This window comes from Oceanisphaera marina, from assembly GCF_014643915.1.
Lineage (GTDB): Bacteria > Pseudomonadota > Gammaproteobacteria > Enterobacterales > Aeromonadaceae > Oceanimonas > Oceanimonas marina.
Window position 1 is genome coordinate 1 of record NZ_BMKE01000015.1, and the last position, 93,183, is coordinate 93,183.

Consider the following 93,183-nt stretch of genomic DNA (forward strand, 5'->3'; position numbering starts at 1 on the left):
TATAAAATGATAATATCAAGTTAATTATTATCTTTTTATAAGTTTATTTTATTCTTTTTTACATTAGGTAAAATATTCTTCATGTCTAAAATGATATGGTTTTCTTTTAAGTATTCAGCTATTTTTGTTTGTGTATTTATAAATTCATTATGAGCCACACTCAAAACGACTGCATCATAAAAATTCTTTGTAGGTATTTCTATACTATCTAAACCATACTCTTTTTTGACTTCTTGAGCGTTAACCCAAGGGTCAAAGACATCGATACTTATACCATAAGACTCAAGTTCCTCAATCAGATCAATAACCTTAGTATTGCGAATGTCGGGACAATTCTCCTTAAAAGTGAGGCCCATAACCAGTACCTTGGCATCCTTAATCTGCAGACCTTTTTGGATCATGGCCTTAACGAGTTTGCCAGCCACAAAGCGGGCCATGCCGTCGTTAATTTCGCGGGCGGTACGGATAATATCCGGAATATGCCCAACCGACATGGACTTATGTACCAGGTAGTAGGGGTCTACGCCAATGCAGTGGCCGCCTACCAGGCCGGGTTGCAGCTTGATAAAGTTCCACTTGGTGGCAGCGGCTTCAATCACATCGTGGGTATCAATGCCCATCTGGGTAAAGATCATGGAAAGTTCGTTAATCAGGGCAATATTTACGTCGCGCTGAGTGTTTTCTATGATCTTTGACGCTTCAGCTACTTTGATGCTGCTAGCTTTAAAGGTACCAGCTGTAATAATGCTGCTATACAAGCTGTCTACAAAATCAGCTATTTCTGGAGTTGATCCTGAAGTGACCTTCATGATTTTGGTTACCGGCCGTTCTTTATCACCCGGGTTGATACGTTCGGGGCTATAACCTGCATAAAAATCCTTGTTAAAGGTCAGGCCGGACACTCGCTCAATAACCGGAATACAGTCTTCTTCGGTGGCACCTGGGTAAACGGTGGACTCATAAATTACAACATCGCCCTGGCTGATCACCCGACCCAGTAATTCAGATGCCTTAATCAGAGGAGTGAGATCGGGCTGGCGATGATCGTCGATGGGGGTAGGAACGGTGACAATGTAGACATTGGCTGCCTTGATATCTTCTTCATTACTGCTACATACCAGGTTGCTTGCTGCTTTGAGTTCATCACTGGAAACTTCAAGGGTATCATCTATGCCGTCATTCAGCATATTGATTCTAGAGTTCTTAATATCAAAACCAATGGTTTTGTATTTTTTGCTGAATTCAACAGCGAGTGGCAGGCCAACATAGCCCAAACCTAAAACTGCGATGGTAGTATTTTCTAATTTCATTTTTTTCTCCGGTAAGGTTATTTTTCTTCAAGTAACTTAGTCAATATAGCCAGCTCTTGGAATCGTTCCTGAATTGTAATATCTTTTTTCTCTAATTCATTATTTAATTTTATGATTTCCTGGTTAAGTAAGTGGACTTCTTCACTAGCTGACCCCCTACCTGATAAGGATACCACTGGGGTGTTTTTTTTATTTTTTAGTCGCTTTTGGCAAAGCAATAAGTTGGCTTTTACATTTTTCGGGCCAAGTACTTTTTCTGCATCCTTGTAAAGATCATGGGCTTTTTTATAATTCCCTTGCAAAAAATACTTAGCTGCTTGTTGCGTTAGTAACATAGTCATTTTATATGCTTATTTGTTAATAATGATTGTTGTATATTAATGATTGATCTCAAGCATCAGAGCCCCCTTTTCACAATGCAGGCTTGCCTCGTTAAAATGCAGGCTGCGTGCTTTTAGCTGGCTGCGCCACTGTTCGGCAATATGCTGCTCGCCGTTGCGGTGGTAATCGTCGAGGATGATATCCAGCTTGTGTGCAGCCAGATTTTTGAGCAGATGGGACAAAGCTGGGTAACGAGCGCTTTCTTGCTCCTGGGTGCTAGAGGGGCCGTCTACCAGTACCAAGATATGAGCCTCTCGCCCGGCTAGTATTTGTGCCAGCTGTTTGATTTTATCTTTGCAGTCGTAAAACAGATAGTCGCTGCCTTGCTCAGAATAATCCACCAGTGGCGCATACACCAGCTCTACTATTTGGCTCAGACCTTGTTGTTGCAGTGCCTGTTTGGTTTGCTGGTAGAAGGTTTTGTTGTGCTCAAAGCTGATAACTCGTTTGGGCAGATCGTGCTCGCTGGGCATCAGCTGTGTTTGTGGCTCACCGTTGTGCAAGGCCAGCTGGCCATTGCCTTGCCAGCGTTTGTTTTGGCTTAACAAGGCACGTGCCAGCAGAGAGGTAGAGTGGCCGCTGCCAAATTCAATAATCAGGTCGTAGTTATTGTTTTGCACCAATGTTATCAGGTGCTGTGCCAGCTCCGGGCTTATGCTGGTGTCTGAAAACTGCAGTGGTTGTTCACCAAAGCTGAGGCTGTGCTGCACGGCCAGTGTTGCCTGCCATTGGCGATTGCTGCTGGCGTGCATTTTGGTTACATGCTGGCCCAGGGCATTGGTGTTTTGCCGCAGTTGCTCGGCCTGGTCGGCAAACAGTTGCTCCATTTTTTGCTCCAGCTCGCCGAGTTTGCTGCCGGCCTGTTGCTGTTGCTGTTGTTGTAGTTGTGTTGTTAGCTGGTTTATTTGCTCGTTGGCACTGCTTAGCTGTTGGGTGAGTTCAACAATTTGCTGCTCGGCGGCTTCGTGCTGTTTTTTGCGATTTTGAAAGTAGTTTTTATATTTGGTTAGCTCGTCTTCGCTGCTGACAAGCTGTGCTTGTGCTTCTGCCAGAGACTGTTGCAACAGGTTCAGCTGATCTTGTGCGGCCTGTTGCGCTTGCTCTGCAGCTTTACACTGCTCTTTTAGCGCTGCTGCTTCTTTTTGTGTTTGTGCTTGCAGGGCTTCTGCTTCGCCGAGTGACTGCTGCAAAGTGGTTAGTTTTTGGTCTGACTCTGCATTTCGCTTTTTGAGGTCAGTTACCTGGGATGTAAGAGCATCCGCATTATTGCTGGCAGCAACATGCCTGGTTTGCTCCTGCTGCAGCTGAGCTGTTAGCTGGGCAAGGTGCTGTTCTTGTTCTTTAATTGTGGCGGTTAATTTATGTTGCTGCTGCTCACGCTGATATGAGTGCTGGTTAAACTGCCACAGCTGCACGTGAATGTCGGGATCATCTGTGTTTTCTTGCATTAGCTCAAAATGACAGTCTTGCAATTGTTGTGGTAGCTGTTCTGTAGGCTGCTCATTGATATAAAGAGGTGTGGCAGGCAGGGCCAGTTGCACTTGTTTAAATTGCTGCAACAGGCCCAGTTGCGCCAGCTCCAGCATAATGGCGGTTTCTTCACCATTCGCTTCTACAACCAGGCGGTGCGTTTCGCTCTTGGGCAAATTTAGTGTTGCCATCATGGCGGCCGGGGTTTGGGTTTGCACCTGGTGTTGCCGCAGGGTTTTTATGCCGGGGTACAGTTGCAGCAGCCCACTAGGCTGGTGCAGGCTGCTGGCTTCGCTAAGATTAAATTCAATAAAAGTGGCGGGTTGGTTGTTGTGCCGGCAGCTTATGGCCTGCTCCCAAACTTGTGCATTTAGCTGGCTGGCAGCAAGCCGGCGCAGGCTGTTGGCATGAGTAGGCAGGGGCTCTATGAGTACCAGCCGGGCAGGGGCCATGATTTCGTATTCGGGCAACTGGCTGCCGTTGCCGGGACCAATGTGCACCAAGGTGTGAACGGGGGTTGAGGTCATGTTGGTTTAATCCCGGTGGTCGCGAATGATCAGCGTCATCATATTGACAATAAAGGCCAGAAACAGGGTGATAATGGCAAACATGCTGGCATTGTAGAGCCGGTCCGGTTTGGTGGCGTATTCTGGCAGCAACGGGCTTTGCAGCACGCTGACCTGCTTGAGCTTGCGGGCGGCTTCTATACGGGTGTTCTCTAGTGCAGCCAAGGCGCTGGAATAGGTTTGCTGGGCAAACTGGGCTTTTAATTCCAGGGTTTGATAGTCAGCCGAGATGCTGTTAAGGGCATTGCCGGTCTCTTTGGCCAGGCGGTTTTGTTCTTTGCCGATTTGTTTTTTCAGGGCATTGATTTCGCTGTTTATTCTGACCAGTTCCGCGGAACGGCCACTTTGGTAACTTTGCGCTGCGCTATAGCGGGCCTGCATGCGGGCCAGCTCACCTTCCAGCGTACCAACTACCTGGTTGAGACTTTCTACCGTATGAATGGGAGAAATCAGCCCATGTTCATTCTGATAGGCCAGCAGGGCTGCGCGGGTTTCATCCAGGCGGCCTTCCAGTCTGTCTACCTGACGCTCTAAAAAGCGTACCTGTTCTTCTGCCAGGCGTTGGCCCATTTCATTCATATGGGCTTCGCCGGCATTCAGCAGCAACTGTGACATTTGGTGGGCAAATTCGGGTGCAAAGGCTTCTACGGTGATGTTCAGTACTCCGGCGTATTCATCCAGTTCTACGCTAATGCGTTTTTGGTAGTATTTATGCAGTTCTTCTATCGGTGTTTCGGCGTCCGCTAACTGAGAAAACAGATCGCCGTTTTCGCTGTAATGCTCACGAAATGGCAACTCTGCCTGTACTTTGTTTAACATGTCGACTGACAACAAGTGTTCGCGCAACAGCAAGAGATCGCCATGGCCACCACCGCCTTTTATGAGGCTGGTAAAGCTGAATTCGGGTGCGGCAATTTGCGGGCTTTCCAGTACCACGGTGGCGCGGGAGACATAGCGATCCGCCGCCCAGGCGAACCAGTAGAAACTGACGGCGATAATGGCGGCAAGGGCTAGCGCCCAGTGAGGTTGTTTTTTGATGAATTTTTGCATTTTGTTTGTTCAGTTCCTTTTTCGAACCTAGCGTTTATCTGGGGGCGAGCTGTAAGCGGTAAGCTGTCAGCTTTAAGCTGCTTGCTTGGCGTTGTGTGTGATTGCTGTGTTGTGCTTGTTGGTTTTTTCTCTGCTTCGCAGAGACTGCCGGCTAAAGCGGCAGCTACAGAAGCACAGCAGAAACCGGCGGGTTTTGTAGCCGGCGCTTTAGCTGCCGGGGCAGACGGTGCCGAATTATCAGGTACAACGCAGTTTTTTGATTTGCGCCAGCTAAAGCGGCGCCTACCGTCCAGCCAGTCATGAGTGTTACGGCTTCGTTTCCTGGTGGTAGGCGGTTATGGCGTCGTTGATATCGTCGTACCAGTGAGCCTGGCCATTTTTTAGGTAAATACCGGCCTGGCAGAGTTCTTTAAGTATGCCTTCGGAATGCGACACCATAATCAGGCTGGATTGGCCTACCTTGTCTTTAAATGCCTTTGCCGCTTTTTCTTTAAACGCACGGTCACCTACGGCAGTGGCTTCGTCAGAAAGATACACATCAAAATCAAATGCCAGAGACAAGCCAAAATTAAGGCGCGAACGCATTCCCGATGAATAGGTGTTAATGGGGCGATCGAAAGCATTGCCCAGCTCGGCAAAATCTTCTACAGCATCGATAATGCGTTGCACGTTGAGGCCACCGCCTTGTACCCGAGCCACAAACTTGACGTTTTGCCGCCCGGTCATCGAGCTTTGAAAGCCCCCTGAAAGGCCAATAGGCCAGGATACCCGACAATGGCGCTCCACACTGCCGCGTTCTGGGCTGTCCATGCCGGCAATCAGTTTTAGCAAGGTGCTTTTGCCCGCCCCGTTGCGGCCGACCAAGCCGACACTAACGCCTTTGGGTATGGTTAAATTAATGCCTTTTAATACCCAGGGAGCCTCGCGGCCATCACGGTTGTTGTAGCGTTTATAAAGATTATTGATTTTAATCATTTTGCTTTTAACCGTTCTTTATAACGCAAGTGCATCAGCAGCCCCAATGCATTTAGCCCTAAAATCCACAGCCACAAATAAGTGATGCTGGTGCCACTGACCACATGGTAGTTTTCAAAAAAGCTTAAACGTAATAGTTCAAGGCCATGCACTACGGGGTTGAGCATTAAGTATTCAAGAATATTATAAGGCAAACTATTCAACGGCAATATGACCCCGCTGATAATCATTAACGGCATACTCAGCATGCTGATGATTTTGCCAGTTTCAGGAATTAACTTTACGCAAACAGAAATAATCAGCGCCAAGCCCAAGCCTAATGCCCATAAAGCAATCCAGCTAAACAGCGCTTTTATCACGTTGTCTGGAAACAAATGCAGACCCAAACCAAGGCCACCCAGGATAAACAGCACCAGTACTACAGTACGTAGCATGCCATCCAGGTAGGTACGTACCAATACCGTATCTACTGGCTGAACCTGACGATAGGCAAACAAGGCTTGAGCCGAGCTAATGGCTCCCTGGCTGCGGGTCAGGCCTTCGCGTACTAAAAAAAAGCCCATCATGCCGGTGATCATCCAGGGAATAAATTCGGCATTAATTATCAGTCGACTCGCTCCCCTGAGCTGGGTACGTATCAAGATCATGATGGTAACAAACGCCACCGGCTCGAATATCATCCAAAACCAGCCCATGCGATTGGCCATGGTGCGGCTTACCGCCTCGCGCATAAACATGGCAAACCACACGCTGCGGGTTACCTGCCAGGGGGTGCGTGTTTGTAAGTTGCTCATTAAATATCGATCGCTACTTTGGCGGCAATGGCAATCTGGTAAAGAATCTGGGTGAGGGTGCTGGCCAGCTGCAGGTTTTTGGTCGGGGCCTGAGGCAATATCAAAATTTCATCACCCGGGCGCAGGGTAACATCGTCTGCTTCGCGTACTTCGCCGTTTTGGCGTACCACCAAAATGCGGCTGGTGTTGGCTTGGTCGGTAAAGCCACCGGCGCCTTGTATGTAGTCTTTGGCACTGCGATTGGCGTTAAATACCACCGACTGCGGCACCAGCACTTCACCACTGATCAGGAGTGAGTCGGATTTTTCGGGAATCGTAATAATGTCGCCATCCTGCAGGCGAATATCACTGATGTGGCCATTGTTGGCCAGCACCAGCCGGCCGTTGGGTTCAACCTGGCGGGCGCGCTCAATAAACTGGGTGATCAGTTCAGCTTCGCGCACGCGAATTTCTGCTTCTTGTGGAGTAGAAGAAGAGGCGCCTAGGTAGGTGGTTTCCAGCCTGGCCAGGCTTTCGCTTAGTGCCTGTTGTTGGCGTTCGGCCACGCTCACGCGCTTGAGCGAAATGCTGCTGGTGTCGGTCATGGTTTGCGGCACGGCTATGGCATTCAGTAACTCGTGCAGGCGGGCATCGCGCGGCAGGGCAAAGCGTGAAGGGCCGTAATAGCTGCCCTCCAGCTGCACCACTATGGTGTTGTCGCGCATGTCGCTGTTGAATACCACCTGATCGCCACTGTTAAGCGTTTGCTGGCCGAATTCGTTGATTGCCACATAACGGGAGATGGGGCCGGCATTGCGGGCACCGCGCAGCAGCACATGAGTCACGTTGGACTTTAACCGGGCCAGCTGTTGTAGGTCGCGGCCAGTCATGGCGCCGGGAGTCAGTTCGTAACGATAGGCGCGGGCCACGTCACCTTCTACGGTCACTGTGGGGCCACGTTCGGCCACCACTATGGTGTCGCCGTCTTTAAATTGTGGCCGGGGCAGGGTGCCGTCTATTAAAAAGTCATACAAGTCGGCGGTGGCCAGGGGGCGGCCGTTGCGGATCACTTTTATCTGGCGATAGCTGCCGGTGGCGTCGTCTATGCCGCCGGCCTGATCCAGAAAGTACAATAGCGAGTCGTTCGGGGTGCCGGCAAAACGGCCCGGGCTTTGCACGTAACCGGTAACGAATACGGATACCGGCTGCACGCCCTGCAGGTTGGTGTACACCTGTACGTTGTTGGAATAAATGGAGTTAACGGCGCTGCGTACTCGAGCATCCAGCTGGCCGTGTTTTATGCCTTGTACCTTGATGGGGCCCACGCCGGGGATAAAAATATTGCCCTGGGCGTCTACCGGCAATACGCGGTCTATGTCGATGGCGCCCCATACCCGCAGGGTCACCTGGTCACCGGGGGTGATCACGTAGTCGGGGTTTAAGCCGTCGGCGCGCACGCCACTAAAGCCGCCGTTGAACAGCTGACTACCAAAACTGGGCAGCTCGGAAGTAGTTGCTGACTGGCGATTATCGACTGGGCTATAGCGACCACTTTTCCAGTTAGCGTTGGAGTTTTGACTTGCTTGGTCGGCGGCAGAAGGTTCGTTAAAGCGGCTATTTTGTTCGGCGGGTAGTTCGCCGGCGTTGCTGCCAATCAGCTGAGCCTGGGCCGGGCCCGCTAACATTGCGAGTAAGCCGAAAGGTAGGGCGAGTTTTTTTAAGGACATGACTTGTTCTCGAAATCTTAAAAGCAGCTGTAAGCTATAAGCTGTCAGCTTTAAGTTAAAGACAAACACAGTGAGGTGAGGGCTGCGCTGTGTTTGTGCGTATTAAGTTGTCTGTTGGTTTGCCGTGTTGAACACGGCCTGCCGGCTGAAGCGGCAGCTACAAGAGCCTTTGGTGTGTTGCTGACAGCTTAAAGCGTACAGCTGCTCTTGTCGTCATTGCGAGGAGTGCAGCGTCGCGGCAATCCATGAACAGAAAGCTGTAAGCGATCAGCTAAACAATGAATTGCTTCGCTCGCAATGACAGATAGAGCCAAAGCAGGTGTTTGTTTTAAGTTTTCGCTTTTTCTGATAGCTAACCGCTGAAAGCTTATAGCTCCCCGAAGGGGCGCTGCTGAAGGTCTCGGCTGATTGTCCAGCTGCCATTTTTAAGCTGGCAGGCGATGTGCTGTTGGGTGTTGCCGTTAGGCTGGCTTACCTGCAGTTGGCGGCAGGTGCGGCCGCTGGCGGCAAAGTAGGCTTGCTCGGCCATTACCTGAACGTTGGGGCCCCAGGGGCTGGTGGCGAGCACCGTAGCAGTGGCAGTGCTGGTGTTGAGATATTGGGTAAGCGCTACATTATCTATTGCAGGCTGCGAACCTAGGTTGTTCTGTTGCTGGTTAGCACAACCACTGGCCGCCATTATGCTGAAGGTAAACAGGCAGACAAGTATCTTGTTTCTGGATAACTGCATGGAATAATACGCTCTGTCGTTTTTTATGTAAATTGCAGGCAATTCAGTTGAATTAAAGAAGCATTCAAGCGGCGGTCATTAAATAGGGTATTTACTTTCACTTGAAGCATATTTTGTGCGGTAGTGACGCACAACGAAAAGTTAACATTTATTGATTGTTAACTCTTATTATTATAAAAAGACACGCTACCGCCCTTAGGTTACAGCTCCCAATTCGCTGGTATAACTCTGGAAGTATTACGACTTTTGCAAATTGCAAGGCGTAAGTTTTAAAAAAATCGCGTAATAATAGCACTTCACTGTTATAGGTGCGACTGCCAGTAGTTTGATTGCGTGATTAATAACCAATGCTTCGGAGGTCGATGGTATCAAGCCGTTAGCTGCAGGTTTAAGTTAAAACCTGAAACCGTTTTTGCCACGGAATCCACGGAATCCACGGAAAAATTAAGGTGGGATAAGAGCGAAAAGTGACAAAGAATTTTATCGGTAAGGTCTTGGCCTGATGCCAGGCCCTTTGGATTTTGGTTTTCTTCTGTGGGTTCCGTGTTCTTCCGTGGCGAAAATAGCGCTTGTGCTGTCATCTTTAACTGTCAGCTTGCGGCTGTATTTCACGCCACGTTTTTATCTTGATTATCCATGCTGACCAAACGTGTCGCAGACGCGGGTATGAGCTGTGGTTGTACCTTGATAGCCGGTACCGCTTTTTGTTCCAGGTGTTGCCATATGTAGTTGCAGGTGCTTTGTGGCTCGCAGTAAAAGCTGCCATTAAGTTGGGTATGCTGCAATAAAAAGGCTCTAAGCTGTTTAAACAAGATGACGTCTACCGGGGCGGGGGAGCGCCAGTAGTTGGCTAGCGAGCCTTGGGTGGTGAGGCCCAGAATATCATATAACGCCTTGCCCAGGGTAATGGTAGGCACATGATGAAACAGCGCAGACAGGCCTACCGTGCTGTTTACCGTGACCACACCCTTGCAATGGCGGTAAAGGTCGGGCAGCGATAATTCAAAGCCGTAAAATACCCGCTGGTTGACGCCTAATTCTGTGGCTTGTTTGTTAATCTGCTCACGATAATGGGTGTAGCCCCTGTCCATGGGGTGGTGCTTGAGAAGCAAGATGTCATCTTTTGGCGCGTGGGCTGCAAACGAATCTATTATGTGGGTGATGGATTCCGACACATCGCTAAAATGAGAATGGGTGCGAATTTGAAAGTCGTCGGCAACCTGCAAGGGGACCAGATGAATATGACCGGAGTGATGGTCAATCAGCTGCTGTTGCAGTGCTTTGTCTTTGGCAATATGAGTATATTTGGTGTACCAGCCTTTTAGCCAGGCAAGGCCTTCTTGCCAATAAGGACGATGGCGGTGGTGCACATAGCGACGAAACTGCGGACGACCCAGCTGTAGGTTAAGGTAATAGCGCATGGCGTAAAAGATGCGCCGCTTGAAATTGGGCTTGATATCCAGCTTGTGTTTTACGTGTTCTGTGCTGCCATTGGGAAGTTGTTCGGCGAGTTTGCCAAACCAGGTGCTGTGCGCGTTTACACCGTTTTGTTCCAGCGTAATGTAGTGGGGGCGCAAATAGCCTTCTTCAAACGCAAAAAAGCGTATTTTATGAGCAAGGCAAAATTCTCGTGCCACGGCATGATATTCGCGGCAGTCGCTGTAGCAAAACAGGGTGTCTATGGCGTGGGTGTTGATGTATTCCGACAAATAATGTCGCCACTCGGGCAGAGAGCCTGTGTAGTCAACCTGGGTGCCGGCACAAGGCCAGCACTTGTCGCCACCATTAAAATGGATTTTATGAACTCTAATGCCCTTGTCATTCAAAAAATGCGATAGGTGTTGGAAAAAAGGCCCCAGTGGCCCTTGTAGCAGTAATACCGATTGCATGAGAAGTCCGTATCCGGTGGTTATTTTTATGGTGGCGCACTAGGCGCGAATAGTAACAAAAAAGAAAGCGAGAGGCGAAAATAATAGCCCTTCGAGGAGCTTCAATCCGGTAGCTAAAACAAAATCCCAAGCCACAAGCCTATTTTTGCCACGGAATCCACAGAACCCAAGGAAGAAAGATAAAACCTAGAGCTCGGAAGAGATTGTCTTCTTTTATAGGGTCTTACCCAAAAAATTCGCTTTTGGGGTTAGCTTTTATTTTTCCGTGGATTCCGTGTTCTTCCGTGGCCGATAAGTCTTTGGTCTTTAAAACCTAAAACCGCGGGGTTTCTTCTTTACTGCTTACAGCGTATGGCTTCAAGCTTATGGCTTTATCTTCAGGCTGTTTTTTATGGTTTGTTTGTGCAGGCCTTTTTGCAGTACCAGGTCGACCAGGGGTTGTTCGCGTTTGTTGGCGCGTTGGCAGTGGTTCTCTTGAAACTTGTTGGTCAGCCAAATGACAAACTTGGCCCAGTGTTTGTTATCCCGTTCGCGCCAGGCGTGGGACGATACTGACTCCCAGGCGTAGCCGTTTAATACCGATGCGTTTACAAAATGATCCAGCGCCCGCACGCCGCTGCGGGCACGTTCTACTCTGCCAACAAAGCCAACGTAGCAAATAATCAGGTAGCCTAATATAGCCAGTGGCACTACGGCACACATCAGCAAAAATCCGGCGAGTCTTTCTTTCATTAGTCTTGTTCTCTGTTGTTATATAAATAGGGTTAAGTCGTTCTGGGTAACGGTTGCGGAGAGTCGTTGGTCTTTAAAACCTAAAACTAAGAGCATTTTTTGCCACGGAATCCACGGAAGAAAACCAAAATATAAAGGGCTTATTCTATGTAAGATCTTACCCCATAAGCTCTGTTTGATGTCTATTTTTCGGTGGGTTCCGTGTTCTTCCGTGGCAAAGAGTTTTTCTTCTGTTATACGTATGTTTTGTTAATGGGGGTCAGCACTATGCGCATGCCATTTTGCGAGCGAATGGTGAGTTTGCCTACCGGTTCGGGCACAAAGTCGTCGGCCAGGGCAAAACGATAGTCTTTTAAAATAGTGGCCAGTATCAGGCTGGCTTCTTGCTGGGCAAAGGCGGCACCTATGCACACTCTTGGCCCTGCGCCAAAGGGCAGGTAGGATTTACTGAGCGGCGTTTTCAGGTTTTTGCTGGTAAAACGACTGGGATCAAATCCGTTGGGATTGTCCCAAAAATCCTGATGGCGGTGAATAAGCCAGGGCGAGATCATGACCGATGACCCTGCAGGCATGTTTTTGTCGCGCATTTGGGTGGTGTGGGTGCATTCGCGGGACAAAAACCCTACCGGCGGATAGAGCCGTAATGCCTCGCGAAAGGTGTCACGTACCAAAATCATTTTGCGCAACGCCTGTACGCTCATGGCTTGGCCTACTTGTTCTGCCAATACGGTTTGTACTTCTTCGCGGGCTTGTTGTTGTACCTCTGGATACAACGCCAGTAAATAGAGTGACCAAGTTAATGAGCTGGCGGTCGTTTCATGGCCCGCTAAAAACAGCATGGAAATTTGGTCGACTATTTCATTAAAAGAAAAAGGTGCTTGGCTGTCTTCATCAACCGCTTGTAATAAAGAAGATAAAATATCTTGCTGCTCTGCCACTGCAGCCTGACTTTGTGGGCATCCTGCACGCGCGGCTTGCGCTTGGTTGTAGCGTGGCGTGACTATCTCTTCTATGGCGCTGCGAATTTCTTTGGCGGCTTTAATACGCTTGCGCTCACTTGCCCCCCTCTGCATAAAGGCCGGTGCCTTAAACATTTTCAGCAAGGCAAGTTTGGGTGATTCTGCTTGAAAGCGCACAAAGGCGGCAAGAATGCGTTCGGCTTTGTCGGGGGCAAGCTCAGTTGACATTATGGTACGAAAAATAATGTCGGCAGTTACAAAAGTCATTTCCGGGTCTATGTCTTGACCGGGTTGATGCTGAGTGAGCCGAGTCGACATATCATTAACGGCGGCCTGCATTAAACCAAACACTTGCTGTACGCGGGTGTGTTTAAAGGCCGGATCCAGCATGTTGCGCTGTTTTTGCCACTGTTCGCCGTTGGTGGTGAATATGCTTTCGCCCAGCAGGGGTTCTAGTATCTCGCCCAGCAGTCGGTTTTTAGGGAAGTTGGCAACATCCTGCACCATGACTTTGCGTACCAGATCCGGCTGGTTCACCATATACAGCCTGAATCCCGGCAGTTTAAATTCACCCATTTTCATGCGGTAGCTGCGCTCGTACAAGGCATCCAGCCAGGAATGACGTTTTTTGAAAAACACCTTCCACAGCGAGGATTTGCTTTTGGCGGGTTTAGGGAAAACTGGGCAGGTCATGAAAAATCCTCTTAAAGATAAACACTAAAGACTTTTTTGCCACGGAATCCACGGAACCCACGGAAAAATACTAAAAGACCATTACGGGCTTTATCATAAACATCACGACACGCTAAATCATATGTAGGGTCGAATTTATTCGACCAAAATCATGGCACGGCCTTAAAACGGTCGAATACTCTTTGCATAAAATATGGACCCTACAAGAACATGGTGTTTGTCTTTAACTGATCGCTTCTGGCTTACCGCTTACAGCTCCCTGAAAGGGGCGTTTATATGGTCGACGACGCGTTTGGGGCCAGCGGTGAAAGCAAAGAAATCGTAAGGGCCAGGCTTGTCGGTGGCCATTAAATATAAAAAATGCATGGTATACCAGGCGCGGCGCAGTTTTTTATATCGGGCGGCATGATACAGGGTAAAAAAGCGTGGCGACAGTAACCGGGGGCCGGCATGAGGCGCTTTAGTCAGCCCGCAAGAGGTAATGGGGTCGAGTAGCGGAAAGCAGGCTCCATCGGTGGGTGCCGTGTAATCCAGCCAGGTTAAGCGTGGGTCTTGGCCAAGTTGTTGCAGCTGTGCTCTAAACTGTGTGGCTTTGGGTTGAAAGCTGATCAGCGGTATACATTGGCCCAGGGTGATCAGCACGACTCTTTGGTTGGCAAAGTTCTCGTTGCCTGGCTTGTTGCTAGCTTTGTTGTTGGACAAGTGCGTTTGCGGTAAGGCGCTTAATACCTGCGCCAGAGTTGGGATGACCATCATGGTGCCTACGCTATGGGCAATAATGACTATTTCATCGTTTTCTGGATTGTTGATGGCGCGGATAATGTGCTCGGCAAACTGTTGGCTGCGAGTATCCAGCTCGGGAATGGTGCCTTGAGCCCACTTGCCAGAAAAGGCATAAATGCGCTGTAACCAAAATACGGCCAGCTTGCTGCCCACTTTTTTTACACCATGCAGGCTGATCAGCAATATCAGTACAGCAGTTATTAGCGATAACCCATAAGCTGCTACAGAAGGCAAAGCATGACTTGGGGGAAGACTGTGGTAGGCAATACTCGCGCCCCGGTAAGCCAGCAGACCGCTCACGCTAATCCCTAACAGCAGATAAAGCGCGGGATACAGGCCGGCTATAAGTTGCTGACGCGAGGCTTTGGCAAACTTTATGACATTGCCATTGGCAATGTAGAGCATAAAAAAACAGTAAAAATCGCTGATGATCTGCCGCCAACCTTTGCCCCAGTGCTGGCGCACTATGTCGTCCCATCCCAGGTAGTGATACTGAGATTGAGTGTGCGCCGTGCTTAGTTGCCACTGATGATGGTGGCTGCTGTTACGTCGCCTGGCAGATACGTTAATATGCAGCCCATTTACTGGAGCTTGCTGGGCGGCTTGGCTGCGATAAAGTCGGTGATAATGGCTGGCCCCACGGGGGTCGAACCCATGAATATAAAATACCTGACGTTGCTTAACGGTCAATCCATTGTTCCTTTCTCATTCACGGTTTTGGCCCATTACTCTTTGCGCAAAACATGGAGCCTACAAAAAACCAAACACCGGTTTGTAGGATTGATTTCATTCGACCGCTTTAAGGTCGTGCTTACAGAACAGGCCAGTCGAAGTCTTCAGGTGTTGAAACGGCGATAGAATACCTGAAAATGAATGTTGGGGCGAGCTGGTGGATCAAAGTGGCGGCCTCCCGCAAGGGGAGGCATACTGCTATAATACTCAGATGATTTCAGAAGGGCGTTATGCGTATACTATTTGCCCTGCTTGGTGGCATTTCACTGGCATTGGGCGTGATAGGGGCTTTTTTACCCGTGCTGCCGACCACGCCGTTTGTGTTGTTGTCGGCTTGTTTATTTGGCAAGTCGTCTCCCCGCCTGCATGGCTGGATGGTTAATCACCCCTGGTTTGGCACCATGATCCGCGACTGGCAAACCCACAAGGGGCTGCGACTCAAGGTACGGCGCCGGGCGCTGTGGATGATGGCGCTCAGTTTTGCCTTTTCTATTTATATTGTGCCCTTGTGGCAGGTAAAAGTCGGGCTGGTACTGACCTTTATCGTGCTGTTGGTATGGTTTTTACGCTTACCCGTGGTACCCGACCCGTCGGCAGTTGCATTGAAGCAAACTAGGCCCTAAGCTAGCCGCCATTCACCTTTAATTGCCATGCCCGTGTTGTGTCCGGGCCAACCAGGGCTGCCTGTCTATTATGAAACAAGAAACCCTTAAACTGATTGCCGATAGCATTACTTCTATTCCCGATTACCCGCAACAAGGGGTTATTTTTCGCGACATTACCAGCCTGGTGGAAAACGCAGAGGCCTTCAAAGCCACGGTTGATGCATTGGTAGAGCTGTATAAAGATGCCGGGATCAACAAGGTACTGGGCACCGAAGCCCGGGGCTTTATTTTTGGTGCTCCGGTCGCTGCGGCTTTGGGGGTAGGTTTTATTCCGGCGCGCAAGCCCAACAAGTTGCCACGAGAAGTAATAGAAGTGGCCTACGACCTGGAGTACGGCCAGGACAAGTTGCAAATCCACGTCGATGCGATAGCACCCGGCGAAAAGATCCTGATTATCGATGATCTGCTGGCCACCGGCGGTACGGTAGAAGCCGCCGTCAAGCTGGTGCGCCGTTGCGGTGGTGAAGTGCAAGAAGCGGCTTTCGTTGTGGCTCTGCCCGCATTAGGTGGTTTGCAGCGCCTGAATAACATGGGTATTCGCGTGAATAGCCTTGTGCAGTTTGATGGTCATTAATTACCGATGAATTATCAGGTTCTTGCCAGAAAATGGCGTCCGCAGCGCTTCGCCGATGTAGTGGGGCAGCAACATGTGCTGACCGCGCTTATCAACGCTCTTGCACAGGGGCGGTTGCATCATGCGTATTTATTCAGCGGCACCCGGGGGGTCGGTAAAACCTCGATTGCCCGACTGCTGGCCAAAGCGCTGAACTGTGACACCGGTATCACGCCTGATCCTTGCGGCGTGTGTGCCAGTTGTCAGGAAATAGAACAGGGGCGCTTTGTTGATTTATTGGAAATTGACGCCGCCAGCCGTACCAAGGTGGAAGATACCCGTGAATTGCTCGATAACGTGCAATACCAGCCGGCTCGCGGGCGTTTTAAAGTCTATCTGATCGATGAAGTGCACATGCTGTCGCGACACAGTTTTAATGCGCTGCTTAAAACCCTGGAAGAGCCACCGCCCCATGTGAAATTCTTGCTGGCCACCACGGATCCGCAAAAGCTGCCGATCACCATATTGTCGCGCTGTTTGCAGTTTCATTTAAAAAGCCTCGAACCCGAACAGATAGATACCCAGTTGCAGCATATTCTGCAACAAGAGCAACTGCCCTTTGAGCCAGAGGCCACGGCAGCCTTGTCCCGGGCTGCCGATGGCAGCTTGCGCGATGGCTTGAGTCTGACCGATCAGGCGTTGGCCTTTGGTAACGGTGAGGTCAAGCTGGCATTGGTTGAGTCGATGCTGGGTAATCTCAACCGCAGTCAGTTACTGGCGTTAGTTGAAGCTATTTTGGCCGGTGATGGCGAGACTTTGCTGGCGCGAGTGGCCGAGCTGGCCAGCCAGGGGCCGGATTATGACCAGGTACACAAGGAGTTGATCGGCTTTTGGCATCAGCTGGCGCTGGCACAGTTGGTAGTGGCGCAACAGCAACAACCCTATGCCGGTGAACTTAACCGATTGGCCCCCCTGGTTTCATCCGAGCAGATACAGATTTTTTATCAGATTTGTTTGCAGGGCCGTAAGGATTTGCCGTTTGCCCCCGATGGCCGTTCGGCATTGGAAATGACCTTGTTACGTACCCTGGCGTTTCGTCCTCAGGCTCCGGTTGTCACTGCCGTCGCTCAAACTGCGACCACAACTGAAGCCATATCGGTAAAAAAGCCTGAGCCGCCTTGTGCTGATCCCTCGTCGTTAGCGGCAGAATCAGATGAACAAATGGCGGCTAAACTGTGGCAAGAACAAGACGAAATATTGACCGAAGCCGGCAGGCTGGGCCAGATTGTTGCCCCTCCAGCAACGGTATCTGACCATGTTGCCGCGAGTGAGTCGACAGCACCCGTTACAACCGGGCTGTCAGAACCGGCCGTTGTACCTCCCCCTGCATCCGCATCGCCGCAAGAGATAGAGGCGGATGCGGGTGTGAGCTTGCAGGCTGGCGATCAAGAGCGTGTTCAAGAGCGTGTTCAAGATAGTACTCAAGATAGCAGCTCGGCTCACAGTAACGGAGTAGAAAAAACAGAACATAGCGCTGATGCCTCTGTCGTCCCGGCATTGGCTGCAACCAGTGCCGTGGAGGATCCGGCCGCAGCCGATGTGGCGCGTATTCGCCGTTTGTTGCAAACCCGCAATCGTTTACGCAGCCAGGATCCGGAAAAAACCACGACCGCCAGTCAGTCTGCCATCAAGCCAGTCGCTAAACCTGTTGTTAACCCCGCGTCTGTTAAACCCGCAACGCCAGCCGTCACATCCAAGTCTGAATACAGGGCTGGGTTACCTGCTCAGGCTTCTTCGGCTCCTAGCCGCGGGCCGCAGCCTGATGTGGCGTCTGCAAGCCCCGAACGTGCGCAGTCACAGACACGGCAGGGTACAGACGAGTTACCGCCTCTCGATGCTTATGGCGATGTCGGCTGGAGTAATGACGATGATGATGTGCCGCCATGGAGCAACGAGGATACGCCCATGCAGCCGATGCCTGCAGTGAATTCGCCACCGGCAGCCCCCCGGCAGGCGAATACTCATCACTCGGCTACTGCGCCATCAGTAAAGACGCCGGCAGCTCGTCCATCCGCACCTTCAGTCGTGCCACCCATTGCGGCTCCAGTGGCGCCCATGGTCAGTGCACAGCAGTGCGCGACGGATCCCGAGCCCTTGAAGGCGTCGAGTTTACTGCCTCGGGCAGACGATAATTGGGCGAGATTGGTGGCCGAGTTACCGCTGGGTGGCTTGTTGCGCCAACTGGCTATGCACAGCAGTCTGGAAGAGAAAAACGCTCAGCAATGGCAGCTTTGGCTAGCCCCGGAGCACAAGCATTTGTTAAACGAGAAAACGCGGCAAGAGCTGGAGGCGGTGATCCAGCATCATCAACAACAAGCTGTTAGTATTCAGGTTGAAGTAGGCCGACAAGCAGGCTGCCAAACCCCGTTTGAAATAGAGCAGATTCTGTATCAAGGCGCCATTGCTCAGGCAAAAGATGAAATTGAGCACGATGATGCGGTACAATTTTTCATATCGCGCTTTGCGGCGGTGCTTGAATACGAGAGTATCGAGCCCATGGCGCAGTAGCGCCGGGTTTTATTTATCCATTAATCAAGAGTGAGCATATATGTTTGGTAAAGGTGGAATGGGCAATATCATGAAGCAGGCCCAGCAGATGCAAGAAAAAATGCAGAAGCTGCAGGAAGAGCTGGCCCAACTGGAAGTGGTTGGCGAAGCCGGTGCTGGCCTGGTGAAAGTGACCATGGCAGGCAGCCACTCGGTTCGTCGTGTAGAGCTGGACGAGAGCCTGCTGCAAGACGACAAAGAGTTGCTGGAAGACCTGCTGGCAGCGGCCGTAAACGATGCGGTACGTCGTGTAGAAGAGCAAAACAAGACCCGCATGGGCGAGCTGACCGGTGGCATGTCTCTGCCACCAGGCTTCAAAATGCCGTTCTAAATCAAGCTTTAAGTATTAAGCTGGAAGCTGGAAGAAAAACACTGGTGGCTGAGCACGCTGTTGCTTATCTTTCAGCTTCTAGCTTCTAGCTTCTAGCTTCTAGCTTCTAGCTTCTAGCTTCTAGCTTCTAGCGTTCAGCTTTACCCCCAAGAGTGATGTCATGCGTTTTAGCCCCCTGTTGGATGAATTAATCAAGAGCCTGCAAGTGTTGCCTGGCGTGGGTCCCAAGTCGGCGCAGCGCATGGCCTTTGCCATGCTGGAACGACAGCGGGCCGGTGGTCGGCGTTTGGCTCATGTGCTGGATCAGGCGCTGGACAATATCGGGCATTGCCGTCAGTGCCGTACCTTTACCGAAGAAGATATCTGCCCATTGTGCGCTAATCCCAAGCGGGCAAATAGCGGTCAGTTATGCATTGTGGAAAGCCCGGCCGATGTGGTGGCCATAGAACAAACCGGCCAGTATCAGGGGCGTTATTTCGTGCTCATGGGGCATTTGTCACCCTTGGATGGCGTGGGGCCCGAAGAGCTGGGGCTGGACAAACTGGCCGATTGGCTGGCAACCGAACCTTTTCAGGAATTGATTCTGGCCACCAACCCCACGGTAGAGGGCGAGGCCACCGCCTATTACATTGCCGACATCGCTCGCACTCATGGCATTGGCGTCAGCCGCATTGCCCACGGCGTGCCTATCGGTGGCGAACTGGAGCTGGTAGACGGCAATACCCTGAGCCATTCCTTTATGGGTCGCAAGCTGTTTGCCGAATAAAAGACAGCGGTACGCCTTACGTTGTACGCCTTACGTTCAAGATAAATACCGTCTTTTGTAGGCGCTGCTTTAGCTGCGTCATTCTGCGCAGCAGGATGGTTATTAAATCCCGCTGAGACGGGACTGCTAGCTAAAAGCAGCTACAGAAACCACCGCTCTTGGTTGGCCCTTATGCTGTCTTACCGGTATAGGGTCGAGCCCAGCATGACGGCTCCGGTATCTAAAAATCTTCACTCTTCACTCTTCACTCTTCACATTAACTTCACCAAACTGTGCTTTTTCCAACGGGATCGAACAGAGGGATGCCAGTAGCTGTTCGGCATTACCTGTCTGTTGCACCTTTGCCCTTGCCTCAACAATAAAGGCACGTGTAATGTCTTTGGGTTGATAACCGTGTAAAAACAACTGACTCAGGGCTAATTGCATGGGGCTTAAGCCCGGGTTGAACGCTGCATTTTCCAGGTAACGGCCGAGACAAAGCTGGCCGTCGCTCAGTTGCAGCGCCACGCCGGCACGATTGTGACTGTAGGGGGCATAACTGGCGTTGGCTTCATCCAGGGCGGCAAACATCAGGGCGTCATGGTTATTCACCTGGGCGTTGTCGGCGGCGACCAGATTGCCGGCGGGTCCGTTAAGCATGCCATAAGACTGCTGTAAATCTGCGGGGCCAAAGGCGTGAGGCAGTAACTCACTCAGCATGAAATGATCCTGGGGCAGCACCAGCATCAAACGGTCTTGATTAAGCTCGTGCATGAACTGGCGGCAATGACCACAAGGATTGGCGCTGACGATGATTTTTTCGATATAGCGCTCATCAAACAAGGCTGCATGACCAATCGCCGATTGCTCTGCGTGCAGGGTACAGCTTAACGGCTGAGCGGCTATTTCCATATTCGCCCCCAGATACCAGTGCCCCGAACCGCCCACGGCGATAGCGCCGACCACAAAGTCGGACACCGGTACCTGAGCCTTTTGCTGGGCGAGCGGCAGCAAGGCAAGGGCCAGCGCTTCTTCACCAAGCCCGGAGGCCTGCATTAGAATGGTGATGTGCTCGGGACTGAAACGCGTCACGTCTTTCAGCCGGTGTTGTTCTAATGTTTGCTCAAGTGCTTCATCCATTTTATGACGCCTCTTTGTTTATTGAATAAACCAAAGATAGAGGTGAAACAACGGGGGAGCCAGTATGGCGGTAGCAATACCGCATACCACCATGGCCAGTGAGGAAAAGGCGCCTTGTACCGGCCCGGCCTCCGCGGCCGCACCCGTGCCGATGGCATGGGCACTGGCCCCCATGGCCAGGCCCTGGGCTTCGGGATGATGAACCCCGGCCCACTTGAGCAGCGGCAAGCCGATGATGGCACCCATCATGCCTACTATGATCACCAGGCCGGCGGCGATAGCAGGAATACCACCCATGGCCTCGCTCACGCTCATGGCCAATGGCGTGGTAATCGACTTGGTGGCAATGGAGGCCAGTAGCTCAGGCTTGGCCTGTAAAAGCCCCCCAATCATCAGGGTCGTACTGACAGAAATAAGCGCCGACAGGCTGCAGCACAGCACGATGGGCCAAAGTTGCTGGCGAATTTTGGCTGCTTGTTGATACAGGGGCAGGGCAAAGGCGACCACTGCCAGTTCAAGCAGTCGGTTAAGTGGCTGAGTGCCGGTCTGATAGGCATTGCCGTCTTGTCCGGTGACGATGAGCAAGGCGATGATAAGCAGTGCCGGCAGCATTATGGTGTTGATTAACGGGTTCTTATAACGCCGAGCCAGCTTTTTTACCCACAGATAAAGCACCGCCGTAAGCGGTATGGCGAGCCAGATCATCATGCTTGCATCCTCTGATACAGGCGTCCTACTACCAGCAGTATCAGCACCAGGCCGCTTAACGCGGCGCTGATAATCAGTCCGATACCATCACTGAGTATATCTAGATAGCCCAGCAAGCCTGCCGCGACCGGAATAAACAGTAATGCCATATGGCGCAGTATCAGCTGTGCGCTGTCATGAACCCAGCCCATGGGAAGCAGTTGGCTGGCGAGCAAAAAAAACAGCACGAACAGCCCGAGAATACTGCCCGGAAAGGCAAAGGGTAAGAGAATGGCAATGCCGTCGCCGACCAGCAAACACGCCAGCAGGATCACAAAGCCGCGAGTTAATATCCACAGTTGAGAGTTAAAGAGATTGGACATAACGAGCCATGGCATGCAGCAAGGTCAGTTTGGCTTCATCATCCTGATGTTCGATCACCAATTGCTCTAGCTGTTGCATATAAGGTTCGGCTTGCTCCGATAGCCGGTCTTGACAGTGCTGGCGCCAACGCTGCCATTCCTGTTCGTTCAGGGTGTGGGGATAATTGCGTGCCCGATAACGAAACAGTAACTCGGGCAGACGGTCGTCGTTAAACTGCAAGGGTAGTGCGGCGAGGGCGTCGGGAGTGCTGGCGCGCACCATAGCCATGGCGGCCTTGTCCGCTTCGCCAAAGAATCCCTGATACAGGGCGGCGTCAACATCGGTTACCGGTGCAAAGTCGGGAGCCAGTTGATACAAGGCCACCACTTTTTCGCGAATTTCCGGGTGGCGGCGCAGCATATCCAGACTCTGGCGGCATTGAGCCCGATCGATACCCAGTTCATCGGCCCTTTGCTCGGTAAGCGCGGCGGCCTTGGCCAGTACCGGGCACTTGTTGATGTGCACCAGTTTGACCGGCACCGGAGCCAGCTGACCCAAGTCCGCATGCCGGGTATATAGGCGTTGCTGTAACTGCTCCGGACTTAGCTCAAGCAACGGAGTGAGATCCATGGCGAGGTTGACGCAAATCACCGCGTTGGCGTTCTCCGGATGCCAGGCCAGGGGGGCTATCCAGGTGGCGCAACCCTGCCAGGCAGACAGCCGGCCGGACACATGGACCAGTGGCTGACTGTTCACGACATCAATCAGTGCCTTGACCTTGTGTTTGCTTCTTAACTCGAATAAATAATCGAACAGCTTTGGCTTGGCCTGGCGCAGTAATTTGGCCAGCGCTATGGTGGCTCTTACGTCGGCCAGGGCGTCGTGGGCATTGCCGTGGTCGATATCATTCGCCTGAGTCAGTCGTTCCAGTTTGAACACGGGCTTGCCGTCGTCGTCGGTTGGCCAGTTAATCCCCTCGGGGCGAAGCGCATAAAAGGCACGCACCACGTCCAACAAATCCCAACGGGAATTACCTTGCTGCCAGCTATAAGCGTAAGGGTCGTAAAAGTTGCGATACAGAGTATAGCGGGTTATTTCATCGTCAAAACGAATGTTGTTGTAGCCCAGAATACAGGTGTTGGGCTGGCTGAACTGCTCGTGAATACGGGCAATGAACTCGGCCTCGCACACGCCTTTTTGCTGTGCGGTTTGCGGGGTAATACCGGTGATCAGAGTCGCTTCGGGCGAGGGCAGGTAGTCGGTGGGTAATTGGCAGTACCACATGAGTGGTTCGCCAATTTCGTTCAGTTCGGCATCGGTGCGAATGGCAGCAAACTGCACGGGGCGGTCGGTTGCCGGATGTATGCCAGCCGTTTCATAGTCGTGAAACAAAAAGCTCGGTGCTGCAGGCTTGCTCATGATGATTTGGGTCTTGGTTGCGGTGGGCCATCACTCACAGTATATAGCGGGCCGATAAAAGAGGTTGGCCTAGGGTAACATTTTGAAAAAGCAGCGGTAAGGGGGGAAAGACAGCTATCAGCTTTAAGCCGTCAGTTAACAACAAGCTTCACTGCAAAGGACAGTGTTTATCTTTTGCTGATCGCTGACGGCTTACCGCTGTATTTTAAGTTATTCGGCGCTGTCTTCTACCGGTTCGTAGTCATCATCACCGTTACCTGACGTCATGGGTGAGCAGAGGCGATGCACGCGCTTGGGACCGATGACCTTCAGGTACTTCAACCATACCTTGGCATGTTTGCTATCCGAGGCGCTACCTTGTTGTATCTGTTCAACAAAACGCTGCTCTTCATCGCAGCCCGGCGCACGTTGCTGAGTATACAGGGCCAGCATGGCATGGCCTGCGGCTTCCAGCAGTTGTGCTTCTGCAACGGTAAACTCGCCACAACGACGCAGACCGCGAGGAAAATGGGCGAAGTCCTGAAATGGCTTGGCTGACTCAAAGCTCATGTTCGTTCTCACTCTAGTTTGGTGGCTCTATGATTCGCGCAAAGTATGGCACTGCGTTACGGGATGCAAAATCATTTTTTTTCACGTGCCGTTAAATTATTTTTTATGACGTTTTTTTGCCTGGATGTTCGGTTTCCTCGGTGCTCTGATCGGTACCGTCATTGGTCAGTTCAATGAAGCGCGGGTGCTGGCGAAGCGGTTCAAATTCTTCGTCTTCTGCTGCTACATCACGCAGGTGTACATTGTTTTGTACTGCCAGTTCAAGATCCGACAGCGCCTGTTCTTCGTGACCTACGCCGGCATGAGCACAGGCGCGTTGATATAACGCATGGGCATTTTGTTGATCCACCTGCAACACCCGATTACACAGGCTTAATGCCCACTGACGTTCATTCATCATCAGTGCGGCATCGGCCTTGTGGGTCATGGCATCCAGATCCCCGGGCTTGATGTCGAGAATCTGGTCGTAAATATCAATTTTAGCCTGAGGGCTTTGTTCCTGGCTGGCGCGTAGCCATAAGCCATGGATTTCCTGAAATCTTTCTATTTCGCGGTAGTTCTCTGCGATAACCTTGGTTTTTCGCTGCAGTTCGCGTTCTATCTGTTTCAGTTTATGTTCATAAGTATTGGTGATTTTCTTCATTTCGGTTTCGGCATAATCCCGCGCGGTTTTCTTGAGCTCCCGTAACGATTGCCAGCCCACTATAGCCAGTACCGAGGCGGCACCTGCCAGCAGATAGAAAAAATAGGTTACGGTGACGTTAGCGTAACTGATGGCCTTATCGGCGACATTCAGCTCTTTTTGCGCTATTTCGTCGGTGACCTTGATTTGATAACTGGCCATTTCGCTACGCAATGCCTTCAATTCATCCAGCATGTAACGTTCCATAAAGGGCGTCAGTGGAATACGTGTTTCTGCGGCGGCTTGCGGCGCATCGGCTGCGGGTTTTTCCTGGGCAAGAGTGGGTAAAGAAATGATTAAAAAACAAAGGGATAATAATATTTTTGCCATGGGGTACCTGACTGTGGGGTGGAAGATGCAAAACCTGACCCCTCGAGAGTAACCCGATGGTGCTTAGTGTTCAAACAATGATAAGGCGGCCACTGAGTGCCGCCTTGATCAAGGGGTCAAGCCAACTCCACTTCTTCGGCTTGTGGTCCTTTTTTGCCCTGGGTTACCACAAAGGTAACCGGCTGACCTTCCTGCAGGGTTTTAAAGCCATCGCCCTGTATGGACGAAAAATGAACAAATAGATCCGGCCCAGAAGCTCGGGTGATGAATCCAAAGCCTTTTTCTTCGTTAAACCATTTTACGGTTCCTGTTTCTTTCGTACTCATAGTCTGTATCCGATTTTGTCTGACAAGGTGGTGATAACACATCACCACTACTTTGATAGTAGCAGTTCCCACAGAACGGGCCCTGCCGCCGATTTATTTAAGTGTATCGGGCGCTGAAAAGGGCTGGATAAGCGACATGAAAACGTCATTGAAACACAGTGAATTAGTCACATGTGAATGCTAAATTACATGCAGCTCTAATCAATTAATGCGATATAAGCTTGCAATTGATTGATGTTTTGTTAGGTTAATAAGGAAATTTGCTTAGCCCACTAACTAAATAAGTTTAGGACTATAAATGATTGATACTGACACGGACACGACTATTGACCTGCAGTTACTACTGCGTCACCCCAAGTCAACGGATGGACATCAGGTAAACAGCCTGATTGAACGTTGCAAACCCCTGGATACCAACTCTACCTACTGTAATCTGCTGCAATGTCTGCATTTTGCCGATACTTGTATGCTGGCTGAAGACGAAGAAGACGGCTCATTACTGGGGTTTATCTCTGCCTACCGCAAACCTGCCGAGCCAAGCACCTTGTTTGTCTGGCAAGTAGCCATAGATAAACGCGCCCGTGGTGAAGGACTGGCTCGCACCTTGCTCAATACCTTGCTGGATGCCGATGCCTGCGCCGGAGTAACGCATCTTGAAACCACCATTACCGCAGACAATGCGCCTTCATGGGGTTTATTTGAAAGTCTGGCGCGCAGTCAGGGAACAGGTCAGGGCGAACGCCACCTCCTGTTCGATCAGCAACGCCACTTCAATGGTGACAGCAGCAGCGAAATTCTTTATCGCATTGCTCTCGGCTAAGCCCCTGGCCGAACACCCGCATTCTTAATTTAATTTTTTGATTTGAACTCAAGACTTTCAAGGAGTCGAGATGAGTAATATTTTTGATGTAATGGAATCCAGTGTACAAACCTATGCCCGTTCTTTTCCGGTCACCTTCAACAAGGCTCAGGGCGTATGGCTACATGACCAAAGCGGCAAGCGCTATTTAGACTTTCTTGCCGGTGCCGGTACACTCAACTACGGTCATAACCACCCGGTATTGAAAGAAGCCCTGATTGACTATATTCAGCAAGACGGCATCGCCCACGGCCTGGATATGCACACCTCTGCCAAAGCGGCGTTTTTGACCGCGTTGCAGCAAATCATTCTCAAACCTCGCGATATGGACCATGTAGCTCAGTTTACCGGTCCAACCGGCACCAACGCAGTTGAAGCCGCGATGAAGCTGGCACGCAAAGTGACCGGTCGCAGCAACATTGTGGCCTTTACCAACGGTTTTCACGGTGTAAGCCTGGGGGCGTTGGCTGCCACGGGCAACCAGCATCACAGAGGCGGTGCCGGTACCTCCATGGCCGATATCAGTCGTCTGCCTTACGACGGTTACCCGGGTGCCGGAGAAGACAGCCTGTTGCTGTTCGAAACCATGCTTAATGACAACTCCAGTGGTCTGGACAAGCCTGCCGCCGTGTTGTTTGAAGTAGTGCAGGGCGAGGGTGGCTTGAACGCATCATCGTTCAAATGGTTGCAGCGTTTGGAAAAAATCTGTCGTAAACACGATATTCTGATGATTGCCGATGATATTCAGGCGGGTTGTGGCCGTACCGGTACCTTCTTCAGCTTTGAGCCTGCCGGCATCAAGCCCGATATTATTACCTTGTCCAAGTCACTCAGCGGCATGGGTCTGCCTTTTGCCCTGGTACTGCTGCGCCCCGAGCTGGATCAGTGGAGCCCGGGTGAGCACAACGGGACTTTCCGTGGTAATAACCATGCGTTTGTGACCGCTCGCAAGGCGCTGGAAACTTTCTGGCAGGATGACACCTTTGCCGCCGAGGTGCGGGCCAAGGGTGAATTGCTGACCGAGCGCATGCAAGCCATGGTTCATCGTTTTCCCAAGCTGTTCAGCAAGGTAAAAGGTCGCGGCATGATGCAGGGCATTGCCTGTCATGATGGCGACATTGCCGATGTGATCACCTCCAAGTGTTTCGAACGTGGTCTGATCATTGAAACCGCAGGTCCGAATGATGAAGTGGTGAAGTGTTTATGCCCCTTGATCATCACCAAGGACGAGCTGAAGCAAGGTCTTGATTGGCTGGAAGAAGCCATTGCAGAGACGGCCTGCGAGCAACTGCGCAAAGCGTCTTAAGTTTGCGGTAACCAAAAAGGGGTAATTACGATTACCCCTTTTTGTTGAATATGTTCAGCCGTGTTTGTCACGGCGGATCAGAACAGTAATAAAGTAAGGAAATTTAATGATAGTACGTACTCTTGCCGAATGTGAACAAAGCGAACGCTGTGTCAAATCCGAAACCGGCACCTGGGAAAGCACTCGCATGTTGCTGAAAGACGACAACATGGGCTTTTCGTTTCATATCACCACTATTTATGCCAACAGCGAAACGCACATTCATTATCAGAACCATCTTGAATCTGTGTATTGCATGAGCGGTAACGGTGAAATTGAAGATTTGGCCGATGGCAAAATCTATCCTATTCAGCCAGGCACGCTGTATATTCTGGACCAGCACGACAACCATTTGTTGCGTGGCGGTAGTGAAGACATGAAGCTGGCCTGCGTATTCAATCCGCCATTGAGCGGCAAAGAAGTGCACGATGCCGACGGTGTTTACGCACTCGATACCGAGTAAAAGAACCCAGTACGCTGTTTACGGGGGCCAGGCCCCCGCTTACGGACATTTTCACTGGGCAGGGCGATATCAGCCATTCGGCCCCCAGGCCCATTGAAAATGTGCGATCACAGTCATGACCTGTTTTATAAACATTAAGGGAATAATAGTGTCTCACACAGTAGAAAAAATTGGTGGAACCTCCATGAGTCAATATCAGGCGGTTCGAGATAATATCGTATTACACAATCGCAAACCCGATGGCTACTATCAGCGTATGCTGGTGGTATCTGCCTTTGGTGGTATTACCGACGGTTTGCTGGAATGTAAGCGCACCGGTGCTCCCGGTGTCTATGCTACTTATGCCGACGCAGAAGACGACAGTGCCTGGGAACAAACCCTGGATAATGTGTGTAATCGCATGGCACAAATCAACGAAGACATGTTTGCCCAGACTCCCGAGCGCGCGCTGGCAGACTCTTTTCTGCAAGATCGTATTGCCGGTATTCGCGATTGTTTGCATCACCTGCGCCAGGTGTGCGCCTTTGGTCAGTTTCAGCTGGCCGAGCAGTTACAAACCATCCGCGAGTTACTGGCTGCCATGGGCGAAGCCCACAGTGCACATAATATGGTGCTGTATTTGCGCCAAAGTGGTGTGAATGCGGTATTGATGGATTTAACGGGCTGGCGCACCGACGAGGCCCTGCCGCTGGATGACGTGCTCAAGCAGGCGTTATCGCGTTATGATCTGTCGAGCCAGCTGCCGGTGGTCACGGGTTACGCTCATTGTAAAGAAGGGCTGATGAGTCGTTTCGATCGCGGTTACAGTGAAATGACCTTTAGCCGCCTGGCGGTGTTAAGCGGTGCCCGTGAAGCCATTATTCACAAAGAGTTTCACCTGAGCAGCGCCGATCCGCGTCTGGCGGGTGAAGATCAGGTGATCCCCATCGGTCGTACCAACTATGATGTAACCGATCAGCTGTCCAATCTGGGAATGGAAGCCATTCACCCTCAAGCTGCCAAGGGATTACGCCAGCAGGATATTCCGCTGCGGGTGCGCAATACCTTTGAGCCGGACCACGAAGGTACGCTGATCACGACCAATTACCGCAGCCCCTCTCCTTGTGTGGAAATGGTGGCCGGGCGTCGCAATATTTTTGCGGTGGAGTTGTTTGATCAGGACATGGTGGGCCGTGTATCTCATTATGCCGAGTGCTTTACCGATGAGCTGGACGGCATGCGCCTGAACCTAGTGTCCAAGGACATGAACGCCAATACGCTCACCTATTATATTTCCGGTAACCGTAAAACGGTACGCACCCTGGTGAGTGCCTTGCAGCGTCGTTTTGAAAACGCCGATATCAATACTCACAAGGTGTCTGTGGTGTCTGCCGTGGGCAGTGACATGAGTATTCCGGGGCTGCTGGCTCGCTCTGTGGCCGCATTGAATAAAGCCAATGTTCCGGTGCGCGCCGTGCATCAGTCACTGCGAGCGGTAGAGATGCAGTTTATTGTGGATGATGAATTCTACGAGCAGGCCGTTGTCTCTTTGCACGACGAGCTGGTACAAACCCACGCCGAAACGGTCGCGTTAGCGGTCGCTTAACCAGCACGGTGCAGTAGCAGTGCACGAATAAATATCCAAATCCCTCTGTCTCGCCGAGGGATTTTTTATTTGCAGGATGCGCAACTCAGGCTTACGGCTTTCTCTTTCCTGTTTCTACCATTTTTGGCACACTGAACCATTATTCCCTGTTATCTGGATCTTTTATGGCCAAACGTGCCTGCGCCCTGCATATTCTGGTTAAAACCGAAGCCGAATGTCTGGCATTGAAGCAACAACTCGCCAATGGCGCCGACTTTCATCAGTTGGCTAAAAAGCACTCTACCTGCCCCTCGGGCAAGCGAGGCGGTGATCTTGGCGAGTTCAAGAAAGGCGACATGGTGGGAGCCGTGGACAAGGCGGTCTTTTCTGGGCCCGAGTTGACCATTCAAGGGCCGGTTAAAAGCCGTTTCGGCTATCATCTGATTAAGGTGCTTTATCGCAACTGATATCAAGTTAGTGTCGGGCCTGCCTGAATATAGGCCCCTTTGCATTGCGATACACATACCAAGGACCACCGATGTTTCTTGAGCATATTGAGATCCGCAATTTTATGGGCCTTAATCAGTTGTCGCTCTCGCTCAATCAGAGCACCGCGCTGATGGGGGAAAATGCGTGGGGTAAAACCAGTCTGTTTCGCGCCTTGTGGCGCCTGATGGGCCAGGGAGGATGTTGCTATCAGTTTGTAGACGAAGACTTTTATCGGGCCGATTCTCAAGAGGTGGTCGATGAGCTGCAAATTGTACTGGTCTATCGCGAGCACAGACCCGGCATCAGTGAACATTCGGCACGGCTTGCCCGCCTTGAACCGGCGTGGGTCAAACACAAAGACGGATTTCATCGGGTGCACTATCGTGCACGCGCCCGGCGTAACGGCACCGAGATTGTCAGTGAGCACGGTTTTGTTAACGGGGCCGGCGTGGCGCTTGAGCTGGAAGACGCCGAACACCTGGCGCATCAGCTGATAGAAATGAATCCGGTGTTTCGTCTGCGTGACTCACGCGGTACGCCACAGGATTTGCCGATCGTCAATTTAAATAGCGATTACGAACAGCTGCTGACGCAACTCAGTGTGAAGCTGGCAGAAGAAGACGAACTGCCCCAGCAAGATATTAAAGCGGGTCTGGATGCGGTACGTCAATTGCTTGAGCACTATTTCACTCCTCAGGGGGCCACCAGCCGGGCGCCAAGGCGCGCCCGGGACATTGCCATTCACCCGGTGACGCTGAGCCAGTTGGGTAAATTCAATAACTGGCAACCCAAAGGAGAAGAAAGTGGTTTATCGATCGCGCTGTCGGCGGTGGCACATACCATATTGCAGGCGCGGGGCGGACGACCGATAGAAACGGGCGCCAGGCCCATGTTGCTGATAGAAGATCCCGAAAGTCGCCTGCATCCCACCATGCTGGCCATTACCTGGGGCATTCTGGATCGGTTTCCGGGGCAAAAGCTGGTCACGACCAACTCGGGCGACTTGTTGTCGGCGTTTCCGCTGCACCATCTGCGCCGACTGGTGCGTCTGGAGCATGAAACCAAGAGTTTTCGGATTGGTAACGAAAAGTACAATGGCGAAGACATGCGCCGCATTGCCTTTCATGTGCGCATTAACCGGCCCATGTCGTTGTTTGCCCGTTACTGGTTGTTGGTGGAAGGGGAGACCGAGATCTGGTTGCTGAATGAGTTGGCGCGTATTTGCGGCTATGTATTGCCTGCAGAAGGCATTCGTATCATTGAATTTGCCCAATGCGGACACAGCCCGCTGATTAAGGTAGCGCGAGATTTCGGCATTGGCTGGCACCTGCTGACCGATGGTGACGAGGCGGGGCAAAAATATGCGCAGGGAGTTCGCAGCCTGCTGCGCGGCGAGCGAGAAGAAGATCATCTAACCGTATTGCCCCGCATCGATATCGAGCATTACTTGTTTGATAACGGCCTGGAGGGGGTCTTTCGCCAGGAAGCCCAGATTTATGATAAACACACGCCACACAGTCGCATTATCGAGCGCGCCCTCAGCCGACGCAGCAAGCCGGGTATGGCGCTGTCCGTGGTGGAAGCCATTGAACTGCAGGGAGCGCAAAGTGTCCCGAGAGAATTAAGGCGCATGTTTGCACGCATGGTCGCCAACGCCCGCCGACAGCGCTAAAATAGACGCGCTTATTTTTTGGAGATAGTTAAATGACGGACATGCTGTCGGCACGACTTTTTGCGCCCCTGGCCTTAACGGCAATCACGGCTCTGGGCTTATTGCTGTGGATATTACGCAATGGTGATTTATGCCCGGGGCAGCGCCGGCGCATTAGCGATGGGCTGTTGTCGGTGTGGGCGGTGTTCGGACTGGCGTTAATGCTGTCTGTAGAAGCCGCCGTTCCCAGCCTGATGCTGTGGTTGGGCGGGAGCACACTGGCAAGCGGGCTAGGTGCCACCCTGTATCAGGCACGATTGGCCGGCAAGCGCAGTCTGCCCCTGAGCTGGCATATGCTGGCCCTGGTTCTGGCGCTGTGCTATGGCCTTGGTCTGCTGTTGCGCGAAGGGCCGGCAGCCCTGTTGATGGCTGGCGCCGGGGGCTGTGTGTTTACCCACCTGATTATGGTGCGAGCCAAGCATCGTCTGCAGGCATTCAATTTGTTGTTACCACTGGTGGGCATTGCCTTCGCGGTTGGCTGGATGGTGTTGCTGCTGGTGCAGACCCTGTGGTTGCAGTATGAGTCCGAGGTGGTGTTCGACACTGCGCACTTGATCCGGCCTTTTGTGCAAATGTGTGCGGCGGTGTTGCTGGGGGCCGTTATCTGGTTATTGCCTCTGTTGCGAAAAGAACAGACCCGGCCACCGGTGATTGCGGTTGCAGCCTTGTTAATATTGGGCGCTTTAACCGTGGGGCAGAGTATTATCGGGCAGTTATCGATTAACATTGGTTAAACAGCAAAAATATTGCTGAGAAGGTAAAATTTTTCTCGTTGTACTTAATTAATACTGCTGACTAGAATGCGCGCCTCAAAATCCGGAGGCGTCATGCACTTAATTCCCCTTTATCTACACCTGACATTGCTAACCCTGGGCAACGCTTTTTTGTTGACCCTGGTGGCCGTGTATTTGAACGCACAAGGGGCGCCAGCGGCACAAATTGGCCTGGTAGGATCGGCTTTTTATCTGGGTATGCTAGGGGCGAGCTTTTTTGCCGACACCTTTATTCAGCGCTTGGGGCACATTCGCGCACTGCTATTTTGCTGTATCGCGCTGGCGCTGGCCGCCCTGGCATTAACCTGGACCAGTCTATTGCCAGTCTGGCTGGCACTGCGGGTGGTGGCGGGCATGGCGGCGGCCATCGGGTTTGTGGCGGTAGAAAGCTGGGTGTTGGGTGTCGCGCCTTTGCATCAGCGTACCCGTTCCATGGCCCGTTATATGCTGGTGTACTATTTCAGTTATGGCATGAGTCAGTTATTTATCGACTGGGAACCCTTGTCTGGCATGATGGGTTTTTGGTTGGCGAGCAGTCTATGTGTGTTATCCGTGGTGCCCTTGCTGTGGGCCAAACGGCCAGATCTGGAAAATGAAGCCGAGAATAATGTTGCCAGCGGCAAGCCGCCTCGCGCCGAGCGGGCTTTGGGGCTGGTAGGCTGCCTGGTGGCGGGCATGCTGCTGGGCACCCTGTCTGCATTAATGCCGATTCAGCTTGAGCAACTGGCTTTGGGTGAAGAGGTCGGTCTTTATATGGCCTGGCTTATTTTATGTGGCATGGCCTTTCAGCTGCCCAACGGCAGTTTGGCCGACAAAGTGGGCAAAAGAACCATGATGGCGGCACAAACTCTGATGATTGGCGCTGGTTGTCTGTTGTTGTGGGAATTTGACGGCAAGGGAATCATGTTGCTGGCCTTTGCCCTGTTGGGCGCAGGTGGATTTACCCTGTATCCGACAACCATGGCTTACGCCTGTGGCAAGATGAACGGACGAGCCCTGGTTAAAATGACCCAGAAGTTGATGTTTGTGTACAGCATTGGTTCGTTAACCGGGCCCATGGTTGCGGGCATGATGCTGGAAAAATTCCAGGCCGGTTTGTTTTTGTTTGTTATTTTGCTGGTGGTGGGCTGGGGATGCTGGCTGTTGCTGATGCGTTTTTTGACCGACAAACCGGTGGGCACCACTATTTAAGTTCTCCCATTGTCTGATGGAAACATTGTCTGTTGGAAATATTGCATGACGGAAACGGCTGACCTGGTGTCAGCCGTTTTCATTGGTGCGGCCAGCCGGTTGATGATTGCGATGCCGAGGCCTGTCATCCCCAGGGGCCAGCCAAACGGCTTTATGGTAGTATTATTATTGTTCAACGATATAACAGGATAACGCTTGATGGGGATGGGAATATGAAACTTAAATTGTTATCAACGATGACCATGGCGGCCGTATTGGGACTGGCAGGCTGTGCCAACCCGGATGTCTATTCGGGCGACGTATATGGCAGCCGTGCCGCCAAACAGGCACAGAGTGTTACCTATGGTACCGTGACGTCAGTGCGACCCGTGCTTATTCAGGCTGGCGATGAAAACCCCAACTTAATCGGTACTCTGGGCGGCGGTGCCGTGGGCGGGATTCTGGGCCATCAGGTTGGTGGGGGAACCGGCCAGGTGTTAGCGACTGCCGTGGGGGCCATTGCAGGCTCGATGATCGGCTCCCGGGCCGAAGATAAAATAAACCAGGTAAAAGCGGTTGAGCTTGAAGTACGTACCGACAGTGGCGAAAATCTGATTGTGGTGCAAAAAGCCGATCGTGACTGGCGGCCAGGGCAACGCGTACGACTGGTGGGTTCGGGTAGCAACATGAGTGTGGCACCCAATTAAATAATATAGCTGGCCTCCTTTGGGGCAAGCTAACAAAACAAAAAGGCGCCCAGAGGCGCCTTTTTGTTGTAAAACGGTTTGTTTTTACTTTGCTATTTTTATTGTTCTACTTTTACAGTCCTGTCTTCCCGGGCTCATTTACATCTGTGCCAAGGAAGGTGCAGAAATGGCGACTAAAGCGGCGCCGACTGTAAAAATGACAGTAATAATCAGCTCTTTCATTTTTTACCTTCCTTAACAATGGGCTGTGGATCCAATATACGGCACATGCGTTGTATTTTCAATCGCTATTTTGTTTTTTAAGTATGTTATGTGCCTTTGGAGTGCTGTAAGGCCTATTTTTGTATATATCTGTTTCGTCCGTCATGTATTTAACCGGTAAAAACCTATTTTTTCATACATATTTCATTTTAAAAATTCATTTTATTCAATAACTTAACTTATTTTATGTGGGTCAGGGTATGCTTGGGGCTGAAAGGGTTGGTTTATCTCGTTGTCAGTCAATTTATGCCGCATTAACCTGATCTGGATCACGAAATCTGTATGCGGCTGGTTTTGTTGTATGAAAAATGATCGCCAATATTGGTTTTAACGGCTGATTCACGAAGGGTGCAGTGCTGGCATGCCTGCTCGAATAGCCTTGTATCCTCATATCGACCATTGCAGGCAAAAAATGAATGGCGGTAGTTAAAAAGCTAGCCGCTCGTTGTGAACCGCCGCCTGCCGGCTCCCTTCGTGGCTCATTTCTGTTAAACTGCGCGCCAGTTTTTCATCGATGACATGGGGTTGGGTTTGGCGCAGACGGTTGAACAGTTGCAGGCAAGACTGAAAGAGTGCAGAGGAGCCGAGCGAGGGCGTTTTCGCCGCCGTTTGCAGGGCGTGGCAAAGATGCCTGAAGCCAAACGGCAAAAGGTACTGGAAAAGATAGCCTTGGAGATAGCCACGTCGATGGCCGAACGCAGTCGCCGCCAACAGCTGCTGAATCAACCCATTCATTATCCGGCACAGTTGCCGGTCAGTGACAAACGGGACGTCATTAAAGCGGCGATTGCTGATCATCAGGTGGTGATCATTGCCGGCGAAACAGGTTCGGGTAAAACCACCCAGATCCCCAAGATGTGTCTGGAGCTGGGATTGGGTATTGATGGCACCATTGGCCATACCCAGCCCCGACGGCTGGCGGCGCGCAGCGTGGCCACGCGTTTGGCGCAAGAGCTGGAATGCGAGCTGGGCGAGCGCGTGGGTTACAAAATACGCTTTAATGACCAGGTCAGTGACGCTACCCAGGTGAAGTTGATGACGGATGGCATGCTGCTGGCCGAAATTCAGCAAGACCGCATGCTGCGTCAATACGACTGCATTATTATCGATGAAGCCCATGAACGCAGTCTTAATATCGACTTCATCATGGGGTATCTGAAACAGTTATTGCCGAAAAGACCCGATCTTAAGATTATCATCACCTCGGCCACCATAGATCCCGAGCGTTTCTCCCAGCATTTCAACCAGGCACCCATTATTACGGTGTCGGGGCGTACCTATCCGGTGGAGCTGCGTTATCGCCCTCTGGTGGATGACAATCGTGACCGGGATCAGCTGCAGGGCATTTTTGATGCGGTGACCGAGCTGACTCAGGAAGGGCCGGGCGACATACTGATTTTCATGAATGGCGAGCGCGAAATTCGTGATACCGCCGACGCGCTTAACAAGCTGGAGCTGCGCCACACCGAAGTGGTACCGCTTTATTCTCGGCTGTCCAATGCCGAGCAGAATCGTATTTTTCAATCCCACAGCGGCCGGCGTATCGTTCTGGCCACTAACGTGGCAGAAACCTCGCTTACCGTGCCCGGCATTCGTTATGTGATAGACCCTGGCACCGCACGCATCAGTCGCTACTCTTATCGCACCAAGGTGCAACGCTTGCCGATTGAGTCTATTTCTCAGGCCAGCGCCAATCAGCGTATGGGGCGTTGTGGTCGGGTAGAAGCGGGTATCTGTATTCGTCTGTACGGCGAAGACGATTTCATGAATCGGCCTGAATTTACCGATCCGGAGATTCTGCGTACCAACCTGGCCTCGGTGATTCTGCAGATGCTGTCCCTGGGGCTGGGTGATATATCCGCCTTTCCTTTTGTGGAAGCTCCCGAGCGCAAGCACATCAGCGACGGTATCCGTTTGCTCGAAGAGCTGGGCGCAGTGCTGGGCGAACAGGGTGATTTAACCTTGACGCCATTGGGGCGAGACCTGGCTCGCTTGCCCGTTGATCCCCGACTGGCCCGTATGGTATTGGCCGCACGGGACCATGGCTGTGTAACCGAAGTGATGGTGATTACCGCCGCGCTCAGCATTCAGGATCCCCGGGAGCGTCCTCAGGACAAACAACAGGCCGCGGGTGAAATGCACCGTCGTTTTGCCGACAAAGACTCGGATTTCATGACCTATATCAATCTGTGGAATCACCTGAAAGAGCAGCAAAAACAACTGAGCGGCAACCAGTTTCGCAAGCAGTGCATGAAGGAATTCTTGAACTATCTCAGAGTGCGCGAGTGGCAGGATATTTACAGTCAGCTCAGGCTGGTGGTACGCGAGCTGGGCTTTGCCCTGAACAGCGAGCCGGCGGATAGCAACAGCGTACATCAGGCATTGCTGAGTGGCATGTTAAGTCAGGTCGGCATGCGGGATGGCGATAAAAAAGACATTCTTGGGGCGCGTAATGCGCGCTTTGTGCTGGTGCCGGGCTCATCATTGGCGAAAAAGCCGCCCCGTTGGTTGATGGTGGCCGAGCTGACCGAAACCCATCGTCTGTATGGACGCACCGCCGCGCGCATTGAGCTGGATTGGCTGGAGCGGGCAGCGGCACATCTGCTGAAATCCAGCTACAGCGAGCCTTACTGGTCTAAACGCCAGGGCGCGGTAATGGGGTATTTAAGCCAGAGTCTGTTTGGCTTGCCGGTGGTGGTGCGCCGACGAGTGAATTACAGCGAGGTGGATCCCAAGCTGTGTCGCGAGCTGTTTATTCGCCAGGCCTTGGTGGAAGGCGAGCTGCACACCCGGCATGGTTTTTTTCATCATAATCGAGCCTTGCTGGATCAGGCCGAAACCCTGGAGCATAAATCCCGCCGGCGCGATCTGGTGATCGATGATGAAACCCTGTTTCGCTTTTATGATGAGCGCCTGCCCGCCGATATCGTCTCTATTCGCCATTTTGACCACTGGTGGAAGCAGGCGGCTAAAAACAACCCCGAGCAGCTGCATTTTACCGAAGAGATGGTGCTCAACGAGCGGGCAGACAAGGTCACCACCCAGGATTATCCCGATGCCTGGCTGCATGATGGTCTTAACCTGGTACTCGATTATCAGTTTGAACCCGGGCAGGAAGAAGACGGGGTCACGGTGCGTATTCCGCTGCCACTGTTGAATCAGGTGACGGCCGCGCCTTTTGCCTGGCAGGTGCCGGGACTGCGCCGCGAGCTGGTCATTAGTCTTATCAAGTCGTTGCCCAAGCCCCTGCGCAAACACTTTGTACCGGCACCTAATTTTGCCGATGCGGTGCTGGCCGCAATGACGCCACTGGACGGTGAATTGCTGGATCAAATTGAACAGCATCTGCGGCGCATGACGGGGGTGACGGTTCCCAGAGAAGAGTGGAACTGGCAGGCATTGCCCATTCACCTACTGATGCGTTTTTGTGTGCTCGACGCCAAGGGTGAGGTGTTGGCCGCGGGGCGTGATCTGGAGGCCATCAAGCTGTCGTTGCAGGGGCAGGTGCAAACCGCACTCACCCAGGCGGTGGATGACGATCGTTTTGAACAGGAAGGGTTACAGCAGTTTCCCGATCGCACCATTCCTAAAACCTACGCCGCCAAGCGCGCCGGGTTTGAAGTGAAGGCGTATCCGGCCATTGCCGACAAGGGCGGCAGTGTGGCGCTGACCTTGTGCGAAGACGAAATCAGCCAGCAGCAAACCATGTGGCGCGGCCAGAGTCGATTGCTGTTGTTGCAGCTGCCATCGCCCATAAAATATCTGCACGAAAAACTGCCGAACAAGGCCAAGCTGGGGCTGTATTTTAATCCTTACGGCAAGGTGCTGGATTTGGTGGATGACTGCATTCAGGCCGGCGTATACACCCTGATGCGCAAACACTGTGCTCCGGCCTGGACGCCTGCCGACTTTGAGCAGTTGAAAGAGCAGGTGGCCGGTGAGCTGAATCAGACCGTGGCCGCGATCGCATTGCAGGTAGAAGAAGTGCTGAGCCAGGCACATGCGGTGAAAAAACGGCTCAAGGGCAAAATCGATCTGGCGTTGGCCATGGCCATGTCGGACATTCAGGCTCAGTTGGATGGTTTGGTGTTTCGCGGTTTTGTCACCGCCACCGGGGGAGAGCGACTGGCCGATGTGAGCCGTTATCTGGTTGCCTTGTCTCGCCGGCTCGACAAGCTGCCCATAGATCCGCATCGCGATCGGGCTCATCTGTTGAAAATCCAGCAGGTGCAGCAGGCCTATAAGCTCCTGTTGAACAAGCAGCCCAAGGGCAAGCCGCTGCCCCCCGAGGTAGCCGACATTCGCTGGATGATTGAAGAGCTCAGGGTGTCATACTTTGCCCAGACTCTGGGAACGCCTTACCCCATTTCGGATAAACGGATTTTGCAGCAGATAAACAGCCAGTGAAGACTCTGGCTCCGCAGCATTTTTCATCGGCGTCTGCTTTATGTTGTTGTCGACTCGGGCGCGTGTTATTATCCGCGCGCTTTTTACAGGCAAATGCCGGTCGCAGCGTTTGCCACTAACCTTATAGAGAGAAAATTATGTCATTCGTATTTGAAGCTGAAGTTCGTTCAGACCTGGGGAAAGGTGCGAGCCGCCGCCTGCGTCATGAAGACAAAATCCCTGCCATCGTTTACGGTGCAGGCCAAGAGCCAGTAGCCATTGCTCTGGATCATAAAAAAGCCATCATCGCTCAAGTTGAAGATGCTTTTTACAGCGAAGTGCTGACTCTGGTTATTGACGGCAAAGAAGTGAAGGTTAAGGTAAAAGACGTACAGCGTCACCCCTTCAAGCCTAAGCTGACCCACCTGGATTTCATTCGCGCTTAATCGCGAAGAAAGACAGAAAAAACCGCCTTCGGGCGGTTTTTTTGTGCCTAATGCCTTCACGCTTCACGCTTCACGCTTCACGCTTCACAGCAACAGCTGATTATCGATGGCAATAAAGTCGCTGGCTGCTTCCATCAGGGCCTTGGCGGTGAGCGCCGGGGCACCGTAAACCTGTATGCGTTTGCCGTAATGCTGGCGCAGCTTGTCGGCCAGGATGGCAAAATCCCCGTCGCCGGAGACCAATATCAGGGTATCGGCAATGGCCGCACACTCTAGCATGTCGATGGTGATACCGACGTCCCAGTCACCTTTTGCCGAGCCATCGCCCCGTTGAATGAAGGGCTTTAGTTTAATCTCGAAACCGATAGCCCGCAGAATATTCTGAAACTGTCGCTGCTTTTCGTCTCCCCGATCAATGGCATAAGCATAGGCCGCCACCACGTCACGATTGGCCGTCGCCTGTGCCCAGAAGGCGTTATAGTCAAAATTACGGCCTAGTGCCTGTCGACAGGTGTAATAAACATTTTGTACATCGACAAAAACCGCCACTTTTTCCTTATCCATCATCGCTACTGGCCTGATCATCTATTTTGTAGGCGAAATCTTAACAGAACTAGAATCCTATTTTTAGCACCCTTTACCACACACCGACAATTATAAATGAATGGTGACAGGCGGACTTTTCGGTTACAATGCGCATTATTTTTATATTAAGTCTGTCATGAAATTAATTGAAATAGATAAAGAACGCTACCGTAAACATTTAAACAGGGTGCTTGTTGGCTGTGCTTTATCCTTGGCAATATGCAGTTTGGTATTATCTCAGTTATTGATTTATTTATTTCCTGACCCGAGTGGTAGTCATTTTCACTGGAATGCCATTGGGGTATTGGTGAGTGCAGCCCTGGTTGGAATAACGTTAAGCAAACACCGTTATCACCCTTATTTAACCGAAGTATATTATGTTTGGCAGCTAAAGCAGGCGCTGAATAAAATCACTCGCAAAATGCGCAAGATAGAGGCCGCCGCCCAGCAGGGGAATGCCGACGCCATGCTGGCCTTGCAATACAGTTACTCGGGCTCGCGTTTACTGTGGCAGCTGGACGACAACACCATTATTATGGATGAGCTGGCAGTCAAACAAACCGAGCTGAACAATCTGGCCGAAAAACATAATGTAAGCTTGAATGTGGATGAGTATAACGAACAGCTATTAAAACAGTTTTAAGCCTATTGATACGTGCCCGTTATGGGGGCGCTATCGTCAAACCAGTGGCCAGCTTATAGCAAGTATTGCCCCTGTCCTTTTAAGCAGTAAGGATAAACCCATGTCAGACAAATTTTTCTTCAAGGGCCGCCAGGATGCGCGTCAAAGCCACATCAGCTATGGCTATCAAACCAAAGCCAGCCACAAGCCGGGTACTCAGAAGCATCCGCTTGAACTGGTGGTAACCAGTGAGGCTCGCCAGCAGGAAGTGGCGGCCATGGTAAAGGAAGCCAATCTTTATGCCAACATACAAGTGAATGTACAACCGGGTGCGACCGAGTCTATTAGCGAGTTAACGGTATTGCTTGATAAAAGCAGCCCCTTGCAGGTAGAGAAAAAGCCAGAGCGTAATGAAGCTTGTCTTTGCGGCAGTGGCATTAAATACAAAAAATGCTGTGCGTAAATACTGAAAAGCCAGAATGGAGATGACTTTCTTTCTGGCTTTTTATTGTTGACTACCTTGTAAGTTACCTTGATTTTTAATGTTAAACTCCTCGCTGTTTTATGTCTTTTTTATTATTTTTTTATTTAAATAAACAACCTCGTCATGCTGTGGTTGTCATTGAGTCGTGCGCTGGCCTTGTTAATACATTGCGATTTGATATGTTGACTATTTTTTCGGTGTAAAGAGGCATTTATTGCTATAGTCAGATTTGTTGTTCTTTTCTTTAATGTGTTTATGTTACCGTCCAGATACATCAAGAAGCCAGTCAGCATCAACTGCCTGTACTGATAAGGAGAAGGGATGAGCGACGAAAACCATTGGCAATTGATTCCAGCCGAAGAGTTCGAGTGCCCAACTCCGCCTACCCTGACGCGCTTTCAGCAAGTTTGGCGTTGGCTACTGCGCACCCTGGGTATAGAAGCTGAAGATGCCATAGCGTCCGATGAGCACAGCGCAGCGTTTGATTATCAACATTTTGATCGCGCCCCCGCGGTTAATGCCTTGCACCATCATTTGGCCGATTGGGTATCCGAAGAGCGATCAGAGGTGACCTTCTTGCTGGATCCTCCCTTCAGTGGCACCGCCGCCATTGCCCGGGACTGGACCTGGCAACAAGGCTGGGCACTGGTGACGCCGCCGTCCATCAGCCAAATACGCGATGTGGCGGTAGACGAATGGTGGCAACAACAAGCATTGCATGACGCCGCCTGGCTGATTGATGATCTGGCGCGCTTTTTGTTGCGCAGTGCCGATGGTCTGCGGTTTATCCGGGTGTTGCTGCCCAGGTTGCTGCAAGGAGATTTTGGCCAGGGAGTAATAGTATGCGACAGCTGGACCTTTGCCTTTTTGCGTCGTACCTGGCCGCTTAATCTACCCAGAGTCTACAGCTTTGCCCCGGTCGGGGCACCATTGCTGCGGCAACTGGGGATTGAAGGCCGAGACCGGCAGCTTGGGCGGCTGGCCAAAGAGGCAAGAGGCAATGTGGGCATGGCGTTGGCATTGTGGGCCTGCCAGATAAACAACGATCAGCAGCAGGCATCGCTGCCAGTGGAAGCGGACGACAATACGGCCTTTATCCTGTATGCCTTGTTGCTGCATCGTGGGTTGAATGGCAAGCGTCTGCAGGAAGTGTTGTCCTCCATGGCGCCCGACGAACTTAATGTGCAGTTATTGCGCCTGGAGCAGTTTGGCATTGTGGAGCGTGACCATGAGTGCTGGCGGTTGAGTGCGCACGGTTATTTGACTACACGCACTTTTCTGGCTGGGCGAGACTATTTACTGGACGACTTTTAACGGGCGGTGCATATGAATCCAAAACGCTTTATGGGCTTATTTAGAGACATCACCACCGAGACAATAATTGAAGCCGTGATGGTGGTGGTGGTCGCGATATTGCTGGTGTGGCTGAGCCAGAAACTCTTGCCCTGGTTGGCCAATCGATTGCACAGCAGTCGTCGGCTCTTTATTCTGGCGCTGGTCCCGACCATTCGTATCCTGGTGCTGGCGGCGGCCATATTATGGTTGGTGCCATTGTTTATCGAGCTGACGGTACAAAACACGGTCGCTATTTTGAGCGTGACCGGGCTGGCGATTGGTTTTGCGCTGAAAGACTACGTGAGCAGTTTGATTGCCGGCATAGTGGCCGCCTATGAAATGCCGTATCGGCCAGGAGACTGGATAGAAGTGGAAGGCAATTATGGCGAAGTGCGGCGCATAGGCATGCGCGTAGTTGAAATGGTGACCCCGAATGACACTGTGATTTTTGTACCCCACCTTAAGCTGTGGACCGGGCTTATTCATAATGCCAATAACGGCGGTGCCAGCTTGATGTGTGTGGTCAGCTTTTATCTGACCCCCGATCATGATGCATTTGAAGTGCGCCGGGTACTGGAAGACGTTGCCTTGTCCAGTCCGTATTTGAAGCTTACCCAGCCCGTGTTGGTGTTGCTGGAAGAGCAGCCCTGGGGCACCCACTATCGCATTAAAGCCTACCCCATGGATCCGCGGCAACAGTTTCAGTTTATGTCGGACTTAACCGCCCGCGGCAAAGACAGCCTGCGCAAGATGCCGGTGAGTTTTGCCCGCATTCCTCCAGAGCAGTCCATGGATTTGGGCGCGGATTATCACGGATAAGGACTTCAATAATAGAGATTTTCCCCTCGCTTCAATACTACGCCTGTGTCTTTAACCCTGGCACAGGCTTGTTATTTGCTCTGTGGTGGGGGCGCTAAATTAGCCCCCATAGCTTTGTTGGCGTTATCATGGGCGAGCAGGGGATAATAAGGAATTTGCATGCACAATAATAATGCGCTGGCGCCGGGTTTGATGGTGGTACACGGCAATCAGTTGGAAGAATTGAGAGAGTTGGCAGTGGCCTGGATGCGGCGTAATCCGCTGAGGCCCCTGGAAAACGAAGTTATATTGGTGCAAAGCAACGGCATTGCCCAGTGGTTAAAGCTGGCCCTGGCCGAGCAGCGCAGTGGTGGTATAGCGGCAGCAATGCAGGTGGACTTGCCGGCGCGTTTTTTGTGGCAAACCTACCGGCGGGTGCTGGGCAGCGACACCATTCCGGCACAATCGGCGCTGGATAAAGCACCACTAACCTGGCGTTTAATGCGTTTGTTGCCCGAGTTGCTGGCAGATGCGCGTTTTGAGCCTTTAAGTCGGTTCCTGCAGCAAGATGATGATTGTCGCAAGCGCTATCAGCTGGCGGAACGACTGGCCGACTTGTTCGACCAATATCAGGTGTATCGTGCCGACTGGCTGGCCGAGTGGGCCGCGGGGAGAGATCGCATCATCAGTGCCCGCCGTGGTCCTGTTGATCTGGGTCCCACCGCCTTGTGGCAGCCCGCATTATGGCGCGCCTTGCTGGATGATGTGGGCCACGATCAATTGGCCGGCAGCCGCGCTGGCGTGCACCCGCGCTTTGTGGCGCATTTGCGCGAAGCCGAGCAGGCGCCTGCGGGTTTGCCACGGCGGGTGATCGTGTTTGGCATTTCATCGCTGCCGGCGCAAACCCTGGAAGCCCTGGCCGCACTGGCGCGTTTTAGCCAGGTGTTATTGTGCGTACACAACCCCTGCCAACATCACTGGGGCGACATAGTGCCGGATCAGGACTTGCTTCGGCATCAATATCGCCGCCATGCCCGAAAATCCGGCCAGCCCCAGGTGTTAACCGATAACGACTTGCACCAGCACGCTCACCCCTTGCTGGCGGCCTGGGGCAAGCAGGGGCGAGATTACATCAACCTGCTCGACAGCATTGACGACCCCGATCATTACCGCGAACGCTTTGCCGCCATGGGCAGCCGCATCGATATTTTCGCTGAAGGTGCCACCCGGCATTTATTGGGCCAGTTGCAGGATGACATGCTGAACTTGCGCCCGCTCACCGAAACCCGCGAACACTGGCCGGCGCTTACCGAGGCATCGGCCTCGATCCGCTTCCACATTGCCCACAGCGCCCAGCGGGAAGTGGAAATACTGCACGATCAGCTGCTGGCATATTTTAATACCGATCCCAGCCTGCGCCCACGCGATATCATTGTCATGGTACCGGACGTGAATGTGTATGCGCCGCATATAGAGGCGGTATTTGGCCAGTATCAGCGGGAAGACGACCGCTATATTCCCTTTACCCTGGCTGATCAGGGGAGCCGTGGCACGGATCCCTTGTTGATTGCGCTGGAGCAATTGCTGCGCCTGCCGGACAACCGACAAACCGTGAGCGAAATACTGGACTTGCTGGAAGTGCCGGCCCTGCGCGATCGCTTTGGCATTAACGAGCATGATGTGCCCACCTTGCACCGCTGGATAGAAGGCGCCGGCGTGCGCTGGGGGCTGGATGCCCAGCGCCGTGCGGCGCTTGGGCTGCCCGCGGACATGGAGCAAAACACCTGGCGCTTTGGTTTGCGCCGCATGCTGCTCGGGTATGCGGTGGGCAGCGGCGAGGCCTGTTTTGGCATAGAGCCCTATGATGAAATAGGCGGCCTGGATGCGGCCTTGATTGGCCCGCTGGTGCGTTTGCTGGACACGCTGGATCACTGGCATCAGCAGTTATCGCAACTCATGTTACCCGCCGAGTGGGGCCAAGTATTGCACCAGTTGCTGAGTGACTGCTTCCTGGCAAGCCAGGAGCGAGATCAAACCCTGCTCGCAGGGCTGACCGAGGCGCTGGAAGACTGGCAGCAGTTGTGCAGCGGCGTAGAGTTGAATGAGGCCTTGCCATTGAATGTGGTGCGCGAGGCCTGGCTGGGCGCACTGGATCAAGGCCGGTTAAGTCAGCGCTTTATGGCGGGGGCGGTGAATTTTTGTACCCTGATGCCGATGCGCGCCATTCCGTTTCGCATGGTGTGCTTGCTGGGCATGAACGATGGCGATTATCCGCGTACCGTGACCGCGCTCGATTTTGACTTGATGGCCAAGGATTATCGCCCCGGGGATCGCTCGCGGCGAGAAGACGACCGTTATTTGCTGCTGGAGGCCTTGTTGTCGGCGCGAGAGCGGCTTTATATCAGCTGGGTGGGGCGCAGTATTCGCGATAACAGCGAGCGGCCGCCTTCGGTATTGGTGGGGCAGCTTAGAGATCATCTGGCTGCCGGCTGGCAGTGGCATGATGATGAGCAGCCGCTGCTGGCGGCCATCACTACCGAGCATCCGTTACAACCCTTCAGCCGCCAATACTTTAGCGAGCAAGGCCCCTTGTTCAGCTATGCCCGTGAGTGGGCTGGCTTGCACCGCGCCGTATCGACGTCAGAAATATCGGCGTTACCGCCTTTGCTCAGCGACGACAGTCAGGTACTGGAGCGCCAACTTGAGCAATTGCAGCATTTTTTGCGCGACCCGGTCGGGCACTTTTTTACCCAGCGGCTCAAGGTTTACCTGGGGGAGGATGCGTCGCCACAATTGGATGAAGAGCCCTTTAGTCTGGATGGGCTGCAAGTCTATCAGCTCAAGCAACAACTGCTGGAGCAAGCCAGTGCTTCAACGGACGATATGGCGTCTGTGCTGGCTCGAGCGGCCACTCGGCAAGCGGGGCAGGGGCTATTGCCGCTGGCCGGGTTTGGTGACGCGCAACAGGCTAAATTGCTGGCGCCCTTGCCGGGGCAATTACAACGCTACCAGCTGTTGCGCCAGCAATGGCCGACCCCGCTCAACTCCCCCTTGCCACTGCACTTTGTGCACCAGGGCATCGAGCTGCAAGGCTGGTTGGGTGGCTTGCACCAGCAGGGGGAGCAGTTGGCGCGCCTGGAGTTGCAACCGGGTAACTTGCTGAATAAAAAAACCTTCAAGTGGCACCGGCTGTTGCGCCCCTTTGTGGCCCAGGTGGTGGCCGCGGCATCGGGTATGTCACTCACGACCTGGCTGGTGGGCGAAGATGCCACCCTGGAGTTTGCTCCGCTCAAGCAAGAGCAAGCCGTCGAGATATTACGCCCCTGGCTCAGCGCCTGGCGTGCTGGCCTGGAGTCCCCTTTGCCGGTGGCGCTGAATACCGCCATGGTATGGCTGGAAAAAGCCGATCAAGACAAGGCGCGCACCCAGTATGAAGGGGACGATTATTTTGGTGGCGGAGAATGCCGACAAAACCCTGCCCTGGCGCGTCAGTACCCCAGCTTTGCCAGCCTGACGGCCAGCGGTGAATTCGCCGATTGGTGCGAGCAACTCTATCGGCCGCTATTCAGCCATCAACCCACCGTTATTACCGCGGAGCACACAGCATGAGCGCATTGATTTCTCAGTCTTCGGCAGACACTCGGCCGCTGGCGCTGCGCTTTGTGCTGCGCGGCAGTCGCCTGATTGAAGCCAGTGCCGGTACCGGCAAAACCTTTACCATTTCGGCACTGTACTTGCGGCTGGTGCTCGGCCATGGCGGCGATGCTGCCTTTAGTCGTGAACTGCTGCCACCGGAAATACTGGTAGTAACCTTTACCGATGCCGCCACCCGCGAGCTGCGCGAGCGCATTCGGGCGCGATTGGTGGAGGCGGCGCAGGCGTTTCGAGGAGACATTGAAGGCGATGACCTGCTCGAACAGCTGAAAGCGGACTTTGCCCAGGAGCAGTGGCCGGCCTGTGCCCGTCGGCTCGATATTGCCGCCCAGTGGATGGATGAAGCCGCGGTGTCGACCATTCATGGCTGGTGCCAGCGCATGCTGCGCGAGCATGCCTTTGATAGCGGCAGCCTGTTTACCCAAACCCTGCAGACGGATCACCACGAGCTTAAAGCACAGGTGGTGCGCGATTACTGGCGCCAACAATGCTATCCACTCACCGATCAGCCCCTGGCCTGGGTGATAGAGCACTGGAAAAACCCCGATGCCTTGCTGAACATCATCCAGCCCTTGTTGCAGGAAAGCGGCGCCGTCAGCCAGCCGCTGGCCGAGCTGCTAACGGCAGAATTACAGCAACACGACGACACTCTGGCCGCGCTTAAGGCCCCCTGGGAGGGCTGGCTTGAGGAAATTTCAGCACTCTTGCACCCAGGAATTGCCAACAAGCAGGTACACGGAAAATGGTTGCAAGCCAAACGCACCGACGGCTGGCTGGCTGCGATCCGCGAGTGGCTTGACGGTGATGAGGTTGAGCTTGGGCTGAGTGAGGCGGCTCTGTATCGCCTTAGCGCCGAGGGGATCGCCGAAGCCTGGAAAACCGGCGAGCCACCGCAGCATCCGGCGTTTGATGCCATGTCCTCTTTACCTGCCGAGTTGGCGGCATTGGCGGCACCGCTCGAGTCGGCGCGCCGTCATGCGGCGGCCTGGGTCAGCCAGCGTTTCGATGAAGAAAAACGCCGCCGTGCCGAAATGGGCTTCGATGATATGCTGTCGCGCCTCGATGACGCCCTGCAAGGGGAGAACGGCAGCCGCCTGGCCGAGGTGATCCGCCAGCAATTCCCGGTGGCCATGATTGATGAGTTTCAAGATACGGATCCGCTGCAGTACCGCATTTTTGACCGTATTTATCAGCTGGCCGATAACGCGCAAGACACGGGGCTGTTTTTAATCGGTGATCCCAAACAGGCCATTTATGCTTTCCGTGGCGCCGATATTCATACCTATTTGAGTGCACGGCAGGCGACCCGTGGCCGGCACAGTAGCCTGGACACCAACTTTCGCTCCGCCACCGCCATGGTGAACGCCGTTAACCGGCTGTTTTCGCTGGCCGAACAGCGAGATACAGGGTCCGGTGCCTTTCTATTTCGCCAGGGCGAGGATAATCCGTTGCCCTTTCTGCCGGTGCAGGGCAAAGGGCGCAACGAGCAGTGGTGCGTGCACCGGGCAGATACAGACCGGCTCACGGCCGAGCCGGCCTTGACCTTTTGGCAGCTTACTCAGGACGAGTCGGTCTCGGGCGCCGAATACCGTGCCCAGATGGCGGCCAGTGCCGCCAGCGAGATCACCGAGCTGTTGAACCTGGGCCAGCACAACCGCGCCGGTTTTGCCGGCGAAGCGTCCTTTACGGCGCTGCAACCCAGTGATATTGCGGTCTTGGTGCGCAACGTGACCGAGGCGCAAGCCATTCGCAGTGAATTGGCGGCACTCGGGGTGCGCAGTGTGTATTTATCCGATAAAGACTCCATCTTTAACAGCCAGGAGGCACTGGACTTGCTGCTGTGGTTGCGCGCCTGTGCCGAGCCGGAGCAAGACCGTTTACTGCGGGCGGCGCTGGCCAGTCGCACCCTGGACCTGACCCTGAATGAGTTGGAGCAGTTGAACCAGGATGAGCGCCGTTGGGAGCGCCACGTGATGCAATTTCGTGATTATCGCGCCCGCTGGCGTCGTCAGGGGGTGCTGCCCATGCTGCATCAATTACTGCACGACTTTAATTTGCCCGGCCGACTCATGCAGCGCAGCGATGGCGAGCGTGCGCTCACCAATATGCTGCATCTGGCCGAGCTGATGCAGCAGGCGGCCGCCAATCTGGATGGCGAACAGGCCCTGACCCGTCACCTGGCCGAGCGGGTACTGGGCACAGATGACAGTAATGAAGAGCAGGTATTGCGGCTGGAAAGCGACGCGGCCCTGGTGCGGGTGGTGACCATTCACAAGTCCAAGGGCCTGGAATATCCGCTGGTGTTCCTGCCCTTTATTTGCTCGTTTCGGGCGCTGAACAAGCATGAGCCGGTAAGGGTACAGCAGGAGGAGCAACGCCGTTTGGTACTGTCTCCCAACGCCGAGCAGTTTGCCCAGGCCGAGCAGGAGCGGCTGGCCGAAGACACGCGGCTGCTGTATGTGGCCCTGACCCGGGCCCGTCATGCTTGCTGGCTGGGCATGGCCGATATCCGAAGTCGAGGCAAAGAGTCCATCTTGCATCAGTCGGCTATTGGCCAGTTATTGGGCGGCGGGGCGGCTTTGGCGAATAGCGCCTCGTTAAGCGATTGGCTCACTCCGCTGGCCGTCGCCGGTGAGATTGCCGTCAGGCCACTGCCCGAGCCCACAGGCCGGATGTTGCAGCAGGATCTGACTCAGGCCGAGACCGAGCCCAGCTACCGCACCCCACAACGCCGCGCGGCCGAGCATTGGTGGATTGCCTCTTACAGTGCCTTGCGTACCGGCGCCGTGAGCTTACTCACGTCCGAACAAGGTGAAAAAGTGCCTGAAGAACAACAGTTTGCACTGTCACGCTTTGAAGATACGGCCCCGGAAAATGCCGCGGCCGCCACCGTGGCCGATGATGAGCAAGAGTCGGTGTTGATGCCCGCGCTGGCCCAGCAGGACACGCCCAGCCTGCACGGCTTTCCGCGCGGGCCTGCCCCGGGCACCTTTTTGCACGGTCTGCTCGAGTTGGCGGCGAGCGACGGCTTTAATATGGCCGTGCCTGCCTTCAGCGAACAGCTGGCGCGCCGTTGTCAGTTACGTGGCTTAAGCGAGTGGATTGAGCCACTCACGCACTGGCTGGAGCAATTGCTGCAGACGCCGGTATTGGGCACCGATTCAGCACATGACACCGAGCGTCAGCCGGTGAGTCTGGCCGAGCTGGAAACCTATCAGCCAGAGCTGGAGTTCTGGTTTGAGGCCAGCAAGGTCGATGTGCGCCGCCTCGACCAGCTGGTGCGTGGCAGCGTCTTGCCAGAATATCCCAGAGCCGAGTTATTGCCCGACACCCTGAATGGCATGTTCAAAGGCTTTATCGACCTGGTGTTTGAGCATCAGGGCCGTTATTTTGTGGTGGATTACAAGTCTAACTGGCTGGGCGCCACCGACGCCGATTACACTCAGGACGCCATGAACCAGCAGATGGCCAAACACAGATACGATCTGCAATATGTGCTGTATTTGCTGGCTTTGCATCGCCAGCTTAAGCTGCGCCTGCCTGATTATGACTATGACACCCACATGGGCGGCGCAATCTATTGGTTTATTCGCCAGCCCCAGGCCGTGTATTACCACAAGCCCGCCAGGGCATTGATTGAGGCGTTGGATGCGCTCTTTAGTGGCGATCTTATCGAGGAGTCATCTCATGTTTGATCCTGAATCCGTTGCAGAACATTCCGTGACTAAACACGCCACGGCCGACCATGCCCTGCAGTCTCACCGCCAGATGTTCGGCCTGCTCGACAGCTGGGTAGAAAAAGGCTGGCTGCGCGCCCTCGACGGCGCTTTGGCGCGCTTTTTTGCCGAGCTGGATCCCCAGGCCGAGCCGCTGTTGCTGCTGGCCTCGGCGCTGGCCAGCCACCAGCTGGGGCAAGGCCATGTCTGTCTGGATCTGGTCGCGACTTTAGCCAATCCCGACTTTGCCTTGTCGATGCCGCCAGAAGGCGATGAAGCGGGGCTCACGCTGCTGCCGTCCCAGTTACTGGCTGGGGTGGCGCTGACAGATTGGCATCAGCAGTTGCAAGCCAGCCCCCTGGTGGCCGAGGCGTCAGGGAATGAAGCCAGGCCCCTGGTGCTGCATGAGCAGCGGCTGTATTTGCGCCGTTACTGGCGTTACGAGCAATCGGTGGCGCAGGCGCTCCGTCATCGCCTGGCGCTGGCCTCCGATCTGCCTGAGCAACTCGGCGAGCGGCTGGCGCAGTTGTTTCCCGAGCCGCTGGTGGTGGATGGCCAACGCCAGACCGATTGGCAAAAGCTGGCCTGTGCGCTGGCGGTGCGCGGCAATTTCAGCTTGATCACCGGCGGGCCCGGTACCGGTAAAACCACCACAGTGGTGCGCTTGCTGGCGCTGTTGCAGCAATCTGCCGGTGCCCACTCGCTGCGTATTCGACTGGCGGCGCCCACCGGCAAGGCGGCGGCACGGCTCACCGAGTCCATTGGCGATCAGGTGGCTTCGCTGCCGGTGACGGAGGCAGTGCGCGCCACCATTCCCAGCGAGGTGACCACCCTGCATCGGCTGCTAGGCAGCCTGCCCAACAGTCGTCACTTTCGCCATCACCCCGGCAACCTGCTGCCACTGGATGTGCTGGTGGTGGATGAGGCCTCCATGATCGATCTCGAGATGATGGCCACGCTGCTGGCGGCCTTGCCCCTGCATGCGCGGCTGATCTTGCTGGGTGATAAAGACCAGTTGGCTTCGGTGGAAGCAGGCGCCTTGTTGGGGGATTTGTGTCGTGATGCACAAGTGGGACGTTATGATCCCGAGCTTGGTCACTGGCTTGAACAGGTGAGTGGCGAGGCGCTTGTGCACCCGCTGTTACAGCCAGGCACCCGAGAAGAGCACCCCCTGGCGCAGCGCACCCTGATGCTGCGTTACTCTCGCCGTTTTGGCAGCGAGTCCGGCATAGGCCAGCTGGCGTCGGCGGTCAACGAACAAGATGCGCCCCAGGCTCGGCGTATTCTTACCGAGGGCAGGGCCGACGTGTATCGGCTCAAATTGCGCGATGAGCAAGACAAGGCGCTGGATAAGTTGTTGCTTAACGGGTGGGGCCAGGCGCTGGGCTACGGGCATTATCTTGAGCTGCTGCAACACACCCGACCCGGCGCCAACACTGAGGTGGATGATCCAGCCTGGCATGACTGGGCGGGACAGGTGCTGGCCGCCTTCGATGCGTTTCGGTTGCTGAGTGCGGTGCGCAAGGGGCCCTGGGGCGTCGAGGGCTTGAATGAGCGCATCGCCAGCCTGTTGCACCAGCGTGGCCTGCTCAGTGCCGATCAAGGCTGGTATGAGGGGCGCCCGGTGCTGGTGACCCGCAACGATTACAGTTTAGGCCTCATGAATGGCGACATCGGTATTGCGCTGCGCTTGCCGGATACGCCGGGGCGCACCGTGCTGCGGGTCGCTTTTGCCCGCAACGACGGCTCGGGAGAGCTTAAATTTGTGCTGCCCAGTCGCCTGAGCGCCATCGAAACCGTGTTCGCGATGACGGTACACAAATCTCAGGGGTCTGAATTTGCCCACACCGCGCTGATTTTGCCCGAAAGTCTGAACCCGGTGCTCACCAAAGAGCTGCTCTATACCGGCATTACCCGGGCTCGGCATTACTTTAGCTTGATTGAAAGCCGAGCTTCGGTGTTCGAGCAGACTATACAAAAACGGGTAGAGCGGCGTAGCGGCCTGTTGGCCGGCTTGCAGGGCAATGACTAACCATTCTGAAATAACCGGAACCGCCTATGCGCGCGGGTCTGGCGGACCTCTGCTATTTACGCCTGTTGTTCATGAAATATCGGGAGGCAATGTCTTCTGCAGGCAGGGGACGACCGGTGAAATAGCCCTGGATGACGTTAACCTGGTATTTGCCCAGCGCGTCCAGCTGCGCCTGGGTTTCCACGCCTTCGGCGACCACGGTCAGCTTCAAACCTTGTGCCATGCCGGTAATGGCGGCCAGAATGGCTTCGCTGCCCGCACTTTCACCCAGTTGCTGAATAAAAGACCGATCAATTTTCAGTGTGGTAATCGGCAGCTGGTGCAAGTAGCTTAAAGAAGAATAACCGGTACCAAAATCATCCATGGCAATTCGACAACCCAGCTCGCGCAGTTCTTGTAACACTCGAATGGCTTGTTGCTGTTTGTCGAGCAGCATGCTTTCGGTGAGTTCAAAATTAAGCAGGCCTGCTGGCAGTTGAAACTCTTCATACAGGGTACGAATCTGCATAATCAAGTCGTGTTGCCAAAACTGTTGTGCCGACAAATTTACCGCCACCGGTACCGGCTGCAAGCCGTTATCAAGCCAGCTTCTGAGTTGTGCCGCTGCCAGTCTCATCAGCCGTTGACTCAATGGCAGTATCAGGCCAGAGCGCTCGGCCAGCGGTATAAAATCTCCCGGTGACACCTGGCCATATTCCGGATGAACCCAGCGAGCAAGGGCTTCCATGCTGACCAGTGCTCCAGAATTACGCTCCACCAAAGGTTGATAATGTAAACTCAAGCCTTCACCGCTATCTATGGTATTGCGCAGCGCCGTTTCCATCGCCAGCGAACGGTGTTCACGCACGTCCAGCTGTGTGCTGTAAAGCCGGTAGGTGTTACGCCCCTCCTGCTTGGCTCGGTACATGGCGGCGTCTGCATGTTGTAATAGCTGTTCGGGCTCGGTGCCATCATCCGGATACAGGCTGATCCCTATGCTGCAGCCAATACGAAACGTCTGATTCTTTAGTTGAAAAGGCTCACCAATGGCATCAATCAGCCGGCGGGCGATTCGGGTAACTTCATCGGGGTCGGCTAAATCCGGCAATAGCGCAATAAATTCGTCGCCGCCCAGGCGAGCCAGGGTGTCGTCTTCGCGCAGCCGCGCCGCCATGCGTCGCGACACATCAAGCAGCAACTCGTCGCCGGCGGCATGGCCCAGGCTGTCGTTCACTTGCTTGAAATGATCCAGATCGATAAACAATACCGCCAGCCGTTGCTTGTGGCGATGAGCATGACGCATGGCCTGTTCCAGCCGGTCTTCAAGCAGCCGACGATTAGGTAGTTGAGTCAGCGCATCGTAATAGGCCAGTTTGCGGATCTGATCTTCGTTCTCTCGAATATGGGTAATGTCGGTAAACAGGGCGGCAAAATGGTTGATATTGCCTTCTTCATCACGGATCGTGGTAATGGTTAGCAGTTCAAGATACAGCTGGCCGCTTTTACGTCGGTTCCAGATTTCTCCCCGCCAGTAGCCTTTTTGCTGCAGGGTTTTCCACATATCCTGATAAAAGGCCGCGTCATGGCGTCCGGAAGACAGTATGGCCGGTGTCTTGCCCAGGACTTCTTCGGCACTAAAGCCCGTGGTGTGGGAAAACGCCGGATTCACAAACTCGATACGGCTTTTGGCATTCGTGATGATTACCCCTTCCAGGGAGGCCTCAATGACTCGCTCGGCCAGCTGTAAATTCAGCCGGGAGCTCTGCATCGCCTGATCGCGCTGGGCAATGGCCTGGTGTAGTTCCAACCGATGATTCTGCTCGGCACCCTCGAGAATATTACGAAATCCCAGCAAACCCACTATGTGCTGATTTTCGTCATCTCTCACTGCAAGATGGCGTAGCTGATGATCAATCAGCATGTCTCTGGCGCGTAGCAAAGAATCCTGGGGAGTTATGGTCAACAGCGGACGACTGGCCAGTTTGCCCAGGGGAGTGTTTCCGGGATGGCGGGCCACAAAACGCACCATATCCCGTTCGGTAATAATACCTAATTCGTCGTTACCACAGCTGACTACAGCCGCATCTTGCTGTTGTTTCAGCATAAAGGCTGCAGCCTGGCTCAGGCTCAAGGTGCCGGGCAACAACAGGGGGTCTGTGCCCATCACCTCATTGACGGTGCGTAAGCTCAGATACAGCTCCAGACCTTGTTTTATGGTGAGATCGGTTTGCGACACTATACCTTGTGGCCGGCCCTGGTCATCAACCACCAAAAAATGGCGGCGTTTTTCTCGGGAAAAGCGCAGTGCTACCTCCGAAAGCGGAGTGGCAAGGTGCACACTGCTGACCGGACTGCTCATCACCTGAGCAATGGGTATTTTCAGGGAGTCGGGGTTATTGAAGTCAACCCGCAAGCTGTCGTGTTCGGTCCAGATGCCTGCCACCTTTCCTTTTTGCATTATCAGCATGGAGCTGCATTGGCGTGTGGCCATGCGCTGGGCGGCTTCATGCAGGGGAGTGTCCGGGCTGCAGGTAAGCAGGCCACTGTGCATCAAACGCTCGACGGGCAGGTCGGCGGCAGTAGGGTCTAGGTGTATCACGGTCGCTCAAATGAAACTGATTTACCAGCAACATTAGCATATCTCGCGACTTGAGCCGATATTAACATCACAAAAAAGAAGGGTTTAATGGAAAGAGTGACCTTGAGGCTAACAGGCACCACTGACGGCTGTTTATTTGTATGAATATCCTGCGGATAGCAAGAGCGGCCTGGTTATCCGCAGGCATATTCGGACTAATAAGACTGGCTGTGCACGCCTTTAATGGCGCGCCCGGAAGGGTCGGCCATCAGTTTCCATTGTTCATCCCACTCTATGGCGGTCGGGGTCGAACAGGCCACAGATGGGCCGCAGGGCACGCAGCGTGCGGCGGATTCCTGAGGGAAATGGCCTTCAAAAATAGCGCGGTAATAATAGGCTTCTTTATTGGTGGGGGTATTCAACGGAAAGCGAAACGCGGCCGCGGCCATCATCTGGTCGGTGACTTCCTGTTCGACCATGGCTTTGAGACTGTCGATCCAGGAGTAGCCAACGCCGTCCGAAAACTGCTCTTTCTGCCGCCATACCACTTCATCGGGCAGCAGGTCGGCGAAGGCCTGACGCAGTATGTGCTTTTCCATTTTCCCCTGGCCGCACATTTTATCGGCAGGGTTAAGTCGCATCGCCACATCCATGAATGCTTTGTCGAGAAAGGGCACTCGGGCTTCTACGCCCCAGGCGGCCATGGATTTGTTGGCGCGCAGGCAATCGAACATGTGCAGGGCTTGCAGCTTGCGCACGGTTTCTTCGTGAAACTCTCGGGCGTTGGGTGCCTTGTGAAAATACAGATAACCGCCAAACAGCTCGTCTGAACCTTCGCCAGACAGCACCATCTTGATGCCCATGGCTTTAATGCGTCGCGCCATCAAGTACATGGGGGTCGAGGCTCTTATGGTGGTCACGTCATAGGTTTCGAGGTGATAAATAACATCACGCAGGGCATCGAGCCCCTCCTGCACCGTGTACAGCAATTCGTGATGCACCGTGCCCAGGTGCTCGGCAACCTTGCGGGCGGCAATCAGATCGGGGGCACCCTCCAGCCCGACGGCAAACGAGTGTAACTGCGGCCACCAGGCTTTGCTGTTGTCGTGATCTTCCACTCGTCGGTCAGCATAGATTTTGGCAATGGCAGAAATCACCGAGGAGTCGAGCCCGCCCGACAACAGTACGCCATAAGGCACATCACACATTAGCTGGCGTTTAACCGCAGCCATCAGCGCTTCGCGTAATTCGTCCACACTCGAGGTTTGATGCTCCACGGCGGCATAATCTTCCCAGTCGCGCTGATAATAGCGACGCAACTCGCCTTCTTTGCTGTACAGCAGGTGGCCGGGAGGGAACTCGTTAATGGTTTTGCACACCGGGGTGAGCGCCTTCATCTCGGAAGACACATAGAAGTTGCCTTGCTCGTCGTGCCCGGTGTAAAGGGGAATAATGCCCATGTGATCACGACCAATCAAATAGGCGTCCTGTGCTTCGTCATAGAGCACGAAGGCAAAGATGCCATTGAGGTCATCCAGAAAATCAGGGCCTTTTTCCTGATACAGGGCGAGAATAATTTCGCAATCCGATTGGGTCTGAAATTCAAAATCGCTCTTAAGATCTGCCTGTAGCGCCTTGTGGTTATATATTTCACCATTCACTGCCAGAACATGGGTTTTGGCTGTATTAAGCAAGGGTTGGGCACCACTGTCGAGGCCGACGATGGCGAGCCGTTCATGCACCAGAATAGCGTGATCACAGCTGTAAATACCCGACCAGTCCGGGCCGCGATGGCGCAGTAGCTTGGAAAGCTCCAGTGCGCGGGCGCGCAGGGTGGAAACATCGGATTTAAGCTCGAGAATACCAAAAATAGAACACATATCATCATCCTTAACTTGTTGCTCTACGTTATAAAATCAGGTTGGCAGAGTCTCGGTGGGATGGAAAGGTAAAATGGATGAAAATCAAAATTAAAGCGAAATGTAAATGATATTGTCATTTTACATCTCGTTTAAAGCGTAAAAATTAATAATTAAGCCGTTTAATTGATTTTTCGGCAATTCAGGTTTGTTGGGTTATAGCAGTAAACTTGGCGCAACCGGGTCATCAATACGAAACCAGCCCGCAATGCTGAGTCGGTCTCTGGTCGCCGGCAGTACCTCATGAGGAAAATCTTCCGACAAGAAGCACACCAGGGTGCCAGCCTTGGGCATAATACGATGTAAAACGGTTTTATGCTGAAAAGGATAGACCAAGAGTTCTCCGCCGTCGCCAGCCTGCCAGTCATCGTTCAGGTAGAGCACAGTGGTGAGTCGGCGATTACTCCGGCCGCGAAATGCGTCCAGGTGTTTTTTATAAAAGTCGCCAATCTGATAAAGCGCATAGTGACATTCATAATCTTTCAACCCCATGAACAATTGACGATTCAGCGTTTGCCTCAGGCTGGCCATCAGCGCCAGATAATAACGCTGTACTTGGGTGTCGCCCTCAATCCAGCGAGTCTTGTCACTGCGGATCCGCTCGTTGGTTTGCTGATGTTGTTCACGGCCAATCGCGGCGGGGGTCAGTTCCCAGGGGGGAAGGGTGGCTAAATCGTGGCGCAAGGCGGCGACCCGTTCAGCATCTATAAAATCAGGGAAAATGCCAATACCGGGTCCGGCGATGGCCTCTATTATGTGATCAAAATCATGTTCAAGCTGTACAACTGCATTCACGTCGACCCCTCCATCAGGAGCGCTATTAACACTGATCGCGACTCAGGTAGCCAGAAAGAAAAATTGCATGTAAAGCATAAGAGTACTGCTTAAGTCGCGACCTGTCCGTTTTATCGGTGAACGGTCATCTTTTGTGAGAGCAGTGTGAGAGCAGTGAGTGAAAAGGGAAAAACGCGAGGGATCTACAGGCACAAAAAAGCCCTTGCCAGCATCACGCTTAACAAGGGCTTTTTCTGAATGTGGCGGTGAGGGAGAGATTCGAACTCTCGATACGTTGCCGTATACACGCTTTCCAGGCGTGCTCCTTAAGCCACTCGGACACCTCACCAAATTTTTTGTGCCGAGGAGGATTGAGCCAACTCAGCAAACAACGAGGCGTAATTTAGCGATAAGCCGGGGCTTGTTCAAGGCATTTTGCCAAAAAAACGTTTAACCGGCTTAACCCTGAGCAAATTGGCGGCTTAATGCACAGCGGAGGGCATTTTTTGTGGTTCATCGTCCTGCATCAGAAACCCGAGTTCGGTAATTTCCAGCAACAGCTGCTGAGTCGCCATCATGGTTTGCTGTACGATCCAGAGAAACTGGGCTTGATCCATACCTGCCTGGGTATGCAGATAGTCAGCCACAATCAGGCGTGGCAGATTATCGTCCACAATATCAATAAACACCTTGAGGCTGGGATAATTCATGTTCAAGCGGCTTAGGTCGGCCATGAGCGCCAGCAGGCCGGTGGGTCGAACTTCAATCTCGGTCGTTACAATCGCGCCTTCATGCTCAACAAACAGTCGACTTTCCAGTACGCCATCCAGTCCCTGCAACTCGGATAAATGAATGCCGTGGCAGTTTTCACATACATAATGGTCGATGTAGCCGGCGGTTAGCCAGCGCATGGCAATTTCTGCTGTTAACACTAAGACTCCTGAAATGGGGGCGTTAAAGGAGCGACAGTGTAAACTAAAGGGCGGGTGAGGAGAATAAAAAGCCGGTGGCTCATAGGCTTTGTGGTAAGCAAATAGGCGAAGTTTGCTTTTAGCGACAAAAACGGGAATGCTCGGTTAGCCAGTGTGCAGAACATGCTGGTACACCTGCCAGGACTCTGTGCGATTGACATAAGGAAGGTCGATTTGAAAACGCTACTTGCTGCAATTGATTTGGAACCGGGTTCCTTACTGGTGGTAAAAAGGGCGGCCGAGCTGGCGGCTCGACTCAAGGCCAAGCTGCATATAGTGCATGTGGTAGATGATGCCCTGACCTTGTATGAACCCATGATCGAAATATCGGTACGTCACCGGTTGAGGCAGGCAGCCGACCTGGCGCTGCAAGATTTTTTTGAAGCTCTGCCCGGCTCGGTCAAACCGCATACCAGCTGTCATGTGCTGTTAGGCAAACCCCATCAAACCTTAAGCAAGCAGGTGAGCGAGCTGGAGGCCGATGTGTTGATTGTCGGGCGCCACCATATAGAGCCGCTGCGAGACCTGTTTGTGGGTACCACTGCCGAGCGATTGTTGCGGCACTGTGATATTCCGCTATTGATGGTCAGTACCGATTCGGTCGAACCCTATCAGCATGTATTGGCGGCAACCGACTTTTCCCGCAGTTCGCATCATGCGCTGCAGGCGGGGTTGGCCCTGGCCCCTCAGGCCAATATTCGTCTGGTGCACGTATGCGAGCCTCCTTTTGTTGGCTTTGTACGATATGACAAGCAGGATCTCGATAACATGCTGGCGCAGAAAAAGGCCCGTCTGCGCCGGGAAGTAGAAACCGAGATGGCGCATTTTCTGGCAGTAGAAGACAAGAGCCGCATTAAAACCGACATTCTCACGGGGAATGTTCAGACGTGCCTGACCGATGCGGTTGACCAATATCATCCCCAGATACTGGTGCTGGGGACCCATGGCCGACAAGGTATCAGCCGGCTGTTGATTGGCAGCGTCGCCACCAGCTTCCTGAGCACGCTGCCCTGTGATGTATTGGTCGCCAGATAGGCTATATACGCGATACGTTGAAAACGGCGCTGTTTTGAGCTTGCAGCGTAACGCGTACGGTCTTGCTTTTAAGCAAACAAGCTCGGCCAGTGCTGCTGGCTGTTGCCGATCACCAAAAAGTAGGGGTTAAGCAACTGTCGGGTATCGGCATAGCTTAGAGGTTGGCCGTTGAGCTGCACGACCTGGCCGCCCGCCTGTTCTACCACGCAATGGGCCGCCGCCGTATCCCACAAGGATGTTGGCCCCAGGCGCGGGTAGACATCGGCGCTACCTTCTGCCACCAGACACAGTTTAAGCGAACTGCCCATGGCCACCAGTTCATGGCTGCCCAGCTGTGCCAATAGCCGCGGCATGGCCTCGCCGGCATGAGAGCGGCTGCCTACCACGCGCCAGGGTGTATTGGCATCGTGGCTGGCTACGGTGAGTGGGCTGACGTGGCCCTGGGCATCCGTCTTGTGGGCGCCCAGGCCGAGCGCTGCCGTATAACAGACATCCAATGCCGGCGCATAGACCACGCCCAGCACCGGCTTTCCCTGAACAATCAGTGCGATATTCACGGTGAATTCGCCGTTGCGTTTGATGAATTCCTTGGTGCCGTCCAGTGGGTCGATCAACCAGTAGCGACCTTGGGCGTCGGGGCCGGGAAATGAAGTGGTGTCTTCTTCCGATAGCACCGGCAGTCTCAAAGAGAGCTGCTTAAGACGCTGATCAATTAATTGATGCGCGGCGGCGTCGGCTTCGGTCAGAGGGGAATGGTCGGCTTTTTCCGTGACACTGATGGGGCGGCTGTAAACGTCCATGATAACGGCGCCAGCTGCGCGGGCGATGGTGGTCACCTCTTCAACCAGCGTGATATTAAGATAAGGTGTATGCACCGTGCTCTCCGTGGGTGATCTTGATATGAGTAAATATGATATAAAAAAACGTCGCTTATTCCTATTTATCAAAACGAGACCGCTTTGGCTCCACTCGGGCCGATAAATGCGCACATTCTTTGAACTTTACCTCGACTGTCGGTATCCTTGTCAGCCTTTGGCTAATGCCTCTTTTTCATTTCGTTAATTGTGAGTTTGCTTCTTGATATCCACCAACAACATCACCATGCAATTCGGCGCCAAGCCGCTGTTTGAAAATATCTCCGTTAAATTCGGTGACGGCAATCGTTACGGTCTTATCGGTGCCAACGGCTGTGGCAAGTCCACCTTTATGAAGATTTTGGGTGGCGATCTGGAACCCAGTGCAGGCAATGTCAGCCTGGATGTCAACGAGCGACTGGGTAAGTTGCGCCAGGATCAGTTTGCCTATGAAGAATACCGGGTGCTGGATGTGGTGATGATGGGGCACACCGAACTGTGGGCTGCCATTCACGAACGTGACGCCATTTACGCCAACCTGGAAGCCAGCGACGACGATTACATGAGAGCCGCAGAGCTGGAAGGTCTGGTAGCCGAATTTGATGGCTACACCGCCGAATCTCGCGCGGGCGAGCTGTTGCTGGGTGTGGGCATTGGCGTTGAACAGCATACCGGCCCCATGAGCGAAGTGGCGCCGGGCTTGAAACTGCGGGTACTGCTGGCCCAGGCCCTGTTCTCCAACCCCGATGTATTGCTGTTGGACGAACCGACCAACAACCTGGACATCGACACCATTCGCTGGTTGGAAAGTGCGCTCAATGATCGTAACAGCACCATGATCATTATTTCTCACGATCGTCACTTCTTGAACAGTGTCTGCACTCATATGGCCGATCTGGATTATGGCGAGTTGCGGGTCTATCCGGGTAACTACGACGATTATATGCTGGCCTCTACTCAGGCCCGCGAGCGATTGATGTCCGACAACGCGAAAAAGAAGGCGCAAATTGCCGATCTGCAATCTTTTGTTGCCCGCTTTAGCGCCAACGCCTCCAAGGCGCGCCAGGCAACGTCTCGCGCCAAACAGATTGATAAAATCAAGCTGGAAGACGTTAAGGTGTCCAGCCGTCAGAATCCGTTTATTCGCTTCGAGCAGGACAAGAAGCTGTATCGCAACATACTTGAAGTTGAGCAGCTGGCCCAGGGATACGATGACAATATTCTGTTCAAAAATCTGGACATGCTGGTAGAAGTGGGCGAGCGCATTGCCATTCTTGGTGCCAACGGTATTGGTAAATCCACCCTGGTAAAAACCCTGTTCGGCGAGCTGACGCCGGCCAGCGGCCATTATAAATGGTCCGAAAATGCCAGCATTGGTTATTACGCTCAGGATCATGCGTCCGATTTCGACATGGATATTACCGTGTTTGACTGGATGAGCCAGTGGCAGCAGGCCGGTGACGACGAGCAAACCGTGCGCAGTGTGCTGGGTCGACTGTTGTTCAGCCAGGACGACATCAAGAAGAAAGTGGGCGTGCTCTCTGGTGGTGAACAGGGCCGCATGTTGTTTGGCAAGTTGATGATGCAAAAGCCCAACATACTGATCATGGATGAACCCACCAACCACCTTGATATGGAGTCCATCGAGTCGTTGAACATGGCGCTGGAAATGTATCAGGGCACCCTGATCTTCGTTTCTCACGACCGAGAGTTTGTATCCTCTCTGGCGACCCGTATCCTGGAATTGAGCGAAAACGGCGTGCGTAACTTCAGTGGCAACTATGAAGAATACCTGCGCGAAAAGGGTATTGCATAAACTCGTTTGCAGTAAATGCGAACTAAAAAAGCCCCTGCAGGCCATGCCTGCAGGGGCTTTTTGTTATACAGATTCGCTTAGCGTAAAATCAACAGCGGCTGAGTCGACTCCTGCAGCATCAGATCGGTAATGCTGCCCAGCAGCCACTGACGAATGCGAGAGTGGCCGTAAGCGCCCATGACCACCAAATCGATATCCTGTTTTTGCTGGTAGGCCAGCAGGTTCTTTTTCACTTCACCCTGCAACAGGGCCGACACGGCCTTCAGGCCTGCGTCTTCCAGTTGCAAGCGGGCGACTTCCAGCTGCTCCAGGTTTTGTGGATCCGGGCCTGCGACCATGACGATATGGCATTCAAGACCTTTAAACAGCGGTGAAGAGGCCAGCATGTCGACCCCTTTGCGGGTAGTGTCACTGCCATCAAACGCCAGCATCACCTTGCGGGGTTGCTTGAATTCGCTCAGGGTCAGCAGCAACGGTTTGTCTGTGGTGCGAATAACCTGCTCAACATGGCTGCCCAAACGGCTGATGCTGTCGTCTTCATTGGCACCCTGACGACCCAATACCAGCAGTTGGCAGTAATCGTCATACTGTTCGATTTCATTAACCAGGCGACCCACGCGCTGAATGGTGCGTGGCTTGGCAAAGCCGGATTCGGTGACGTGAGCGCTGGCCTGATCCAGCACTTGTTTACTGTGCTCTTTGGCAAGCTCGATGCGTTTTTTGTCCAGATTGGCCAGCTCATCGGTAATCTTGTCCTGCGGACTCAAGCTGGCAGCCCCACTCATGTTAAACAGCATGGTCGGCTCGGGCTTTGGCAATACGTGCAGCAAGACCAGAGAAGCATCCAGCTGTTTGGTGGCCCAAGCAGCATAATCGCAAACGATGGTAGTATGTTTGGAGCCATCAATACAGGCTAATACATTTGTTTTCATGAGCTTGATCCCGAAGATAAGTTATTGACTTTAAATAAAAAGAATCGCGGGGGCTCCGATTCGGAATCACTGTAGCATACTTTAATGACATTTTGACTTGATGTTCATCAAGATTCATTTCATTAAATAAAAAGCAGGGCCTAAGCCCTGCTGGTTAACGCAATATCAGCAAGGGTACCCGAGCGGCTCGGATCATGCTGTTGGTGGTGCTGCCTACCAGTAGTTGGCGAATGCGCGAGTGACCATAAGCACCCATGACGATCATGTCGATGTCATGTTGCTGCTGATACGCGGCCAACGCCTGTTCTACCTCGCCGGGAATAATGTGCGATTGGGTATGAATACCGGCATCGTTCAGTAACACGCCGGCCCATTTCAATTGCTCTTGATGCTCGGCGGTATCGGCACCGATCAGTACCAGATGTAGCTCCAATCCGGCCAACAGCGGGCTTTCTGCCAGCATGGTCACGCTTTTACGGGTGGTGGCACTGCCATCGAACGCCAGCATGATTTTTTTGGGGGCCTTGAATTGACCCTGAGTCACCAGAACCGGGCAATGCAGGGCCCGAATGGCTTGCTCTACATGGCTGCCCAGGTGAGCATAAGCCGAAGCCGAGTCTTCGCCGTGGCGACCCAGAATCAACAGTCGGGTGCTGGCTTCAAGCTCTACCAGTGTCTCTACAAACTCACCGTGGCGTTGCAGGCTGGTGGCCACCACGCCGCTTTTCAGCGCGCGAGCCTGGGCGGCTTCCAGCATCAGGCGGCCTTGCTCTATGGCCAGCTTGCTGCGCTGGGCATCCAGATCGGCCAGCGCAGCAAGCAAGTGTTCCTGGCTACCCAGGCCGATACTGCCGCTTAAGTCACGGTCAGGGGCGGCCTGGCTCTTGTCTTGCACATGCAAAAAGGTCAGCGGACTCGTCAGGCGCAAACTTGCCCAGCTGGCACAATCGCATACGGCGCTGGCATGGCTGGAACCGTCGATACAGGCTATTACATTGGTCGTCATACAAAATCCTTCTGTTAGTGGCCCATCAGCTTATCAATGGCCTTGGGGTCATTGTGCTCGGCAAATCGATCGACCATGGTTGCGCTGGCTTCGTTCAGCCCTACAACCTCTACCTCGGTGCCGTCTCTGCGAAAGGTCAACACCACCTTGTCGAGTGCGCCAATGGCGGTAATATCCCAAAAGTGGGCGCGAGTCAGGTCAATGCGTACCCGGCTGACCACTTCCTTGAAATCAAAAGCGGCAACAAACTGCTCGGCAGAGGTGAAGAACACCTGGCCAACCACCTGATATTCCCGGGTACCATCTTTGGCTTTATTTGAACCCACGTACAGGATCTGGCCCACTTTATTGGCAAAAAACAGTGCGCTCAGCAATACACCAATCAGCACGCCATAAGCCAGATTGTGGCTGTACACCACGGTGGCCACGGTGGCGATCATGACGATGCTGGAGCTGGCCGGGTGTGCTTTAAGGTCAGTGATAGAGCTCCAGCTAAAGGTACCAATAGACACCATGATCATTACGGCAACCAGTGCCGCCATCGGGATCTGTGACACCCAGGGGCCCAGGAACACTACCATAATCAGCAGCACCACCCCGGCGACCAAAGTGGATAAACGACCACGACCGCCAGATTTCACGTTGATGACCGACTGACCAATCATGGCGCAACCTGCCATGCCACCCAGGGCGCCAGTCGCAATATTGGCCAGACCCTGACCCTTGCATTCGCGGTTTTTATCGCTCTTGGTGTCGGTTAAATCGTCCACTATGGTGGCGGTCATCATGGACTCAAGCAAGCCGACGATAGCCAGAGATAATGAGTAAGGGAAAATGATGGCCAGGGTTTCCCAATTCAGCGGCACATCCGGCCACAAGAAAATCGGCAGGCTGTCGGGCAGCTCACCCATGTCACCCACGGTACGAATATCAATGCCCATGAACACGGCGACCAGAGTGAGGCTAACGATGCAAACCAGAGGGGAGGGCAGCAGCTTGCCGATGGTGGGCACCAGAGGCAGCAGATAAATAATACCCAGGCCTGCGGCCGTCATGGCATATACGTGCCAGGTGACGTTGGTCAGCTCGGGGAGTTGCGCCATGAAGATCAGAATCGCCAGCGCGTTGACGAAACCGGTGACCACAGAGCGCGATACAAAACGCATCAGTTCGCCCAGGCGCAAATAGCCGGCAATAATCTGCAGCACCCCGCACAGCAAGGTGGCGGCCAGCAAATATTGCAGACCATGGTCTTTAACCAGCGTCACCATCAACAGCGCCATGGCACCGGTGGCGGCCGAGATCATACCGGGGCGCCCGCCGGCAAAAGCGATCACGACTGCCATGCTGAAGGAAGCGTACAAGCCAATTTTGGGGTCTACACCGGCAATAATGGAAAAGGCGATGGCTTCGGGGATCAGGGCCAGCGCAACCACCAGGCCGGCAAGCACGTCTCCTCGGACGTTAAAAAACCAAGTCTGCTTAATATTCGATAGCATTGTGAATGTTCCAGGGTTGAAGGGCGAGTGGAGTCTGTATTGGAAAACCGACTTAGCCACGCAAGGGTATATCAATAAGCTCCGAGGTGGTCAGGCAACTCGGTGCGTCATAATGGCTAACAGTGAGGTCTAGAATGGTGTCTTGGTTTTATGTAAAAAATTCATGCAAGTTTCATTTCTTATAAACAATGTGAGCTAAATCGCGGTTATTATAGAGGGCAGCCGCAGGAGGGACAAGGGCTCGGCCCAGGTAGTACTGTAAACTGCAAGGCTCAATCCGCTGGCAATTGGCACTCGCCTTATTTTATCCATTCGTTTTAAAGGAAACTTCATGAGCCAGAACCGCATGTTAGGTAGCAAGGCACTGGATGTACTGCAGCATATTGGTTTGATTATCGTGGCGGTGGCGACCGTCACGGCGGTAGGCATCGAGATTGGCCATATGTGGCAAGCCCGAACCGTGACTCTGGCCGATCTGCTGCTGATGTTCATTTACCTTGAAGTGCTGGCCATGGTGGCTATTTATCTTCGTTCGGGTAAATTGCCCATTCGCATTCCCTTATACATCGCCATAGTGGCATTGGCTCGATATCTGATACTGGACATGAAAGGCATGGACAGCTGGCGGCTGATCACGGTGGCAGGCGCCGCCCTGGTGCTGGCGATCGCCATTTTAGTGATCCGCTACGGCCATGTGAAATATCCCTACGATAAAGACGACGGCGGGCACTGAATAACCGCCTGACGATGTACGCCTTACGCTATACGTAAAAAACAGAGTGGTTTTTCACTTATGGTGCATAGCGTAAGGCTGCGCCGTTTCTTCAGCGGCTGGCTATTTCCTGCATTTCATTGTCCTCAATCACATGGCGGGCAAAGCCGCTGCCGGCTTCTTCGTAGATATTGAAGATATCATCGGCTCCCATGGCGCGTAGTTGTGCACCTTCTTCCGGGTAACAGATAATGGCGGCCACGCGGCCGGTAAAATGATGGAAGCGGATCTGCTCCAGCGCATACAGGTTACCCGCATGATTGGGCATGGCCAGAAAGATGTATTCCAGCTGATCGCTGATGCTGGTCTTGTCCCAGAAGTCCGAGTCGGAGGCATCGCCTTCAATGGCATTGATATGCAGATCTTTCAGTAATTCGATCTTTTTGATGTCGCTGTCGATACCCAGTAATTGCCCTGGATAACGCTGCTCCAATTCCATGTAGGCGCCCTGACCAATACGGCCCATACCGATGATCAACACCTTGGCGTTGCCCAACGCTATGGGTCTGTCATTGGGATGCAATTGAGTGCTTTCTTCGGGTTTGAAGCGTGTCATCAAGCGACGATACAAGGTTTCGTTGTGAGTGTTCAGCGGCGCCGACACCACAAAAGAGACCGCCAGCGCAATAGAAGCCACTATGACCCAGTCGTTGCTCAGCAAGCCTTGTTTGGCGGCCAGAGCGGCCACAATAAGGCCAAATTCCGAATAGTTGGAGAGGCTGAAAGTGGCGAGCAAAGAGGTACGAATACGCAACTGGCAACGGTTGTAGAGTAAATAGTAGAGCAGGCTTTTCAGTGGCAATACCAGCAACAGAATACCGGCAATCCACAAGGCTTCTGTGGTGGGCATGCCATTCAGACCAATGCTGAGAAAGAACGCCACCAGAAACAGCTCTTTCATGTTGAAGAACGATTTGGCAAGCGCCGAAGCACTGTAATGAGATGCCAGCAGCATGCCCATGATCAGTGCGCCCAAATCGCCTTTAAGGCCGACCAGTTCAAAACCGCCGACCCCCACCACCAGCGCCATAAACACGGCAAACAGGGTTTGCAATTCGCCATGGCCGGTACGCTCCAGAATTTTAAAGCACACCGGGCGCAATAAGGGAATCAGGATCAGCAGGCTGCAGGCCCAGGGGCTGGGCACCTTGCCGGAAGAGGAGGTTAAAAACGCCACCGCAAACAGATCCTGCATCACCAGCACCCCGATGGCGATACGGCCATAAAAGGTGTTCATGTCACTGCGCTCTTCCAGCACCTTGACCGCAAATACGGTGCTGGAAAAACTCAGGGCAAAGCCCATCAACACGGCCTGGCGCCACTCAAGCTCCAACGCCAGGCTAAAGCCGATGCTTTTTATTGCCAGCAAGACCAGGGTAAACAGCAGGGTAGAGAAGATGATATGCCCGGAGGCGGTGCCCCAGACTTCTTTTCGTAACAGGGTTTTAATATCGAGTTTAAGACCGATACTGAACAGCAACAAGGTCACGCCCAGATTGGCGAGCGTGTCCAGGGTTGCATTGCTTTCATAGCCCATGGCATTAAGTACAAAACCCGCCGCCAGAAAACCAATCAAGGGAGGCAGGTTAATCAGATAAACCAGTAAACCACAGCCAAACGCAATTGCAATAAAAGTGGGATCCATTCAATCAACTTATATTTATGTTAGATATTCGGTTAAAACAAATCGATGTCGGTGACAGACGCATAAACATGCTGCGGACGGAACGGCATCTTGTCAATATCCTTGACTTGACTGACGCCCGTGAGCACGAGCACGGTTTCTAACCCGGCTTGAAACCCCGCCAGAATATCGGTTTTCAAATTGTCACCCACAATCAGGGTATTTTCGGAATGAGCATCCATATGATTAAGCGCGGCGCGCACTATCCAGGCGCTGGGCTTGCCCACGTAAAACGGCTTTTTGCCGGTCATGCGTTCTATGGGTGCACAAAGTGCGCCGCAGGCAGGGTGCATATTCGGGCCATGGGTATCCGGATTGGTGGCGATAAACCGGGCACCGTCGGCCACAAAACGTGCCGCCATTTGTATCATGCTCCAATTGTAGTTGCGGGTTTCTCCCACCACCACAAAGTCGGGATCGATATCGGTAATGGTAAAACCGGCTTTATAGAGTTCGTGGATCAGGGCGCCTTCGCCAATCACGAAGGCTTTTTGCCCACTTTGGCGCTTCAAGAAATCGGCGGTGGCCATGGCCGACGTATAAAAGAGTGACTCGGGCACTTCGATGCCCGCTGAGTAAAAGCGGTTTTGCAAATCTCTTGGGGTTTGTGCGGGATAATTGGTTAAAAACAACAAGTTGATATTTTGTTCGAGCACGCGGCGTACAAAGGCATCGGCGCCCGGAATTAAATCATTGTTATGCAGTATGACGCCATCAATATCACAGATCAGATTTTTTATATTCACTATTACTCTCCTTGAGTCCCGTATCGAATTACTCGGTCCTGATAATAGGCAAACCAGGTATCCTGTTATGCCTAATGTCGTGACGGGTTATGACAAACAGATGACAAGCCCTTATCTTATCAGTTGGCAGTGCACTTGAGCAGCGGGCCCAATTGGTGTGTGCGGCGCATAATGGTGTTGGCCCGGCCTTGAATATAGGTCGATGGCCGGTTGGCATGGAATTTTCTGGGATTGGGTAATACGGCGGCCAGCAAGGCGGCCTGATAGCGCGTCAGGTTGGCCGCCGAGGTGTTAAAATACGCCTGGGCGGCGGCTTCTGCACCATAGATGCCAGGGCCAAATTCGGCGATATTCAAATACAGTGTCATGATGCGCTGCTTGGGTAAAAGCAGTTCCAGCATGGGAGTGTAAACGGCCTCCAGTCCTTTGCGTACAAAGCTGCGGCCGGGCCACAGGTAAAGATTTTTGGCGGTTTGCATGGTAATGGTGCTGCCGCCTCTCAACTTGCCGTCGTCCCTGAATTCGCTGAATACGTCGGCAAAGGCATTCCAGTCAAAGCCACTGTGTTGGCAAAAACGGTTGTCTTCGGAGGCAATCACCGCCGCTTTAAGATGACCGGATAGTCGGGTCGAGGGTTGCCAGTGCCTGGTCCAGTCTTCACCTTCAAACAGCCTGATAACCATCAGTGGTGTTGCCGGCACCGGCACATAGCGATACAACAAGGTCAACAACAGCGGGACTACTATCAGCAGGGTCAGCAGCCAGATAATGCAGCGTTTTAGAAAAGAGAGCATGTAAAAACGGTCCTTGTCGTAAAATGAGTGGTTAACTCGGATCAAGCCTGGCCACGCAGTTTACCTTTGTAGCCGAAACAGGGCGAACTATCTTGTTTTTATGATCATTAACTTGAGTGTGTGCTCGCCGTCTGCGCCAGCAATCGACTCTGACTGAATCAAAAACAGGCAATCCTGCGCCATGGAACGCGGCCTTTTTCTGCCAGCTCACAGTTTTGACATGCATTGGTCACAATCTCTTGGTGTTCACTGTTAAATGTTTGTTATCTTTACCTTAAGCTTTATTTTGCCCATTGCCATTATTCTTAATCATCAGGTGTCATCTTGTGGAGAAATGCCATGACTTCTTTTATCAGTGAATTACCTAAAGTTGAGCTGCATCTTCATATTGAAGGTACGCTGGAGCCGGAAATGGTCTTTGCCCTGGCCCAGCGCAATGGTATCACCCTCGATTATGCCGATGAAAGCGCCTTGCGGGCCGCTTACCAGTTTAGCGATCTGCAATCGTTTCTGGATTTGTACTATCAGGGCATGCAGGTTTTGCAAACCGAACAGGATTTTTTTGACTTGACCTGGGCCTATCTGGAGCGATCCCATGCCGACAATGTGCGGCATGTGGAAGTATTTTTCGACCCTCAGGCACATACCGAGCGAGGCGTGCCCCTGGCCGCCGTAATTGGCGGCATAGTGCGGGCGCTGGAACAGGCACGGCGCCAGTGGAGCCTGACCAGTCGTTTGATATTGTCCTTCTTGCGCCACCTTTCTCAAGCCGCCGCCTTTGATACGTTGCGCCAGGCCGAGCCATTTCGCCAGCAGTTATCGGGTATCGGTCTCGACTCGGCAGAGCAGGGCAATCCGCCAACCAAATTTGCCCAGGTTTATGCCGCCGCCCAGGCCCAGGGCTACCGGCTGGTAGCCCATGCCGGAGAAGAAGGTCCCGCCAGCTATATTCGCGATGCGCTGGATATTCTCAAGGTGGAGCGTATCGATCATGGCGTTGCGGCGATTGATGATGCCCCCTTGATGGCGCGCCTGGCCCAGGAGCGGATACCGCTCACCGTGTGCCCGCTGTCCAATCTCAAGTTGCAGGTGATAAACGACATGAGTGAGCACCCCATGCTCGCGCTGTTACATGCGGGCCTGTGCGTCACGGTTAATTCCGACGATCCGGCCTACTTTGGTGGTTACATGAATGCCAACTACAGGGCGCTGCAACAAGGCTTGGGAGCCAGTGAGCGGGATCTGCTGCAGCTGGCGCTGAACAGCGTAGAGGCTTGCTGGCTGTCGCCGGAAGAAAAAGCCGTACTCACCCGCGAGATTAAAGCTCATGGTGAAAAATTCGGCGTTGCGATGGCAAACTGACTGACAAGAAACATTAAAGCTATCGCCCATACTGCCGATAATATGCGTATCGAATAATAGGAGAGCCGTCGTGCGCATTATTACGCTAATAGCAGGGCTGACCCTGTGCGCAGGAGCCGGGGCCCAGCCCCGTGCCTACCTTGCCAATATGGATCAGTCTTTGTGGCGGCTGACCTCCGACTCGGCCGTAGAATGTCGGCTGGAGCATCCTATTCCGCGTTTTGGCACCGGTGCCTTTGTCAGTCGCGCGTCCAAAAATATCAATCTGGTGTTTGCGCTAAGCCCGTTGCGGGCCCAGCCGCGCACGCAATCGGCGGCCCTGGTCAGCGAGGCTCCCGAGTGGCAGCCGGGCAGAGCGGCGCGTAATTTATCCAAGGTGACGTTTTATCAGCAGTTTGATGCCATGGTCGAGCAACAATCGGCCTGGGTGATGCTGGATGAACTGAGCGAAGGGCGCTGGCCGACTTTTTATTTTGACGACTGGTATCGCAATGGCAAGGTTACCAGCGTGGGGCTGTCATCCGTTAACTTTCGCGCCCGCTACGCCGCCTTTCTGGACTGCCAGGCCAATCTGTTGCCCTACAGCTTTGAAGATATTGCCTTTAGCGTGCTCAATTACGTGAATAACGAAGACGAGCTGACGGATCATTCCAGCCAGCGACTGGCCATGATCACCGAATACGTGAAAGCCGATCCCAATATTGGCGAGGTGGTGATTAACACCTACACCGACAGTTTTGGCACCGCTTACCATAACAAGCAATTGTCACAACGCCGCGCCGAGGCCATCAAGGCCTACTTTATCGAGTTGGGTTTGCCAGAAGGCAGCATCAATCTCGAAGGCCATGGCGAACGCCGCCCCATCGCCGACAATCGCGATGCAGAAGGGCGCAATACCAACCGCAGGGTCGTTATCAGCCTGGGCGCAAAAACCCACCTTTAATGTTGTTTTCCTACCAAACAGCCAACGCCTGCAAATCGACTTTTGTGGGCTTTGGCTGTTTGGCTATGGTCTGGCCCGCCATGTTACAGGCATAATAACGGCTGGGCGCTGATTGAGTGCGCTGCAGTCGAATTAGAAATTTCTTTTTGTCTTTTAGGGATATGTAATGACTTGGTTAATGTATTTGGCGTTGGGAGCGTTTGCCGGCACGCTGGCGGGACTGTTTGGGGTGGGCGGCGGCCTGATTATTGTGCCGGTGCTGATTATCAGTTTCAAACTGCAGGGCATAGGCGGTGACTTGATCACCCACATGGCCGTTGGAACCTCGCTGGCCACCATCATGTTTACCTCTCTTAGCGCCATTCACACTCATCATGGCCGACGTGCCATCGACTGGCGTCTGGCGGCGATGCTCTCGGTGGGCATAGTGATGGGTGCCTGGCTGGGCGGTTATACCGCCGATAAATTATCGGGCCCCTTGCTGCAGCGCCTGATTGGCTTGTTTGCCTGGCTGATGGCGGCCCAAATGCTGTTTGGTCTGGCGCCCAAGGGGGCTGCTCAGTTACCCGGTAAACCGGTACAGGCCGCGGCGGGAGGAGTGATAGGCTGGGCCTCGGGCATCTTTGGCATTGGTGGCGGCTCGCTCACAGTGCCATTTTTAACCTGGTGCTCGGTGCCCATGCAAAGGGCGGTGGCGGTGTCGGCGGTATGCGGTTTTCCTATCGCTCTGGTCGGTGCTCTCAGCTATGTGGTGCATGGCATGGCACACGAGGACTTACCCGCCGAGGCGTGGGGCTACGTTTATCTACCAGCACTGCTGGGCATCAGCCTGGCCAGCGTACCCTTTGCCCGGGTGGGCGCCATTTTGGCGCACAAGCTCTCGGCGGCCGCGCTCAAGCGCGCATTTGCGGTATTTTTAGTGATTGTCGGTGCCAAGTTCCTGTTGTTTCCGGGATAAAACGCAGGTTTGGTTAACGGCGGGAATGAGGTCATTACCCTCCGATTAATCGTTAACCCCGCAACCAAATAAAAACCCCGAGTCTTTGACTCGGGGTTTTGTTTTTCTTGTGGCTGAACTCTGCCAGGCTCAGAGCCTGGAGTGTGTCTATTTACGTTTTTCCCGAGCGATCAGCCAGTCGTCTATTCGGCTGGTCAGCCAGACAGCCAGCGCGCCTATGCTGATCATCAGTAAATAATGTAACCAGTCCATCAGCGATTTCTTATCTGGCGAATGCCAGCTTCGTAGCGGCCTTCATTGCTGTCCACCTGGGTCTGAAAGTACTTTAGAAACCACATGTACTGTTCTGGCCACTCGCCCAGCAACGCTTCAATTTCTGCATTCATGGTGCGGGTATCGGCGGTTAAATCGGCGGTGGGATAGGGGGCCATGGCCGGGCGCATGATCAACTCGTAGCGGTGCAGTTCGGTGTTATACACGCTCAGCACGGGTATCACTTTGGCGCCAGTCAGCTTGACCAGCTTGGGCAAGGCCGGCAGCGTGGCTTTCATTTCGGCAAAAAACGGCACAAACAGGCTGGCCTCGCGGCCGTGATCCTGATCCGGCAGATAAAAGAAGTGTTTGCCGCTTTTAATGGTTTTAATCACCGCCTTGATACCTGCATCACGCTCATAGACGATGCCATTGAAGCGGGCCCGCTGGCGGTTGATAAACCAGTCGAATACCTGGTTTTTGGCGCTGTGCATCATGGTACACATCGGCAGGCCCAACGACGTTAAATACAGGCCACCGGCATCTATCGCCCAGGTATGGGGGATCATGAAAATAATCTTCTCGTCGGCGGCCAGGCAGGCGTCCAGGTGCTCCTGTCCCTGCACGACAAAGCGCGCTTGCAGATACTCACGGCTGCGAGCGGTCCATTCACCATAACTGATAAAGGTCATCAGCCCGGTACGAATGGAGTCGGCCAGCATCTGCTCTACCTGAGGTGCTGTCAGTTCGGGAAAGCACAGCTGAATATTGGTACGGGCAATATAGCAGGGCTTTTTGGCAAAGCGGATCAGCAAAGGGGTAAAGGCGGCGGCAAACGCATCACGTGCGCGCACTGGTAGCCAGGCCAGTAGCCACAGGGCGGCGATGGCCAGCCAGGTGGCCCAGTATTTGGGATGCAGATAATGGCGCTTAAATTCAAGGTCATAAACGGGGTCGGCCAGAGACACAACGAAATCCTCTTTAAAGTCAGGCGGCAAGTGTAAGAAAAAACACCCGATAAATCATCTGTTACGGCGCGGGCGAAAATAATCCCGGTTATTATAAAAATCGACGTCCTCATTGGCTGGCCACCAACCGGGAATACCCAGCATGGGTAAAGGGCGCAACGGTCGGGGTTGTTCAAACAGGGCGCTCTGTTCAAGCACATCCGCCAGTTGGGTATCCAGCAAGGCGTATTGCTCGGCAAGCGGGCGAGTAAAAAAATCGGGAGTCATTTCGATTATCACGCATTTGGCGGTCATGCCGATAAAGGGGGTAAGCGCCTGTTCATACAAGGCATGACCAAACACAAACGGTTGCCAGTTGTCGCCCCAGCGATGGCGCTGCTCAATAAATAGTTGTTGCCAGTCGTGATCGCGTAACCATCTCTCTATTTCGGCTTTATCGGTCACGGCCAGTACCATACCGCATTCATCAAAATGGGTAATGCGATCGCGCTTGGGCGTGCGTTTACGCAAACCCTGCGCTTCAATATCCACCATGTGCAGGCGATTAAGCAATACCTTGGTGTTGGGGTACAAAGCCCAGATAACGGCACCAAAAAAGTCGTGCCAGTTGGCGGCGCGGGTAGGCACCATGCCTTGGGCCACCGCCTGTTCGTAATAGCAGTTCAGGGCGGCAAAGTCGTTATCATCAATAAAGCGTATCGGCAGCCGAGCCCCCAGTGTCTGATTCAGCTCGCTGATGGTAGGCCAGTCGGCTTTGTCAGTGTTAATCAGACCAGCCAGCTGTGCCAGCACGGCGTTACGCTCGGTAACGGCAGCATCCCATTCCATATTCATGACCCAAGGCAGTAAAACGCGCAAGCATACCCTAGAACAGCGCCCAACCCCAAGATCCTGGCGCGCGCCAACATGACGGAAAACGACCATAAACACAAAAACGGCTGCAAACTTGCGTTTGCAGCCGTTTTTTTGAACGCACGCTACATTATGCGCGCTTGTTACTCTTTATGGCACGGCGAATACACAGGGCGGCTCCGCCCCAGGTGATCCCCAGCCCAATCACCAGCATGATAATGGCGCCTGTGGTCATATTTTGTTCTCCTGCTTGCTGCTCAGATTAATCACAATGGCCAGCACCAACATCAGGGTAAGCATGCCCCAACCAATGAAGGTCACTTCATTGTTGGAGTAGCCGCCGTAGTTTTCCTTGAACGCGGTCATGATGTTGTTGAACAGAATGACCACCAGCATGCCAATGGACACAAACCTGATGCAAATGGCCCACCAGCCGCCGATGGTAAATTCCGAGATGCGGTTGGCATGAGCGCGAAAATCCTGCAGGCGGCACAACCAGCCCACCAGTAACAGCTCAAGCAGGCAAGAGCCAAGCAGGGCAATGTTATTGATGAAGTAATCGACCAGGTCCAGCAATAACAAGCCACCCTGGGTAATAAACGTCATGCTGACCAGCAAACCGACCGAACAAAACACGGTTGCCGTTTTGGGGCGGCTCCAGCCCAGCTTGTCCATCAGGCCCGTGGTTACGGCTTCGGCAATGGAAATATGCGAGCTGATACCGGCAAACATCAGTGCCAGGAAGAACAGCGGGCCCATGACGCCCGGTGCAGGCAGCAGATTGATGGCAGTAGGCAGGGTCACGAACGCCAGGCCTACGCCCGAACTGACCACATCGGTCAAGGCCTTGTCTTGTACATTGGCCATATAACCTAGGGCACCAAAAATCATGATGCCCGCCAGAATAGAGAAGCCACAGTTCATTAACACCGTCATGAAGGCGTTGTTATTGATATCGGACTTTTCCGGCAGGTAGCTGGCGTAAGACAGCATAATGGCAAAACCGACGCTCAGGGTGAAGAAAATCTGACCGTAAGCGGCAGACCATACCTTGAGATCCCAAATCTTGCTGAAATCCGGCTCCAGCAGCCAGTTAATGCCGTCCAGTGCACCGGGCAAGAACACGATACGACCAATCAGCAACAAGACCATTGCAAACAGCAGGGGCATCAACACCTTGTTGACCTTTTCTATGCCGCCCTTTACACCACGGTAGGTGGCAAAGTAGGTGGCGGCCCAGGCCAGACACAGTGGTAACAACAAGTGCCATTGCAGGTTGCCCAGGTTCGACGGTGTACTGTCGTCGCCCAGTGCCAGAAATTCGCCAAAGAAAAAGGCGTTGCTGTCCTGGCCCCAGGTCTGATTGAAGGCGAAGTAGACATACGAAATGGCCCAGGCAATCACCACCACATAATAGAAGGCGATGATGGCCGAGATCATGACCTGAAACCAACCCAGCCACTCGAATTTGTTGTTCAGCGCACGCAGTGTTTTGGGGGCGCCGGAGCGGTATTTATGACCCAGGGTAAACTCCAGGATCATAAAGGGGATACCCGCGGTCAGCATGGCGAACAGATAAGGAATGAAAAAGGCACCACCGCCGTTTTCGTAGGCCATGTAAGGGAAGCGCCAGATATTACCCAGGCCAACGGCTGAACCCACCGCTGCCAGGATAAAACCGGTGCGAGAACCCCATTGTTCTCGTTTCATAGTAATTCCTCGAATCGTGTTATAAGCACTAAGAATAGATAAGTGGCGCGCAGAATAGGGAGCCAGCCTCATTAAATCAACGTGACAACTGGTAGAATGAGCGCGATTTGCTCTTGAGATCGCGGGCTCATGAGGCGGATGCTGGTGATTTTATTTGTTTTTTGCTGTTAAATTGGTGTTATATGTTGTTGTGGTTTCATTTTATGGTTCATCTGTGTTTTTTGCATTTTGAGCATAATCGTCGACTGTGTGGCATTTTTGTAGTGGTGACTGCTGTTTGCCTGTTGTGAGTAAATATTCAGCGGGCAGTTGTTTTTTGTTGCTTTGGTGTGCTGCAGTTGCGTAAAGCTTTGGTAATAGTGATTGATTATTTGGCTTGGTGGTTTTTTGAGCTTTATGTTATGTCGTGGCGATGAAACCGGCTTGTTAAGCGCTTGATGATGCAATGTTTGTTTGTATTTCAAGTTCATTAACCTATTACAAAATCTAATGTTGTGAGCAAATAAATGTGGTTTGAGAGCGCGGTGTGGGCTCACTATGCTGTGGCCAATTTCTGCTCAGGAGGCGCATCATGCATACCCACACTCAAGTTCAATATTCTACCCGTGCTCGTCGTCATGGCACCACCAGCTTGCGGGCCACCCTGCTGTTATGGCTGCAGCGCAGTCGCACCCGTCGTCAATTATCACACATGCCGGATTATCTGCTTAAAGACATAGGGCTGAACGAAGCCGACCGTTTTCAGGAAGTCAGCAAGCCTTTCTGGCAGTCGTGACAACCGGGTCAACAGGCCCAGGGATGCGCCCACAAAAAAGCCGCTGAACTCAGCGGCTTTTTTACGTTTGCAGTTTGATGTCTTTTCTTTTAGCCAAACAGATAAAAATAACCGGACAACAAGGCAATACAGGCCAGGTTCAATACCAGACCGGCTCGCATCATGTCCTTTTGCTGAATAAATCCCGAGCCAAACACGATGGCGTTAGGCGGGGTGGCCACCGGCAGCATAAAGGCACAGGAAGCCGATACCGCAATAACAGACGCAACCATGACAGGTGGCAGACCCAGGCCTTCGGATACCGCCACAAAGACCGGGATCAGCAGTGCCGCACTGGCGGTGTTGGAGGCCAGTTCGGTCAAAAAGACCACGAAGGCGGTAATGACCAGCAAAATCACGAATGGATTGCCATTGCCCAGCATGTCGGCCAGATGATGGGCCAAAAACAGGCTGGTGCCGGTTTCTTTCAGTACATGGCTCAGGGTCAGGCCGCCACCAAACAGCAACAAGACGCCCCAGTCGGTATGTTTTTCAATGTGCTTCCATTCGGCCACTCGGGTAATGCCAATCATGGCAATGGCCAGCAAGGCCACTATGGTATCAAAAGAGGCTATTCCCCCCAGCGCCTTGGATGCGGGGCCAGAAAATATCCACAAGAAGACGGTAATGGAAAAAATAGCCAGGGTTATCTTGCGCTTGCCCGTCCAGGTAATGCGCTCGGCGGTCAGCTCGATGCGCTCATTCAAATTGGGACGAAACAGCAGATACAGCACCACAATGGCCACGGGCAACAGCAGCAGGGTGATCGGCAAGCCAAGCGCCATCCATTCATTAAAGCTCAAGCCCACTTCGGCGGCGGCAATGGCATTGGGCGGGCTACCAACCAGAGTAGCGATCCCTCCAATGCTGGCACTGTAGGCGACACCCAGCAGAACAAATATATAGGTGTTATTATGACGCTCGGCATTCAGGCAGCTTAATAGCCCCAATGCCAATGGCAGCATCATGGCAGTGGTGGCGGTATTGCTGATCCACATCGACAGAAAAGCGGCGGTAAAAAACAGTAATAATACCGCCGTGCTCAGTTTACCCTTGGCCAGGTGCAGAATGCGGCTGGCAATCAGTCTGTCCAGCTGCTGGCTGTGCATGGCGGCTGCCAGGGCGAAGCCCCCCAGAAACAGAAAAATAATGGAATTGGAAAAATTGCTCAGCGCGGCGTTGGTGGTCAAAATCCCCAGCAAGGCGGCTAACAGAGGTACCAGGAGGGCAGTAATGGTAATATGCAGGGCTTCTGTTAACCAAAGTACGGCAATAAACACCAGCAGGCTCAGACCTTTGGTCACACCAGGCTCAAAAGGGAGTGTATTAAGCAGCACGATAAACAACACCAGGTCCGCGCTTAAAATGCCCCACTTTGCCCTGATATTTATATTTTGTTGTGGAATTTCATCAGCCATGTTTCTTTCTCGTTATAATATTGTTTGGTCGAAGAGGGCAAGTATATCATCCCCCCCAGGGTGGGAAAGATGATGGCTGTTGCAAAACGACGCAATTCTTTTATCCCTCGCTGGGCGCTGTTGGTTTATACCCTGATGTTGTCTTTATTATTGCTGGGTTACGGCGCCAATCAGTATCGGCAATATCGCTATTACCTGGCGCTTGAACAACAGATAACGCCAGTGATAGACGCCTTGCACGACCTGCAGTACAAGGTGGCGAGCAATAGCGATAATGGTCAGCAACTGAATGAAAAAATAATAGCGCTGTCGTTGACTGCGTCCACATTCATGCAGTTTGTAGAGCGAAGAGGGGAACCGTCAGCCAGTATTAATGAAGTGGCGGCTCAGCTTGAATATTATCAACAGAGCCTGCAGCTTCTGCAGGATGCAGATATGCGCAGTCGTTATGCATTGGATGCCTTTTCCGAAAAAGTAACGCTATTAAATCCGCACAACCACAACGATCTATATCGGGCTCTATTACGACGCAGCCAGCTGTATATAAATGCAACCAACCTGCTGTATTTGTATGCATTGGATGAAGACGCCAATCGTTTGCTGCCCGACGCCACTGAACAGCAGCAAGAAGCCTTGTATTTTTTCAGACTTTACTGGCATAACCTGGAACAGCTGGTGCAGCAACGCTATGCCTTTGCCGTTGATGATAGCGCCGTGTTGATGACGTACGCTGACAGCTGGCGCGAACAGGCCGAAGAAAGCAGACGAGGCATGATACTGGCGTTACTGCTGATCTTGCTGCTGTTTTTTAGCCTGGGGCTGCTGCTGCTGGCGGCCCGTAACCGCCAGCTTAGGGATGCCAACCAGGCGGCGATTGCACTGGCGCGGGCCAAAACGGATTTTTTGGCCAACATGAGCCACGAAATCCGCACGCCCATGAATGCCATTATTGGTTTCTCTTCCTTGCTGCAACAAACGCCGCTGACCACGCAGCAGTTGCAGTATCTGAAAAAAATCAAGAATTCGTCCGACAACCTGCTGTTGCTGATCAACGACATTCTGGATTTGACCAAGGTAGAGGCAGGCAAGCTAGAGCTGGAAGACATAGAGTTTGATCTTAACGAGCAGCTCGAACGTTTGTCGGGGCTGTTTTCGGATATGTCCGAACACAAACAGCTGGAAGTGATTATCGACAAAGACGCTACCGTGCCCGATAGCCTGCGCGGCGATCCGCTGCGGCTGGGTCAGGTGCTGGTCAACCTGGTGAATAACGCGGTTAAATTTACCGAGCGCGGAGAGGTCGTTCTCAAGATCTTTATCTGTAACCAGAAACAGTCCGAGCCGTGTTTGTGTTTTCAGGTTATCGACACCGGCATCGGTATTATTCCCGAGCAACTGGATCGCCTGTTTCACTCTTTTACCCAGGTGGATGCCAGCACTACCCGTAAATACGGTGGTACCGGACTGGGGCTGAGCATTACCCATCATCTGGTGCAGTTGATGAAGGGGTCTGTTGAGGTCATCAGTCAGCCAGGTCGCGGATCAACCTTTACCGTGAGGTTACCCCTGCAACCGGTTGCTGCGGTAAGAACCAAACCCTTGCCGTATCTACAAGGGCGAACTGTGCTACTGGTGGATGACAACGCCCTGGTGATAGAAGTTCTTGGCCAGCTGTTGCGCCAGCTTGGACTGGTGGTGTACAGCGCGCTCGACATTGACGGCGCGAAAGAGCTATTGCTCAAACGAGGTGGTGAACTTGAGCTGGCCCTGGTCGACTGCTGTCTGGGGCAGGATAACGGCCTGGATCTGGCCCGTCACATGCTGCAGCAGCCCCACTTGGGTCATATCAAGGTGGCGATTACCAGTGCCTTTGGCCAAGACAGACCCGCAGAACAAATGCGCCATCTTGGCCTGAGTCACTATTTATCGAAACCGGTGACCGAACACAGCCTGCGCCACTGCCTGGAGCAACTGCTGGAGTGCCATGCCGAGGAGCCTAATGTGCTGGTGAACATTCATTCCCAGGATGTGTCGTATTACCAGGCTCAGCTGGTCGGCAGACAAATCTTGCTGGCGGAAGATAATCGCATGAACCAGCAACTGATAGTGGAATTTTTAAAACAGGTGGGGGTGTCGGTCACGCTGGCCGACAATGGCCGACAAGCGGTAGAGCTTATCGCCGAACACAACTTTGATGCCATCTTGATGGACTTGCAAATGCCGATACTCGACGGCATAGAAGCCACTCGGCAAATTCGTAAACTCAACATCAATCATGATATTCCCATAGTGGCACTGACCGCCAGTGCCATGCGGGGCGATCGAGAAGCCAGTCTGGCCGCAGGCATGAACAGCTATGTGACCAAGCCGGTTAATCGTTTCGATTTATATCAGGCACTTGTTCAGGTGTTAGTCCCCGTTATTGCCAACCCCGCAACGGCGTTCTTGTCCGATGCGTCTGTGGTTCAGGCCGAGGCGCCATCACCTACATCACCCAGCCGCTTGGATACTGATGTGGCAGAGCAGCGACGGTTTATAGAGCAGCACCAAGACGATGGTTGGCTGTTACAGGCATATGTCTCTGCAGAAAACTGGTCTCAAGCCCAGCACCTGGTGCAAAGCCTGGCCGAACAGGCCAGTGGCTGTGGTTTGCTGTCGCTGGCTGATCACATTTATAAGCTGTTGTTACCTTTGCAAAACCAGCAAAGACCAACGGCAGAGCAGATAAGCGGTTTGAATCAGTTGTTGGCGCAAGAGAAAGCCAGACTCATTAAAGCGCCAGACACCAAGGGCTAGGATCTGGATCTCTCGGTTATGCGGTCATTCTCATACGCACCAGGTTTTCGCCCTTACGCCGTCATCCTGACGAACGTCAGGATCTGGTTGTAGATTTTAAAATCCAAACAAGATACCGGGGCGAGCCCGGCAAGACGCCGGAGGAAAGCCCGGCGTTTGTCTTACCTATTTTTTGATGTAAGTGTGATCCTTGTCACACTTAGGTTGGTTATGGTTTTTTATTTCAGTTTTAGCTTTAAAGTTGGAATTATAATCTGGTTAGTAAACCGTGCTCAGATAAAGATGTAGCCCGCTGGATTACGGCGTTGCTGCGAGCTGTGTTGCGACTTGGTGGTAATATTTTTTACTCTGGATTTTCTTGTTTTTATAGACGATATTCTCGCTATTAAAGCATCTTGCCAGGGGGAAGTGATGAAAGTATTGGTATTGGGTAGTGGCGTCGTCGGTGTAACCAGCGCCTGGTATTTAGCGCAGCAGGGTCACGAAGTGACCGTTATCGACAGACAGCCCGATGCGGCAGAAGAAACCAGTTTCGCCAATGCCGGCCAGCTTTCGTTTGGCATGAGCTCCCCTTGGGCGGCACCGGGTATTCCGCAAAAAGCCATCAAGTGGATGTTTCAGTCTCATGCTCCCCTTAAAGTACGGCCCAGCCTCAACCCGGCGCAATGGCAGTTTATGCTGTCTATGCTGGCTAACTGCAACGAAAAATCCTATGGCGTGAACAAATCACGCATGGTGCGGGTATCCGAGTACAGCCGTCAGTGCATTAACAACCTGCAAGACGAGCTCAAGCTGCCGTTTGAAGGTCGCAAAAAAGGGTTGCTGCAGGTGTTTCGTACCCAAAAGCAGATTGATGATGCGGCAAAAGACATCAAGGTATTACAAGAATTCAATGTGCCGCACAGCATGTTGAACGTAGAAGAATGTATTGCCAATGAGCCTGCGCTGGCGCGCGTCAAGCACAAGCTGGTGGGCGGTCTGCACTTTCCTGCCGACCAAACCGGTGACTGTAATCTGTTTACCAAATCCCTGGTGAAAAAATGTCAGCAGCTGGGGGTGGTTTTTAAGTTCAATACTGAAATAAAGGCACTGGTCAACGATGGCGACATGATTCGCGGTGCGCAAACCTCGAATGGGCTGGAAACTGCCGATCAGGTACTGGTCTGTATGGGCAGCTATTCCCCGTTCCTGTTGAACCCGCTGGGCATTCGCCTGCCTGTGTATCCTATTAAAGGTTATTCATTGACGCTGGACGTAAAGAGCGATGCGGATGCACCTCAGTCAACCGTGATGGATGAAACCTACAAGGTGGCCATTACCCGGTTTGACAACCGTATTCGTGCTGCGGGCACCGCCGAGCTGGCCGATTTCAATGCCGATCTGCCCAAGGCCCGTCGTGCGACGATTGCCGAGTCGGTCAGCAGTTTGTTCCCCGAGGGTGGCAACATAGAGCAAGCCCAGTTCTGGACCGGTTTCCGCCCCATGACTCCGGACGGCACGCCTATCATTGGTGCCACCCGTTACAAGAATTTGTGGTTGAATACCGGCCACGGCACCCTGGGCTGGACCATGGGCCCGGGCTCTGGCAAATTGATTGCCGACCTGATCAGCGGCAAGCAGCCCGATATAGATGACAGTGGTCTGGCGGTGAGCCGTTACGCTTAACATGCGCCACCAGGCCGTGTAGACACTTGAATATCAAGGCGCCATAATGGCGCCTTTTTCGTGCCCGTTATAAAACACTCGAAGATATAACCTATTTTTGCAACGGAACATTTTTGCAATGGAATCAGCGAAAGAACACGGAAAAACAGGGATCCAATTTGGAAAGCTGTTGTGTAGCCCGTATTTCAGGCAGGAATATGGGGCTGCTTTTCGAGCATGTATGCCGTGCCACGCAGGTTTTTTCTCGAATGCTCTTGCCGATAAGAACTCTTGTTACTTTTCGCACTTCTCACATCTTGATTTTCCGTGGGTTTCGCAGGTTCCGTTGCAAATGGCTCTACAGTCTTAAAGACGAACTCCGTCTTTTTTATGCAGGGCGCTGATTTTAAAGGATAATATGTTTTCTACCTTACTCAACATAGTGGTGCCGGTATTTGCGGTGGTGGCGGTTGGCTTTGCCTTTGGTCGCCGTCAGCTCAATACCGACATGAGCTTTGTTAACCTGGCTAACGTAGCGGTATTTTGCCCGGCTCTGGTGTTTTCGGCCCTGATTGACAATCCCATACAGTTGGGTACCAGCTGGCCACTGATTGCGGCCGGCATTCTGGTGATCTTGCTGCCGGGGCTCTTGTTGTGCTGGGTTCATTTCAAGGGGCTGGAACGGCGCACTCTGGTGCTGGGAGGCATGTTTCGCAATACCGGCAACATCGGTATTCCCCTGATGATGCTGGCCTACGGTGAAGATCAGCTGGGCGCTATTATCATTCTGTTTGTGTTGTCTAATGTTATTCATTTTTCATTGGGGCTGTTTATTTTATCCCACTCGGCGGGACGCTGGCAGTGGCTTAAAAACCCCATTGTCTGGGCGGCAATACTCGGACTGTTGTTAGCCGGCCATCGCAGCCTGTTACCGGAATTTGTGTATACCAGTGCCGATTTACTGGGGCAAATTGCGGTTCCTCTCATGTTGTTTGCCCTGGGGGTGCGATTATCAAGCGGCGAAGTAGGCGACCTTGGGCTGGCGTTCAAGGTAAATATCAGTTATCTGCTGGCCGGAGCCAGCAGCCTGTTACTGGTGGCCTGGTGGCTGCCGTTAACTCAAGACTGGTTGCAGTTGCTGGCGCTCTCGGTGATCTTGCCTCCTGCGGTACTTAATTATCTGTTGTGTGAACAATATGGCTGCCAACCTGATAAAATGGCCAGCATTGTCTTGCTGGGGAATCTGATGTCGGTGGTTACCATTCCGGTGGTGATTTATTTAACGCTGACCTTTCTGTAACGGGCTTTGTTAAACACGCCTAAGTTTGACCCCAATCAAGATAAAAAAGCGAACAGTGTGATCAGGCAAGTCCTTGTTTTTTTATATAATTGCTTGTTCATAATGCGCTTTTATCTGTCTATACTGACCCTTTATTTTTCTGTGCGGTGCAAATGGAATTTCTACCTAGTTGGCTTAAACCCGCCCAGGCATCGTCTGCGGTGGGCCTTTATCTCACATCCAATATGTTGTTGGCCGTTGATGAACTGCAGCCGTTAGTGCTTATCGAGCGCAGCATTGGTGCTGGTGAAACGGTGACAACGGCACTGCGCGCGCTGATTGACGAGCAGCAGTGGCAGGGGCGACGCCTGCATATTGCCCTTAATCGTCGGTGGTACAAGCAAACTCAGATAGAAAAGCCCACCATGCCGGATGAAGAGCTGCAACAGGCTCTGCCCTGGTGTATGCGTGATCTGGTGGAGCAACCGGTTGAAACCCTGCTGTTTGACTATATCGACCTGCCTCAGGGCCCGGCAGGACAGGCACGCATTGCCGTTTATAGCAGCGAGCGTGAGCCGTTGGCGAAACTGGTGCAGGCCATTACTCCTCAATGTGACATTGCCACCATTGGTATTGATGAGCTGGCCATGGCCAACCTGCTGAAGCCCGAGATTCGCGGCTTGTTATTGCACAAGGTGCCCGGGCAAGAATTAACCCTGACCTTTATCCACCAACGTCAGTGGCATTTTTCGCGCACTATTCGCGGTTTTCAGGCGCTGGATGACGAAAATATGCCGGTTGATCAGTTCGTGTTCGATAACCTGTTGCTGGAGCTGCAACGCAGTATTGACTATGCAGTAGGGCAACTAAAACTGAGTGCCCCCAACAACTGGTATCTGGCGCTGCCGCAGCGCGTAACACCGGCCATTACGGACGCGATTCGCCAGGTATTCGATATCAAGCCCGAGTCACTGACCTCTGATGTTTTTAGCCCCATCGGCCTGCCGGCATTGGGGATATTGAAAGAGGATCTGGCATGAAGCAGCGCATTGAGTTTTATCAAGCCGAGCTGAAGCCGGTTCAGGATCACGCCAATATTCACACCTTATGGCGAGTCAGCCTTGTCATTGTCGTGTTATGGGGGCTGGTGTTTGCCTATGCCGGGCTGAGTCGCTATCAGCTTGAACAGCAAAACAATGCCCTGCAGGCCTCCTTGATGGCCGGCTCACGAGATATGGATCAGTTGCGTCAAACCTTGGCCATGCTCAACGCTCGCCAGGATGATACCGAGCGCAAGCGTGTAGAGCAGAACATCAAGGGGCGCCAGCAACTGCTGGGTGTGCTGCAACAGAAAAATCTGGTGTCTTATGCCAATACGCTAAACGATCTGGCGCACATTCCCTGGCAAGGAGTGGCCCTTAAAGGCTTGACCTTGCAGGGCAAGCAAATGGTACTGCGGGGCGAGGCCTCCAAGGCCAGTGCCGTGCCGGCCTGGATCTTGGGTTTTGAGCAAAGAAGCAGCCTGCGGGGTCATGAATTTGGTCAACTGGCCATTACTCAGCAACCCGAAGGCGGCTTGAGTTTCAGCCTCTATAGTGCGGAGATGACGCCATGAGTGCCATCAAGCAACAAATCTCGGACGTGTACAGCCGATTTCTTGCCTTGTCTCAACGCGAGCGCTGGTTGGTGCTGGCAGCCAGCTGGGCCTTGGTGGCCTGGCTAGGATTGGTATTGTATGAGTCTACATTACAGGCTAGTGTGGAACAGCAAATGCAAGAACAACAAGCGCTTACTCGCCAACTTGCCGAGCAGGAGCAAATTAAGGCCGAACTGACTCAAGGCATTGCACAGCTGTCGAATAATGATAATGCCCAGCAGTTGGCCCGTCTTAATCGACGCTTGAGCCAACTCAACGAAAATGTCGTTCAAAGAATGAGTACCCTGGTGGAGCCGGAACAAATGTCCGGTTTGCTGTTAACCATGCTGGAGCAGAGCAAGGGACTGGAATTACTCGAGTTGAGTAATCAGGCTCCCCAGCAGTTAAACAGCGAAGAGGGCAGCGAGACCTTATATCGGCACGATCTCAGTCTGCTGCTTAGCGGCAGTTATATGGCGCTGCTTGATTACGTAAAACAACTGGAGCAGTTGTCTGGCCGTATTTTTTGGCGAGGCCTGGAATTCGAATTAGAAGAATACCCCCAAGCCATTATTCGGCTCGACTTTTTTACTATTAGCCAACACAAGGAGTTGCTGCGTGGTTAATTCGTTATTGTTGTTATTACTCAGCACCACAGCGGGGGTTCAGGATCCTACCCGGCCATTGACGGCGGTCCCGGTAATACCTGCTGCGGTTGAGCAAAATTCAGTGCCATCACCCCAGTTACAGCTGCAGGCCACGTTTACTGGAGGCCAAGCCAGCGCCATTATTGACGGCGCCCGTTATCAAGTTGGCGACAGTATCAACAGCTATCGATTGGTGCGCATTAGCGCACACCAGGTATGGCTTGAAGGGCAGGGCAAGCCTCTTGCCCTGACTTTGTTTCCCTCATTACTGAATTTGAGTAACCAATGAACCTAACGATACGACCTTTAGCGATAGCCTTACTGGGTGCGTCAATGGCGGCGTGCGTCACGACACCAGATGGTTCTTTACCCAAAGCAGCGCTGGACGAGGCGCTGAAAATACGGCCCGATGCGGTGCCGCGGGACGTTGAGCAAGAGCTGCTGAACGCCAGACCCACCAATACGGTGATCACGGCAAGCCCTCGGGTACGCCGTTTCGATATTGCTACCAACGGCGTGCCGGCCAGCAGCTTTTTTAATGCCCTGGCCAGTCAACATGGCATCAGCATAGCGGTGCATCCAGAGGTGAATGGCGACATCAGCCTTAATTTACGACAGGCCACCCTGGCCGACACCATGGCGGCGATTTCACAGCTGTACGGTTACGGCATCGAATATAAAAATGGCGTGTATCAGGTCTATCCCAATGGCGTGCGTACTCGCACCTTTAACGTTAACTATTTGATGTTGTCCCGCCAGGGGCAGTCACAAACGGCCATTAGCGGCAGCAGCCTGTCTAGCAACAGTGATAGTGACAACAGCAGTAATTCAGGAAACTCCACCCGTATTAATACCGAATCAACCAACGACTTTTGGGCCGATCTTGAGTCGGCGCTCAGTCGCCTGATTGGCAATAAAGACGATCGGGTGGTGGTCACCAATGCCCAGGCGGGGTTGGTAAGCGTACGTGCTGCACCGGACGAACTGGCCCTGGTCGAAGATTTTCTGAATCAGGCCGAGCGTCAGTTAAAGCGCCAGGTGGTATTAGAGGCGCGCATTATAGAAGTAGAGCTCAATGACGGTTATGAGCAAGGTATAGACTGGTCCAATCTACAGGCTGGCACCAGTAATAATTTTAAACCGCCACATCGGGTGACTGGCGGCACAGCCAATCCCTATCCCGGTTTCTTGAGTCCCCTTGGCGATATGCTGGGCGGCGGTGCCGTGTTTAATTTTACCGACGGCAATTTCAGCACCATGATCAGCCTGCTGCAAACTCAGGGTGAGGTGAATACGCTGTCCAACCCCAGGGTAACCACCAGCAACAATCAGAAAGCGGTGATCAAGGTAGGGACCGATGAATACTTTGTTACCAACTTTACGCTGGAAACGACCACCAGTAACAATGGCCCACCAATACAGTCACCGGATCTGGAGTTATCGCCATTTTTTTCCGGCATTTCACTGGACGTCACACCGCAAATTTCCGACGACAACCGAGTGTTGCTGCATATTCACCCCACGGTGAGTGAAGTAAGTGACAATAATAAGATACTGGACTTAGGCCTGGCTAATCCGGTAGTACTGCCGCTGGCGCGCAGTACGGTACGAGAGTCGGACACCATAGTGGAAGCCCGCTCTGGCGAGATGATTATTATTGGCGGTTTGATGCAGGAAAAACAAAAGGAGCTCGACAGTGGTGTTCCGGTATTAAGCAAAATACCGGTGCTGGGTAACTTGTTTAAAAACCGTAATGTTGCCAACCAGAAAAGCGAGCTGGTGATCATGTTGCGGCCCGTAGTGGTTGCCGAAAATACCTGGCAAGACGAGTTGCAACGCTCTCGCGATTTACTGGAAAAATGGTACCCCGAGCGCGAGGCAATGCGTAGCGTAGACAGGGGAGTCTTATAATGAAACCGGGCGTGGCCTCCAGAATTCTGAACTCAAGCTGGGTCATCGCCAGTGTGAGTGGGTGTTTGTTACTGGCCAGTGTGCAGTCGGCACAGGCGCAAGATGTAACCGATGCGGATGACGCTAATGTGCCCATGACCGATTTAATGGTGAATTTGCCAGAAGCCGAACTGGATGCCTTTGCCAGGGAGTATTTGCACCAATCTGCCCGTTCGCCGGGCGAGCCCCGGGCGCCTGCCCCGAAACAAGCCGTGACTACCCCTACCCAGCTTGATATCAAGGAAGTGATATTGGGCCGGGCAGCATGGCTGGCCGAGATAAACAGTCAGGCCGATGTGGCCTTGGCCAATAATAACTGGCCCTTGGCAGAATTAAGACTAGCTCAGGCCCTGGCCGAATATCCGGACGCCCACGCCAGCCGATTGCGACTGGCGGCCTTGCTGTATGGCCGCGGCGCACTGGGCCAAACCCGTGCCGTATTACAACAGGGCATAGAGTTGGCACCCGAGCATGCAGATTTACGGTTGACGCTGGCCCGCTTGTTGGCCGAACAGCAGCGTTTTGCGGCGGCCTTGCAGCAGCTGAATGAAGCGCGGCCTACCTTCGCGGATAACCTGGATTACTACAGCCTGCAGGCCGAAGTAGCCAGGCGCAGCGGCCAGTGCCAGCAAGCCATAGAGACCTACCGGCAGCTACTGACTCATACCCGGGTGGGGGCCTGGTGGTTAGGCATGGGCTTGTGTCAGCGTGAGTTGGGTGAAGAATATGGCGCGGCGTTTATGCAGGCGCGCGCCAGTGCCGATCTTGGCTCGGCCTCACAACAGTTTGTAGAACAGCAACTAAAGCAATTGCAGCAGCGGGAGCAAGATGGCAAAGCACAAACTTACTAAACGACTGGGTGAGCTGTTAATTGACCATGAGGTGATTACCCAGCAACAGTTGGAAGCCGTATTGCAGCAACAGCAGCGTGAAGGTGGCCGTATTGGCGCGCTGCTGGTGAAAATGGGCATTCTTACCGAGCAGGAGCTGCTGGGGTTTGTTGCCGAACAACTCGACTTGCCGTTGCTGGATCTGAACAAGATAGAGGTAGACTCCCAGGCGGTTAAATTATTGTCTGAGGTCTATGCACGGCGCCACCGCGCCTTGGTCATCGCCGCCGATGACACCCAGGCAACCGTGGTGTTGTCCGATCCTGCCGATCTCGACACCCAGGATGCCATCACCAATCTGCTCTCGCCGCGAGAAATCCACCTAGCGGTGGCGCCACAAAGTCAGCTGTTTGATTTATATGATCACTTGTATCGTCGCACCGACGATATCGCTCATCTTGCCGAGCGCTTGCAAGTTGAAAACGCGCCCAGTAAACCTGTGATAGAAGCGGCCGGGCTGGATGACAGTGATGCAACCGTGGCCAAATTGTTGTACTCCATGTTTGAAGATGCGCTGCAAGTGGGGGCCTCCGATATACACATTGAGCCCGATAAAACCCTGATCCGTCTGCGGATGCGGGTAGATGGTCTGTTACAGGAAACCGAGCTGAAAGAAGTGAATATCGCCCCGGCTCTGGTGTCGCGCCTGAAAATCATGGCCGGCCTGGATATCTCTGAGCGCAGGCTACCCCAGGATGGCCGCTTTGCCTTGTCCGTCAAAGGCCATCCGGTAGATGTGCGTATGGCCACCATGCCGGTGCAATTTGGCGAGGCTGTGGTGTTGCGACTGCTGGATCAATCCCAAGGCATTCGCAGCCTGGAAAAAGCCGGCATGCCCGATGAGCTGCTGGTTGCCTTTCGGCGCAAACTGGCCAGCCCCAACGGTATTATCCTGGTCACCGGCCCTACGGGCAGTGGTAAAACCACTACTTTGTATGGCGCCCTTAACGAGCTTAATATCCCTGAGCGTAAAATCATTACCGCTGAAGATCCGGTGGAATATCAACTGTCGCGGGTTAATCAGGTGCAGGTAAATACCAAGGCCGGGTTAACCTTTGCCGGCATACTGCGTACCAGCCTGCGCCAGGACCCCGATGTATTGCTGATTGGCGAAATGCGTGACCAGGAAACCGCCGAAATCGCCATGCGTGGTGCGCTTACCGGTCACCTGGTACTTTCTACCCTGCATACCAACGATGCCCCCAGCTCGGCGGTACGCCTGATGGACATGGGCGTGCCCGGTTATCTGGTGGCCAGCACCCTGAAAGGCGTATTGGCCCAGCGCCTGGTGCGCCGCTTGTGTGAATACTGCAAGGTTGAGCATCCGCTTGAGCAAAGCGAGCAGCAGTTTTTGCAATATCTGGTACCCGGAATGAGCGAGGGCACCTTTTATCATGGTGAAGGCTGCGCCAGTTGTAACCATACCGGTGCCAAAGGGCGGTTGGGTGTATATGAATGGCTGGAAATCAGTCACGATATGGCCGACAGCCTGCGCGAACAAAACATCGACGCCTTCAATCAGCTGGTGGCCGCCGATGCCGGTTACGTTACTCTGGCGCACTCGGCGCTTAAGCTGGCCCAGGCCGGAGATATTGCCTTGAGTGAAGTGCTGCGCCTGAGTGAGTGGATAGACTGATGGCGTTTTTTCAATATCGGGCGCGTAATGCTCGCGGCGAGCTTAATCAAGGGCGGTTGGAAGCCGCCTCTGCGACTGCGGCAGCGGACAGCCTGATCAGTGCTGGCTTGATGCCGGTGGAAATTAAAGAAGCCAAAGCCAGCGCCAAGCGCGACTTCAAGTGGCAAGCCTTCTTGCACGGGCGCGTTAAGCTGGAAGTGCTGCTGATTTTGTGCCGGCAGTTTTCGTCGCTCACCCGTGCCGGTATTCCTATTTTGCGTATCGTGGAAGGGCTGCGCGACACCACGGACAACAAGCTGCTGATCTCGGCGTTGAACGATGTAGCCGACGCACTCAACCAGGGGCAAACCCTGGCCAATGCGCTGGCGGCGCACCCGCATATTTTCAACAGCTTGTTTGTATCACTGGTGGAAGTGGGTGAAAGCACCGGCCAGCTGGAACAGGCCTTCTTGCAATTGGCCCATTATTTTCAGCTGGAGCTGGATACCCGCCGCCGGGTAAAAGCGGCCATTCGCTACCCCATGTTTGTTTCTATCGCCATGATTGCCGCCATGGTGGTGATGAATATTTATGTGATCCCGGCTTTCAGTGGCATTTTCGCGGGCCTTGGGGCCGACTTGCCCTGGACCACGCGCTTGCTGATCGGCTCTTCTGAGTTTTTCACCCAGTACATTTTACACATGGTGGTGGGCTCTCTGGTCGGCATTGTGCTGTTAATGCGCTATGTAAAAACTAAACCAGGCAAGCTGCGCTGGCACACCTGGTTGTTACGCATTCCCATTATCGGCCCCTTGGTCAAGCGTATTTTACTGGCGCGTTTTTGCCGCAGCTTCTCGATGATGCTGGGTGCCGGGGTACCCATAGTGCAGGTATTGACCCTGGCCGGTAACGCCACCGGCAACGCCTATTTAACCCAGGCGATATTGCAAATGGGCGACAAGCTGGCCTCGGGCAGCAGCCTGTCGGCCGTCGCCGAACAAAGCCGGGTATTTACGCCTCTGATCTTGCAGATGTTCAAGGTGGGTGAAGAAACCGGCCGGGTCGATCAAATGGTAATGGAAGCGGGGCGCTTTTATGAAGAAGAAGTGGACTACGACATTACCAATCTGACCTCTAAAATCGAGCCAATTTTGATCGTGGCCATCTCCGGCATGGTACTGATTTTGGCCTTGGGAATTTTTACCCCCATGTGGGACATGGTAGGCTTGGTAGGCGGGTAAATGTGTAAGGGTGAAGTGCAAATAATGAGGAGTGAAATGCGAGGAGTAAATGGGACAAGAGAGTGTTAAATCCGGCACTTATTGCTCCAGGTCGTCTTACCGGAGTGCTCCGGTGTCTCGCTTTAAAAGCTCACAAAATCAGTAGAGTATTTGCACAACAGCTATTGTACCGCCTCAGGTCATCCCTTTACCCATAAGTCAGCCCAATAATTCCTTTGTTTCTTGTATGGCTCGGACCATATCATGGCAACGTTCCAGGCCCAGCCACAGCGTTTGTAACCC

The 93,183-nt window shown here is 53.1% G+C and carries 78 protein-coding genes and 1 tRNA gene; 41 read left to right on the top strand and 38 right to left on the bottom strand.

Going from position 1 to position 93,183, the window contains the following annotated elements; translation table 11 throughout:
- Window positions 1–35 precede the first annotated feature (35 nt).
- The 12 genes from IEW52_RS10020 to IEW52_RS10075 all read right to left on the bottom strand — a co-directional run bounded on the left by IEW52_RS10020 (window position 36) and on the right by IEW52_RS10075 (window position 14,728).
- On the bottom strand, window positions 36–1,310 hold the full coding sequence (locus tag IEW52_RS10020; protein ID WP_188629937.1) for a nucleotide sugar dehydrogenase: 1,275 nt from the start codon (window positions 1,308–1,310) through the stop codon (window positions 36–38).
- A gap of 17 nt (window positions 1,311–1,327) precedes the next feature.
- Window positions 1,328–1,651 (bottom strand): hypothetical protein, encoded by a 324-nt coding sequence (locus IEW52_RS10025; protein WP_188629938.1) that lies wholly within the window; start codon window positions 1,649–1,651, stop codon window positions 1,328–1,330.
- A 36-nt stretch (window positions 1,652–1,687) separates the two neighbouring features.
- Window positions 1,688–3,688 (bottom strand): hypothetical protein, encoded by a 2,001-nt coding sequence (locus IEW52_RS10030; RefSeq protein WP_188629939.1) that lies wholly within the window; start codon window positions 3,686–3,688, stop codon window positions 1,688–1,690.
- 6 nt (window positions 3,689–3,694) lie between these two features.
- Complete coding sequence (locus IEW52_RS10035; protein ID WP_188629940.1) at window positions 3,695–4,777, bottom strand: KpsE/RkpR family capsule polysaccharide export protein; 1,083 nt, start codon at window positions 4,775–4,777, stop codon at window positions 3,695–3,697.
- Between the two features lie 306 nt (window positions 4,778–5,083).
- Complete coding sequence (locus IEW52_RS10040; RefSeq protein WP_188629941.1) at window positions 5,084–5,752, bottom strand: ABC transporter ATP-binding protein; 669 nt, start codon at window positions 5,750–5,752, stop codon at window positions 5,084–5,086.
- A complete protein-coding gene (locus tag IEW52_RS10045; RefSeq protein ID WP_188629942.1) occupies window positions 5,749–6,546 on the bottom strand; it encodes an ABC transporter permease in 798 nt (265 codons plus the stop codon). The genes IEW52_RS10040 and IEW52_RS10045 overlap by 4 nt, the downstream gene beginning before the upstream one ends.
- Complete coding sequence (locus tag IEW52_RS10050; RefSeq protein WP_188629943.1) at window positions 6,546–8,210, bottom strand: polysaccharide biosynthesis/export family protein; 1,665 nt, start codon at window positions 8,208–8,210, stop codon at window positions 6,546–6,548. The genes IEW52_RS10045 and IEW52_RS10050 overlap by 1 nt, the downstream gene beginning before the upstream one ends.
- Window positions 8,211–8,619: 409 nt before the next feature.
- The gene (locus IEW52_RS10055; protein ID WP_188629944.1) at window positions 8,620–8,982 is read right to left on the bottom strand and encodes an RT0821/Lpp0805 family surface protein; all 363 of its coding nucleotides are present in this window, start codon (window positions 8,980–8,982) and stop codon (window positions 8,620–8,622) included.
- Between the two features lie 608 nt (window positions 8,983–9,590).
- Window positions 9,591–10,871 (bottom strand): capsule polysaccharide biogenesis protein, encoded by a 1,281-nt coding sequence (locus IEW52_RS10060; RefSeq protein ID WP_188629945.1) that lies wholly within the window; start codon window positions 10,869–10,871, stop codon window positions 9,591–9,593.
- Window positions 10,872–11,234: 363 nt separating this feature from the next.
- The gene (locus IEW52_RS10065; protein ID WP_188629946.1) at window positions 11,235–11,603 is read right to left on the bottom strand and encodes a hypothetical protein; all 369 of its coding nucleotides are present in this window, start codon (window positions 11,601–11,603) and stop codon (window positions 11,235–11,237) included.
- A 233-nt stretch (window positions 11,604–11,836) separates the two neighbouring features.
- Complete coding sequence (locus IEW52_RS10070) at window positions 11,837–13,255, bottom strand: cytochrome P450 (RefSeq protein WP_188629947.1); 1,419 nt, start codon at window positions 13,253–13,255, stop codon at window positions 11,837–11,839.
- A gap of 249 nt (window positions 13,256–13,504) precedes the next feature.
- Window positions 13,505–14,728 (bottom strand): alpha/beta hydrolase family protein, encoded by a 1,224-nt coding sequence (locus IEW52_RS10075; protein ID WP_188629948.1) that lies wholly within the window; start codon window positions 14,726–14,728, stop codon window positions 13,505–13,507.
- 272 nt (window positions 14,729–15,000) lie between these two features.
- Between IEW52_RS10075 and IEW52_RS10080 the strand changes: the two genes are divergently transcribed.
- From IEW52_RS10080 to recR, 5 genes are all read left to right on the top strand, one after another.
- Entirely contained in the window at window positions 15,001–15,393 is a 393-nt protein-coding gene (locus IEW52_RS10080) for a YbaN family protein (RefSeq protein ID WP_188629949.1), read from the top strand.
- A gap of 70 nt (window positions 15,394–15,463) precedes the next feature.
- Complete coding sequence (gene apt, locus IEW52_RS10085; protein ID WP_188629950.1) at window positions 15,464–16,009, top strand: adenine phosphoribosyltransferase; 546 nt, start codon at window positions 15,464–15,466, stop codon at window positions 16,007–16,009.
- Between the two features lie 6 nt (window positions 16,010–16,015).
- A complete protein-coding gene (gene dnaX, locus IEW52_RS10090) occupies window positions 16,016–18,556 on the top strand; it encodes a DNA polymerase III subunit gamma/tau (protein ID WP_188629951.1) in 2,541 nt (846 codons plus the stop codon).
- 40 nt (window positions 18,557–18,596) lie between these two features.
- Entirely contained in the window at window positions 18,597–18,926 is a 330-nt protein-coding gene (locus IEW52_RS10095; RefSeq protein WP_188629952.1) for a YbaB/EbfC family nucleoid-associated protein, read from the top strand.
- A 160-nt stretch (window positions 18,927–19,086) separates the two neighbouring features.
- Window positions 19,087–19,692: a recombination mediator RecR gene (gene recR / locus IEW52_RS10100; protein WP_188629953.1), complete on the top strand. Its 606-nt coding sequence runs from the start codon at window positions 19,087–19,089 to the stop codon at window positions 19,690–19,692.
- 237 nt (window positions 19,693–19,929) lie between these two features.
- Here recR and cdd read toward each other — a convergent pair whose 3' ends face one another.
- From cdd to IEW52_RS10135, 7 genes are all read right to left on the bottom strand, one after another.
- Entirely contained in the window at window positions 19,930–20,811 is an 882-nt protein-coding gene (gene cdd / locus IEW52_RS10105) for a cytidine deaminase (protein WP_188629954.1), read from the bottom strand.
- Window positions 20,812–20,829: 18 nt separating this feature from the next.
- Complete coding sequence (locus IEW52_RS10110; RefSeq protein ID WP_188629955.1) at window positions 20,830–21,519, bottom strand: LrgB family protein; 690 nt, start codon at window positions 21,517–21,519, stop codon at window positions 20,830–20,832.
- A complete protein-coding gene (locus tag IEW52_RS10115; protein ID WP_188629956.1) occupies window positions 21,516–21,881 on the bottom strand; it encodes a CidA/LrgA family protein in 366 nt (121 codons plus the stop codon). Before IEW52_RS10115 ends, IEW52_RS10110 begins: the two co-directional genes overlap by 4 nt.
- Window positions 21,865–23,280 (bottom strand): exodeoxyribonuclease I, encoded by a 1,416-nt coding sequence (gene sbcB / locus IEW52_RS10120; protein WP_188629957.1) that lies wholly within the window; start codon window positions 23,278–23,280, stop codon window positions 21,865–21,867. Before sbcB ends, IEW52_RS10115 begins: the two co-directional genes overlap by 17 nt.
- A 210-nt stretch (window positions 23,281–23,490) precedes the next feature.
- Window positions 23,491–23,829 carry a MaoP family protein gene (locus IEW52_RS10125; protein WP_188629958.1) on the bottom strand — a complete coding sequence of 113 codons (339 nt, stop codon included), beginning with the start codon at window positions 23,827–23,829 and terminating at the stop codon, window positions 23,491–23,493.
- Window positions 23,830–23,932: 103 nt separating this feature from the next.
- Entirely contained in the window at window positions 23,933–24,841 is a 909-nt protein-coding gene (locus IEW52_RS10130; protein ID WP_188629959.1) for a tetratricopeptide repeat protein, read from the bottom strand.
- A gap of 116 nt (window positions 24,842–24,957) precedes the next feature.
- Complete coding sequence (locus IEW52_RS10135) at window positions 24,958–25,167, bottom strand: cold-shock protein (protein WP_104487633.1); 210 nt, start codon at window positions 25,165–25,167, stop codon at window positions 24,958–24,960.
- A 298-nt stretch (window positions 25,168–25,465) separates the two neighbouring features.
- On the opposite strand from IEW52_RS10135, the gene ectA reads away from it, so the two are divergent.
- The 11 genes from ectA (at window position 25,466) to rplY (ending at window position 39,341) form a co-directional block, all read left to right on the top strand.
- Window positions 25,466–25,987 carry a diaminobutyrate acetyltransferase gene (gene ectA / locus IEW52_RS10140; protein WP_188629960.1) on the top strand — a complete coding sequence of 174 codons (522 nt, stop codon included), beginning with the start codon at window positions 25,466–25,468 and terminating at the stop codon, window positions 25,985–25,987.
- A 70-nt stretch (window positions 25,988–26,057) separates the two neighbouring features.
- A complete protein-coding gene (gene ectB, locus IEW52_RS10145) occupies window positions 26,058–27,332 on the top strand; it encodes a diaminobutyrate--2-oxoglutarate transaminase (protein ID WP_188629961.1) in 1,275 nt (424 codons plus the stop codon).
- Between the two features lie 106 nt (window positions 27,333–27,438).
- Complete coding sequence (locus IEW52_RS10150; RefSeq protein ID WP_188629962.1) at window positions 27,439–27,834, top strand: ectoine synthase; 396 nt, start codon at window positions 27,439–27,441, stop codon at window positions 27,832–27,834.
- Between the two features lie 115 nt (window positions 27,835–27,949).
- On the top strand, window positions 27,950–29,419 hold the full coding sequence (locus IEW52_RS10155) for an aspartate kinase (RefSeq protein ID WP_188629963.1): 1,470 nt from the start codon (window positions 27,950–27,952) through the stop codon (window positions 29,417–29,419).
- Window positions 29,420–29,583: 164 nt separating this feature from the next.
- On the top strand, window positions 29,584–29,865 hold the full coding sequence (gene ppiC, locus IEW52_RS10160; RefSeq protein ID WP_188629964.1) for a peptidylprolyl isomerase PpiC: 282 nt from the start codon (window positions 29,584–29,586) through the stop codon (window positions 29,863–29,865).
- Window positions 29,866–29,936: 71 nt separating this feature from the next.
- Window positions 29,937–31,559, top strand: a complete 1,623-nt coding sequence (locus tag IEW52_RS10165; protein ID WP_188629965.1) for a DUF2813 domain-containing protein — start codon at window positions 29,937–29,939, stop codon at window positions 31,557–31,559.
- Window positions 31,560–31,591: 32 nt separating this feature from the next.
- Window positions 31,592–32,332 carry an HI_1241 family integral membrane domain gene (locus IEW52_RS10170; RefSeq protein ID WP_188629966.1) on the top strand — a complete coding sequence of 247 codons (741 nt, stop codon included), beginning with the start codon at window positions 31,592–31,594 and terminating at the stop codon, window positions 32,330–32,332.
- Window positions 32,333–32,425: 93 nt separating this feature from the next.
- Window positions 32,426–33,562 carry an MFS transporter gene (locus tag IEW52_RS10175; protein WP_188629967.1) on the top strand — a complete coding sequence of 379 codons (1,137 nt, stop codon included), beginning with the start codon at window positions 32,426–32,428 and terminating at the stop codon, window positions 33,560–33,562.
- Between the two features lie 212 nt (window positions 33,563–33,774).
- Window positions 33,775–34,248, top strand: a complete 474-nt coding sequence (locus IEW52_RS10180) for an outer membrane lipoprotein (RefSeq protein ID WP_188629968.1) — start codon at window positions 33,775–33,777, stop codon at window positions 34,246–34,248.
- A 792-nt stretch (window positions 34,249–35,040) separates the two neighbouring features.
- Window positions 35,041–38,916, top strand: coding sequence for an ATP-dependent RNA helicase HrpA (gene hrpA, locus IEW52_RS10185; protein WP_373286226.1), 3,876 nt, complete (start codon window positions 35,041–35,043; stop codon window positions 38,914–38,916).
- 137 nt (window positions 38,917–39,053) lie between these two features.
- Complete coding sequence (gene rplY / locus IEW52_RS10190; protein ID WP_188629970.1) at window positions 39,054–39,341, top strand: 50S ribosomal protein L25; 288 nt, start codon at window positions 39,054–39,056, stop codon at window positions 39,339–39,341.
- A gap of 84 nt (window positions 39,342–39,425) precedes the next feature.
- Here the strand turns inward: rplY and IEW52_RS10195 are convergent, their stop codons facing one another.
- Window positions 39,426–39,908 carry a LabA-like NYN domain-containing protein gene (locus IEW52_RS10195; protein ID WP_229667888.1) on the bottom strand — a complete coding sequence of 161 codons (483 nt, stop codon included), beginning with the start codon at window positions 39,906–39,908 and terminating at the stop codon, window positions 39,426–39,428.
- Window positions 39,909–40,062: 154 nt separating this feature from the next.
- Here IEW52_RS10195 and IEW52_RS10200 point away from each other — a divergent pair, with 154 nt between their 5' ends.
- The 7 genes from IEW52_RS10200 to recD all read left to right on the top strand — a co-directional run bounded on the left by IEW52_RS10200 (window position 40,063) and on the right by recD (window position 52,567).
- Window positions 40,063–40,569 carry a DUF3087 domain-containing protein gene (locus IEW52_RS10200; protein ID WP_188629971.1) on the top strand — a complete coding sequence of 169 codons (507 nt, stop codon included), beginning with the start codon at window positions 40,063–40,065 and terminating at the stop codon, window positions 40,567–40,569.
- Between the two features lie 100 nt (window positions 40,570–40,669).
- Complete coding sequence (locus IEW52_RS10205; RefSeq protein WP_188629972.1) at window positions 40,670–41,011, top strand: PBPRA1643 family SWIM/SEC-C metal-binding motif protein; 342 nt, start codon at window positions 40,670–40,672, stop codon at window positions 41,009–41,011.
- Between the two features lie 342 nt (window positions 41,012–41,353).
- Window positions 41,354–42,346, top strand: coding sequence for a hypothetical protein (locus tag IEW52_RS10210; protein WP_188629973.1), 993 nt, complete (start codon window positions 41,354–41,356; stop codon window positions 42,344–42,346).
- Window positions 42,347–42,358: 12 nt separating this feature from the next.
- Window positions 42,359–43,186, top strand: a complete 828-nt coding sequence (locus IEW52_RS10215; protein WP_188629974.1) for a mechanosensitive ion channel family protein — start codon at window positions 42,359–42,361, stop codon at window positions 43,184–43,186.
- A gap of 159 nt (window positions 43,187–43,345) precedes the next feature.
- Window positions 43,346–46,774, top strand: coding sequence for an exodeoxyribonuclease V subunit gamma (gene recC / locus IEW52_RS10220; RefSeq protein WP_188629975.1), 3,429 nt, complete (start codon window positions 43,346–43,348; stop codon window positions 46,772–46,774).
- Window positions 46,771–50,514, top strand: a complete 3,744-nt coding sequence (gene recB / locus IEW52_RS10225) for an exodeoxyribonuclease V subunit beta (protein WP_188629976.1) — start codon at window positions 46,771–46,773, stop codon at window positions 50,512–50,514. Before recC ends, recB begins: the two co-directional genes overlap by 4 nt.
- Window positions 50,507–52,567 carry an exodeoxyribonuclease V subunit alpha gene (gene recD, locus IEW52_RS10230; protein ID WP_188629977.1) on the top strand — a complete coding sequence of 687 codons (2,061 nt, stop codon included), beginning with the start codon at window positions 50,507–50,509 and terminating at the stop codon, window positions 52,565–52,567. Before recB ends, recD begins: the two co-directional genes overlap by 8 nt.
- A 52-nt stretch (window positions 52,568–52,619) precedes the next feature.
- Here recD and IEW52_RS10235 read toward each other — a convergent pair whose 3' ends face one another.
- From IEW52_RS10235 to IEW52_RS10255, 5 genes are all read right to left on the bottom strand, one after another.
- Window positions 52,620–55,145 (bottom strand): EAL domain-containing protein, encoded by a 2,526-nt coding sequence (locus IEW52_RS10235; protein ID WP_229667889.1) that lies wholly within the window; start codon window positions 55,143–55,145, stop codon window positions 52,620–52,622.
- A gap of 194 nt (window positions 55,146–55,339) precedes the next feature.
- Window positions 55,340–57,004, bottom strand: coding sequence for an asparagine synthase B (asnB, locus tag IEW52_RS10240; RefSeq protein ID WP_188629978.1), 1,665 nt, complete (start codon window positions 57,002–57,004; stop codon window positions 55,340–55,342).
- A gap of 195 nt (window positions 57,005–57,199) precedes the next feature.
- Window positions 57,200–57,838, bottom strand: a complete 639-nt coding sequence (locus IEW52_RS10245; protein ID WP_188629979.1) for a 2OG-Fe(II) oxygenase — start codon at window positions 57,836–57,838, stop codon at window positions 57,200–57,202.
- 240 nt (window positions 57,839–58,078) lie between these two features.
- Window positions 58,079–58,166, bottom strand: a tRNA-Ser gene (locus tag IEW52_RS10250).
- A 133-nt stretch (window positions 58,167–58,299) separates the two neighbouring features.
- Entirely contained in the window at window positions 58,300–58,728 is a 429-nt protein-coding gene (locus IEW52_RS10255) for a YbjN domain-containing protein (protein WP_188630010.1), read from the bottom strand.
- Window positions 58,729–58,962: 234 nt separating this feature from the next.
- Here IEW52_RS10255 and IEW52_RS10260 point away from each other — a divergent pair, with 234 nt between their 5' ends.
- Window positions 58,963–59,823, top strand: coding sequence for a universal stress protein (locus IEW52_RS10260; protein WP_188629980.1), 861 nt, complete (start codon window positions 58,963–58,965; stop codon window positions 59,821–59,823).
- Window positions 59,824–59,891: 68 nt separating this feature from the next.
- Here IEW52_RS10260 and cysQ read toward each other — a convergent pair whose 3' ends face one another.
- The gene (gene cysQ / locus IEW52_RS10265) at window positions 59,892–60,698 is read right to left on the bottom strand and encodes a 3'(2'),5'-bisphosphate nucleotidase CysQ (protein WP_268236657.1); all 807 of its coding nucleotides are present in this window, start codon (window positions 60,696–60,698) and stop codon (window positions 59,892–59,894) included.
- A 202-nt stretch (window positions 60,699–60,900) separates the two neighbouring features.
- On the opposite strand from cysQ, the gene IEW52_RS10270 reads away from it, so the two are divergent.
- Complete coding sequence (locus tag IEW52_RS10270; RefSeq protein ID WP_188629981.1) at window positions 60,901–62,493, top strand: ABC-F family ATPase; 1,593 nt, start codon at window positions 60,901–60,903, stop codon at window positions 62,491–62,493.
- Between the two features lie 77 nt (window positions 62,494–62,570).
- On the opposite strand, the gene IEW52_RS10275 is transcribed toward IEW52_RS10270, so the two are convergent.
- The 3 genes from IEW52_RS10275 to IEW52_RS10285 all read right to left on the bottom strand — a co-directional run bounded on the left by IEW52_RS10275 (window position 62,571) and on the right by IEW52_RS10285 (window position 65,930).
- Complete coding sequence (locus IEW52_RS10275; RefSeq protein WP_188629982.1) at window positions 62,571–63,425, bottom strand: universal stress protein; 855 nt, start codon at window positions 63,423–63,425, stop codon at window positions 62,571–62,573.
- Between the two features lie 154 nt (window positions 63,426–63,579).
- Window positions 63,580–64,431: a universal stress protein gene (locus IEW52_RS10280; protein WP_188629983.1), complete on the bottom strand. Its 852-nt coding sequence runs from the start codon at window positions 64,429–64,431 to the stop codon at window positions 63,580–63,582.
- A gap of 14 nt (window positions 64,432–64,445) precedes the next feature.
- Window positions 64,446–65,930 (bottom strand): SulP family inorganic anion transporter, encoded by a 1,485-nt coding sequence (locus tag IEW52_RS10285; RefSeq protein WP_188629984.1) that lies wholly within the window; start codon window positions 65,928–65,930, stop codon window positions 64,446–64,448.
- 331 nt (window positions 65,931–66,261) lie between these two features.
- On the opposite strand from IEW52_RS10285, the gene IEW52_RS10290 reads away from it, so the two are divergent.
- Window positions 66,262–66,663 carry a phosphate-starvation-inducible protein PsiE gene (locus IEW52_RS10290; RefSeq protein ID WP_188629985.1) on the top strand — a complete coding sequence of 134 codons (402 nt, stop codon included), beginning with the start codon at window positions 66,262–66,264 and terminating at the stop codon, window positions 66,661–66,663.
- Window positions 66,664–66,754: 91 nt separating this feature from the next.
- Here IEW52_RS10290 and IEW52_RS10295 read toward each other — a convergent pair whose 3' ends face one another.
- The 3 genes from IEW52_RS10295 to mtgA form a co-directional block, all read right to left on the bottom strand.
- Window positions 66,755–68,347: a cation:proton antiporter family protein gene (locus IEW52_RS10295; protein ID WP_188629986.1), complete on the bottom strand. Its 1,593-nt coding sequence runs from the start codon at window positions 68,345–68,347 to the stop codon at window positions 66,755–66,757.
- A 32-nt stretch (window positions 68,348–68,379) separates the two neighbouring features.
- The gene (locus IEW52_RS10300) at window positions 68,380–69,132 is read right to left on the bottom strand and encodes an HAD-IIA family hydrolase (protein WP_188629987.1); all 753 of its coding nucleotides are present in this window, start codon (window positions 69,130–69,132) and stop codon (window positions 68,380–68,382) included.
- A gap of 119 nt (window positions 69,133–69,251) precedes the next feature.
- Window positions 69,252–69,926 carry a monofunctional biosynthetic peptidoglycan transglycosylase gene (mtgA, locus tag IEW52_RS10305; protein ID WP_188629988.1) on the bottom strand — a complete coding sequence of 225 codons (675 nt, stop codon included), beginning with the start codon at window positions 69,924–69,926 and terminating at the stop codon, window positions 69,252–69,254.
- A 339-nt stretch (window positions 69,927–70,265) separates the two neighbouring features.
- Between mtgA and IEW52_RS10310 the strand changes: the two genes are divergently transcribed.
- From IEW52_RS10310 to IEW52_RS10320, 3 genes are all read left to right on the top strand, one after another.
- Window positions 70,266–71,288, top strand: coding sequence for an adenosine deaminase (locus IEW52_RS10310; RefSeq protein ID WP_188629989.1), 1,023 nt, complete (start codon window positions 70,266–70,268; stop codon window positions 71,286–71,288).
- Between the two features lie 70 nt (window positions 71,289–71,358).
- Window positions 71,359–72,231 (top strand): flagellar protein MotY, encoded by an 873-nt coding sequence (locus IEW52_RS10315; RefSeq protein WP_229667890.1) that lies wholly within the window; start codon window positions 71,359–71,361, stop codon window positions 72,229–72,231.
- A 166-nt stretch (window positions 72,232–72,397) separates the two neighbouring features.
- Window positions 72,398–73,189: a sulfite exporter TauE/SafE family protein gene (locus tag IEW52_RS10320; RefSeq protein ID WP_188629990.1), complete on the top strand. Its 792-nt coding sequence runs from the start codon at window positions 72,398–72,400 to the stop codon at window positions 73,187–73,189.
- A gap of 251 nt (window positions 73,190–73,440) precedes the next feature.
- Here the strand turns inward: IEW52_RS10320 and lpxM are convergent, their stop codons facing one another.
- The 5 genes from lpxM to IEW52_RS10345 form a co-directional block, all read right to left on the bottom strand.
- Window positions 73,441–74,409: a lauroyl-Kdo(2)-lipid IV(A) myristoyltransferase gene (gene lpxM / locus IEW52_RS10325; protein ID WP_188629991.1), complete on the bottom strand. Its 969-nt coding sequence runs from the start codon at window positions 74,407–74,409 to the stop codon at window positions 73,441–73,443.
- 54 nt (window positions 74,410–74,463) lie between these two features.
- Window positions 74,464–75,237 (bottom strand): DUF3025 domain-containing protein, encoded by a 774-nt coding sequence (locus IEW52_RS10330; RefSeq protein WP_188629992.1) that lies wholly within the window; start codon window positions 75,235–75,237, stop codon window positions 74,464–74,466.
- Between the two features lie 154 nt (window positions 75,238–75,391).
- On the bottom strand, window positions 75,392–75,496 hold the full coding sequence (locus IEW52_RS10335) for a MetS family NSS transporter small subunit (RefSeq protein WP_188629993.1): 105 nt from the start codon (window positions 75,494–75,496) through the stop codon (window positions 75,392–75,394).
- Window positions 75,493–76,971 (bottom strand): sodium-dependent transporter, encoded by a 1,479-nt coding sequence (locus tag IEW52_RS10340; RefSeq protein WP_188629994.1) that lies wholly within the window; start codon window positions 76,969–76,971, stop codon window positions 75,493–75,495. Before IEW52_RS10340 ends, IEW52_RS10335 begins: the two co-directional genes overlap by 4 nt.
- A gap of 167 nt (window positions 76,972–77,138) precedes the next feature.
- The gene (locus tag IEW52_RS10345; RefSeq protein ID WP_188629995.1) at window positions 77,139–77,435 is read right to left on the bottom strand and encodes a hypothetical protein; all 297 of its coding nucleotides are present in this window, start codon (window positions 77,433–77,435) and stop codon (window positions 77,139–77,141) included.
- A gap of 107 nt (window positions 77,436–77,542) precedes the next feature.
- On the opposite strand from IEW52_RS10345, the gene IEW52_RS10350 reads away from it, so the two are divergent.
- Complete coding sequence (locus tag IEW52_RS10350) at window positions 77,543–77,746, top strand: DUF1127 domain-containing protein (protein WP_188629996.1); 204 nt, start codon at window positions 77,543–77,545, stop codon at window positions 77,744–77,746.
- Window positions 77,747–77,835: 89 nt separating this feature from the next.
- Here IEW52_RS10350 and IEW52_RS10355 read toward each other — a convergent pair whose 3' ends face one another.
- Window positions 77,836–79,203, bottom strand: a complete 1,368-nt coding sequence (locus IEW52_RS10355) for an SLC13 family permease (RefSeq protein WP_188629997.1) — start codon at window positions 79,201–79,203, stop codon at window positions 77,836–77,838.
- A gap of 69 nt (window positions 79,204–79,272) precedes the next feature.
- On the opposite strand from IEW52_RS10355, the gene IEW52_RS10360 reads away from it, so the two are divergent.
- The 11 genes from IEW52_RS10360 to IEW52_RS10410 all read left to right on the top strand — a co-directional run bounded on the left by IEW52_RS10360 (window position 79,273) and on the right by IEW52_RS10410 (window position 92,901).
- A complete protein-coding gene (locus IEW52_RS10360; protein WP_188629998.1) occupies window positions 79,273–81,999 on the top strand; it encodes a response regulator in 2,727 nt (908 codons plus the stop codon).
- 411 nt (window positions 82,000–82,410) lie between these two features.
- Window positions 82,411–83,664 carry a D-amino acid dehydrogenase gene (locus tag IEW52_RS10365; protein WP_188629999.1) on the top strand — a complete coding sequence of 418 codons (1,254 nt, stop codon included), beginning with the start codon at window positions 82,411–82,413 and terminating at the stop codon, window positions 83,662–83,664.
- A gap of 397 nt (window positions 83,665–84,061) precedes the next feature.
- Entirely contained in the window at window positions 84,062–84,943 is an 882-nt protein-coding gene (locus IEW52_RS10370) for an AEC family transporter (RefSeq protein WP_188630000.1), read from the top strand.
- A gap of 152 nt (window positions 84,944–85,095) precedes the next feature.
- Complete coding sequence (locus IEW52_RS10375) at window positions 85,096–85,962, top strand: MSHA biogenesis protein MshI (protein WP_188630001.1); 867 nt, start codon at window positions 85,096–85,098, stop codon at window positions 85,960–85,962.
- The gene (locus IEW52_RS10380) at window positions 85,959–86,537 is read left to right on the top strand and encodes a PilN family protein (protein ID WP_188630002.1); all 579 of its coding nucleotides are present in this window, start codon (window positions 85,959–85,961) and stop codon (window positions 86,535–86,537) included. The genes IEW52_RS10375 and IEW52_RS10380 overlap by 4 nt, the downstream gene beginning before the upstream one ends.
- Entirely contained in the window at window positions 86,534–87,184 is a 651-nt protein-coding gene (locus IEW52_RS10385; RefSeq protein WP_229667891.1) for a type II secretion system protein M, read from the top strand. The genes IEW52_RS10380 and IEW52_RS10385 overlap by 4 nt, the downstream gene beginning before the upstream one ends.
- The gene (locus IEW52_RS10390; RefSeq protein WP_188630003.1) at window positions 87,177–87,494 is read left to right on the top strand and encodes a hypothetical protein; all 318 of its coding nucleotides are present in this window, start codon (window positions 87,177–87,179) and stop codon (window positions 87,492–87,494) included. Before IEW52_RS10385 ends, IEW52_RS10390 begins: the two co-directional genes overlap by 8 nt.
- Window positions 87,495–87,538: 44 nt before the next feature.
- Window positions 87,539–89,116 (top strand): pilus (MSHA type) biogenesis protein MshL, encoded by a 1,578-nt coding sequence (mshL, locus tag IEW52_RS10395; protein ID WP_229667892.1) that lies wholly within the window; start codon window positions 87,539–87,541, stop codon window positions 89,114–89,116.
- Complete coding sequence (locus IEW52_RS10400; RefSeq protein ID WP_188630005.1) at window positions 89,116–90,006, top strand: tetratricopeptide repeat protein; 891 nt, start codon at window positions 89,116–89,118, stop codon at window positions 90,004–90,006. Before mshL ends, IEW52_RS10400 begins: the two co-directional genes overlap by 1 nt.
- Window positions 89,984–91,681, top strand: coding sequence for a GspE/PulE family protein (locus IEW52_RS10405; protein ID WP_188630006.1), 1,698 nt, complete (start codon window positions 89,984–89,986; stop codon window positions 91,679–91,681). Before IEW52_RS10400 ends, IEW52_RS10405 begins: the two co-directional genes overlap by 23 nt.
- Entirely contained in the window at window positions 91,681–92,901 is a 1,221-nt protein-coding gene (locus IEW52_RS10410) for a type II secretion system F family protein (RefSeq protein WP_188630007.1), read from the top strand. Before IEW52_RS10405 ends, IEW52_RS10410 begins: the two co-directional genes overlap by 1 nt.
- The last annotated feature ends 282 nt before the right edge of the window (window positions 92,902–93,183 follow it).

Coding starts and splice junctions, on each gene's coding strand:
- sbcB (WP_188629957.1), bottom strand. CDS start 23,280: ATGAGCAAGCCTGCAGCACCGAGCTTTTTGTTTCACGACTATGAAACG.
- IEW52_RS10170 (WP_188629966.1), top strand. CDS start 31,592: ATGACGGACATGCTGTCGGCACGACTTTTTGCGCCCCTGGCCTTAACG.
- ectB (WP_188629961.1), top strand. CDS start 26,058: ATGAGTAATATTTTTGATGTAATGGAATCCAGTGTACAAACCTATGCC.
- IEW52_RS10385 (WP_229667891.1), top strand. CDS start 86,534: ATGAGTGCCATCAAGCAACAAATCTCGGACGTGTACAGCCGATTTCTT.
- IEW52_RS10020 (WP_188629937.1), bottom strand. CDS start 1,310: ATGAAATTAGAAAATACTACCATCGCAGTTTTAGGTTTGGGCTATGTT.
- ectA (WP_188629960.1), top strand. CDS start 25,466: ATGATTGATACTGACACGGACACGACTATTGACCTGCAGTTACTACTG.
- IEW52_RS10135 (WP_104487633.1), bottom strand. CDS start 25,167: ATGAGTACGAAAGAAACAGGAACCGTAAAATGGTTTAACGAAGAAAAA.
- IEW52_RS10320 (WP_188629990.1), top strand. CDS start 72,398: ATGACTTGGTTAATGTATTTGGCGTTGGGAGCGTTTGCCGGCACGCTG.
- IEW52_RS10375 (WP_188630001.1), top strand. CDS start 85,096: ATGGAATTTCTACCTAGTTGGCTTAAACCCGCCCAGGCATCGTCTGCG.
- IEW52_RS10180 (WP_188629968.1), top strand. CDS start 33,775: ATGAAACTTAAATTGTTATCAACGATGACCATGGCGGCCGTATTGGGA.
- IEW52_RS10310 (WP_188629989.1), top strand. CDS start 70,266: ATGACTTCTTTTATCAGTGAATTACCTAAAGTTGAGCTGCATCTTCAT.
- IEW52_RS10080 (WP_188629949.1), top strand. CDS start 15,001: ATGCGTATACTATTTGCCCTGCTTGGTGGCATTTCACTGGCATTGGGC.
- IEW52_RS10370 (WP_188630000.1), top strand. CDS start 84,062: ATGTTTTCTACCTTACTCAACATAGTGGTGCCGGTATTTGCGGTGGTG.
- IEW52_RS10330 (WP_188629992.1), bottom strand. CDS start 75,237: ATGGAATGGGATGCTGCCGTTACCGAGCGTAACGCCGTGCTGGCACAG.
- IEW52_RS10030 (WP_188629939.1), bottom strand. CDS start 3,688: ATGACCTCAACCCCCGTTCACACCTTGGTGCACATTGGTCCCGGCAAC.
- IEW52_RS10405 (WP_188630006.1), top strand. CDS start 89,984: ATGGCAAAGCACAAACTTACTAAACGACTGGGTGAGCTGTTAATTGAC.
- IEW52_RS10095 (WP_188629952.1), top strand. CDS start 18,597: ATGTTTGGTAAAGGTGGAATGGGCAATATCATGAAGCAGGCCCAGCAG.
- IEW52_RS10050 (WP_188629943.1), bottom strand. CDS start 8,210: ATGTTAGCGGGCCCGGCCCAGGCTCAGCTGATTGGCAGCAACGCCGGC.
- mshL (WP_229667892.1), top strand. CDS start 87,539: ATGGCGGCGTGCGTCACGACACCAGATGGTTCTTTACCCAAAGCAGCG.
- IEW52_RS10060 (WP_188629945.1), bottom strand. CDS start 10,871: ATGCAATCGGTATTACTGCTACAAGGGCCACTGGGGCCTTTTTTCCAA.
- apt (WP_188629950.1), top strand. CDS start 15,464: ATGAAACAAGAAACCCTTAAACTGATTGCCGATAGCATTACTTCTATT.
- cdd (WP_188629954.1), bottom strand. CDS start 20,811: ATGGATGAAGCACTTGAGCAAACATTAGAACAACACCGGCTGAAAGAC.
- IEW52_RS10155 (WP_188629963.1), top strand. CDS start 27,950: ATGACCTGTTTTATAAACATTAAGGGAATAATAGTGTCTCACACAGTA.
- rplY (WP_188629970.1), top strand. CDS start 39,054: ATGTCATTCGTATTTGAAGCTGAAGTTCGTTCAGACCTGGGGAAAGGT.
- IEW52_RS10070 (WP_188629947.1), bottom strand. CDS start 13,255: ATGACCTGCCCAGTTTTCCCTAAACCCGCCAAAAGCAAATCCTCGCTG.
- IEW52_RS10130 (WP_188629959.1), bottom strand. CDS start 24,841: ATGGCAAAAATATTATTATCCCTTTGTTTTTTAATCATTTCTTTACCC.
- IEW52_RS10165 (WP_188629965.1), top strand. CDS start 29,937: ATGTTTCTTGAGCATATTGAGATCCGCAATTTTATGGGCCTTAATCAG.
- IEW52_RS10115 (WP_188629956.1), bottom strand. CDS start 21,881: ATGTCCAATCTCTTTAACTCTCAACTGTGGATATTAACTCGCGGCTTT.
- IEW52_RS10125 (WP_188629958.1), bottom strand. CDS start 23,829: ATGAGCTTTGAGTCAGCCAAGCCATTTCAGGACTTCGCCCATTTTCCT.
- IEW52_RS10360 (WP_188629998.1), top strand. CDS start 79,273: ATGATGGCTGTTGCAAAACGACGCAATTCTTTTATCCCTCGCTGGGCG.
- IEW52_RS10350 (WP_188629996.1), top strand. CDS start 77,543: ATGCATACCCACACTCAAGTTCAATATTCTACCCGTGCTCGTCGTCAT.
- IEW52_RS10150 (WP_188629962.1), top strand. CDS start 27,439: ATGATAGTACGTACTCTTGCCGAATGTGAACAAAGCGAACGCTGTGTC.
- IEW52_RS10065 (WP_188629946.1), bottom strand. CDS start 11,603: ATGAAAGAAAGACTCGCCGGATTTTTGCTGATGTGTGCCGTAGTGCCA.
- IEW52_RS10365 (WP_188629999.1), top strand. CDS start 82,411: ATGAAAGTATTGGTATTGGGTAGTGGCGTCGTCGGTGTAACCAGCGCC.
- IEW52_RS10055 (WP_188629944.1), bottom strand. CDS start 8,982: ATGCAGTTATCCAGAAACAAGATACTTGTCTGCCTGTTTACCTTCAGC.
- IEW52_RS10410 (WP_188630007.1), top strand. CDS start 91,681: ATGGCGTTTTTTCAATATCGGGCGCGTAATGCTCGCGGCGAGCTTAAT.
- IEW52_RS10355 (WP_188629997.1), bottom strand. CDS start 79,203: ATGGCTGATGAAATTCCACAACAAAATATAAATATCAGGGCAAAGTGG.
- asnB (WP_188629978.1), bottom strand. CDS start 57,004: ATGTGTTCTATTTTTGGTATTCTCGAGCTTAAATCCGATGTTTCCACC.
- ppiC (WP_188629964.1), top strand. CDS start 29,584: ATGGCCAAACGTGCCTGCGCCCTGCATATTCTGGTTAAAACCGAAGCC.
- IEW52_RS10200 (WP_188629971.1), top strand. CDS start 40,063: ATGAAATTAATTGAAATAGATAAAGAACGCTACCGTAAACATTTAAAC.
- IEW52_RS10215 (WP_188629974.1), top strand. CDS start 42,359: ATGAATCCAAAACGCTTTATGGGCTTATTTAGAGACATCACCACCGAG.
- IEW52_RS10035 (WP_188629940.1), bottom strand. CDS start 4,777: ATGCAAAAATTCATCAAAAAACAACCTCACTGGGCGCTAGCCCTTGCC.
- IEW52_RS10175 (WP_188629967.1), top strand. CDS start 32,426: ATGCACTTAATTCCCCTTTATCTACACCTGACATTGCTAACCCTGGGC.
- IEW52_RS10045 (WP_188629942.1), bottom strand. CDS start 6,546: ATGAGCAACTTACAAACACGCACCCCCTGGCAGGTAACCCGCAGCGTG.
- IEW52_RS10255 (WP_188630010.1), bottom strand. CDS start 58,728: ATGCGCTGGCTAACCGCCGGCTACATCGACCATTATGTATGTGAAAAC.
- dnaX (WP_188629951.1), top strand. CDS start 16,016: ATGAATTATCAGGTTCTTGCCAGAAAATGGCGTCCGCAGCGCTTCGCC.
- recB (WP_188629976.1), top strand. CDS start 46,771: ATGAGCGCATTGATTTCTCAGTCTTCGGCAGACACTCGGCCGCTGGCG.
- IEW52_RS10275 (WP_188629982.1), bottom strand. CDS start 63,425: ATGAAAACAAATGTATTAGCCTGTATTGATGGCTCCAAACATACTACC.
- recR (WP_188629953.1), top strand. CDS start 19,087: ATGCGTTTTAGCCCCCTGTTGGATGAATTAATCAAGAGCCTGCAAGTG.
- IEW52_RS10335 (WP_188629993.1), bottom strand. CDS start 75,496: ATGACCACAGGCGCCATTATCATGCTGGTGATTGGGCTGGGGATCACC.
- IEW52_RS10380 (WP_188630002.1), top strand. CDS start 85,959: ATGAAGCAGCGCATTGAGTTTTATCAAGCCGAGCTGAAGCCGGTTCAG.
- IEW52_RS10210 (WP_188629973.1), top strand. CDS start 41,354: ATGAGCGACGAAAACCATTGGCAATTGATTCCAGCCGAAGAGTTCGAG.
- recD (WP_188629977.1), top strand. CDS start 50,507: ATGTTTGATCCTGAATCCGTTGCAGAACATTCCGTGACTAAACACGCC.
- IEW52_RS10340 (WP_188629994.1), bottom strand. CDS start 76,971: ATGAAACGAGAACAATGGGGTTCTCGCACCGGTTTTATCCTGGCAGCG.
- IEW52_RS10195 (WP_229667888.1), bottom strand. CDS start 39,908: ATGATGGATAAGGAAAAAGTGGCGGTTTTTGTCGATGTACAAAATGTT.
- IEW52_RS10290 (WP_188629985.1), top strand. CDS start 66,262: ATGAGCCAGAACCGCATGTTAGGTAGCAAGGCACTGGATGTACTGCAG.
- IEW52_RS10400 (WP_188630005.1), top strand. CDS start 89,116: ATGAAACCGGGCGTGGCCTCCAGAATTCTGAACTCAAGCTGGGTCATC.
- IEW52_RS10295 (WP_188629986.1), bottom strand. CDS start 68,347: ATGGATCCCACTTTTATTGCAATTGCGTTTGGCTGTGGTTTACTGGTT.
- recC (WP_188629975.1), top strand. CDS start 43,346: ATGCACAATAATAATGCGCTGGCGCCGGGTTTGATGGTGGTACACGGC.
- mtgA (WP_188629988.1), bottom strand. CDS start 69,926: ATGCTCTCTTTTCTAAAACGCTGCATTATCTGGCTGCTGACCCTGCTG.
- IEW52_RS10040 (WP_188629941.1), bottom strand. CDS start 5,752: ATGATTAAAATCAATAATCTTTATAAACGCTACAACAACCGTGATGGC.
- IEW52_RS10280 (WP_188629983.1), bottom strand. CDS start 64,431: ATGACGACCAATGTAATAGCCTGTATCGACGGTTCCAGCCATGCCAGC.
- IEW52_RS10285 (WP_188629984.1), bottom strand. CDS start 65,930: ATGCTATCGAATATTAAGCAGACTTGGTTTTTTAACGTCCGAGGAGAC.
- IEW52_RS10205 (WP_188629972.1), top strand. CDS start 40,670: ATGTCAGACAAATTTTTCTTCAAGGGCCGCCAGGATGCGCGTCAAAGC.
- IEW52_RS10110 (WP_188629955.1), bottom strand. CDS start 21,519: ATGATGATCTGGCTCGCCATACCGCTTACGGCGGTGCTTTATCTGTGG.
- IEW52_RS10025 (WP_188629938.1), bottom strand. CDS start 1,651: ATGACTATGTTACTAACGCAACAAGCAGCTAAGTATTTTTTGCAAGGG.